88 protein-coding genes and 3 pseudogenes are annotated in these 94218 nt (G+C 64.3%); 38 read left to right on the top strand and 53 right to left on the bottom strand.

Annotated elements, in window-relative coordinates:
- Window positions 1–195 (bottom strand): annotated as a pseudogene (locus BLQ85_RS22315) (IS21 family transposase); the annotation flags it as partial.
- Window positions 196–457: 262 nt separating this feature from the next.
- Here BLQ85_RS22315 and BLQ85_RS22310 point away from each other — a divergent pair.
- Together BLQ85_RS22310 and BLQ85_RS24660 are read left to right on the top strand one after the other, a co-directional pair.
- The gene (locus BLQ85_RS22310) at window positions 458–976 is read left to right on the top strand and encodes a tetratricopeptide repeat protein (protein ID WP_074580158.1); all 519 of its coding nucleotides are present in this window, start codon (window positions 458–460) and stop codon (window positions 974–976) included.
- Window positions 977–1438: 462 nt separating this feature from the next.
- Window positions 1439–1576, top strand: coding sequence for a hypothetical protein (locus BLQ85_RS24660; protein WP_175456177.1), 138 nt, complete (start codon window positions 1439–1441; stop codon window positions 1574–1576).
- Between the two features lie 161 nt (window positions 1577–1737).
- Here BLQ85_RS24660 and BLQ85_RS24990 read toward each other — a convergent pair whose 3' ends face one another.
- From BLQ85_RS24990 to BLQ85_RS22300, 3 genes are read right to left on the bottom strand one after another with little or no spacing between them, the layout of a single operon-like run.
- Window positions 1738–2187: a ubiquitination-like system serine protease family protein gene (locus BLQ85_RS24990; protein WP_371327333.1), complete on the bottom strand. Its 450-nt coding sequence runs from the start codon at window positions 2185–2187 to the stop codon at window positions 1738–1740.
- Window positions 2184–3356: a ThiF family adenylyltransferase gene (locus BLQ85_RS22305; RefSeq protein WP_074580157.1), complete on the bottom strand. Its 1173-nt coding sequence runs from the start codon at window positions 3354–3356 to the stop codon at window positions 2184–2186. The genes BLQ85_RS24990 and BLQ85_RS22305 overlap by 4 nt, the downstream gene beginning before the upstream one ends.
- Window positions 3356–3604 (bottom strand): multiubiquitin domain-containing protein, encoded by a 249-nt coding sequence (locus BLQ85_RS22300; RefSeq protein ID WP_074580166.1) that lies wholly within the window; start codon window positions 3602–3604, stop codon window positions 3356–3358. The genes BLQ85_RS22305 and BLQ85_RS22300 overlap by 1 nt, the downstream gene beginning before the upstream one ends.
- Before the next feature lie 132 nt (window positions 3605–3736).
- On the opposite strand from BLQ85_RS22300, the gene BLQ85_RS22295 reads away from it, so the two are divergent.
- Window positions 3737–4876, top strand: coding sequence for a patatin-like phospholipase family protein (locus BLQ85_RS22295; RefSeq protein ID WP_175456176.1), 1140 nt, complete (start codon window positions 3737–3739; stop codon window positions 4874–4876).
- A 663-nt stretch (window positions 4877–5539) separates the two neighbouring features.
- Here BLQ85_RS22295 and BLQ85_RS22290 read toward each other — a convergent pair.
- A complete protein-coding gene (locus tag BLQ85_RS22290; RefSeq protein ID WP_074580155.1) occupies window positions 5540–6553 on the bottom strand; it encodes a LacI family DNA-binding transcriptional regulator in 1014 nt (337 codons plus the stop codon).
- An 88-nt stretch (window positions 6554–6641) separates the two neighbouring features.
- On the opposite strand from BLQ85_RS22290, the gene BLQ85_RS22285 reads away from it, so the two are divergent.
- Both BLQ85_RS22285 and BLQ85_RS22280 read left to right on the top strand, forming a co-directional pair.
- Entirely contained in the window at window positions 6642–7781 is a 1140-nt protein-coding gene (locus BLQ85_RS22285) for an L-talarate/galactarate dehydratase (RefSeq protein WP_074580154.1), read from the top strand.
- Between the two features lie 24 nt (window positions 7782–7805).
- Entirely contained in the window at window positions 7806–8768 is a 963-nt protein-coding gene (locus tag BLQ85_RS22280; protein ID WP_074580153.1) for a Bug family tripartite tricarboxylate transporter substrate binding protein, read from the top strand.
- 387 nt (window positions 8769–9155) lie between these two features.
- On the opposite strand, the gene BLQ85_RS22275 is transcribed toward BLQ85_RS22280, so the two are convergent.
- The 7 genes from BLQ85_RS22275 to BLQ85_RS22245 all read right to left on the bottom strand — a co-directional run bounded on the left by BLQ85_RS22275 (window position 9156) and on the right by BLQ85_RS22245 (window position 16252).
- A complete protein-coding gene (locus BLQ85_RS22275; RefSeq protein ID WP_074580152.1) occupies window positions 9156–10289 on the bottom strand; it encodes an ABC transporter substrate-binding protein in 1134 nt (377 codons plus the stop codon).
- 105 nt (window positions 10290–10394) lie between these two features.
- Window positions 10395–11063: a glutathione S-transferase family protein gene (locus BLQ85_RS22270; RefSeq protein WP_074580151.1), complete on the bottom strand. Its 669-nt coding sequence runs from the start codon at window positions 11061–11063 to the stop codon at window positions 10395–10397.
- The gene (locus tag BLQ85_RS22265) at window positions 11060–12001 is read right to left on the bottom strand and encodes a hydroxymethylglutaryl-CoA lyase (RefSeq protein ID WP_074580150.1); all 942 of its coding nucleotides are present in this window, start codon (window positions 11999–12001) and stop codon (window positions 11060–11062) included. Before BLQ85_RS22265 ends, BLQ85_RS22270 begins: the two co-directional genes overlap by 4 nt.
- A gap of 16 nt (window positions 12002–12017) precedes the next feature.
- A complete protein-coding gene (gene leuD / locus BLQ85_RS22260; RefSeq protein ID WP_074580149.1) occupies window positions 12018–12635 on the bottom strand; it encodes a 3-isopropylmalate dehydratase small subunit in 618 nt (205 codons plus the stop codon).
- Window positions 12632–14038, bottom strand: a complete 1407-nt coding sequence (leuC, locus tag BLQ85_RS22255) for a 3-isopropylmalate dehydratase large subunit (RefSeq protein ID WP_074580165.1) — start codon at window positions 14036–14038, stop codon at window positions 12632–12634. The genes leuD and leuC overlap by 4 nt, the downstream gene beginning before the upstream one ends.
- Before the next feature lie 17 nt (window positions 14039–14055).
- Complete coding sequence (locus BLQ85_RS22250; protein WP_074580164.1) at window positions 14056–15021, bottom strand: Bug family tripartite tricarboxylate transporter substrate binding protein; 966 nt, start codon at window positions 15019–15021, stop codon at window positions 14056–14058.
- A gap of 28 nt (window positions 15022–15049) precedes the next feature.
- Entirely contained in the window at window positions 15050–16252 is a 1203-nt protein-coding gene (locus BLQ85_RS22245) for a CaiB/BaiF CoA transferase family protein (RefSeq protein WP_074580148.1), read from the bottom strand.
- Window positions 16253–16306: 54 nt separating this feature from the next.
- Here BLQ85_RS22245 and BLQ85_RS22240 point away from each other — a divergent pair, with 54 nt between their 5' ends.
- Entirely contained in the window at window positions 16307–17002 is a 696-nt protein-coding gene (locus BLQ85_RS22240) for an IclR family transcriptional regulator (RefSeq protein WP_074580147.1), read from the top strand.
- Window positions 17003–17273: 271 nt separating this feature from the next.
- On the opposite strand, the gene BLQ85_RS22235 is transcribed toward BLQ85_RS22240, so the two are convergent.
- From BLQ85_RS22235 to BLQ85_RS22200, 9 genes and pseudogenes are all read right to left on the bottom strand, one after another.
- Window positions 17274–18023 carry a glutaredoxin domain-containing protein gene (locus tag BLQ85_RS22235; protein ID WP_074580146.1) on the bottom strand — a complete coding sequence of 250 codons (750 nt, stop codon included), beginning with the start codon at window positions 18021–18023 and terminating at the stop codon, window positions 17274–17276.
- 125 nt (window positions 18024–18148) lie between these two features.
- Entirely contained in the window at window positions 18149–19090 is a 942-nt protein-coding gene (trxB, locus tag BLQ85_RS22230; RefSeq protein WP_074580145.1) for a thioredoxin-disulfide reductase, read from the bottom strand.
- A gap of 46 nt (window positions 19091–19136) precedes the next feature.
- Window positions 19137–19289, bottom strand: a complete 153-nt coding sequence (locus tag BLQ85_RS24845) for a hypothetical protein (RefSeq protein WP_254806503.1) — start codon at window positions 19287–19289, stop codon at window positions 19137–19139.
- Between the two features lie 90 nt (window positions 19290–19379).
- Window positions 19380–19526: pseudogene (locus BLQ85_RS24985) on the bottom strand (glutaredoxin domain-containing protein); the annotation flags it as partial.
- Between the two features lie 84 nt (window positions 19527–19610).
- Window positions 19611–20105: pseudogene (locus tag BLQ85_RS22220) on the bottom strand (LysR substrate-binding domain-containing protein); the annotation flags it as partial.
- A gap of 199 nt (window positions 20106–20304) precedes the next feature.
- Window positions 20305–20868: a DUF4124 domain-containing protein gene (locus BLQ85_RS22215; RefSeq protein WP_074580142.1), complete on the bottom strand. Its 564-nt coding sequence runs from the start codon at window positions 20866–20868 to the stop codon at window positions 20305–20307.
- 141 nt (window positions 20869–21009) lie between these two features.
- Window positions 21010–21924 carry a helix-turn-helix domain-containing protein gene (locus BLQ85_RS22210; protein WP_139201090.1) on the bottom strand — a complete coding sequence of 305 codons (915 nt, stop codon included), beginning with the start codon at window positions 21922–21924 and terminating at the stop codon, window positions 21010–21012.
- 188 nt (window positions 21925–22112) lie between these two features.
- Window positions 22113–23012, bottom strand: coding sequence for an MBL fold metallo-hydrolase (locus tag BLQ85_RS22205; protein ID WP_074580140.1), 900 nt, complete (start codon window positions 23010–23012; stop codon window positions 22113–22115).
- Window positions 23013–23067: 55 nt separating this feature from the next.
- Entirely contained in the window at window positions 23068–23706 is a 639-nt protein-coding gene (locus BLQ85_RS22200; protein WP_074580163.1) for a DsbA family protein, read from the bottom strand.
- A 75-nt stretch (window positions 23707–23781) separates the two neighbouring features.
- Between BLQ85_RS22200 and BLQ85_RS22195 the strand changes: the two genes are divergently transcribed.
- Window positions 23782–24741 carry a LysR family transcriptional regulator gene (locus tag BLQ85_RS22195; RefSeq protein ID WP_074580139.1) on the top strand — a complete coding sequence of 320 codons (960 nt, stop codon included), beginning with the start codon at window positions 23782–23784 and terminating at the stop codon, window positions 24739–24741.
- 3 nt (window positions 24742–24744) lie between these two features.
- On the opposite strand, the gene BLQ85_RS22190 is transcribed toward BLQ85_RS22195, so the two are convergent.
- The 3 genes from BLQ85_RS22190 to BLQ85_RS22180 are packed head-to-tail and all read right to left on the bottom strand — an operon-like array spanning window position 24745 to window position 27348.
- The gene (locus BLQ85_RS22190) at window positions 24745–25206 is read right to left on the bottom strand and encodes a DUF2917 domain-containing protein (RefSeq protein ID WP_074580138.1); all 462 of its coding nucleotides are present in this window, start codon (window positions 25204–25206) and stop codon (window positions 24745–24747) included.
- Between the two features lie 30 nt (window positions 25207–25236).
- Window positions 25237–27063, bottom strand: coding sequence for a BTAD domain-containing putative transcriptional regulator (locus BLQ85_RS22185; protein WP_139201089.1), 1827 nt, complete (start codon window positions 27061–27063; stop codon window positions 25237–25239).
- Between the two features lie 9 nt (window positions 27064–27072).
- Window positions 27073–27348, bottom strand: coding sequence for a DUF4242 domain-containing protein (locus BLQ85_RS22180; RefSeq protein WP_074580136.1), 276 nt, complete (start codon window positions 27346–27348; stop codon window positions 27073–27075).
- Window positions 27349–27557: 209 nt separating this feature from the next.
- Here BLQ85_RS22180 and BLQ85_RS22175 point away from each other — a divergent pair, with 209 nt between their 5' ends.
- A complete protein-coding gene (locus BLQ85_RS22175; RefSeq protein WP_254806502.1) occupies window positions 27558–28976 on the top strand; it encodes a MipA/OmpV family protein in 1419 nt (472 codons plus the stop codon).
- On the opposite strand, the gene mnmA is transcribed toward BLQ85_RS22175, so the two are convergent.
- On the bottom strand, window positions 28955–30196 hold the full coding sequence (gene mnmA / locus BLQ85_RS22170; RefSeq protein ID WP_074580134.1) for a tRNA 2-thiouridine(34) synthase MnmA: 1242 nt from the start codon (window positions 30194–30196) through the stop codon (window positions 28955–28957). The genes BLQ85_RS22175 and mnmA overlap by 22 nt on opposite strands.
- A gap of 207 nt (window positions 30197–30403) precedes the next feature.
- Here mnmA and BLQ85_RS22165 point away from each other — a divergent pair, with 207 nt between their 5' ends.
- On the top strand, window positions 30404–32005 hold the full coding sequence (locus BLQ85_RS22165; RefSeq protein WP_074580133.1) for an OpgD/OpgG family glucan biosynthesis protein: 1602 nt from the start codon (window positions 30404–30406) through the stop codon (window positions 32003–32005).
- Here BLQ85_RS22165 and BLQ85_RS22160 read toward each other — a convergent pair.
- Window positions 31999–32523, bottom strand: a complete 525-nt coding sequence (locus tag BLQ85_RS22160) for an NUDIX hydrolase (protein WP_074580132.1) — start codon at window positions 32521–32523, stop codon at window positions 31999–32001. The two genes, BLQ85_RS22165 and BLQ85_RS22160, sit on opposite strands and share 7 nt — an antisense overlap.
- A 60-nt stretch (window positions 32524–32583) precedes the next feature.
- Window positions 32584–33546 carry a LysR family transcriptional regulator gene (locus BLQ85_RS22155; RefSeq protein WP_074580131.1) on the bottom strand — a complete coding sequence of 321 codons (963 nt, stop codon included), beginning with the start codon at window positions 33544–33546 and terminating at the stop codon, window positions 32584–32586.
- Between the two features lie 163 nt (window positions 33547–33709).
- Between BLQ85_RS22155 and BLQ85_RS22150 the strand changes: the two genes are divergently transcribed.
- The 7 genes from BLQ85_RS22150 (at window position 33710) to BLQ85_RS22120 (ending at window position 41869) form a co-directional block, all read left to right on the top strand.
- Window positions 33710–35245: a CoA-acylating methylmalonate-semialdehyde dehydrogenase gene (locus tag BLQ85_RS22150; RefSeq protein WP_074580130.1), complete on the top strand. Its 1536-nt coding sequence runs from the start codon at window positions 33710–33712 to the stop codon at window positions 35243–35245.
- Between the two features lie 236 nt (window positions 35246–35481).
- Window positions 35482–36597 carry a Re/Si-specific NAD(P)(+) transhydrogenase subunit alpha gene (locus BLQ85_RS22145; protein WP_074580129.1) on the top strand — a complete coding sequence of 372 codons (1116 nt, stop codon included), beginning with the start codon at window positions 35482–35484 and terminating at the stop codon, window positions 36595–36597.
- A complete protein-coding gene (locus tag BLQ85_RS22140; RefSeq protein ID WP_074580128.1) occupies window positions 36594–37304 on the top strand; it encodes a hypothetical protein in 711 nt (236 codons plus the stop codon). The genes BLQ85_RS22145 and BLQ85_RS22140 overlap by 4 nt, the downstream gene beginning before the upstream one ends.
- A gap of 6 nt (window positions 37305–37310) precedes the next feature.
- Window positions 37311–37637 (top strand): NAD(P) transhydrogenase subunit alpha part 2, encoded by a 327-nt coding sequence (locus BLQ85_RS22135; RefSeq protein ID WP_074580127.1) that lies wholly within the window; start codon window positions 37311–37313, stop codon window positions 37635–37637.
- The gene (locus tag BLQ85_RS22130; RefSeq protein ID WP_074580126.1) at window positions 37634–39058 is read left to right on the top strand and encodes an NAD(P)(+) transhydrogenase (Re/Si-specific) subunit beta; all 1425 of its coding nucleotides are present in this window, start codon (window positions 37634–37636) and stop codon (window positions 39056–39058) included. The genes BLQ85_RS22135 and BLQ85_RS22130 overlap by 4 nt, the downstream gene beginning before the upstream one ends.
- Window positions 39059–39222: 164 nt before the next feature.
- Entirely contained in the window at window positions 39223–40911 is a 1689-nt protein-coding gene (locus BLQ85_RS22125; RefSeq protein ID WP_074580162.1) for a long-chain-fatty-acid--CoA ligase, read from the top strand.
- Window positions 40912–41092: 181 nt separating this feature from the next.
- Window positions 41093–41869, top strand: a complete 777-nt coding sequence (locus BLQ85_RS22120; RefSeq protein ID WP_074580125.1) for a 5'-methylthioadenosine/adenosylhomocysteine nucleosidase — start codon at window positions 41093–41095, stop codon at window positions 41867–41869.
- Window positions 41870–41885: 16 nt separating this feature from the next.
- Here BLQ85_RS22120 and BLQ85_RS22115 read toward each other — a convergent pair whose 3' ends face one another.
- Window positions 41886–42716, bottom strand: coding sequence for a UPF0149 family protein (locus tag BLQ85_RS22115; protein ID WP_074580124.1), 831 nt, complete (start codon window positions 42714–42716; stop codon window positions 41886–41888).
- 95 nt (window positions 42717–42811) lie between these two features.
- On the opposite strand from BLQ85_RS22115, the gene BLQ85_RS22110 reads away from it, so the two are divergent.
- Window positions 42812–44539, top strand: a complete 1728-nt coding sequence (locus tag BLQ85_RS22110; RefSeq protein WP_074580123.1) for an FMN-binding glutamate synthase family protein — start codon at window positions 42812–42814, stop codon at window positions 44537–44539.
- A gap of 20 nt (window positions 44540–44559) precedes the next feature.
- On the opposite strand, the gene BLQ85_RS22105 is transcribed toward BLQ85_RS22110, so the two are convergent.
- From BLQ85_RS22105 to argS, 8 genes are all read right to left on the bottom strand, one after another.
- The gene (locus BLQ85_RS22105; protein WP_074580122.1) at window positions 44560–44985 is read right to left on the bottom strand and encodes a putative toxin-antitoxin system toxin component, PIN family; all 426 of its coding nucleotides are present in this window, start codon (window positions 44983–44985) and stop codon (window positions 44560–44562) included.
- On the bottom strand, window positions 44982–46388 hold the full coding sequence (locus BLQ85_RS22100; RefSeq protein ID WP_074580121.1) for a THUMP domain-containing class I SAM-dependent RNA methyltransferase: 1407 nt from the start codon (window positions 46386–46388) through the stop codon (window positions 44982–44984). Before BLQ85_RS22100 ends, BLQ85_RS22105 begins: the two co-directional genes overlap by 4 nt.
- An 8-nt stretch (window positions 46389–46396) precedes the next feature.
- Entirely contained in the window at window positions 46397–47932 is a 1536-nt protein-coding gene (locus BLQ85_RS22095; protein WP_074580120.1) for an RNA polymerase factor sigma-54, read from the bottom strand.
- 134 nt (window positions 47933–48066) lie between these two features.
- A complete protein-coding gene (gene lptB, locus BLQ85_RS22090) occupies window positions 48067–48849 on the bottom strand; it encodes an LPS export ABC transporter ATP-binding protein (protein ID WP_074580119.1) in 783 nt (260 codons plus the stop codon).
- Window positions 48850–48864: 15 nt separating this feature from the next.
- On the bottom strand, window positions 48865–49494 hold the full coding sequence (gene lptA, locus BLQ85_RS22085) for a lipopolysaccharide transport periplasmic protein LptA (RefSeq protein WP_074580118.1): 630 nt from the start codon (window positions 49492–49494) through the stop codon (window positions 48865–48867).
- Between the two features lie 150 nt (window positions 49495–49644).
- Window positions 49645–50304, bottom strand: a complete 660-nt coding sequence (locus tag BLQ85_RS22080; RefSeq protein WP_074580117.1) for a thiol:disulfide interchange protein DsbA/DsbL — start codon at window positions 50302–50304, stop codon at window positions 49645–49647.
- 129 nt (window positions 50305–50433) lie between these two features.
- Window positions 50434–51069: an SPOR domain-containing protein gene (locus BLQ85_RS22075; RefSeq protein ID WP_074580161.1), complete on the bottom strand. Its 636-nt coding sequence runs from the start codon at window positions 51067–51069 to the stop codon at window positions 50434–50436.
- A gap of 54 nt (window positions 51070–51123) precedes the next feature.
- On the bottom strand, window positions 51124–52809 hold the full coding sequence (gene argS, locus BLQ85_RS22070) for an arginine--tRNA ligase (protein ID WP_074580116.1): 1686 nt from the start codon (window positions 52807–52809) through the stop codon (window positions 51124–51126).
- Between the two features lie 134 nt (window positions 52810–52943).
- On the opposite strand from argS, the gene BLQ85_RS22065 reads away from it, so the two are divergent.
- Window positions 52944–53234: a PsiF family protein gene (locus BLQ85_RS22065; protein ID WP_074580115.1), complete on the top strand. Its 291-nt coding sequence runs from the start codon at window positions 52944–52946 to the stop codon at window positions 53232–53234.
- Between the two features lie 63 nt (window positions 53235–53297).
- Here BLQ85_RS22065 and BLQ85_RS22060 read toward each other — a convergent pair whose 3' ends face one another.
- The gene (locus BLQ85_RS22060) at window positions 53298–54221 is read right to left on the bottom strand and encodes an HTH-type transcriptional regulator ArgP (RefSeq protein ID WP_074580114.1); all 924 of its coding nucleotides are present in this window, start codon (window positions 54219–54221) and stop codon (window positions 53298–53300) included.
- A 120-nt stretch (window positions 54222–54341) separates the two neighbouring features.
- Here BLQ85_RS22060 and BLQ85_RS22055 point away from each other — a divergent pair, with 120 nt between their 5' ends.
- Window positions 54342–54974, top strand: a complete 633-nt coding sequence (locus BLQ85_RS22055; RefSeq protein ID WP_074580113.1) for a LysE/ArgO family amino acid transporter — start codon at window positions 54342–54344, stop codon at window positions 54972–54974.
- On the opposite strand, the gene BLQ85_RS22050 is transcribed toward BLQ85_RS22055, so the two are convergent.
- The 7 genes from BLQ85_RS22050 to BLQ85_RS22020 form a co-directional block, all read right to left on the bottom strand.
- Window positions 54971–55420 carry a DUF2214 family protein gene (locus BLQ85_RS22050; RefSeq protein ID WP_007872710.1) on the bottom strand — a complete coding sequence of 150 codons (450 nt, stop codon included), beginning with the start codon at window positions 55418–55420 and terminating at the stop codon, window positions 54971–54973. The two genes, BLQ85_RS22055 and BLQ85_RS22050, sit on opposite strands and share 4 nt — an antisense overlap.
- A gap of 30 nt (window positions 55421–55450) precedes the next feature.
- Window positions 55451–56386, bottom strand: a complete 936-nt coding sequence (locus BLQ85_RS22045) for a LysR family transcriptional regulator (RefSeq protein ID WP_074580112.1) — start codon at window positions 56384–56386, stop codon at window positions 55451–55453.
- Between the two features lie 61 nt (window positions 56387–56447).
- Window positions 56448–57377 (bottom strand): SMP-30/gluconolactonase/LRE family protein, encoded by a 930-nt coding sequence (locus tag BLQ85_RS22040; protein WP_175456175.1) that lies wholly within the window; start codon window positions 57375–57377, stop codon window positions 56448–56450.
- Window positions 57378–57389: 12 nt separating this feature from the next.
- Window positions 57390–58361: a Bug family tripartite tricarboxylate transporter substrate binding protein gene (locus tag BLQ85_RS22035; RefSeq protein ID WP_074580111.1), complete on the bottom strand. Its 972-nt coding sequence runs from the start codon at window positions 58359–58361 to the stop codon at window positions 57390–57392.
- A gap of 50 nt (window positions 58362–58411) precedes the next feature.
- Complete coding sequence (locus BLQ85_RS22030) at window positions 58412–59392, bottom strand: Bug family tripartite tricarboxylate transporter substrate binding protein (protein ID WP_074580110.1); 981 nt, start codon at window positions 59390–59392, stop codon at window positions 58412–58414.
- 41 nt (window positions 59393–59433) lie between these two features.
- A complete protein-coding gene (locus BLQ85_RS22025; protein ID WP_175456174.1) occupies window positions 59434–60663 on the bottom strand; it encodes a CaiB/BaiF CoA transferase family protein in 1230 nt (409 codons plus the stop codon).
- Window positions 60656–61621 (bottom strand): hydroxymethylglutaryl-CoA lyase, encoded by a 966-nt coding sequence (locus tag BLQ85_RS22020; protein WP_074580108.1) that lies wholly within the window; start codon window positions 61619–61621, stop codon window positions 60656–60658. The genes BLQ85_RS22025 and BLQ85_RS22020 overlap by 8 nt, the downstream gene beginning before the upstream one ends.
- 98 nt (window positions 61622–61719) lie before the next feature.
- Here BLQ85_RS22020 and BLQ85_RS22015 point away from each other — a divergent pair, with 98 nt between their 5' ends.
- Entirely contained in the window at window positions 61720–62448 is a 729-nt protein-coding gene (locus BLQ85_RS22015) for an IclR family transcriptional regulator (protein ID WP_074580107.1), read from the top strand.
- Between the two features lie 20 nt (window positions 62449–62468).
- Here the strand turns inward: BLQ85_RS22015 and BLQ85_RS22010 are convergent, their stop codons facing one another.
- Window positions 62469–63389 carry an aldose 1-epimerase gene (locus BLQ85_RS22010; RefSeq protein WP_074580106.1) on the bottom strand — a complete coding sequence of 307 codons (921 nt, stop codon included), beginning with the start codon at window positions 63387–63389 and terminating at the stop codon, window positions 62469–62471.
- 46 nt (window positions 63390–63435) lie between these two features.
- Complete coding sequence (locus BLQ85_RS22005) at window positions 63436–64347, bottom strand: SMP-30/gluconolactonase/LRE family protein (protein WP_074580105.1); 912 nt, start codon at window positions 64345–64347, stop codon at window positions 63436–63438.
- Between the two features lie 150 nt (window positions 64348–64497).
- Here BLQ85_RS22005 and BLQ85_RS22000 point away from each other — a divergent pair, with 150 nt between their 5' ends.
- Window positions 64498–65310, top strand: coding sequence for an SDR family NAD(P)-dependent oxidoreductase (locus BLQ85_RS22000; RefSeq protein WP_074580104.1), 813 nt, complete (start codon window positions 64498–64500; stop codon window positions 65308–65310).
- A gap of 166 nt (window positions 65311–65476) precedes the next feature.
- Here BLQ85_RS22000 and BLQ85_RS21995 read toward each other — a convergent pair whose 3' ends face one another.
- Entirely contained in the window at window positions 65477–66436 is a 960-nt protein-coding gene (locus tag BLQ85_RS21995; protein ID WP_074580103.1) for a LysR substrate-binding domain-containing protein, read from the bottom strand.
- Between the two features lie 107 nt (window positions 66437–66543).
- On the opposite strand from BLQ85_RS21995, the gene BLQ85_RS21990 reads away from it, so the two are divergent.
- The 12 genes from BLQ85_RS21990 (at window position 66544) to BLQ85_RS21935 (ending at window position 82540) form a co-directional block, all read left to right on the top strand.
- Window positions 66544–67995 (top strand): aldehyde dehydrogenase family protein, encoded by a 1452-nt coding sequence (locus BLQ85_RS21990; protein ID WP_074580102.1) that lies wholly within the window; start codon window positions 66544–66546, stop codon window positions 67993–67995.
- Between the two features lie 54 nt (window positions 67996–68049).
- The gene (locus BLQ85_RS21985) at window positions 68050–69015 is read left to right on the top strand and encodes an ABC transporter substrate-binding protein (protein ID WP_074580101.1); all 966 of its coding nucleotides are present in this window, start codon (window positions 68050–68052) and stop codon (window positions 69013–69015) included.
- Between the two features lie 64 nt (window positions 69016–69079).
- Window positions 69080–70150 (top strand): multiple monosaccharide ABC transporter substrate-binding protein, encoded by a 1071-nt coding sequence (gene chvE, locus BLQ85_RS21980; protein ID WP_074580100.1) that lies wholly within the window; start codon window positions 69080–69082, stop codon window positions 70148–70150.
- Between the two features lie 118 nt (window positions 70151–70268).
- Window positions 70269–71774 carry a multiple monosaccharide ABC transporter ATP-binding protein gene (gene mmsA, locus BLQ85_RS21975; RefSeq protein ID WP_074580099.1) on the top strand — a complete coding sequence of 502 codons (1506 nt, stop codon included), beginning with the start codon at window positions 70269–70271 and terminating at the stop codon, window positions 71772–71774.
- Between the two features lies 1 nt (window position 71775).
- Window positions 71776–72993, top strand: coding sequence for a multiple monosaccharide ABC transporter permease (gene mmsB, locus BLQ85_RS21970; RefSeq protein ID WP_074580098.1), 1218 nt, complete (start codon window positions 71776–71778; stop codon window positions 72991–72993).
- Between the two features lie 55 nt (window positions 72994–73048).
- Window positions 73049–74587, top strand: a complete 1539-nt coding sequence (locus BLQ85_RS21965) for a sugar ABC transporter ATP-binding protein (RefSeq protein ID WP_074580097.1) — start codon at window positions 73049–73051, stop codon at window positions 74585–74587.
- Window positions 74580–75623, top strand: a complete 1044-nt coding sequence (locus BLQ85_RS21960; RefSeq protein WP_074580096.1) for an ABC transporter permease — start codon at window positions 74580–74582, stop codon at window positions 75621–75623. The genes BLQ85_RS21965 and BLQ85_RS21960 overlap by 8 nt, the downstream gene beginning before the upstream one ends.
- Window positions 75620–76654 carry a galactofuranose ABC transporter, permease protein YjfF gene (gene yjfF / locus BLQ85_RS21955; protein WP_074580095.1) on the top strand — a complete coding sequence of 345 codons (1035 nt, stop codon included), beginning with the start codon at window positions 75620–75622 and terminating at the stop codon, window positions 76652–76654. Before BLQ85_RS21960 ends, yjfF begins: the two co-directional genes overlap by 4 nt.
- Before the next feature lie 19 nt (window positions 76655–76673).
- Window positions 76674–78410 (top strand): IlvD/Edd family dehydratase, encoded by a 1737-nt coding sequence (locus BLQ85_RS21950; RefSeq protein ID WP_074580094.1) that lies wholly within the window; start codon window positions 76674–76676, stop codon window positions 78408–78410.
- A 54-nt stretch (window positions 78411–78464) separates the two neighbouring features.
- Entirely contained in the window at window positions 78465–79394 is a 930-nt protein-coding gene (locus BLQ85_RS21945) for a dihydrodipicolinate synthase family protein (RefSeq protein ID WP_074580093.1), read from the top strand.
- A gap of 148 nt (window positions 79395–79542) precedes the next feature.
- Window positions 79543–80250, top strand: coding sequence for a haloacid dehalogenase type II (locus BLQ85_RS21940; RefSeq protein WP_074580092.1), 708 nt, complete (start codon window positions 79543–79545; stop codon window positions 80248–80250).
- A gap of 49 nt (window positions 80251–80299) precedes the next feature.
- The gene (locus BLQ85_RS21935; protein WP_074580091.1) at window positions 80300–82540 is read left to right on the top strand and encodes a malate synthase G; all 2241 of its coding nucleotides are present in this window, start codon (window positions 80300–80302) and stop codon (window positions 82538–82540) included.
- Here BLQ85_RS21935 and BLQ85_RS21930 read toward each other — a convergent pair.
- A complete protein-coding gene (locus BLQ85_RS21930; RefSeq protein WP_074580090.1) occupies window positions 82537–83088 on the bottom strand; it encodes a hypothetical protein in 552 nt (183 codons plus the stop codon). The two genes, BLQ85_RS21935 and BLQ85_RS21930, sit on opposite strands and share 4 nt — an antisense overlap.
- A gap of 324 nt (window positions 83089–83412) precedes the next feature.
- Between BLQ85_RS21930 and BLQ85_RS21925 the strand changes: the two genes are divergently transcribed.
- Both BLQ85_RS21925 and BLQ85_RS21920 read left to right on the top strand, forming a co-directional pair.
- Entirely contained in the window at window positions 83413–85974 is a 2562-nt protein-coding gene (locus tag BLQ85_RS21925; RefSeq protein ID WP_074580089.1) for a DUF1631 family protein, read from the top strand.
- A gap of 115 nt (window positions 85975–86089) precedes the next feature.
- Window positions 86090–86527, top strand: a complete 438-nt coding sequence (locus tag BLQ85_RS21920; protein WP_074580088.1) for an OsmC family protein — start codon at window positions 86090–86092, stop codon at window positions 86525–86527.
- Between the two features lie 16 nt (window positions 86528–86543).
- Here the strand turns inward: BLQ85_RS21920 and BLQ85_RS21915 are convergent, their stop codons facing one another.
- Both BLQ85_RS21915 and BLQ85_RS21910 read right to left on the bottom strand, forming a co-directional pair.
- Window positions 86544–86879 (bottom strand): hypothetical protein, encoded by a 336-nt coding sequence (locus BLQ85_RS21915; protein WP_007872774.1) that lies wholly within the window; start codon window positions 86877–86879, stop codon window positions 86544–86546.
- 41 nt (window positions 86880–86920) lie between these two features.
- A complete protein-coding gene (locus BLQ85_RS21910) occupies window positions 86921–88285 on the bottom strand; it encodes a zinc-binding metallopeptidase family protein (RefSeq protein ID WP_074580087.1) in 1365 nt (454 codons plus the stop codon).
- Window positions 88286–88501: 216 nt separating this feature from the next.
- Between BLQ85_RS21910 and BLQ85_RS21905 the strand changes: the two genes are divergently transcribed.
- Genes BLQ85_RS21905 through BLQ85_RS21895 form a run of 3 tightly spaced genes read left to right on the top strand, consistent with a single transcriptional unit; the run spans window position 88502 to window position 90984 of the window.
- The gene (locus BLQ85_RS21905; protein ID WP_007872778.1) at window positions 88502–88693 is read left to right on the top strand and encodes a 4-oxalocrotonate tautomerase; all 192 of its coding nucleotides are present in this window, start codon (window positions 88502–88504) and stop codon (window positions 88691–88693) included.
- A 15-nt stretch (window positions 88694–88708) separates the two neighbouring features.
- The gene (locus BLQ85_RS21900; protein ID WP_074580086.1) at window positions 88709–90187 is read left to right on the top strand and encodes an MFS transporter; all 1479 of its coding nucleotides are present in this window, start codon (window positions 88709–88711) and stop codon (window positions 90185–90187) included.
- A 2-nt stretch (window positions 90188–90189) separates the two neighbouring features.
- Window positions 90190–90984, top strand: coding sequence for a class II glutamine amidotransferase (locus tag BLQ85_RS21895; RefSeq protein WP_074580085.1), 795 nt, complete (start codon window positions 90190–90192; stop codon window positions 90982–90984).
- Window positions 90985–90996: 12 nt separating this feature from the next.
- Here the strand turns inward: BLQ85_RS21895 and BLQ85_RS21890 are convergent, their stop codons facing one another.
- Genes BLQ85_RS21890 through BLQ85_RS21880 form a run of 3 tightly spaced genes read right to left on the bottom strand, consistent with a single transcriptional unit; the run spans window position 90997 to window position 93882 of the window.
- The gene (locus BLQ85_RS21890) at window positions 90997–91629 is read right to left on the bottom strand and encodes a histidine phosphatase family protein (protein WP_217631840.1); all 633 of its coding nucleotides are present in this window, start codon (window positions 91627–91629) and stop codon (window positions 90997–90999) included.
- 52 nt (window positions 91630–91681) lie between these two features.
- Window positions 91682–92638, bottom strand: a complete 957-nt coding sequence (gene gshB, locus BLQ85_RS21885; protein ID WP_074580084.1) for a glutathione synthase — start codon at window positions 92636–92638, stop codon at window positions 91682–91684.
- The gene (locus BLQ85_RS21880) at window positions 92635–93882 is read right to left on the bottom strand and encodes a benzoate/H(+) symporter BenE family transporter (RefSeq protein WP_074580083.1); all 1248 of its coding nucleotides are present in this window, start codon (window positions 93880–93882) and stop codon (window positions 92635–92637) included. The genes gshB and BLQ85_RS21880 overlap by 4 nt, the downstream gene beginning before the upstream one ends.
- Between the last annotated feature and the right edge of the window lie 336 nt (window positions 93883–94218).

The raw sequence follows: 94218 nt of genomic DNA, 5'->3' as shown, positions 1-94218 counted from the left end.
GGCCAGCTTCTCGGCATAGGGATCGAGCTTGCTTGAGCTGCCCCGCCTTTCGTAGCTGGGCTCAGTCTCATCTGATCGCAGGTACTTCTTTACTGTGTTGCGAGCCAGGCCTGTACGCCTTGAGATCTCGCGGATGGACATCTGATCTCGCAGTGCCCAACGTCTGATGACATTCAATGTCGCCACGTCTATCACTCCTAATTTCCCCCTGCTTTTAAAACAAGCAGGGTAGTGCCTACGTGGGTCAGTTTTGGATGGAAATTACTGCGCTAAGTGGATCAGATTTCGACGGAATTCAACATCTCGTCAAAGGTGCCGATATCATCAAACGCAAACCCTGGTGCCATTGCCATAGTCCCTCCGAATTTTGTTTGAGAAAGCTTAGCATTTAAAAACCGGCAGACGTTGCGGTATACATTACGTTAGGCGTCCGAAGTTCAGCAAGGAGCTCTTACCCATGAAGCGAATGAAGGCCACGCTACTTGTTGCGCTCTACGTCTCTACCTCTAGCGTTCTAGCCGCGGATTTATCGACTTTGGGCCAAGAACAGATCCGGCAGAAAGACTACGTCTCAGCGGTCGGATCGTTCACCAAACACATAGAGGCCAACCCGACAGACTCTGCGGCGTATGTTTATCGCGGCTACGCCCATTACTACCTGAAGCAGCTTCCCCAAGCAGAGAAAGATTTCAAGGAAGCGATCCGTCTCGCGCCAGCGCAGTCCCAGGGCTACTTCAACTACGGTTTGGTTCTAGACGAGCAGGGCTTCCACAAACAAGCAATCGCTCAGTACAGGCTGGCACTGAAGCAGAATCCGAACGATGCCAGCGCGTACTACAACATGGGCAATAGTTACTCCAAGTTATCGCAGTACAAAGACGCTGTGTCTGCTTTTGAGCAGGCAGTTCGCCTGTATCCGCAACACCCATACGCAAGCAAGAATCTCGCAGTTGCGAAGGCAATGCTGAAGCAATAGCCATGCATTTCCCTGAACTCTCGCCTCGGCGCCGGCCGCTTAACCCGTCCATCGAGAGGACGTCGCCCGGCAAGCCGGGCGACGCCTCTCATGCCAAACGTTAGGCCGCACCCTGACCCGCCATGGCCAAGTGTTTTCGCTTTCGCTTCCTCAAGGGCCAGAAAATCCCCGACGCGCAGTCAGGGGGCACGGCGAAACTGGAAACCGTCATCAAGAACGCTGGCAAAGTGGCTGGCATCAAATGCCACAGCCCAGAAAATGAGGGCCTCTATCGCACCATTCTTGTAAGGTGTGCTTGTACCGAGGATGTTTGCGCCTTTGAACTCAGGTTTGCCGGCCTTCGCGATTACTATGACTCAGTTCCCTGCAGCTGAGCCCGTGCAACCTAACCCTTCGCCACCCGAGGTGCTACAGCGGGCTTTGCCCGCTTCCGCCCGCAGGTGAACTCAAACGTTAAGCACCATGGAACTCAACCGCATCCGGTTCGCCGTCGATGACATCCGAGCGATTCCGGACGAGGAGCGGCCCCTGTTGATTGCATTGGCATTCGCTCTCAACGAAATCACCGTTCTCAACAAGCTGGTAACTGTGCCGCCGTGATACGTCGAACGCGGGCTGCGGCCGCGAAAGGGCCCTCTTTTTCTGCTATCTCCAGAGACTCCACTTCCATATTTGCTGTACAGCCAAGAATGGGTTTGCAGCTAATCAAGGCACGTAAACACGCATTTGTCACGTCGGTGTCAAGTCACCGTGCCAGCCACTTACATACCTAGGAATGACCGGAAGAGGCGCCGCCACCAGGGCGTCGAAGCGGCCACTGGCGCATCCATGGAGGTTCCCTCGGCCGTTGATTGCTTAGCCGCGTTGACCTCGTCTATGTATCGGGCTTTGTCTCTGCGATCCCGCGACTGAACTCGAGCAACCTCCGCATTTGACATGCTTGCTGCCCAAACAATCTTGTTTGAACGAATCCAGTAGTGGGCACGGCACTCGAAGTTCCAATTGCCGATAGACGGATAGAGACTAACCAACTCGCCCCGCCGTCTCACTTGCCAATCAGCAGGCGATAGAGGTGTCACTACCTTTTCGCCACAACCGGAAGCGCACTTATGTACAGCGACTTTGTACTTTTCGCTGATGTACAAGACGCCATCATCAAGCTCTTTTGGAATCAATTCCACGAAACGGGGCTGAATTTGCCGCAACTTCATGGGACTTCTGACCGAGTTACGTCACGAACCAAGGATGGCGTGCTGACGGTAAACGTCAAGTTGTGCGCCTCGAAATCATCCTGGTAAAAACCAAGATACTGCTTCCACTTCAGCACAGCCAATTGCGCATTGAGTGCGTTCATGTCGGCGACCTGTATGTTTTGACGATAGAGCGCATCGTCGTCGTCCACCTCGGTGGGAACATACTTAGTTAAGTGAGCACTCCGTTCTGGAGTAGACAGCGTAACGCGACACGCGCCAAACAGCTTCGCCGTTTTCGGCACCAGCTGCAGAGTCATCCCTACGTCGATAAACGGAACACCAAGGCGTTGCAAGCGTTCGAAGATCAGGGAGCGCGCGAGTCCGTTATCGACGCAAACGAACGCAAAGTCCGGCTGCCCGAGCGTGTCTAGATTCGAGCTGTCGAGATAGTGCGCGTGCGGCACAATGCCGCGGTGCATGTGTGAATACTTGCTCGCGAAGTAGTCAACTTTCATCGCCTGGGCAGCGAGCTCTTCACGGGTTGCTGCCCCCGGTGCGCGAAAAGCATTGTGCTGGAGAAACACATCGCCATCGAACAGATGTATGGCCTTGACGGGCGTTTTCGCTAGCTGATCCAGGATGTATGACCCAGTCCCTCCAAGACCAATCAGAGCAACAGAACTTAGAGCGAGCCTGGCCGACGTAGCCTGGATTGTTGCGCGTGCCGACGCAGTGTCGTCGTAGGCAAACGGCGACTTTCCGGAGTCCTCAACTAACGTGCGATGCAATCGAGCGTCGACATCTTGTAAGGCTCGGGCCTGACTTTGGATCACTGTCACATAGTGAACCATCTTTGCGTAGTGATCTGCGAATGCCGGTACCCCATCGGGCTTGTTTGAGAACCGATAGTTCACAAAAAAGCCCGGAAACAGCTCACGGGTTCCGTTCTCGTTCTCGATTTGAGATATGGGCTGCCCATTCGGAAAACAAGGGTACTCCCCCGTCCACCACACCTGGTGACTATCCGGAGGCAGGATGGTGCCGGCATTTTCGACATAGGAACAAGAAAGAATGCCTCGTTTCACCTCGCGGGAAGCAGTGACGTAAGGAACTTCGTGGAGCAAAAGATTCTGCTCCCGCACTTCTACAACGAAGCCGTCGCTTGAGAGCCGCTCTAAATCCCGCATCAGGAACGGTTCGTCTTGCCGATTGTGAAGACCGTACCGTCCTTGACACTAGTTTTCTGCCCTGGCGCCAGCGTACCGTCCTTGCCGTGCTCATTCGAGTAGGTTACGGTATATAAAAACCCGACTTCGCCTGGGAAGGCGAGTTGCACCACCTGTTCGTAGGTGATGTGATTGTCTGTCCACACTTCCGGTGTGCCGTTAACGATAAGTGTTAACTGTTTTCGCTCGTCAGAATTACCTTGCGACATGATCACATGACTCCTATGACAACTTTGCGGATTGATGATACGCTAAGAACGTCAAGTTAGAGTGCCCATAGAGCGCCCAACTTGGTTAGAACAATGTGGCGGAAGGTTCCGCGATATGAATGGGATGGTGGGATGTCTACTTTTCAAGCCGTGGTGCTCAGCGGTGGGGGCGCCAAGGGCCCTTTTGGGCTCGGTGTACTGTTGGCTCTGGCTAAGTTTAGAAAAGAGCGCAAGAAGGACATCACGCCAATCTACTGTGGTACGTCGGTAGGCGCATTAAACGCCGCGATGGCGGCACAAGGAAATCTCCACGAGCTGGACAAGCTGTATGCACGACTCAACACGGACGACGTGCTCGGCACCTCGAATTCGAGCGTTAGTTCGGTAACACTGGGCTTTACTTCCTTTCGCAAGCCATACTACTACTTTAGGAACGATGCACTGCGCGCAACCATTGCGGCGAACGTGAAGTTTGAGGCCCTGGCAAATTCCCATTTGCTGGTGTGCGTCACCAATTTAATCACTGGGAGACTGGAGACCTTTTACAAGTCAACTATCGTTGACGAACTCATAGCGAAGGAAGGTGAACTCGAAACAACTGAGCGACGACTGAACCACTACCATCCAATTCAATCACAAGAGGAACTCATCGACGTTCTTCTTGCTAGCGCGGCTATCCCGTTCTATTTCCCCCCGGTTGAAGTTCGCGGGCGGAAATATGTTGACGGCGGAGTGGGCAACAACACTCCATTGCGCCAGGCTGCCTACGTGTCCCGCTATTTGCACTCTTGTAATCTGCCAGTACTTCCGACCGTCTGCGTCATTAATGATCCGCAGCGCTTCTCTATTGAGTCGGACACCGGCTTGGACGTGTTTGGTGTCATTAGACGGTCACTGGACATCTATCACAATGAGCTAGTTCAAGACTCGCTGAACACTTGGCACCGCATCAACGCCAGCGTTCGAGCATTGCAGGATCAAGAAGGGCGCATTTCGTCCATCCTCAATACATTGCCCGTTGAGCTAAGGGAGCCCATCACCACTCAGGTGCTCGGTGTTGTGCGCGATGTACGTGGCTTTGCTGCAAAGATGGAACTGCCGTTGTATGACATACGACCATCAAGCCCTTTGCTCGATGACGTCCTCGAGTTTGATCCTAAGAACGCCAAGCGCCTCAAACACCAAGGGGTTGAGGACTGCTTGAAGATGCTCGTCCAAAGATCCGACATCACGCCCGGTGACTACCAGCGGTGGGTGGAGGAAATCGACTAGTCATTAAGCCACCACAGCGCTGCAAATTGATTGAAGCATAACTGTGCCGGCCAAAAATGCGCCGTTTAACCTCAATATCAGCGCTTCTTCCGGATCTTTTTCTGGCAATTAATGCACTTGGTTGACTAACTCGGAATTTGCCTTGCCGGTGCTGTTGAATTCCACTGAAGGCTGACCCCAGGGGTCAGATTTCGACGGAATTCAACATATAGATGTATGCGACAGCATATAAATTGGACCCCATGTCTACCATGGGAGACATTACTCGCTCCGGAGGCTCCACGCATCCAAGCCGCAGAAATTTGATGGAATGGTCGAACCCGCTCATTGGATAGACCTCAAATAAATGTTCTTCTATTCAAAAATAGTCGTCGGCATCAATACCGGCGTCCAAGAACAGCCGTGGTTCTGTGGCGTGAAGAGGTGTGATGTCAACCCTGTTCCCGGTTTCGTCTTCAACCACCGAATGGGCAACGAATTGTATGAAATCGCTTTGTTGAATTCCATCGAAAACTGACCCACCTAGGCACTACTCTGCTTGTATTAAAAAGCAGAGGGAAATTAGGAGTGATGGACGTGGGTCGGTTTTCGGTGGAAATATTACGCGATGGAATTCAACACCCAGGGCCTTCGTTCATGACAATGACCGCGCTTATCTCACGCTTACGCTGCGGTGGATGAACGCTCGACTATTCGAAAACCCACGTCGACGATTCGTGAAGTAACGGGCTTGCCACTGCATCGATCAAGAATCAGCCGCGCCGCAATGCGCCCGATCTCCGCGCCGTCGACATGCACGCTGCTGAGAGACGGCTGCAGGTGCGCGGAAAATTCCGCGTCCCCGAAGCCGCAGACGGCCAGGTCTTGCGGAACTCGTAGGCCGCGAGCCATTGCCTCGACCAGCACCCCTTGGGCGAGCGCGTCGGAGCTGCAGTAGACGGCCTGGATGCGGCGGTCTTTTTGCAGCAACTCGCCGAGCGCGCGGCGCCCGAGCGCCACACTGCTGGGGGCTGGCACGATGGCAGTCGGCACGTCGTGGCCGACCACCGCTAGGAAACCTTTGCGGCGCTGCTGCGCGCGCTGGTCGTCACCGGTGGCAACCGCAATCCTTTTCCATCCCTTGCCGAGGAAGTAATCAGCCACCGCGCTGCCGACCTTCAAGTGCGAAAAGCCGACGGCCATGTCAATCGGGGTTTCGCTGAGGTCCCAGGTTTCCACCACCGGAATGCCGAGGCTGCGTAACTGGTCGCGCGAGTGTGCCGAGTGCACGAGGCCGGTAACGACCAGGCCGTCCGGGCGCCGGCCCATCATCGTGCCGATCAACTTCTCCTCTCGCGCGTGGTCGTAGCCGCTCTGGCCGAGTATCAACTGGTAGCCGCTTGCGTCGAGTGTTTCCGTGAGCGCTTGCACCGTGGGCAGGAACTGCGGGACCGAAATGATGGGCACCAAGCCGGCGACCGTCATGCTGCGTCGCGACTTGAGTCCACCTGCCAGCAGGTTGGGGATATAACCGATGCGATGCACCGCTTCCTGCACCTTCTCGATCGTAGCCTTGGAGACGAGTGTGGGATTGCCGAGGGCGCGAGAAGCGGTGATCAGGGACACGCCGGCTTCACGGGCCACATCATGGAGCGTGACGCCTTTGGCTATGCTGGAGTGAGGTACGGGGGGATTCATTGACTATTGACGATATATGACAACGTTATCATAATGCGCTGGACGGGCCTATTGCCCGTGTTTTTGCTACCAAAATGACAACGTTATCATGACCTCTTCACTCCTTCCTGAGCGCATCGCGCGGATCCGTCTTTCCTCCTGCTACCTGCCTCTGGCGCAGCCGATCAGCGACGCTAAAGTGCTGACCGGGCGGCAGAAGCCGATGACCGAGGTTGCGATGCTTTTTGCCGAGGTGGAAACCGAGGACGGGCAGCAGGGCCTGGGCCTTAGCTATTCGAAACGTGCGGGCGGCCCCGGCCAGTTTGCACATGCCCGCGAGATCGCTCCCAGCCTGATCGGCGAAGACGCAAGCGACATCGGAAGGCTGTGGGACAAGCTGTGTTGGGCCGGCGCATCCGTAGGCCGAAGCGGCCTGGCCACGCAGGCGATTGGCGCATTCGATGTGGCGCTGTGGGACCTAAAGGCGCGTCGGGCGCGCCTGCCCTTGGCGAAGTTGCTCGGCGCCTATCGCGACTCGGTTCCTTGCTACAACACCTCGGGGGGGTTTCTGCATACGCCGACCGAGCAGTTGCTGGTCAACGCGGCGGCCTCGATCGAGCGCGGCATAGGCGGCATCAAGCTGAAGGTCGGGCAGCCCGATCACCGCCTAGACGTTCAGCGCCTCGAAGCCGTGCGCAAGCACCTCGGCGATGGTGTGCCGATCATGGTGGATGCCAACCAGCAATGGGATCGTCCGACCGCGCAGCGCATGTGCCGAACGTTCGAGGCGTTCAACCTGGTCTGGATCGAGGAGCCGCTGGACGCCTATGACCACGAGGGCCACGCGGCGCTGGCGCGCGAGTTTGACACGCCGATCGCCACCGGCGAGATGCTCACCAGCGCCGCGGAGCATGGCGACTTGATCCGCCACCGCGCTGCCGACTACTTGATGCCGGACGCCCCGCGCGTGGGGGGTATCACGCCGTTCCTAAAAGTCGCGGCGCAGGCCGACCAAGCGGGACTGCTGATCGCGCCGCACTTCGCCATGGAGTTGCACATCCACCTTGCCGCGGCGTATCCGCGCGAGGGATGGGTGGAGCACTTCGACTGGCTTGAGCCGCTCTTCAACGAGCGGATCGAGATAGCTCACGGCCGAATGCTGGTGCCCACGCAGCCCGGCATCGGCTTGAGCCTCAGCGAGAAAGCGCGTTCATGGACGCGCGAACATGCGGTGATCGGCCGCGACTAAACCCAAATCAACAGGAGACAACGAATGAAAAAGATATTTGTAGCAGTTCTTCTCGGCGGCGCAGCCCTTGCCGCGCATGCCCAGTCATGGCCAAAGGACAAGGCGGTGACGATGATCGTTCCGTTCCCTCCGGGGGGCTCTACCGACATGATTGCGCGCACGCTCGCCAGCAAGCTCCCGGAAAAATTCGGCGGGACGTGGGTTGTACAGAACACCGCTGGCGCCGGAGGCACGATAGGGGCCGCCGCGGCAAAGCGCGCGGCGCCTGACGGCTACACCGTGTTCGTCTCGTCACTCGGCCCGTTCGTCATCGGCCCCCACCTGATGAAGGGACTTCAGTACGACCCGCTGAAAGACTACGACTATGTGAGCATTGTGGTTCAGGCGCCGAACGTGCTCGCCGTACCGGCGAACTCGCCTTTCAAATCGGTGGGGGCTGTCCTGGCTCATCTAAAGGCCAACCCTGGCAGGCTCGCGTTTGCATCGGCCGGCAACGGCACAAGCGATCACCTCACCGCCGAACTGTTTTGGCAGGAAACGCACACGAAAGGCACCCACGTTCCGTACAAAGGCGGGGCCCCCGCGATGCAGGACCTCATCGCGGGACAGGTCGATGCCACGTTCATGAACATCAATACGGGCATGCCGCAATTTCGGGGTGGTAAGTTGCGCCCTCTGGCGATCACGAGCACGAAGCGATCACCGCTGCTGCCAGAGGTTCCAACCATGGAGGAACTTGGCTTCAAAGGCGTGACGGTCTACTCCTGGCAGGCCGTCGCCTTGCCGAAGGGGACGCCTGCAGAGGTGCGGAACAAGCTGCACACCGCCATCGTGGAAATCGCAAAAGACCCCGGTGTCGCAAAACCCCTACTTGAGGTTGGCTTCGAGGTTGTCGCCAACACGCCGGAACAATTCACGGAGTTCCAGGCACGCGAATTCGCCCGCTGGAAGAAGGTGATCGAGGTCGGAAAGATAACCGCAGAATAGCAATCTGGTGGGCCTTGGGAGTCCCAAGGCCCCGGGGATGGGCGTTACGCAATGGTGATACTGGCGGTGTCGGAAACCATGCCACGGCGCAAAACTTTGCATCTAGGCATCAGTGCCAGAGACAGCACGACGTCAATCTCGCGCGGTCGAGACCCTTCGTTCATCTCAAAGTCATTTTCCAATGACCATGCGACCCGGTGAAAGTGGCAGACTCGCAAGGCAGATTGGAGTTGCTGAAAGGTCCGCGGCGATACCCTAATCGGCCATCGTCCGCAAACATCTCCTGCAGCAAGCACCTCAGTCAGCGAGGCGCGCAGGAGGCTAAAAAGCTTCTCAGCTTCGTGGCAGTGGTACATGAGAGACCGTGTGCGAGCTATATCAGTCGGGCTACTGGCGTATACGCCCTGCTTCGGTAACGATACTAAGCTCCACGAACCTGGAACCCGATCGATTACCCGGTTTGTAGCTCACCTTGTAGCCGCCCAGATCCACGTTATCGAGGCTCTCAAGCGCGTTTGAGAATCCCTCGCGCGAGACCTTGGCCCCCATCCGGCGAGCGGCTTCCACGATCACGGAGCCGGCTATATAACCTTCCATCATGGCGTAGCTGGGCGGTACTTCCAGATTGGGTGTAGCGGCAACGATATCGCTGAACTCCCTGCTAAGCTTCACCGAGATCTTGTAGGGGTTGGGAGTCACCTGCGTGATGGCTATGCCCTTCATGTGCTCCTCGCTCAGGCGTTTGGACATCTGCGCGATGTCGGCGCCGGAATGCGCGAACAATTGTGCCGCGCCCCCATCCAGGCGGTATTTTTCGATAAAGCCCGCCGCCGCCGAACCACTGGCGACAAGAATGATCGCCTGCGGTTCGGCCCTGATGAAAGCATCAACCACCGCGCTGGAAACTTTGGCTGTGCCGGGTGCATACGATCCCTTCACCGTCAGCTTCACGCTCTTGCTCTTCACTATTTCTTCGACCGCGGAAATCAACGGCGCCGCAGTCGGCCCTTCCTGGTGAAAAAGTCCCAGGCGGGTGATGCCGACCGTCGCCAGGTGTTCCACAATTTTGGTGACTTCGTCGCGCAGCGTGGCGCGCACGCTATAAACAAAAGGCGTTTCACCGCGCAGCCCTTCAACGCGGTAGCCCACCAAGGCGACCTTTTCATTCGCAAGCACCCCGGAGCTCACGAGCTCGTCGATGTTCCGGTCACCAAAATAACCTGCCAGGACTAAGGGACGGCTTTCGCTGAGCAGCAATTTGGTCGTGGTGACCGTTTCCGCAGGCTGGCCGTGATCGTCTTTGCGGGTCAGGCTGAAAGTATGGCTGTTGGGTCCGCCAGCTTTGTTGGCCCTATCCAGGGCCAGCTGAATCCCCGTTGAATAGGCCCGAGCCTGGGCGGCGTCCAGTCCGGTCAAGGGGGCAGCCTGCCCCACCACGATAGAGGCTGCCCCGGCCGCTAAGGAAGTGCAGAAAAGGCAACCGGCGAACAGATTTCTGAGAGTTAGTTGAAAACAGGCCATGGCGATGTCCCCTCTTTAATATGAGTAACAGTTGTTGATCGAAAAGGCTGTCTGTGGTTTGTTCTGCTCAGATATCTCGGCTCACGTACGGTTCATGCCCGGCCCTCAGTGCGCCGAAAGAGGCGCCGGTGTCAACGAAACTCCCTGCGCACTTGCCGCCGTGTCCTGGATCTTCAACGCTCGGATGAACGCGTCACGCCGCTGGAGTCTCTGCCAGTACGCCGCGACCGAAGGGGTGAACCTGGGTGCGAGTCCAAGGTACTCGGCCAGCATCAGCGCGTACCCCACGGAAATATCGGCTGCCGTGAACCGGCTGGCGCAAAGATATTCACCTTCGGCAAGGCGCGGTTCAAGGGTTCGCAAGCGCGCAAGAAACCATTTCGCATAGTCGCTGGCGACGGAAGGCACGCGCTTTTCTTCAGGCTCGAAGAAGGAATAGCGAAGCACCAGTGTCTGCGGGAAGGTCAGCGTGGCTTCCCCGAAATGCAGCATGTTCAGATAATCGCCATAGTCCGGCTCCCCCGGCTCGACCTGCATGGGTGTGGGCTTGCACAGTGAGCACAGGTACTGGCATATTGCCGCGGACTCTGTCATCCGGGTGTCGCCGTGCACCAGCAGCGGGATGGTTCCCAGCGGATTGAGATCCAGGAATGTCCGGTCGTGCACACGCGGCGGAAAGGGCAGCATGACGACCTCGAAGGGCAGCATCAGCTCCTCCAGGGCCCACAGCGCGCGAAACGAGCGCGCGCTCATGCAGTGGTACAGCCGGATCATCGCGCGGCGCTCCCAGCCCGGGCGGTCGGTGCGCCTTCGGCTTTGTGCAGACGTAGCCGCGGCCCGGCCCGCATGACTTGCCCAGGCAACTGGCGTCCCAGAATTGCTTCCAGCTGCAGCGAGGCCTGGATGAGAAGGTCCAGGTCGACGCCGGTGCTGTGGCCCTCTTCGTGCAGGAAGTGAACCAGATCTTCCGTGCAGACATTGCCGGTCGCGCCTGGGGCGAAGGGGCACCCTCCGACACCGCCCAGAGAGGACTCGTATTCGGTGATCCCGAGAGACAGCCCGGCCGATACATTCACCAGGCCAAGCCCTCGCGTGTTGTGAAAGTGCAGCGAGAGCCTTGCGTCGGGCACGGCGTCGCGCAGGGCCGTGCACACATTTGAGACAATTCGAGGGGTAGCCATGCCAGTCGTATCGCCAAGCGTAATGCGTGAGACGCCCAAACGGGTCAGGGCCTTTGCGATGTTCACAACGGACCGGATGTCCACATCCCCTTCGAAAGGACAACCGAAGGCGGTCGCGATGGCGCCGCGAACTTTGAGCCCACCTTCTCTGGCGACCTCTACGACCTCCTCAATGGCCACCAAGGACTCATCGATACTTCGGTTCAGGTTCTTGCCGTTATGAGTCGGGCTTGCCGACACAAAGCAGACGATTTCGTCCACCACCGCCCGACGTGCCCTGTGCACACCCCTGACATTGGGAGCAAGCGCGCTTACCACCGTACCGGCCGGTCGCTGGAGCCGGCCAACGATGTCGTCTGCATCCGCCAACTGTGGAATTGCCGCTGGTGCCACGAATGAAGTGGCCTCCACAGTTAGAATTCCCGCTGAAAAGATCGCCTCGATGAGGCTTACTTTGTCGTTGGTGGGTATGAAGCGGCTTTCGCTCTGGATTCCGTCACGCGGCCCCACTTCTGTGATGGTGATCTGCATAGGTCTAATTTCCTTGCTACCGCGGGCCCCAGACCCACGGCCTCAACTGCCGGTCATCATGTTGGAACTTGGCGATGGCTTCCTGGTGACGCATCGCAAAGCCGATGGGGTCTATGCCTTCGAGAAGCGCCTGGCGATGCGCCGGGTTGATGGTGAAAGACGTGGTGATGCCGTTTGGAAACGTGACAAGACACGATGACAGGTCGACTGATACTGCTTTTTCCTTCCGGTCCTCCAGCATGGCCAGCAGCTCTTCAACACGCTCTGCCGGCAGGACAAGGGGCAGGATGCCGTTGTTGACACAGTTTTCATAGAGGATGGAAGCGAAGCTTGGGGCGATCACGCACCTAAATCCGTAGTCGGCCAAGGCCCAGACCGCATGTTCTCGCGAGCTGCCGCATCCGAAGTTGGCTCGCGTGACCAGGATGGAGGCGTTCCTGAACTGCGCGCGGTTCAACACGAAGTCAGGATTCTCATGCCCCTCCTGGGTGTACCGCCACCGATGGAGCAAGAACTTGCCCAACCCCGTTTTCTTCAAGGTGTAGAGGTGCTGGACTGCAATGAGTGCGTCGGTATCGACGTTCTCCACGGGAAGCGGAGCCGCGATTCCTCGCAGGTGCAGGAATGGAGTCATGATTCAGTATTCCTTGGATCGACTATGCAGCCGGCGAGCGCGGACGCCGCTGCGGTTGCCGGGCTGGCGAGGTGAGTGCGTGCGCCGGGCCCTTGTCGGCCCTCGAAATTTCGATTCGATGTTGCGACACAGCGACTGCCCGGTGGAACTCTGTCGCTATTGACGGCGGCGCACATGGAACAGCCGGGTTCGCGCCATTCGAATCCCGCCTCGATGAATGTACGGTCCAGGCCAAGCGCCTCCGCTTCCTTCTTCACGAGCATGGACCCAGGAACCACCATGGCCCTTACATGGCGAGCTACATGCCGGCCCTTGACCACGGCCGCAGCCGCCACCAGGTCTGACAGGCGGCTGTTGGTGCAGGATCCGATGAAAACCGCGTCAATTTTGAGGCCCAGGAGGCGATCCCCAGGGGCGAGTCCCATGTACTGCAGCGCACGAACCGCCGCCTCGCGCTTCTTGCCATCCACGAGGTTGCCTGGGTTCGGCACCGGCTGGTCGATGGGCATGACTTGCTCGGGGCTGGTGCCCCAGGTGATCTGCGGCGTGATGGCATTCACGTCGAATTGCAACTCGGTGTCGAACCGCGCCGCTTCGTCTGACGCAAGCCCTTGCCAGTGCTGTACTGCCTGGTCCCAAAGGGCGCCTGTGGGCGAGTACGGACGTCCAAGCAGGTAGGCCAGCGTCTTCTGGTCCGGTGCGATCAATGTGGTGCGCGCGCCTGCTTCAACGCCCATGTTGCACATGGTGAGCCGACCCTCGATGGGCATGGCCGTGATGGCCGGGCCCGCGAGTTCCAGCGCGTAGCCTGTCGCGCCCGCCGTGCCGACGTGGCCTATGACGTAGAGGATGATGTCTTTGGGCGTGACGCCTGCGGCGGGCTTCCCTTTCAATGTGATCCGCATCGTCTTTGGTTTGCGGATGGCGAGTGTCTGCGTGGCCAGAACCTGTTCGACGGCTGAGGTTCCTATCCCCCAGCCCCAGGCCCCCAGCGCGCCCACCGTTCCCGTGTGGCTGTCCCCGCACACCACGGTCATTCCCGGCAACACGAGGCCGAGCTCGGGCGATATGACATGGACGATCCCTTGCCACGGATCCTTGACATCGAAATGACGAATGCCATGAGTTCTGGTGCTCGCGCGAAAAGCGCGAATCAGCTCGGCCCCGCCTTCCACTGTTTCGTCCGATCGATCATGTTCGGTCGACACCAGGTGATCGGTCGTGGCAAAGGTGAGCGATGCGTTGCGCACGGGCCTTCCTGCCTGGATCAGCCCATCGAACGCCTGCGGGCTTGTAATTTCATAGAGCAGGTGGCGGTCGATGTGGATCAGCGATTCACCACCGGGCAGGTCCACGATGTGATGCTGCCGCCAGAGCTTTTCGAACAGGCTGGAGGCGCTCATCGGCTGGCTCATCTGGCTCATTGGATGACGGCGCCGGAGCGGCTCACCAGTGCTCCATGCTTGGCATATTCGTCGCGCAGGAATTGCGCAAGAGCGTCCGGGCCCATAGGGAGCGGGACCGCGCCCTCCGCGCGAATCTGGCCTTTGAAGGCGTCGGATTCGATGGTCGCGGTGATGGCTTTGTTCAGCTTCTGGACGACGGCGGTAGGCATGCCCTTGGGCCCGACCACCGCGTACCAAGCGTCCAGGACGCACCCCGGGAATGTCTCGGCCAGCGCCGGCACATCGGGGAGCTCAGGCACGCGCTTGGCACTGCTGACGCCCAGCACTTTCAGGCGCCCCTGCTTGACCAGACCCTCCACGCTCGCGTACGAAAAGAATGCAACATCGACAATGCCGCTGACGAGGTCTGGTACCACCGGGCCTGCTCCTTTGTAGGGGACGTGTGTGAGCTTGAATTTGCCTTGCTCCTGCATCAGCATTCCTGCGAGATGAAGGATGGTGCCGTTGCCCGAAGACCCTAGGGTGATCTTCTCGGGATCGCGCAGTGCCAGCTGCCGAAGCTCGGCCGCCGTGTTTGCGGCGAAACCGGACCGCGTCACCAGGACCATGGGCGTCTTGGCGACGCCTGCGACCGCCGTGATGTCTTTCAATGCGTTGAAGGACAGCTTCTTATAGAGATGGGGAAAGACCACATAGTTGGAGCTGATCAGGCTCAGCGTGTATCCATCCGGTTCCGACCTCACGAGTTTTTCCGAGCCGAGAACCCCGCCGGCGCCCGGTATGTTTTCGACGAAAAACGGGACACTCAAAGCTCGTCCTAGGTGGTCTGCCAGCCGCCGTGTCATCCCGTCGGCGCCCGAGCCTGCCGAGTTAGGCGTCATGAAGCGGACGGGCTTCGAAGGGTAGGGATCGGCCGCCCAGGAAGGCAGGCCGTAAAGCAGGGCCGACGTGGCAAGCAGATTACGTCTATTGATAAGCATGGTTTTGTCTCCTTTGTAGTAAGCGGTGTCAGCGCGGCCCGGCAACCACGCCTCGATTGAAAAGCTCTTCTTTTTCGCCGGTGGTCAAGCCCCAGGCATCCAGGTACCGTTCAGTCTGGGCGCCTATTTCCTGCGGCTGAATGCGAACCTCCGGCGCCTGGTCGTCAATGCGAAACGGCATGGCCGGAACGCTGGCAACCTTTTCGCCCACCGCGACTTGCAGCAGCGAGCCATTTGCCAGCAGATGCTCGTCTTCCAGGAGGTCCAGCGGCGTTCGCACCGGGCCGAATGGAACCTTGGCCTTTTTGCACAGCGCTTCGGTTTGCGCCACCGTCAGTTCTGCAAACCTTTTGGCAAGGACTTCCAGCATCCAGGGCCGCGCATCGACTCGCGCCGCATTGCTGACAAGGCGCGGGTCGCGAAGCAAGTCCTCAAGACCGAACGATGCGCAAAAGCGCTCCCACTGAGCATCACTGGTAAGGCCGATGAAGACTTGTCCGTCCGCGCATTGGCACAGGTCGTATAGGCACCAAGCCTGCGTTCTTGCCGGCATCGGCACGACCGGTGTATCGCCGAATTGGGCCATGGCCATGTGCTGGCCGACCAGGAAGGCGGTGGTTTCATACAGCGCGCTCGTGACCTTGGCCCCGCGACCGCTTTGCTCTGCAGAGCGAAGGGAGGCGATGATGGCGATGGCCGCGAACATTCCGCCCGTCATGTCGACGACGGAGGCCCCTGCGCGGATGGGCTGACCCACGGGGCCTGTCATGTAAGCAAGGCCACCCATCATCTGAACGACTTCATCAAGCGCCGGCCGGTCCTGATATGGCCCGGGCAGGAAGCCCTTCATGGAGCAATAGACAAGTTTCGGGTTTGCCGCCCGCGCTTCTTCATATCCGAGGCCGAGACGGTCCATCACATCCGGGCCGAAGTTCTCGATCACCACATCCGCCCACTCGAAGGCGCGATGCATGACTTGGTTCGAAAGTGAACTTTTGAGATCGATGGCCACGCTTTCCTTGTTGCGATTGAGGTAGCCAAAGAATCCCGAGCCAAACCCCTTCAAACTACGGGTGGGGTCCCCTTCCACCCGTTCGATGCGAACGACTTGCGCACCGAGATCGGCGAGGATCAACCCGCAAGTAGGGGCCATGACAGTGTGTCCAAAATCGAGAACCTTGACCCCTTCAAGAGGGAGGCTGCGATTTTCTGAAGAAGTATTGTGTTTCATCTAATGAAGCAGTATGATCGTGCAATGAAACAAGAATAAATGGAAGGAATTGAAATGTCAAACATAGAGCCGACTGCAAAGGACGGGATTCGGGTCACCGCGCTTGAACGAGGCCTTCGCCTGCTCATGGCGCTTCGATATGACGAGGGCAAAAAACTCAGTGACCTGGCACGGGCCACCGATCTCGACAAGGCCACCGCATCCCGCCTGTTGAGGTCCTTGGCCTTGTTCTCCTTTGTGCTGAAGGACGAGCAGGATCGTTATCGGCTCGGCCCTGCCATTGCCGTGTTGGAGCGCACGGGCAACTCAACCCAGGGCATCGCCCCGGTCGTGCAGCCAACGCTCGAGCGTTGGGCGGAGAAAACCGGTGAAACGGCAAGCTTTTTTGTTCCGCACGGCGAGTTACGCTTGTGCGTGGCCGTTGCTTCCGGCCAGCATGCGGTCAGCCATGTCTTAAATGTGGGAGACACGCTCGCCACGCAACGCGGTGCCAGTGGCCGTGTGATCCGCATGTTTGCCGCGGGTCGCCCTGAGGCAAACGTCGAGTTGCTGCAAACTAGCATCGGAGAACGCGATCCCGAACTCGCGGCGGTCGCGTTTCCAGTCTTTACCGGCCAAAACAGACTGCTCGGCGCCCTCTCTTTGTCGGGAACTTGCACGCGCTTCTCCTCGCAGAGCCATCTACAAACTCTGCAGCAGGCGGTTGCACAGGCGGCGGGAGAGATTGAAGGGCTATTGTTGGGGCAATAGCCGTGGTGCGTCATCAGGGCCAGGAACACCAGTTTTTCCATACTGATAGAAGGCGTTGTATTGACCTTCACTCAAATTTGGCCCGAATTGAACACCCTCCGAGTCGAGTCCTCCGCGAGCGTTCAGGGTCGGGTCAGTTCCTACGAAATCTTCAGAGCCCTCCCTGAATCCATCGCATGCCTTAACTTTGGCCAACAGAGCAGCAATAGGCATGAGTGCCGCCACCTTCACTACTGCCGTCAGCAATGAAGATGGCGGTTGGTTCCCCTGATCATTCCCAAAGACCTCTCGGCAGCGGAAGCCCGTCGAGAACTTCACTTGTCAGACGCCTGCCCAGTGCAATGCCATCTGCCTCCGCCCACGAAACAATCTGACGGGTGTGTTGCGCTGAATGCCACACGGAGCGCTCAAGGAATACGTGCATCGGATGAACGCCGTAAAACATCTTGAGTTCTCGCGTGCAGCTGCGATCCTCAAGATTGTTCCACCAGTCTGCCAAACCCTTCTTCTGCTTTTCGGCGTAAGTAAGAATCGCCGGGAGGTCTGTACCGGGGGGCGCGTTCTCTGTCGTCACTACCGACCAGTCTTCAATACCGTTAACCACAGTCTGCAGGAAGGCATCCGGCACCTGAAATATGTGGTGCGAGATGTCTCGAATCGTGCGCGGCCGCGCGGCCGGCCTCGTGTCCAGACGTGCCTCAGGTATACGAGCGATCGTGTCCGTTGCGACGTCCAGGATGGTCGTCCACCGATCGACAAGTTCCGCAGGAGGTAAACGTTCGGCACTGTGGCCCACGCCGACAAACTTTGCGACGTCGTCCAGCGATTGGGCGAACACATAGTCTCTGCCGCGCACAACCACTGGGATTGTGCGAACACCCAAAGTCGCGAGAAATTTCATGGCGGCGGGGTCCGCAGCCACATTGACAGATGTGTAGGTTACTTTCTTATCCGCAAGGAACTCTTTGACTCTGACACAGCTTGAGCACCCTGGGGCCCAGAAAACCTTGACTTCTTCCATCACCAGCTCCGTTCGTTAAAGGATGATCGACTTTAGGACGACACTGACCTGACCGCTATTCAAGTTTGATAAGGCCTCTTCACGCAAGACGATGCCATCGCGGCGAGTTAGAGTGCCGCGCGCGCTCAGGAATCCAGAAATCGTTGAGCATCCAAGGCTGCCATGCAGCCGCTTCCGGCGCTGGTGACCGCCTGCCGGTAGATATGATCCTGAACGTCGCCTGCGGCGAATACGCCTGTGATACTGGTCATGGTGGCGTAGCCATCCTGAGCGGACCGTGTCTTGATGTAGCCATCCGCCATCGACAGTTGCCCTTCGAAGAGATGGGTATTTGGTTGATGTCCGACTGCGATGAAGCAGCCGTTAACTTCGACAAGCTCGCTGGCGTTCCGCAGCTGGTCGCGTAGCTGTACCCCCGTGACGCCGGCATCGTTACCCACCACCTGTTCGACCACGCAGTTGATTTTCAGCTCGATCTTTCCCTCTTCGATTTTCTTGCGCAGTCGGTCCATGAGGATCGGCTCAGCGCGGAACTTTTCTCGCCGGTGAATCAGAGTGACCTTCCTGGCAATGTTTGAAAGATAAAGGGCCTCTTCCACGGCGCTGTTTCCACCGCCCACGACGCAGACGTCCTGATCGACATAGAAGAAACCATCGCAGGTCGCGCATCCAGATACGCCGCGTCCGAGAAACGCTTGCTCCGAAGGGAGCCCGAGGTATTTGGCAGATGCACCCGTGGCGATGATGAGTGCGTCGCATGAGTAGGTATTTTCGTTCCCAACGAGCACGAACGGCCGACTTTGCAGATCCACATTGACGATGTGGTCGACCACCACCTGCGTATTGAACCGCTCTGCATGATGCAAAAACCGCTCCATCAGCGCCGGCCCCATCACGCCTTGAACATCGGCCGGCCAGTTTTCGACGTCTGTGGTCGTCGTGAGCTGGCCACCCTGCACGTTTCCGGTGATGAGCGTGGGGGCGAGATTGGCCCGCGCTGCATAAATGGCCGCGGTGTAACCGGCGGGACCCGAGCCCAGAATGATCAGTTTGGAATGTTTACGCATGAGTAAGTCACCAATGTTTGTTGCCTGAAAGCCGTTGGGCCCCGACCTATTCCCAGATGCCTTCGGGCATGGGCAAGCCCTGCAGGACTTCCTTCGTCAACTGCTGCTCGACGGGACCTCCGTTTTCCTTGCACCACCAGAGGAGTTGGTGCGTGTGATGGGCGCTGTGCCAGGTGGAGCGCTCCAGAAAGGAATGCATGGAATGCACGCCATAGAACATCTTCAGTGGTTGCCTGCAGCTTCGATCTTCGAGGGTGTCCCACCATTGGGTCAACCACGGGATAGATCTGGTTCCCAGAGAGGACAGGAATTTCATGGCCGCGGGGTCTTTTGCTAGGTTGACTGACTGGTAGGGGACTCCCTTGCCAGTCAGAAATTCCTTGACGCGGACACAGCTGGAGCCCCCAGTTGGCCAGTAAACGGTGAGTGCTTCCATGGTGCAGCCCAGTTGAGTGATGAAGCCTTCACTCTAGAGGCAGCATTGCACTGGCGCTATTCAATGTGCAGAGGGGGTGTTCGTTTAAGTCGATGACGCATCCGGGATGGGACGAATGCCGACCCACGTCCCTTCCGCCAGTGCCTCGCGAATCAAGTTTTCCAACAGCTCATAGACGGCGGTCGCGGTCGCTCCCAGTGGGAGGTGCTCGGATGTACACAGCACGACATTTCTGGAAAGGTCCAGCGGATTGATCACAAGCGAGCAGCCGGATTCGCTCTTGAGTTGCTTTTGCAGAGCCGATGCAGGCAAAACCGTGTGGACGTTACCGGCCTCAACGACGTCGACCAGGGTTCGGAGGGAGTCAACCTCCGCAAGCGGCTCCGCGGTGACACCGTGGGCGGCCAAGCCGGCTTGGACGATTCTTCTCATCCCAGTCTGGCCACTTGAAAGTATGAGCGGATACTGCGCGACCTCAGCGATGGACATTGCGCGCTTACGTGGTTCGACTCCCGATTTGGCCGGGGACACTAGGTAAATCATCTCGTTGAAGAGGGGATGTTCCGCAATGCCAGGCGAAGGCTCGAACTGGTATCGTCGTTTTCAAAGCAGAGGGTGGCAATCGTTCTTACTTCTGACATGGGGCACTACTGACCTTCATCTTGCTGTGAAGCAGGGCATTTGAATTGCCTGCGGTTTATGGAGGCCGGTGGGATCGGGAACTGCGCGCCGGGTCGGGGGCAGTCGATCAAGTCCATCGAAGTTGCGCAGTGCTTGTCTACTTGATGCAAGCCGTGAAGTGGTTGTTGCCGTTGGACATGCACTGGTAGAAGGCACGGTCCTTGCCCGTGGCGGACTGGCAGCCGGCCACAGTGGTCTCTGCCTTGGCGCGGCGCAACCTGGCGGCATTGTTGTCGTAATCCACCTGGGTGATGTAGCCGGTTTTCAGGTTCTTGGCGCTCACTTCCAGCGCCGTATCCGCCTGCTCCTGCGCATTCCTGACCGCGCTGCTGCAGTCCAGCGGCACCTCTTTGCTGTCTTTGGTTCCCAGGGCCTTTTCCATGCCCTTGGCAAAGTCCTGCACGTCTTTGGGAATCTTTTTGGTGCCGTCGGCGTTGTACTCGGTGGGGCGTACCTTGCCGTTGTTGTCACCGCCAAAGCTGCTGTTGCTGTGCAGTTTCAGCGCCTCACTGGGTTTATCGTTGGCGGGCGGCTGCTGGTCGTAGTGGGTTTTGCCCTGTGCATCCACCCATTTGTAGACGCCCTGAGCGTGGCTCACAGAGGCAACGGACAGCACGGCCAGGCTGAGGCCGAGAAGTTTGGGACTGATCTGCAAGCGCATGGTGGGGCGAGCCGGGCAAACAAAAGACTTGGATGTTACGCAAGCGCGAGGAGGCGGTCTTGAATCAAAACGACATTTGCGGCGCGTATTGTGGAATTGGACGCAACAGGAATTGCGGCCCGTGGACAAGGTCCAGAGCCGTCAGCGCGCCTTCAGTGCTTGCCTCAAGCGGTAAGGCCAGTAGGACTCCTGGGTTTCAATGGCGCGTTGCAGGTCCGTTGGATTCAAGCCCGAGTAGCGTTTGACTTCCCGGCACAAGTGCGCCTGGTCGGAGAATCCCATGGCATGGGCGACATCCACCAAAGACGGGCCTCCAAAGGCGTTGGAGCCGTGCCCCCGTGTCAATGTTGACTCCATGCGGACCAGACCGCGGATCGCGCGCATGGGAAGTCCCAATTGCCCCTTGATGAGCCGCTCCCGTTGGCGCGTGCTTTGCCCAAGGGTTGAGGCGGAGGCGCGCAGCGCTACCGCATCGACCCAGTCATTGAACAAGGTCAGGCCATCCGGCGACGTTGCCGCCGGCCGTGGAGCACGTACCGGTATCCAACGAGGCGTTAAAAAGGCTTCAATGATTTGAATGCGTTCCAGGTCGTCGCCGGCCCGCAGGACGTCAATCGCCATTTGCTGCCAGTCTTTGCCGAGCACGGTTTGCAGGTTCCTGGCCTGGTCAAGCAAGCTCGTCACATTCAAATCGGTCAGCGCATGAAACGCATCCGGAAAAATAGTCAGTGAAAACCCAAGGGCCGGGCCGTGGCTTTGCCAAACCGTGGGTTGCGTGCGAGGGCCGCGCAAGACAACACGCCTTGACGACGCGAGCCATTCGCCATCGCCGATAGGCATGGATGATCGTCCGCCCTGGATCAACCAAACAATGCTGACCAGCGGAGACACCGGCAAATGACTAAAGCTTTGTTTGGGGCTCAGCTGGGCGTTTAAAGTGTCGCGCACCACATAAGCGCACACGCAATCCGCCAGCAAGGGCGGCGGCTGGAACAGCGACGTGCGCGTGCCGGGGTGTATTGCCCCGTCATCCACATCCAGATGGTTTATTGCCATGTTTTGCATTCAACAGCGAGGCGATCAAGCTCCCAACGCCCTTTACTTCCAACCGGGATGTTAGCGGCTGTCGTCAATGCGGGTTCTGTCTTCAAAGATTCAAAGCCCGCGCTCCGGGAGGAGGGCGGGCTTTTTCTTTAGTTGCGCATCCGGATGCCGAGATCCGGCCGCACCGCTTCAACCCCGCCTCAACCCCACTTCATCTCGCCCCTGGCGACCTTGGCGCCGATTTGCAGGGCCACGCCCATGCCGGCGTTCGGGTAACGCTTGGTCATCGCCGCAATGAGGGCGGCGCTGTCGGCAGCCTTGGCAAGCTCTTCCTCGAAAGCGACGAGATAGTCGCGGGTGTATTTGATCGCGCTTGCATCCACCGCCGCCGTGACCGCCATATGGCCGGGAACGACCACGGCGGGCTTGCGCGCGGCCATGGCGTCCAGCGCCTTCACCCAGGCGGCACGGCCCTCGGCGCCCTGCGTGTCGGCAGTCCACACGTGCACGCCGGAGAACAGCAGAACGCCGCCGAAGATGGCGTTCAGCGAAGGCACCCAGATATAGCGGCGATTCGCAAGGTCGTCGACGTCGACGATCTCCAGCGCCTGGCCTTCGAGGGTGAGGGTCCGGCCGTCGAAGGCTTCGGGCATCACGATGTCGGCCAGGGCTTGCGGGCCGCTTTCCTTGAGCTGGGGGCCCCAGGTCGCCAGTTTCTTTTCCACATTGCCCTTGATGGCCGCTATCGTGGCCGGCGCGGCGATCACCTTGGCATCGGGAAACGCCGCCTTGATGGGCCCGAGGCTGAAGTAGTAGTCAGGGTCGCTCTGGCTGATGTAAATGGTCGTGAGCTTTTTGCCCGTGGCCTTGATGGCCTCGGCCAGCGCCTTGCCGTTGGGAAGCGTGAAGCCGCCATCGATCAAGACGGCCTCGCGGTCGCCGGAGATGAGGACCGGGGCGCGGAAGAATCCATGCTCGCCGGCGGGAAAGTGTTTCCAGGTCAGATTGGTATTTGCAGCCATAGCGCTTTTCACTCCTAAGATGGCCGTCGCGACACCCGCGGCGGCTACGGTTTTGAGGGTTTCTCTTCGTGTGGTCATGGTTTTGCTTTCTTGCAGTTAACTAAATAAAAAAGGTTTGCTGGGCGCGCTTGGCTCAGGCCGCCTCGAGCTCGTTGAGCAATGCGCGTGGGTTGGAATAAAAAGCCGCGTGGTTCACGACCCAGCGCCTGGCGCCCGATTCGGCAACCAGGGTCGGCACGCCGTGGGCGCCGAATTCCCGCATCAAGGCCTGTGCCCGGCCGGTGCGCGCCCGGTTCGCCGCGAGGAGCGCCTCATCGGGCTGCGCGACCATCGCCGCCGCCTGCACCAGGCCCAGCCCTTGCAGAAGGCCGGCCAGCGTGGCCAGCGAGCTCACGTCCTTGCCGTCCACATAGCGCCCATGCTGCACGGCCTTGAGGGCTTCGAGTTCCCTGGCGGGCGTTGTCAATGACACCGCCGTCAGCGCCAGCGTGGCCGGGCCGCTGTCGAAAAGCCGCTGGTGATCACCGAGCACCTGCTGGCGGTACTGCTCGCTGAAGCGCTGCCCGGTCAGGCGTTCTATGCGCTGGTCGTTGGACCAGGCGTAGGCGGCGAACTCGCTGTCCATGGGTCTTGCGCCCGCGCCGGAGAACAAGCCGGTGGGCAGCAATTCGACGCTGACGTCGGGGATTTCCAGCAAGGCGGAGAGCACCGGCGTGGCGCCGTAGCACCAGCCGCACAGCGGGTCGAAGAGGTAATGCAGGGTCTTGGTCATGGTTTGTTGGCTCACTGGCTGTGATCGTAGGCAGGATCAATTGACTGTTAAAGACATCTCTGATAAACACAATGTATGTTTAAAGCAAACAATCACGACGACGGCGGCCTCGGTGGGTTGGGAAACCTGAGGCGCCTGGCCTACTTCGCGGCGGTGGTGGAAACCGGCTCGTTCACCGCGGCGGCGGATCGCCTGGGCATCACCAAGGCCGTGGTCAGCCAGCAGGTCGCGCGGCTGGAGCGCGAGTTCCGCACGTCGCTGCTGGTGCGCACCACACGCAAGGTGCAGCCCACCGAACTGGGCCAGGCCTTTTACCTGCGCTGCGCGCTGATCCTGCGCGAGGCCGGGAATGCCTTCGACGACCTGGCCGAAACCTCGGCGGAGCCCTCAGGCATGCTGCGGCTCACCGCCCCCTTCGACTATGGCGTGGGTGTCGTGGTGCCGGCCATCGCCGCTTTCACCCGGCGCTACCCCGCGTGCAAGGTCGATGCGGTCCTGAGCGACCAGACGATGGACCTGATGTCCGGCAACTTCGAACTGGCGATCCGTGTCGGCTGGCTGGCTGAAACCAGCTTGCAGGCCCGAAAAATCGGCGCCTTCCGTCAACTGCTTGTGGCGCCGCCGGCCATGAAGGCCCAAGTGGCGCGGCTCACGCGCCCGCAAGACATCGCCGGTCTTCCCTTTGTCGCCAACACCGCCTTGCGTGACCACCTCAGCTGGAATTTTTCGCTCAACGAGACAGAGCGAGAGGCCGTGCCTGTGCAGGCCTCGATTTTTCTCGATGCCACACTGGCCGTGCGCGAGGCCGTATGCCAGGGCGCGGGGCTTTCGGTGTTGCCCGACTATGCGGTGGCCGGCGACCTTGCGGCCGGCCGCCTCATCGAGGTCCTGCCGCAATGGCAGCTGCCTTCGGGTGGCATCCACGCGGTGTTTCCGGCCGCGCGCTTTCGTCCCGCCAAGGTGCGCGCCTTTGTCGACCTGCTGGCGGACAGGGCGCAGCAAGGGCAGGCCGCCAGCGAGGCGAAGGAAGGCTGAGTTTCAGCAGCGCCGGCCCGGTTCCCGCGCCCCGCCGCCTTCCAGTGTGACGAACAAGGCATGGCCGCCGCTGATGTCGCCATGGCCGCGCGCGCGCCTGGCAGCCGCCGCGGCCTTGCGCGCCAGCGCCGCGAAGCCGCGGGCCGCCACAAAAGCCAGGAAGGCCGCGCCGCTCAAGGGCCGGGCCAGCAGGGCGCCGGCCAGGCCCGGGCGGCGGGGTTCCCAGTGCAGGCTCACGCCCCGCGTGCTTTGCGCGGGCTCGATCACCGCGTTCTCATGATCGCCAAGGCGCACGCGCTGGCCGGCAGCGATGAAGTGGTCGCCGGGGTCCTGGCCCCGCGTGAGCCAGAGCCGGCCGCGCAGCACCGTCAGTTCGCCGCCGCGCCGGGGCAGGCGCAGCGCCTGGCCGGGCAGCAGGCGCCGGGTTCCGCCGTGAAACACGGCGTCTTTGGGTTTTGTCTTCATGATCAAGCTCTTGGGGTGTCGCCGCCGCCGTCAAAGCCCGGCGAGGGTCTGCAGCGCGGGGTTGTCGATCTGGCCGGCGAGCAAGGCGGCCGCGGCCGTGCTTGCGCTGTCGCCCAGCGCGCCGCGGTGCAGGCAGGCGCGCACCGTGAGCTCACGCATGCCGCTGCGCGCGGCCAGGTCCTGTAGCTCGTTGATCCAGGCCGAGGCCTGGGGCATGGCCTCGGCCACCGCGACGCCGCACAGCGCATCGAGCGCATAGCCCTTGCCCCACAGGTAGGCGTCGGGCAGGCGCACGCAGCGCGCCAGCGCGTCGACCAGGATCTCGGCCGCGCGCCGCGGTTCGCCACGCGCCATGGCCACCCGCCCCAATCCGCGGCCGGCAATGCCTTCCCAGCAGGGGTCGCCGATCTGGCAGCCAAGCGCAAAGGCATGCTCGAAACGGTTCGCGGCGGCCTCCACGTCGCCGCGCAGCAGGTCGACCTCGGCCCGCAGTGATTGCGGCCAGGGCACAAAAGCCGTCCAGCCCGGCTGGGCCAGGGCCACCGAGCGGTCCAGAGCGTCGGCGGCGGCGTCCAGCTCGCCGTGCAGCAGCAGCGCGCGCCCCAGCATGGACAGCGCATAGGCGAGCTGTTTGTGGTCGCCGGCCGCGGCGCCCAGCGCCTCGGCTTCGCGCAGCAGGCTGATGGCGGCCGTGTAATGCGCGGTGTCGCTGAGCGCGCTGCCGTGCACGGTGGCAATGCGCGCCTGCTCGGCGCGGTCGCCGCCCGCCAGCGGCGCGGCGCGCTGCAGCCAGGCCAGCGTGCGCTCGTAGCGGCCGCGCAGGAATTCGACATAACCGAGCTCGCGGCAAGCCGCCGCGGCGAGTGCCGGCGAGGCGTTGCGGCCCACCTCCAGGGCTTCGTGAAGCGCCGTGGCGCCTTCCTCGTCGCGGCCGCGGGCGGCATGCACCAGCGCGCCGCCCAGGGCCACGCGGGCACGCGCGCGCAGCGCCGTGTCGCCGGTGGCGTCGGCCTCGACGATGGCGCGGCGCAGGCATTGCAGGCCGGCGTCGAGCGCTCCGGCGCCTATGGCGGCCTCCCCGGCCTCCAGCTGCGCCAGTGCCGCGGCGCGCCCCGTGGCCGGCCGCGCGGTGGGTGTCGCGGTGGCGGTGCGCAGGGCGGCATCCAGTGTGGCGCCCGGCTGCACGCCGAGTTCGCGCTGGAACAATTCACGGCAGGCGGCGGCCTGGCGCGCCGCGCCCACGCCGTCGCCGCAAGCGGCCAGGCTGCGCACCAGCAGCGCCTGGTAGTTTTCGTCCAGCGGGTTGTGGCGCACCAGCCGGCCGGCCAGTGTGGCGGCTTCGGCCATGGCGCCTGCCGCCATGCGGGCCAGCGCGGCCTCGCGCAACACGGCCTCGGCGGCGGCCTGAAGGTGGCGGCGTTCCGTGGCGAGCCAGACCTCGAAGGCCGGGCTGCCTGAAAAATTCATGCCTTCGAGCAGCTCGCGGTCCAGGCCGGGCACGCACAGGGCTTGTGCCCAGCTTCCCGACAGCACGGCCCGGAGGTCGACGTAGGTCGCAGGCGCCAGCGCAAGCGCCAGCAGGTCGCCGCGCAAATCCGCGCTGTCCAGCAGGCGCCGCAGCTCACTGAGGTTCCAGCGCAAGGCGGCCAGCGGGTCTTCGGCATCTTCGAACAGCAGTCCCGCCAGCTGCTTGCGGCTGACCGGCGACTCGCTGCGGACCAGGTAGGCCAGCAGGCCCCAGACCTTGTGGCCGCGCGGCGCCGGCAGGGGCCTGCCATCCCGCTCCACCCGCGGCGGGCCGAGCAGGTGGATGGCAAGCCCCAAAGGCGGCGTCTCGTTCGGGGCTTGCGGATCCACAGGCGGGCCTCAGGCTTCGGCGGTGGTGGGGTCTATGACGCCGGTGACCTGCGCGACGGAGTCCGCCGGGAAGCCGCCCCTGCGCGCATGTTCCCTCACGAGTTCCTCGCTGGCCGCGTTGTAGACGCAGTACATCTTGCCTCCCGTCAGGTAGCTCTGCACCCACTGCACGTCGGGGCCGAGTTCGCGCAGCACGCCGCACGATTTCTGGGAAATGGAGTGCAGCTCGGCTGGCTTGAGGGCGCCGAGTCCGGGGATGGCACGTTCGATCACGAATTTGGGCATAACAGTCTCCGTTGAGTGAATGGAGACCCGACGATAGGCAGTGTACGTGTGAGCCGGCGTGTGAGGGTAAAGCCCGCATGGAGATAAGCGCCTATCCGATCTGTGCCTGTTTTCTTACAAATCGGCCGTGGGAAATGCGTTGTTCGTGGATAGCATCGAGGGTGTTTGCCGCGCCTGCCGGGCGCGGCCGGCATCCAACACCTAAAAAAATGATGAATCGTTTCCCTTTGCTCTCTTTGCCGCGCGGCATCCCGCGCGGTTTCGCCCTTGCGCTGGGCGGTCTGTGCGCGGCCGCGACGGCCCTGGCCGGCGGCAACGTCGAGCCGATCACCGACATTCTCCCGGCCACGGGCAGCGCCGGGCTCGGCATGGTGATGCGCGTCGAGCGCTCGCCCTACAAGGACGCGGGCAGCCGCTACGACCTGCTGCCGCTCTACCTTTACGAAGGCGAGCGGCTGTTCCTGCACGCCAACCGCGGCGGCGTGAAGCTGCTCAACGGCGACGAGCGGCGGCTGGACCTTTTTGTGGAGCAGCGCCTGGAAGGCTTTCCCACCGAGCGCCTGCCGGCCAGCCTGGCCGGCATGTCGGCGCGCGATTCCGCCATCGACCTGGGCCTGGCCTACCGCTGGCGCCAGCCCTGGGGCACGCTGCAGGCCGAGCTGGTGCACGACATCGGCAACACCTACAAGGGCAATGAGCTTCGCCTCGGCTATTCCTATGACTGGCGCTCCGGCCCCTGGATGCTGCGCCCCAGCCTGACGGTGGCGTTTCGCGACGCCAAGCTCAACAACTATTACTACGGTGTGCAGGCCGGCGAGGCCACGGCGAGCCGTCCCGCCTATGCGCCGGGCGCGGGTGTGCAGACTTCCCTGGGGCTTTACGGCTCTTATGACCTCACGGAGCGCTGGCGCCTGCTGGCCGGCGTGTCGGCGACCTTCCTGGGCAACAAGGTCAAGGACAGCCCCATCGTGCAAAAAAGCGTGCTGCCCGCGGTGTATGTGGGCGCGGCCTACGATTTCGGCGGCCACAAGCGCGAATGGGCCGAGAACGACACGCCCACCTACTTCAAGGTGCTGTACGGCAAGTCCACTGAGGACGGCTGCCACCTGGCCAAGATCATCACGGCGCAGTGCCTGTCAACGGCCAAGACCAATGCCACCAGCATCACCGGCATCCAGGTCGGCAAGCCTTTTCTGAGCAACGTGAACGGCTGGCCGCTGGACTTCATCGGCTATGTGGGCCTGACGCACCACAACGAGCGCGGCCTGCAGGCCAACGGCGTGCAGCTGGACCTGTTCATGAAGGCCGTGTACTCGGGCTTCCCCTGGAGCGACCGCGTGAAGACCCGGCTGGGCCTGGGCGTGGGGGTGTCGATGGCGCAGCGCGCCCCTTACATCGAGTCTTCCAGCCTGGCGGCCAACGGCAAGCCGGCCTCGCGCATGCTCAACTTCCTGGACCCGACCCTGGACGTGAGCCTGGGTGACCTGATCGGCTACCGGCCGCTCAAGGAAACCTATATCGGCTTCGGCGTGTCGCACCGCTCGGGCATTTTTGGCTCGTCGCGCCTGCTGGGCAACGTCAACGGCGGCTCCAACTACATCTACACCTACGTCGAAACGGCGCTGTGACGCACCGCGCCGGCGGAGGGTGACACGGTGGCCGCAGGCTGGTTCTGCACATTGCTGGCGGTGATCACGCCGCCGCCCAGGCAGACCTCGCCCTGGTAAAGCACGGCCGATTGCCCGGGTGTGACCGCCCATTGCGCATCGGCAAACGCCAGCTCGCAGCTGTCGCTGGAGGCCCGGCGCAGCTCGCAGGCCGCGTCGGCCTGCCGGTAACGCGTCTTGGCAGCCATGGCGCCGGGCGCGGGGGCGCTGCCCGCCACCCAGCTGCAGTCCTGCGCCGTCAGCACCGTCGATTGCAGCCAGGGGTGGTCATGGCCCTGCACCACCCACAGCGTGTTGGTCTCCAGGTCCTTGCGCGCCACGAACCAGGGTTCGTGCTCGCCCACGCCGCGCAGCCCGCGCGCCTGCGCGGCCTTGAGGTCGGCGCCTTTGGCTTTGACGCCGCCTATGCCCAGGCCCTGGCGCTGGCCCAGCGTGTAGAAGGACAGGCCCACGTGTTCACCGAGCACGCGGCCCTTGTCGTTTTTGATGGGGCCGGGCGCCTTGGCGATGTAGCGGTTCAGGAAATCGCGGAAAGGGCGCTCGCCGATAAAGCAGATACCGGTCGAGTCTTTTTTCTTCGCGTTGGGCAGTCCGATCTCGTCGGCGATGCGGCGCACCTCGGTCTTGTGCAGCTCGCCCACCGGGAACAGCGTCTTTGACAGCTGCGCCTGGTTCAGGCGGTGCAGGAAGTAGCTCTGGTCCTTGGCCGGGTCCAGGCCCTTGAGCAGCTCATGCAGGCCGGTCGCTTCATTCTTGCGGACTCTCGCATAGTGGCCGGTGGCGATTTTTTCCGCGCCCAGACGCATGGCGTGGTCCAGGAAGGCTTTGAACTTGATCTCGGCGTTGCACAGGATGTCGGGGTTGGGCGTGCGGCCGGCCTGGTATTCGCGCAGGAATTCGGCGAACACGCGGTCCTTGTAGTCGGCCGCGAAATTGACGTGTTCTATCTCTATGCCGATGACGTCGGCCACCGCGGCGGCGTCGACAAAATCGATGTTGGACGAGCAGTACTCGCTGTCGTCGTCATCTTCCCAGTTCTTCATGAAGATGCCTATGACCTCGTGGCCCTGCTGTTTGAGCAGGTGCGCCGTCACGGCGGAGTCCACCCCGCCGCTCAGGCCGACGACGATGCGTTGTCGCTTGCCGCCGTGGCTGTGTGTGTTGATTTGCGGGTTGCCCATGGCCCCATTGTAAAAAGGCAAAGGCTTTTGCGCCGGCTCGGGGCCTTACGGCCCTGCCGGCCATGCGGCTGTAGACCGCAGGATGGTGCCCAGCAGAGGCGAACCACCGGGTTTGCTGAGCCGTTCGGACTAATGTCGATGGCCGCGGCGCGTCGCCGCGGATGTTTCCAGCACAATGGAAAGCCCCTTCTTGCAGGAGCTGCCACTTTGCAACGACGTCAATTTCTTTCCCGCACCGGCCGGGCCGCGGCGGCGGCCGGCATGGCCACCGGCCTGCCGTGGCTGTCATCGCTGGCGCAGGCCGCGGGCCTCAAACCCGTGGGCAAGGCCCAGGCCTTCGACTACGCGGCGCTCAAGGGCCAGGCGCGCGACCTGGCCGCCAAACCCTACCGGACCCGGGCGGTGGCCTTGCCCTCCGGTATTGCGGACCTGAACTGGGACCAGCACCAGGCCATCCGCTTTCGCGACGACCATGCCTTGTGGGGCGATGACAAGCTGCGTTTCGTGGCCAAATTTTTCCATCTCGGCCTGTATTTCAAGACGCCGGTGCGCATGCACGAAGTGAGCAACGGCCAGGCCCAGGAGCTGGCCTATGACCCGGCCATGTTCGACTACGGGAAAAGCGGCGTGCGGGGCGAGCAACTGCCCGCCGACCTCGGTTTTGCCGGCTTCCGCCTCAATTTCCACACCGATCCCGTGCGTGACGTGGCGGCCTTTCTGGGCGCGAGCTACTTTCGCGCGGTGGGCGGCGAATGGCAGTACGGCCAGTCGGCACGGGGCCTGGCCATCGACACGGCGCAAACCTTCCCGGAAGAGTTTCCGGATTTCATCGGCTACTGGCTCGAAAAGCCGGACCCGAAGGCGGCTTCACTGACCGTCTACGCCCTGCTGGACTCGCCGAGTGTCAGCGGCGCCTACCGCTTTGTGATCACGCCGGGCGACACGCAGATCATGGACCTGGACGTGGCGCTGTACCCGCGCAAGACCATAGACCGCCTGGGCATTGCGCCGTGCACCAGCATGTTCCAGACCGGCGAGAACGACAGGCGCATGGGTTGGGACTGGCGCGGCGAAATCCACGACACCGACGGCCTGGCCATGCACAGCGGCACGGGCGAATGGCTGTGGCGCCCCTTGACCAATCCGGCGCAACTGCAGTTCAACGCCTTCCAGGACGACAACCCGCGCGGTTTCGGCCTGATGCAGCGCGACCGCAACTTTGACCACTACCAGGACGACGGTGTGTTCTACGAAAAACGCCCCAGCCTGTGGGTTGAGCCCAAGGCCGGTTGGGGCGCCGGCGCGGTGCAACTGGTGGAAATCCCGACCGTGGATGAAACCTTTGACAACATCGTGGCCTTCTGGAACCCCAGGGACAAGCCGCAGGCGGGGCAGGAACTGCTGTTTTCCTACCGGCTGCACTGGGGCGGCCAGCCGCCCGCCGCGCAAGGGCCGCTGGCGCGCTGCGTGGCCACGCGTACCGGCCTGGGCGGCGTGGTGGGGCAAAAGCGCACCGCCTACTCACGGCGTTTTGCGGTCGATTTTGCGGGCGGCGACTTTGCGCTGCTGAAGGCCGGGGCCCCGGTCAAGGCCGTGATCACCGCCTCGCGCGGCACGATTGAGTTGACCTCGGCCCGGCCGCTGGACGCCATCAAGGGATGGCGCGCCATGTTCGACCTGCGCCCCGATGGCGAGAGCACGGTACCCATCAACCTGCGCATGCATTTGCAGGTCGACGGCCAGCCCTTGACCGAAACCTGGCTGTACCAGTGGGCGCCGCCGCCCGTGGCGCAACGGATTTTTTACTGAGCCCCGGGCTGGCCCAGCGGTGCATGCACGCTGGCATCCGTGGTCACCAGCTCCAGCGGGTAGCGCTTGCCGGCCAGGTAGTCTTCCAGGCAGGTCAACAGCAGGGGGCTACGGTGCTTGGGTACGCTGGCCCGGATTTCGTCAGCCGTCAGCCAGACGGTGCGCACAATGCCTTCATCCAGCGCCTGGCCGGGGACGTGGTCGCCGAGCTCGCCGCAAAACGCGAAGCGCAAATAGGTGATGTCCAGCGGCTGGTCCTGGCCGGGCACGGCCCGCTCGAAGCGTGACAGGTAGACGCCGACGATGGCCGTGGGCTTGAAGTGCCAGGCAGCTTCTTCCAGCGTTTCACGGGCGCAGGCCTGAACCGGGCTTTCGCCCGGGTCCAGGTGGCCGGCGGGGTTGTTGAGCTTGAGGCCGTCCCGGGTCTCCTCCTCCACCAGCAGGAACTTGGGGACGCCGTCGATTATTTTTTCTATGACCGCAGCGACCGTGACGCTGGGCTTCCATCGATTGTTCATGCATTGATTATCCGTGGCGCGCGTGACAGCGCTTCCGGGTGTTTTTCCCCGTCCGGGCTGTCACGGCGCCGGGGCCGGCTGCGCGGCGCCGAAGCCGCCGGCAAAACTCTCGCGCAGGTGCTCGACAAAACACTGCACGGCCTTGGGCACCTGGGCCGACCAGGGCCTCAGGGCGTAGATGCGTTCGCCGAAGAAGCCCTGCACCTGCCAGTCGGGCAGCACATGGACCAGGGGTGCTGGCTGGCCGCCGCCCCGGGGCACGCTGAAATCCGGCAGCAGCCCTATGCCCAGGCCGGCCACCAGCGCCTCGCGCAGCACCTCGCTGTTGTTGGCCTTGAGCGTGCCGCTGATGCTGACCCCGACCTGCTCGCGCGACTTGCGTTTGCCGCTGCGCATAAAGGTCCAGCTGGCCGTGTTGTGGTTGCCCAGGTAGAGCAGGCAGTCGTGCGTGGCGAGTTCCGAGGGCTGGGTGGGCACGCCACGCCGCGCCAGGTAGTCGGGGCTGGCCAGCAGGAGGGAGCGTGTTTCGCACAGCACCCAGGCCACATGGGTGTCGGGCGGCGTGTTGGTATGGCGTATCGCCAGGTCAAAGCCCTCGTTGGCCAGGTTCACAAAGCGGTCGGTCAGCTCGAGCTCAATGTGGATTTCGGGAAAGCGCTTGAGAAAGGCCGCCACGCAGGGCGCGAGGTGCTGGCGCCCCAGCGCCACCGGCGCCGTCACGCGTATCAGCCCGCGCGGCGCGCCCACCAGGTCTTTCACGGCCGAATAGCTTTCGCTGATGCGGGCAAAAGCCGGCTGCATGCCGTTGACCAGCTGCTGACCGGCTTCGGTCAGGCCCACCGAGCGTGTGGTACGCCGCACCAGCATCACGCCCGCAGCGCGCTCCAGCTCGCTGATGCGCATGCTGGCCGAGGCCTTGGAGACGCCCAGGCGGCGCGCCGTCTCGGTGAAGCTGCGGGTGGCTGCCAGCACCGTCAGCAGGTGCAGGTCGGCCACCAGGGGGGAAAGTTGGTCGGAGGACATGGTGCCAGGCGCTGGGTCGCCCCGGCCTTCGATTGTTCAGGAATATGAACAATGTAATCACAAATAAGGGAGTTATCAATCCGGCCCCGCCGGCCTAGACTGCCAGCAAGCCGCCCTTTTCGGGCCCCTGCCGGCCGCCAGGCCACTTCCAGAGGATTTCCCCATGTCTTTATCACCCGCCGCCACCGCTCCCCAGGCCACCATTGGCCACTACCTCAACGGCCGCGTCGCCGCACCGACCTCGGGCCGCAGCCAGGAAGTTTTCAACCCCGCGACCGGCGCGGTGTCGGGCCACGTCGCGCTGGCCAGCACGGCCGAGGTCGACGCCGCTGTGGCGTCCGCGCAGGCGGCTTTCCCGGCCTGGGCCGACACGCCGCCGCTGCGCCGCGCGCGCGTGCTGTTCAAGTTCCTGGAGTTGCTCAACCAGAACAAGGACAAGCTGGCCCACATGATCACCGCCGAGCACGGCAAGGTCTTCACCGACGCGCAGGGCGAGGTCTCGCGCGGCATCGACATCGTGGAATTCGCCTGCGGCATCCCGCAACTGCTCAAGGGCGACTTCACCGACCAGGTCTCCACCGGCATCGACAACTGGACGCTGCGCCAGCCCCTGGGCGTGGTGGCCGGCATCACGCCTTTCAACTTCCCGGTGATGGTGCCGATGTGGATGTTCCCCGTGGCGATTGCCGCCGGTAACTGTTTTGTGCTCAAGCCCAGCCCGATAGACCCCAGTCCCAGCCTGTTCATGGCCGACCTGCTCAAGCAGGCGGGCCTTCCCGACGGCGTCTTCAACGTGGTGCAGGGCGACAAGGAGGCGGTCGACGCGCTGCTGGTGCACCCGGACGTCAAGGCCGTGTCCTTTGTCGGCTCCACGCCGATCGCCAACTACATCTACGAAACTGGCGCCCGCCACGGCAAGCGCGTGCAGGCCCTGGGCGGCGCGAAGAACCACATGGTGGTCATGCCCGACGCCGACCTCGAGCAGGCGGTGGACGCGCTGGTAGGCGCGGGCTACGGCTCGGCCGGCGAGCGCTGCATGGCGATCTCGGTGGCGGTGCTGGTCGGCAATGTGGCCGACAAGCTGGTGCCCATGCTGGAGGCGCGCGCCAGAACGCTGGTGGTCAAGAACGGCGTGGAGCTCGACGCCGAGATGGGTCCCATCGTCACCGCGGCCGCGCACCAGCGCATCACCGGCTACATAGCCACCGGCGTGAAGGAAGGCGCAAAACTGCTGGTCGACGGTCGCGGCTTCAAAGGTGCGCAGGCCGGCGCCGGCTGCGACAAGGGCTTCTGGATGGGCGGCACGCTGTTCGACCACGTCACGCCCGGGATGCGCATCTACAAGGAAGAGATCTTCGGCCCGGTGCTGGGCTGCGTGCGCGTGAAGGATTTCGCCGAGGCGGTGGAGCTCATCAACGCCCATGAGTTCGGCAACGGCGTGAGCTGCTTCACCCGCGACGGCCATGTGGCGCGCGAATTCAGCCGCCGCATCCAGGTCGGCATGGTCGGCATCAACGTGCCCATCCCGGTGCCTATGGCCTGGCACGGCTTCGGCGGCTGGAAAAAGAGCCTCTTTGGCGATATGCACGCCTATGGCGAAGAGGGCGTGCGCTTTTACACCAAGCAGAAATCCATCATGCAGCGCTGGCCCGAAAGCATAGGCAAAGGCGCCGAGTTCGTGATGCCGACGGCCAAATAACACGGCGCACGCCGCGGCGTGACAGCCCCCTCAGGCGCATGGCGTCCGAGGGGGCTATTTTTATGGGCGGCTGCGGAATGCGCAAAAACTATAGACTGCCCTGACAAAAAATCGCAAAAATCTCATGTAAGCTTCATGACAGGTACAAATACAGACACGCAGAAGACAGATCACGCACAAGCCCAGCCACGGGCTGATGTCCACCAAGCCCATACCAACGTACTGAGGAGAGACCCATGCTGATTGGGGTACCCGCCGAAATCACGGCCGGAGAAACACGCGTCGCCATCACGCCCGAGACGGCCAAAAAACTCAAGGCCCAGGGGCACACCGTCCGTGTGCAGTCGGGCGCCGGCGTCGCCGCCAGCGTTCCCGACGAGGCCTACACGGCCGTCGGCGCCGAGATCACCGACGCGGCGGGCGCCTACGGCGCCGACATCGTGCTCAAGGTGCGCTGCCCGCTGGACAGCGAAATGGGACTGGCCAAAGCCGGCGGCGTGCTGGTCGGCATGCTCAATCCTTTTGACGCCGCCGGCCTGCAGCGCCTGGCCGCCGGCAAGCTGACTTCCTTTGCCCTCGAAGCCGCGCCGCGCACCAGCCGCGCGCAAAGCATGGACGTGCTGTCCTCGCAGGCCAATATCGCCGGCTACAAGGCCGTGATGATGGCGGCCGACCGCTACCAGCGCTTTTTCCCCATGCTGATGACGGCGGCCGGCACGGTCAAGGCCGCGCGCGTGGTGATCCTGGGCGTCGGTGTCGCCGGCCTGCAGGCCATCGCCACGGCCAAGCGCCTGGGCGCGGTCATTGAGGCCAGCGACGTGCGGCCCAGCGTGAAGGAACAGGTTGAATCGCTGGGCGCGAAATTCATCGACGTGCCCTATGAAACCGACGAAGAGCGCGAAGCCGCCGTCGGCGTGGGCGGTTATGCCAAGCCCATGCCGCCCAGCTGGCTGGAGCGGCAAAAGGCCGAAGTCGCCAAACGCGTGGCGCAGGCCGACGTGGTCATCACCACGGCGCTGATTCCGGGCCGCGCGGCACCGGTGCTGGTGACCGAAGAGATGGTCAAGGCCATGAAGCCCGGCAGCGTGATCGTCGACCTGGCCGCGCCGCAAGGCGGCAACTGCCCGCTCACCGAAGCCGGCAAGACCGTGGTCAAGCACGGCGTGACCCTGATCGGCGAAACCAATGTGCCGGCGCTGGTCGCGGCCGACGCCAGCGCGCTCTATGCGCGCAACCTGCTCGACTTCCTCAAGCTCATCATCACCAAGGAAGGGGAGCTCAAGGTCGACCTGGAAGACGACATCGTCGCGGCCTGCCTGATGACCCAGGGCGGTGAGGTCAGGAAAAAATGATCCGTGAGCTGCTTTCGCTGGTGATGCTGGCAGCCGCAATGGCTGCATTGCCTGCGCATGCCGAAACCGTCAAGGTGGGCAGGGCCAGCATCGAACTGCCGGAAGGAAACTGGAAAGCACTCGCGTCCAGCGATGGGCAAGACACGGTGGACGGCAATGGCACGGGCGGTGCCCTGCCGACCGAAACCCGTTCGTTTGCCTTCATCTCGGGCGGCCGCGTGATGGCCATTCTTTACGTGAACTCGTCAAAGGGCGGGGGGCTTCGCATCAACTGGGTCAATACCTGTACCGGGAACCAGAATGTCCACGCCCTGAACCTGACAAAAGACCCCAATGCACTGGAATGCATCCGCGCGTCAATCCCTTTGAAGGCGGAGCTCTATCTCAAGCGCGCCATGCCCGAGGTGTTGACCGCCATGGAAAGCCAGGGCATGGCCGTGCCACCGGCCTTGCAAGCCATCGGTGTGACGGTAGGCAGCTCCGGCGGCACCAGCATGCACGTGAATCTGCTGGTGGTGCCGGGCTTTCTGGGTTTGCAAGGCGACGAAGCTTCAAGCCTCCCGACATACCTGAAACCCGGCCAGTTTGTGTGGGCGCGCCAGCTGGCCGCGGCCGTCAAGGGCAGCGTCTACTCCATGAGCGGCAACATGGCCCTCCCACCCCTGGCCTTTGCCACTCCCCGCGTTACTTCATCAACTTCTCAATAGGCGATCATGGAAGCAGTTTCACCCACCATCATCAACCTGATTATTTTTGTACTGGCCATCTATGTGGGTTACCACGTGGTGTGGACCGTCACGCCGGCCCTGCACACGCCGCTGATGGCGGTGACCAACGCGATTTCGGCCATCGTGATCGTGGGCGCCATGCTCGCGGCCGCGCTGACCGAAACGCCGCTGGGCAAGACCATGGGTGTGCTGGCCGTGGCGCTGGCGGCCGTCAACATCTTCGGCGGATTTTTGGTGACGCGCCGCATGCTGGAGATGTTCCGCAAGAAAGAAAAGAAAGCCGCCGCGCCCGCTGAAGGAGCCGCCAAATGAGCATGAACCTCGTCACGCTGCTGTACCTGGTGGCTTCCGTTTGTTTTATTCAGGCGCTCAAGGGCCTGTCGCACCCCACCAGCTCGATTCGCGGCAACTTGTTCGGCATGGTGGGCATGGCCATTGCCGCGCTGACCACGGCCGCGCTGATCGTCGAAATCTCGGGTGGCAAGGCTCTGGGCATGGGCTATGTCCTGCTGGGCCTGGTGGTCGGCGGGGGCTACGGCGCCTGGCGCGCCAAGACGGTCGAAATGACCAAGATGCCCGAGCTGGTGGCCTTTTTCCACAGCATGATCGGTCTGGCCGCGGTCTTTATCGCCGTGGCCGCCGTGGCCGAGCCCTATGCCTTTGGCATCGCGGCCAAAGGCAGCCCCATCCCCACCGGCAACCGGCTGGAGCTGTTCCTGGGCGCCGCCATCGGCGCCATCACCTTCAGCGGCTCGGTGATCGCCTTCGGCAAACTGTCCGGCACTTACAAGTTCCGCCTGTTCCAGGGTGCGCCGGTGCAGTTCGCCGGCCAGCACAAGCTGAACCTGGTGCTGGGCCTGCTGACCATAGGCCTGGGGCTGGTGTTCATGTTCACGGGCAGCTGGCCCGCGTTTTTCGCGATGCTGGCGCTGAGCTTCGTGATGGGCGTGCTCATCATCATCCCTATCGGCGGCGCCGACATGCCGGTGGTGGTGTCCATGCTCAACAGCTACTCGGGCTGGGCCGCGGCCGGTATCGGTTTTTCGCTGAACAACTCCATGCTGATCATCGCCGGCTCGCTGGTCGGCTCCTCGGGCGCCATCCTCTCGTACATCATGTGCAAGGCGATGAACCGTTCCTTCTTCAACGTGATCCTGGGCGGTTTCGGCGGCGAAGCCGGCGCGGCCGCCGCGGGCGCCAAGGAGCAGCGCCCCGTCAAGTCGGGCTCGGCCGACGACGCCGCCTTCATCCTGGGCAATGCCGAAACCGTCATCATCGTGCCGGGCTACGGCCTGGCGGTGGCGCGCGCGCAGCACTCGGTCAAGGAACTGGCGCAAAAGCTCATCGACAAGGGCGTCAACGTCAAGTACGCCATCCACCCGGTGGCCGGCCGCATGCCGGGCCACATGAACGTGCTGCTGGCCGAGGCCGAAGTGCCCTACGACCAGGTGCATGAAATGGAAGACATCAACGCCGAGTTCGGCCAGGCCGACGTGGCCATCATCCTGGGCGCCAACGACGTGGTGAACCCCGCGGCGCACGTCAAGGGCAGCCCCATCTACGGCATGCCCATCCTGGAGGCCTACAAGGCCAAGACGGTCATCGTCAACAAGCGCTCCATGGCGGCCGGCTACGCGGGCCTGGACAACGAACTCTTCTACATGGACAAAACCATGATGGTGTTCGGCGACGCCAAAAAGGTGATCGAAGACATGGGCAAGGCCGTCGAATAAGCGCGGACTGGGAGTTTGCCCGCGGCCGCGCGCCGCGGGATGATCCACTTTAGAGGGGCTTCCCTTCTGATTTCCCGGGTTTCCTAGGGAAAACGCAATAGCCACGAAGAGGGCACGCCGTGAGAATCCATGGCTGTAAGCAAAACGTAATGGAGAAGACAAACATGAATGCAGCGACCATTGACCGCCCGTGGCTCAAGGCCTACCCGCCGGGCGTTCCCACCGATATCGACGCGTCGCAGTATCCGTCGCTGGTGGCCTTGATGGAGGAAAGCTTCAAAAAGCACGGCAGCCGCGTCGCCTACAGCTTCATGGGCAAGGACGTCACCTTCGGCCAGACCGACAGCCTCTCGCTGGCCTTCGGCGCCTACCTGCAAAGCCTGGGCCTGGCCAAAGGCGACCGCATCGCCATCATGATGCCCAACGTGCCCCAATACCCGGTGGCCGTGGCGGCCATCCTGCGCGCAGGTTATGTGGTGGTCAACGTCAACCCGCTGTACACCCCGCGCGAACTCGAGCACCAGCTCAAGGACTCGGGCTCCAAGGCCATCGTCATCATCGAGAACTTCGCCAACACGCTGGAGCAGTGCATTGCCGCCACGCCGGTCAAGCACGTGGTGCTGTGCGCCATGGGCGACCAGCTCGGCATGCTCAAGGGCGCGCTGGTCAACTACGTGGTGCGCAACGTCAAAAAAATGGTGCCGGCCTTCAACCTGCCCGGCGCCGTGCGCTTCAACGACGCGGTGGCGCAGGGCACGCGCCTGACGCTCAAGCGCCCCGACATCAAGCCCGACGACGTGGCCGTGCTGCAGTACACCGGCGGTACCACCGGCGTGTCCAAGGGCGCGGTGCTGCTGCACCGCAACGTGATCGCCAACGTGCTGCAGTCCGAAGCCTGGAACGGCCCGGCCATGGCCAGCATGCAGCCGGGCCACCAGCCCACTTACGTCTGCGCGCTGCCGCTGTACCACATCTTCGCTTTCACCGTGAACATGATGCTGGGTATGCGCACCGGCGGCAAAAACATCCTGATCCCCAACCCGCGCGACCTGCCCGCGGTGCTCAAGGAACTCTCCAAACACAAGGTCAACAGCTTCCCGGCCGTCAACACGCTGTTCAACGGCCTGGCCAACCACCCTGACTTCAACACGGTGGACTGGTCGCACCTGAAGATTTCGCTGGGCGGCGGCATGGCCGTGCAAAGCGCGGTGGCCAAGCTCTGGCTCGAAAAAACCGGCTGCCCGGTCTGCGAGGGCTACGGCCTGTCCGAGACCTCGCCCTCGGCCAGCTGCAACCCGACCAACAGCAAGGCCTTCACCGGCACCATAGGCGTGCCGATTCCAGGCACCTACTTCAAGCTGCTCGACGACGACGGCAACGAAGTGCCGCAGGGCCAGCCCGGCGAGATCGCCATCAAGGGCCCGCAGGTCATGGCCGGCTACTGGCAGCGCCCCGACGAAACCGCCAAGGTCATGACGCCGGACGGCTACTTCAAGTCGGGCGACATTGGCGTGCTTGATGAAAACGGCTTCTTCAGGATCGTCGACCGCAAGAAGGACATGATCCTGGTGAGCGGCTTCAACGTCTACCCGAACGAGATCGAGGACGTGGTGGCCAAGCTGGCCGGCGTGATGGAATGCGCCTGCGTGGGCGTGGCCGACGACAAGTCCGGCGAAGCCGTCAAGCTGGTGATCGTCAAGAAAAACCCGGACCTCACCGAAGCCCAGGTGCGCGAATACTGCAAGACCAACCTGACCGGCTACAAGCAGCCCAAGGTGGTGGAGTTCCGCACCGAGCTGCCCAAGACACCGGTCGGCAAGATTCTGCGGCGCGAGCTGCGGGACAAGAAATGACGCCTTGCTTCATTTCTTGCAGCGAAGGCTTACAACTGCCCTGCTTGCAGGGCTTGTTAGGCCGGAGCTACAAGAAGTAGCCAACTGGCAAACTTTTTTTAGAGCCTGCAAAGGTTTTCTAGAGGGCGGCGTGAGTCGCCCTTTTTTGCGCCTGTACGGGCTTTGTGGGCACAATCCTGCCATGCCGAATCGCTCCGCCTCCCCCACCCCCGTCGCCATCCTCAGTGCCCTGCTGCAGGAGCAGCAAGGCCTCATGGAGCTGCTGCACCGGCCGCAGAAGGTGGCGCACGCCGGCCGCGACTTCTGGCTGGGCGAGCTGCACGGCCGGCCCGTGGTGCTGGCCTTGTCGAAAATCGGCAAGGTGGCGGCCGCCACCACGGCGACCGCGCTGATCGAGCGCTTCGGCGTGCGCCGCATGGTGTTCACCGGCGTGGCCGGCGGCCTGGGCGCGGGCGTGAATGTGGGCGACGTCGTGGTGGCCAGCGATTTTGTGCAGCACGACCTCGATGCTTCGCCGCTGTTTCCGCGCTACGAGGTGCCGCTGTACGGCCGCAGCCGCTTCGAGGGCGACGCGGCGCTCACGGCCTTGCTGTTCAAGGCGGCGTCGGCGGCATTGGGTGATGGCGGCATTGGCGGAGCCGGCGCGGCCTTTGCGGGCGCGCGCGCGCACCTCGGGCTGATCGCCAGCGGCGACCGTTTTGTCTCAGGCGCCAGCGAGTCGCGCGGCCTGCATGCCGCGCTCACGGGCGCGGGCCACGAGGTGCTCGCGGTCGAGATGGAGGGCGCGGCCGTGGCGCAGGTCTGCCACGACTACGGTGTGCCCTTCGCCGCGGTGCGCACCATCTCGGACCGCGCGGACGACAGCGCGCATGTGGACTTCCCGCGCTTTGTCGAGGAAGTGGCAAGCCGCTATGCGCATGCGATTGTGGAGAAGCTGCTGCTGTCGCTGGAGCCTTGACCGCGGCGGAAAAGCTTCAGCCCGCGCCGTGGCACTTCTTGTATTTTTTCCCGCTGCCGCAGTAGCAGAGGTCATTGCGCCCTGGCGTGGCCTGGGCGCGCACCGTCTCCACTTTGGGCCCCAGCGTCTTCCACAGCTCGCGCAGGTCGTACACCGCCCAGATGGCCTCGCCAAAAGCATTGAGCCGGGCGATGCTGGTGCTGGGCGCGCCGTCTTCGCTCAGCGGTGAAACCTCGGGCGCGGCCGTGTCGTCCTCGGTCATGGCCACCACGGCCTGCAGCGCGCCGTCCAGCCATTTGGCGGCGTCCTTGTCGCGCGGCGCCATCCATTCGTCGGGCCAGCTTTCGACCGCGAACATAAAACCCAGCGCCCAGACCTGGGCAAAGGCCGGCAGGTCCTCGCCCTTGAAGGCGGCGCGTTCCTCGGGCGCCATTTCGGCCACGGCGCCGCGTATGTCCATCACCTCGGGGTGGTAGCAGTTGTCGTCTTCCAGCGAGTCGACTTCCGAATCCAGCGCGACGGCAACTTCCTGCCAGCGCCGGTTCCACAGTGTGAGGAAGCGCTCACGTTGGCCTTCGTCCGCGAAGGAGCCGCCTTCCGGGTCCGGCGCTTCGCCCTCGGCGGGCACGGCCAGCAGCACGGGCAGGTATTCGTCGGCGGCGATGGGCCGGCGCGAGCAGATCACGGCGGCCATAAAACCTTCGCAAAACTCCCACTGCGGCGTCTCGTCGTAGCGGGTGCGCAAGTCGTCGAGGATGGCGTCGAGCGCGTCAAAGTCCTCGGCTTCGAGGAAAGCCGGCTCGGGCGAGCGCGTTGAAGGTGGGGCGGATTTGGGGGTGGGCTTCATGAAAAACAGTCCTGAGCCTCACGCGAGGCTCTTATGATGCAAAGTGTATCTGCCGCATCGCGGTTATTCTGCCCCTCCCCCACGGAAGCGCCACCATGTTCCTCCAGCGTCTGGATGCCCGGTTCCCGGTTCGTTACACCTTCATGGCCTTGTGCGCGCTGGGCGTGCTGCTGGCGCTGTTCAGCCTGGTGCTCTTCGGCGTGGGCCGGCTGACCCTGCTGGCCCTGCTGGCCTGCATTGCGCTGGTTGGCGTGGGCGTGCACGACCTGCGGCAAACCCGGCACGCGGTGTTGCGCAACTACCCGGTCATAGGCCATATGCGCTTTCTGTTCGAGTTCATACGGCCCGAGATGCGCCAGTACTTCATTGAAAGCGACAGCGAGGCCACGCCGTTTTCGCGCGCCCAGCGCTCGCTGGTCTACCAGCGCGCCAAGGGCGAGCCCGACAACCGGCCCTTCGGCACGCAGCTCGACGTGGGCGCGCAGGGCTATGAATGGGTCAACCATTCGATGTCGCCGACCAAGCTGCCTTCGCACGACTTCCGCGTCTGGATAGGCGGCTCGCCCGGCCACCCCTCGCCCTCGGTCGAGCCCTGCACCCAGCCCTACCATGCCAGCGTCTTCAACATCTCGGCGCTGAGCTTCGGCTCGCTGTCGGCCAACGCCATCATGGCGCTCAACAAGGGCGCCAAGCTGGGCGGCTTCGCGCACGACACCGGCGAGGGTTCGATCTCGCAGCACCACCGGCTGCACGGCGGCGACCTGATCTGGGAAATCGGCTCGGGCTACTTCGGCTGCCGCAACGAGGACGGCAGCTTCAGCGAGGAGCGTTTCGCCGCCAACGCGCGCGACCCGCAGGTCAAGCTGGTCGAGCTCAAGATGAGCCAGGGTGCCAAGCCCGGCCATGGCGGCATACTGCCCGGCCCCAAGGTCACCGCGGAGATCGCCGCCGCGCGCGGCGTGCCGCAGGGCAAGGACTGCATCTCGCCCTCCAGCCACAGCGCGTTTTCCACGCCGGTGGAGATGATGCATTTCATCGCCAGGCTGCGAAAGCTCTCGGGCGGCAAGCCGACGGGCTTCAAGTTCTGCATAGGCCACCCCTGGGAGTGGTTCGCCATCGTCAAGGCCATGCTGGAGACCGGCATCACGCCGGACTTCATCGTGGTGGACGGCGCCGAGGGCGGCACCGGCGCCGCGCCGGTGGAATTCACCGACCATGTGGGCGCGCCGCTGCAGGAAGGTCTGCTGCTGGTGCACAACACGCTGATAGGCGTGAACCTGCGCAGCCGCATCTCCATAGGCGCGGCCGGCAAGGTCGTCAGCGCCTTCGACATGGTGCGGCTGATGGCGCTGGGCGCCGACTGGTGCAACGCCGGGCGCGGCTTCATGATGGCGCTGGGCTGCATCCAGGCGCAGAGCTGCCACACCGGCAAATGCCCGACCGGCGTCACCACGCAAGACCCGGTGCGCCAGCAAGCCCTGGTGGTGCCCGACAAGGCCGAGCGCGTGCGCAACTTCCACCGCAGCACGCTGCATGCGCTGCAGGAGCTGGTGCAGGCCGCGGGCCTGTGCCATCCGCGCGAGGTCAACGCCCACCACATCGTGCGGCGCCTGACCGACACCGAGGTGCGTCTGCTCAGCAACCTCATCATGCAGGTGGAGCCCGGCGCGCTGCTGGGTTCGCTGGAAAAACAGAACACCGTGTTCAGCTACTACTGGCCGCTGGCCAGCGCGCACAGCTTTCGCGCCAATGGCGCGGCCATGCAGGCGCCGGCGGGGCCCGATGGCGCCATGGCCTCGGGCGCCGGCGTCGCGGCGGCCTGAACAGGTCTGCCCGCCTGCCGCTAGGGCTGCATGGCGCTCTGCGCCCTGACGCCGAGGCTGCCTAGCCGTTTGGCCATGGAGAGCACGTCCTGGTCCTTGCTTAACAACAGGGCTTTGGCCGTCACCGCCAGGTCTATGAATTTCTGGTCGTCGGCATCGCTGCAGGTGACGCCGGCCTTGGGCGCTACTTCCAGCAGCCGGGCATGCCGATCAAAGGCCGCGAGCACGTCGTCGGCGCTCAATTGGTAAAACGCCAGGCGCGGCGCGATCTGCGGATAGGCCAGTACGCGCGCCAGTTCATCGCGCATGGGCTCAGTGGCCAGCCAGTCGAGCTCGCCGGCTTGCAGTGCCTGCTTCAGCGGCTGCGCGACCGCATCGTTGAAGACAAACAGGTCCAGGACGATGTTGGTGTCCAGCACCACGGGCTGGCGCGCCTGCGCGGTCACGGCGCCGGCTCGCGCGCCGCGCCCGGCTTGCCGCGAGCGGAGCCGGCCACCATGTCGAAGCGAAACAGCCGGCATTCGATCGGGCCGTTCCACATGGGCACGCGACGCGATTCCTTCAGGCGCATCTTGCCGGGCAGCTTGAGGTCGGGCGTGAGCACGTGGGCCGTCCAGCCCGCGTAATTTTTCTTCCAGTGCGCGGCCAGCTGCGGGAAGAAGTCGTCGGCTTCCTCGCCCCAGGCGTTTTGCGCCTGTTCGCGGCCCGGGTTGGCCGAGCGGTCGCGCGAGGTCTCGAAGGCGGGCTCTTCACGCGTGTCGCCGCTGTCGGGCCTCAAAGGCTGGCCGAACTCGTCGATGGGCTGGTTGCGGTGGTCGTGCTGCACGCGCCCTTCGGCATGTCCTTGCTGGCGGCGCTGGTCGCGGCCCTGCACGCCGGTGATGCCGGCCACACCGGCAACGTCGATGCGCTCGCCATAAGGCGGGTTCACCAGCATCACGCCCGAAGGCGCGGGCGGCATGCGCTGCAGCGCGTCGCCGCCGCGGAACTCCACCGCATTGGCCACGCCGGCACGCTCGGCATTGCGCTCGGCGAAGTCGACCATGCGAAAAGACACGTCGCTGCCGAACACCGGCGCAGTGGGCTCGGTGATGGCGGCTTCGGCCTGGTCCAGCAGGCCGTCCCACACATGGCCCTGGAAGGGCAAATACTTCTGGAAGGCAAAGCGCCGGTTGATACCGGGCGCGATGTTGCAGGCGATCTGCGCCGCCTCGATGGCGATGGTGCCCGAGCCGCAACAGGGGTCGTAGAGCGGCACGCCGGTTTTGCACAGCTGGTCCCAGCCGCTGGCGGCGATCATCGCGGCGGCCAGGGTTTCCTTCAGCGGCGCGTCGCCCTTGTCCTCGCGCCAGCCGCGTTTGAAGAGGGGCTCGCCCGAGGTGTCGATGTAAATCGTGACGGTGTCCGTCGTCAGGTGCACGTAGACACGCACGTCGGGCCAGCGCGTGTCGACGCTGGGCCGCACGTCGTCGAACTTGGCGCGAAAACGGTCGGCGATCGCGTCCTTGATCTTCAGCGCCGCGAAGTTCAGGCTGGTCAGCGGGCTGTGCTGGGCGGTGATCTCGACCTTGAAGGTCTGCTTGGGCGTGAACCAGATCTCCCAGGCCACGTTGGCGGCGGCGTTGTAGAGGTCTTGCTCGCCGCGGTACTGGTTGTGCTGCAGCTCGATGAGCACGCGCTGCGCCAGGCGGCTGTGCAGGTTGAGCTGCAGCGCGTCGCGCCAGGAAGCCTGCAATTGCACGCCGGCGCGCCAGGCCTTGCCCTGGATGCCGGTGATGCGCTGCACTTCGCTGGCAAGCAGTGCTTCGACACCCGCGGCGCACGGTAAAAATAACTGGAGTTGGTTCATGAAGAGACTTAGAGAGACTTGCGCAGGTTGGCGGGCGCTATGCGCAGGGCCTCGCGGTACTTGGCCACGGTGCGGCGCGCGCATTCGATGCCCTGCTCCTTGAGCATTTCAGAAATCTGGTTGTCGCTGAGCGGTTTTTTCGCGCTCTCGGAGGAGACAAACTGCTTGATCAGCGCGCGCACCGCCGTGCTCGAGGCGTTGCCGCCGGTCTCGGTGCCCAGCGCGGAGCCGAAGAAATACTTCAGCTCAAAGGTGCCGAAGGGCGTGCCCATGTACTTGGCGGTGGTCACGCGTGAAATCGTGGATTCGTGCAGACCCAGTTCGTCGGCGATTTCGCGCAGCACCAGCGGGCGCATCGCGAGTTCGCCGTGCGTGAAGAAACTCTTTTGCCGCTCGACGATGGCGCTGCTCACGCGCAATATGGTGTCAAAGCGCTGCTGGATGTTCTTGATGAACCAGCGCGCCTCCTGCAGGCGCTGCTGCAGCGCCTGGCCGTCCTGGCCCTTGTGCTGCTTGAGGGCGTTGGCGTAGATGTCGTGCACGCGCAGGCGCGGCATCACGTCGCCGTTGAGCGTGACCTTGAAGCCCCGGCCCGACTTCACGACGATGACGTCAGGCACGATGAGGTTGCGTTCCACGTTCACGAAGCGGCGCCCGGGTTTGGGATCGAGCCGGCCTATCACGGCGATCGCGCCCTTGATGGCCGCCTCGGTGAACCCGCACAGGTAGGACAAGCGCTTGACGTCGCGTTTGGCCAGCAGCTCCATCGGATGCTTGCACACGGCGATGGCGGCGCGGGTCTCCTCACAGTCCTTGCAGTCGAGCAACTGCAGGCCCAGGCACTCGGCCAGGTTGCGCGCGCCCACCCCGGCCGGCTCCATGTGGTGCAGCAGCTTGAGCGCCATGGCAAAGCGCTGCTCGAGCTCCTCGGCCTGTTCCATGTCGCCGCCGGCCAGGCCGGCGGCGAGCGAGGCCAGGCTGTCTTCGAGGTAGCCGTCATCGTTGAGCGACTCGATCAGGAAATGCAGGGCCGCGCGGTCTTCCTCGGACAGGCGCAGGCCCAGCGACTGGCGGTGCAAATGGTCTTGCAGCGACTCATGGCCGCCCGTGAGGTCCGAGGCCTCGGCCTCGCTTTCCTCGTTGTTGTTCTTGCGCGGCGGCGCGTCGCTGCCCCATTCGCTGTCGTCGGGCGCGGTCTCCACCGTGCCGTCGCCTTCCCAGCTTTCCTCGAGCTTGGGTTCCGCGCTGACCTCGGCTTCGCCGGCCGTCGAAAGGCCCGCGTCTTCCGCGCCGCCGGCTGTTGCATCGGCGGCGGATTCAAACTCGCGGCTGTCCTGGCTGACCGGCGTGTTGACATGCTCCAGGCCGAACTCCTCGCGCACCGCGGTTTCGTCCGACACCTCGAGAAACGGGTTTTCGTCGAGCATCTGCTCGACTTCCTGGCTCAGCTCGAGCGTGGACAGCTGCAGCAGGCGTATCGACTGCTGCAGCTGGGGCGTCAGCGCAAGATGCTGCGAGACGCGGAGCGAGAGACCCTGCTTCATGTCAAGGAGCTTTGATGGGAGCGCAGAAAAAGTTCGAGCAGGGGCCGCGGAACCGGCTTAGCCGGGCCGCAGGCGCCGCCCCCTCGAGGGGGGAGGGCGCTACACGAAGTGAGCGACAACGGGGGGGAGCCATCTTACATTTTGAAGTGCTCGCCCAGATAGACGCGGCGCACATCGGCGTTGTTCACGATCTCGGACGGCGTGCCCTGGGCCAGCACATGGCCGTCGCTGATGATGTAGGCGTGGTCGCAGATGCCCAGCGTCTCGCGCACATTGTGGTCGGTGATCAGCACACCGATGCCGCGCGACTTCAGGAAGCCGATGATGCGCTGGATCTCGATCACGGCGATGGGGTCTATGCCGGCGAAGGGTTCGTCAAGCAGGATGAAGCGCGGCTGGGTCGCCAGGGCGCGGGCGATCTCGACGCGGCGGCGCTCGCCGCCCGACAGCGCCGGCGCCGGCGAATTGCGCAAATGGTCCACCCGCAAGTCCTGCAGCAGGGCATCGAGCCGCGACTCGGTGTCGGCGCGGCCCAGCGGCTTGCCGTTCGCGTCCAGCTGCAGCTCCAGCACGGCGCGCACGTTCTCTTCCACCGTGAGCTTGCGGAAAATCGAGGCTTCCTGCGGCAGGTAGCTCAAGCCCAGGCGGGCGCGCAGGTGGATGGGCATGTGCTCGACCGACTGGCCGTCGATGGAAATCTCGCCGGCATCGGCGCGCACCAGGCCCACGATCATGTAGAAGGAGGTCGTTTTGCCGGCGCCGTTGGGGCCCAGCAGGCCCACGACCTCGCCTTTTTGCACGGCCACCGAAACGTCCTGCACAACCTTGCGGCTGCCGTAGGATTTTTGCAGCCCCTGCGCCACCAGGCGGCTGGGGGTTGCGGCCTTGGCCGCCGAAGTGTCAGTCACCACATCCATCTGTGCAGGTTCTTTCTATTTCTTTTCACTGCCCAGCGTGGTGCTGGGGCGCAAGGCAGCGGGCGGGGCTGCGGGGGCGGGCGCGGCGCCCGGGGCTGACGCGGCGGCGCGCGGCGACAGCATGGCGCGTATGCGCCCGCTTGGGTTGGCGGCGGTGCTGTTCTGCGCGCCGCCGTCCACGGTGAAGACGTCGGTGTTGTTGTCGTAGACGATCATGGCGCCCGTGGTTTCATCCACCAGGGTGGCGCCGTTGTAGCGGCGCACCACGGCGCGCTTGATGAATTTGACGAGGTCGGCGCGGCTGTCGTATTCGATGCGTTCGCCCTCGCCTTCGATGTATTCGTCCACGCCGTCGCGTTTCTTGCGGTAGAAAGCCAGCTTGCCGGGCGCCGCGATGGCGATCGCCTGCTGGTAGCCCTCGGGGTCCTGGCTCACGTCGACCCGCGCGCCGCGCACGATGGTGGTGCCCTTGGTGATCACCACGTTGCCGGTGAACACGCTGGTCTGCTTCAGGTCGTCATAACGCAGGGCATCGGCCTCCGCGTTCATGGGCTTGTCCCGGTCGGCTTTTTCGGCCCAGGCCGGAAACGCCGCCCCCAGCGCCAAAGCGGCCGGCAGGACGAGGGAATAAAGGGGGTGTTTCATAAGGCACGAATCTTGCTGCTTTGGGTTGGGCCATTGTAGCCATGCAAGCTGTGGGAATGGCTTGCACGGGTGAATATTAGGGGCATAAAAAAACCCGCCTGGAACGAGGCGGGTTTTTGGCGTGGGCCGTTGCGGCCCTGGACGGAAGGTTTATTTCTTGCCGCGCGACTGCGCGATCAGGTAGTCGGTGACTTGCAGCGCGCGGACCATGCTTTGGGCCAGGGTGGCCGAGGTGTAGTAACGCCCCGCAATGCCCAGCGCCGGTACACCGTCAACCTTGTAGATGTCCTGCAGCTGGGTGGCCTTGCGGGCCTTGGTGGTGACCGTGAAGGAGTTGTACATCTCGATGAACTTGGCCTTGTCCAGGCCTTGTTTTTCGGCCCAGGCGGCGATGGAGTCGGCGGTGTTGAGCGCGAACTTTTCCACGTGGATCGCGTAAAACACCTTTTTGTGGAGTTCCTCGACCTTGCCCATGGCCTCGAGCACATAAAAAAGGCGCTGCTGGGGCTCGAAATCGGGGCGGAAGGCGACCGGCACGCGCCGCACCGTCACGTCCTTGGGCGCCTGCTTCATCCAGGCCTCGAGCGTCGGTTCAAAGGCATTGCAATGCGGGCAGCTGTACCAGAAGAACTCCACCACCTCGACCTGGCCCGCGGGAACCTCGGTGGGCGCCGGCTTGTCCAGCGTCACGTAGTCGGCGCCATCCTTGGGGGCCTTGGCCTGGGCTTGCGCCAGCGTGGGAAGGGCGATGCCGCCCAGGCTGGCGACGGCCGCCGAGGCGGCTGAAAACGAAAACTCACGGCGTTGCATCAGATTCTTCTCCTGGTATGACAGAAATGGTGGGTAAGCCGCCCCTGCGGACGGCGGCCTCGTGGTGCGGGGCACAGGGGTTTGTACACCGGCCCCGTGAAAAGTTCAGCTTATCGGCAGCGCGGGGGGTCAGCGCTGCACGCGGACCAGCGCCGTTTCAATGGAATTGTTGTCCAGCCGCTCCTTGGCTTTGTCGGCATCTTCCTTTTTGTCGAAAGGCCCGAGGCGCACGCGGTACACGGTGCGGCCGGCCTGTTCGCGCTCGGTGACCTTGGCCTGCATGCCCAGCAACAGCAGCTTGGCGCGCTGCTGCTCGGCGTCTTCGGGCGTGCGGAAGGCGCCGGCCTGGATGAAGTAGCTGAAAGGGTCGACGCTGGGGCCGGACGACAGGCCTTCGACCTTGGCCTTGGCCAGGTCGCCCAGCGGGTCGGCCGCGGGGGCGGGCTTGGCGGCGGCGGCTTTGGCGGGCGCCGAGGCGGCGGCCTTGGGCGCGGCGGGGTCGGGAACGGCAACACCGGGCACTTCAGGGTTGGCCGCGCCTGGCGGCGGCTTGGGCTGGTTCTTGCCGGCCAGCGGCGCGTTCGGGTTCCAGTCCTTGTTCTTCTTGGCTTCCGCGGCGTCGCTGTCGGGATTGCGCGCCTGGCTCTTGTTCATGAAAGGCACGGGCACCTTGGTGATGTAGACCGCCACGGCCAGCGCGGCGCCCAGGCCTATCAGCGCGCCAATGATCAAACCCAGCAGCGTCCCGCCTCGTTGTGTATTCATACCCTTGCCCACGTTCATTGCCTTGTCCTGAAAATCCGGTTGCTACCGGCGTTCTTACATCTTGCGCGGGGCGCTCACGCCCAGCACCGCCAGGCCATTGTGCAACACCTGCGCGGTCGCGGCGACCAGTGCCAGCCGGGCGCGCTTGACGGCCTCGTCATCGACCAGGATGCGCTCGGCATCGTAATAGCTGTGGTAGCAGGCGGCCAGCTCGCGCAGGTAAAACGCCACGTCGTGCGGTGCCAGGCCGGCGGCCGCATTGGCCAGCATTTCGGGGTATTTGGCCAGCAGCAGCATCAGCGCCTGGGCCTGCGGGCTGTCCAGCGCCGAGAGGTCGGCCGACTTCAGGCTGGCTTCGTCGCCGCCCTGCTCGGCCCAGGTGGTGAGGATGGAGCAGATGCGCGCGTGCGCGTACTGCACGTAGTACACCGGGTTCTCGTTGTTCTTGGCCAGCGCCAGGTCGATGTCGAAGATGTACTCGGTGTCCGGCTTGCGGCTGAGCAAAAAGAAACGCACGGCATCGGCGCTGGTCCATTCGATCAGGTCGCGCAGCGTGACGTAGCTGCCGGCGCGCTTGGAGATCTTGACCTCCTCGCCGTTGCGCATGACGCGCACCATGGTGTGCAGCACGTAGTCGGGGTAGCCTTGGGGAATGCCCTCGCCGGCAGCCTGCAGCCCCGCGCGCACGCGGGCGATGGTGCCGTGGTGGTCCATGCCCTGGATGTTGATTGCCTTGCCGAAGCCGCGCTCCCACTTGGCCAGGTGGTAGGCCACGTCGGGCACGAAGTAGGTGTAGCTGCCGTCGCTCTTTTTCATCACGCGGTCTTTGTCGTCGCCGTAATCGGTCGACTTCAGCCACAGCGCGCCGTCCTGTTCATAGGTCTTGCCGGCGTTTTTCAGTTTCGCCACCGTGGCGTCGACGCGGCCCGAGCTGTACAGGCTGGACTCGAGGTAATAGTTGTCGAACTTGACCGAGAAGGCCTTGAGGTCCAGGTCCTGCTCGTGGCGCAGGTAGGCCACGGCGAACTGGCGTATCGAGTCCATGTCGTCCACGTCGCCGGAGGCGGTGAACTCGCGGTCGTCCGACTTGACCGTTTTTTTCGCCAGGAAGTCGGCCGCGATGTCGGCGATGTAGTCGCCGTTGTAGGCCGATTCGGGCCAGCCGGCATCACCGGGCTTGAGGCCCTTGGCGCGCGCCTGCGTGCTGGCGGCGAGGGTCTGGATCTGCACGCCCGCGTCGTTGTAATAGAACTCGCGCCAGACCTGCGCGCCTTGGGTGGCGAACAGGTTGCAGATCGCGTCTCCCAGCGCGGCCTGCCGGCCGTGGCCCACATGCAGCGGCCCGGTCGGGTTGGCTGAAACGAATTCAACGATCATGCGCTGCCCGCTGCCTGCCGCTTGCGTGCCGTAGGCGGCGCCGGCCTGCAGCACCTCGCGCACGGTTTCCTGCTTGGCGGCGGGCTTGAGGCGGATGTTGATGAAGCCGGGGCCGGCGATCTCGATGGCGTCCACCCAGCGCTCGAAGGCCGGGGCCTTGAGCAAAATGGCGCGCAGGTTTTCGGCGAGCTGGCGCGGATTGAGCTTGAGCGGCTTGGCCAGCTGCATCGCGGCCGTGCAAGCGAAGTCACCGTGGGCCGCCACCTTGGGGGATTCAAACGCGGCTTTGTCGCCCGCGCCGGGGGAAAGTTCTTCCAGGCCCGCGGCCAGGGCCGCGAGCAGGTCTTTTTTAATCGAGAGCATGGGCTGATTTTACGGTTAAGCCATGCGCCGCCCGGCGCGCGCGCATGCCCGGTCATCGAATTTGCCTGGCCCGGCGTTATGTGTTGGAATTCCAGCCGGAACTCAATCCCGATTCCCAACCCATTGGAGCCACCATGAAAAAGCTGTTATCCCTGACCGCCTTCGCTTTTGCCGCCACCATGATCCTGTCTCCGGTGGCGCATGCCCAGGACGCTCCCGCCAAGACCGCGCAGCAAACCAAGATGGGCACTTGCAACAAGGATGCCGAGGGCAAGAAGGGCGACGAACGCAAGGCCTTCATGAAGGAATGCCTGAGCGCCAAGAAGGCCACGCAGCAAGACAAGATGAAAAGCTGCAACGTCGATGCCAAGGGCAAAAAGGGCGACGAACGCAAGGCTTTCATGAAAGAGTGCCTGAGCAAATAAAGCCGCTCTGCTTCTCACAAACAGCCTGCCAGGGACGACCCGGCAGGCTTTTTTTTGCCGGCCTCAGTCCTGCAGCAGCTGCTCCTTCGCCGCCTGCCTGACGGCCTGCGTCAGCCGCTGCGCCGCCAGCGGCTCGCGCGCCCAGTGCTGCCAATACAGCCGCACGTCGACCGCGCAGCCCGGCAACACCTCCTGCAGCGGCGGACGGTGCGCGCGCGCCGCCAGCAGGATGTCGGGCACCATGCCCCAGCCCATGCCCAGCTCCAGCGCGAGCTCGAAGGCATCGACGGCCGGCACGAAGTGGCGCGGGTAGAGCGCGCCCTTGAGCTTGAAATGCTGGGCCAGGAAAGTGTCCTGCAGCGCGTCCTTGCGGTTGAAGATCACGGCCGGGCTGGCCAGCAGGCGATGGGCCAGGCGGTTAGGCCCCTGCGCCTTGCCTCCCAGCGCAGGCTCGCTCCATTGCGCAACCAGCGCCGGCGAGGCCATGCAGCGGTAGCGCATCACGCCCAGGGGCTCGGCCACGCAGCCGCGCATGGCTTGGGCCAGTGTGGTCACGCAGCCGGTGACGTCGCCGCTCTTGAGCGCATCGTGGGTGTGGTCCTGGTCGTCCACCACCACATCCAGCAGCAGGCCGTGGCCCTGCAGCACCGGCGCCACACCGGGTAAAAACCAGCTGCTCAGGGAATCGGCATTCACCGCCACGCTCAGGCTTTGCAGGCGCCCGGCCTTGCCGCCGCCCTGCAGGCCTGCCAGCAGGTCGGACTCCATCAGCCGCAACTGCCGCACATGGCCCAGCAAGGCCTGGCCGGCCGGCGTGGCGCGCACCTGCTTGCCCCGCACCAGCAGGCGCTGGCCCAGCTCGCCTTCCAGCGACTTGATGCGCAGCGAGACGGCGGCCAGCGTCAGGCTCAGGGTTTTGGCGGCCTCGCCAAAGCTGCCGTGCTCAATCACGGCGGCCAGGGCATCGAGTTGTCGGGCGTCGAGCATCGGTGGGTTTGAGTCAAGTATTAATTGATCAATCTGAGTTTTAGTTAACTTTGTTTAAGCATTATGGGCTTTGCCCGACACTGCGTGCAAGCCGACTCTCATGAACCTTTGAAGAACCGTATGAACCCGCTTGCCGCCCCTGCTTTCCTGACCGGTATGGTCCTGAGCCTCTCGCTGATCATGGCCATAGGCCCGCAAAACGCCCACGTCATACGCATGGGCCTGCTGCGCCAGCACCTGTGGCTCACGGTCGCCCTCTGCGTGTTGACCGACGTGGCGCTGATCGCCCTGGGGGTGATGGGGCTGGCGCAGCTGGGCGGCCTGTCCGACAAGCTGCTGGGCGCGATGACGGGCGCGGGCGCGCTGGTGCTGCTGGTCTACGGCGCCCAGGCGATGCGCCGTTTTTTGCAGCCGGCGCCGCGGTCGGCTGACGGTGCGCCGGCCGCCGCCGAGATCATTTCGCGCCGCAAGGCGGTGGGCCTGGCGCTGGCGCTGTCCTGGCTCAATCCCCATGCCTGGCTGGACACGGCCGTGGTCATAGGCACGGCCTCGCTGGCCTATGCGCAGCCCGACAACGCGGTGTTCGGCCTGGGCGCCATCACCGGTTCGCTGCTGTGGTTCACCGGCCTGGGGGTGGCGCTGTGGTGCGTGGGGCGCCGGCTCAACTCACCGGCCGTCTGGCGCGCCATGGACTTGCTGGTGGCGCTGATGATGTGGGGCACCGCCTTCTGGCTGGTGCGCGGTCTTCTTTAGCCAAAGCCCCGCGCGAGGAACACCGCCACCAGCGGGATAAACGGCAGGATGTGCGCCTGCACCATCACCAGTCGGCGTGCTTTTTTGACCTCCACCGCGTCGGGCAGGGCGCCATTGGCGCGCAGCGCGCGCCGCCAGCGCACAAACATCAGCGTCGGCTTGATGGAGATCAGCCCTATCACCAGGAACATCGCCAGTTTTAAGTAGAGCAGGGGGTTGTGCGCATACCAGGCCGCGCCCTTGCTGCCCAGGAACACGCGCGCCAGGCCGGTCGCCAGGACCAGGCCCGCGGAGATACCGTAGACCATGTCTATCTTGCCCAGCCGTTCGACCACTGCGGCGTTCAGCCATTCGACGCGGCACAGCGCCGCCTCGCTCGCGAGAAAAACCACCATGGTGAGAATCGCCAGCAGGTGGGCATAGGCCAGCAGGGCTTCGAGCGTCATCGCGGGGTCCTTTATTCCTTGTGGGGTTTGTCAGGGCTTGAGGGCGGCGGCGGTGGCCGCCGGGCTGCGCCAGAATTCGGGCTGGCTGTAGTGGTGCTTGAGAAAGTCTACCCACAGCCGCACCCGCAGCGGCAAATGTTTGCGCTGCGGGAACACGGCGTAAATGCCGTTGGGTGGCGCGGCAAAGTCTTCGAGCACCGCCGTCAGCCGCCCGGCGGCGATCTCCGATTCGACCTCCCAGGTGCTGCGCCAGGCAATGCCGCAGTCGGCCAGGCACCAGTCGTGCAGGACCTGGCCGTCGGAGCAGTCGAGCGGCCCGCCCGGCTTGAGGTGCACCAGCTCGCCGCCCACCTGGAAGGCCCAGCCCCGCGTCTGCGAGGCGTCGCTGGACAGCGTGAGGCAGTCAAAACGCGCCAGCTCGCTGGGGTGCTGCGGCGTGCCGTGGGTCTTGAGGTAGCGCGGCGTGGCCACGCACAGGCGCCGGTTGTCGGCCATGCGCACGCTGACCAGCGAGGAATCGGGCAGGTCGCCCACGCGCACGGCGCAGTCAAAGCCTTCGCCCGCCAGGTCGACCACGCGGTCGCTGAGGTTCAGCGAGATCGTCACGTCGGCATGCTGCTCGCGAAAGCGGGTCACCAGCGGCGCGACGTGCCGGCGCCCGAAGCCCGCCGGCGCGGTGATGCGCAGATGCCCGCTGGCCTTGACGCCGCCGGCCGACACGCTGGCCTCCGCATTGGCCAGGTCGGCCAGCAGGCGCTGGCAGTCTTCCAGGAAGGCGCTGCCTTCATGCGTGAGCGCGATGCGCCGCGTGGTGCGCACCAGCAGCTTCACGCCCAGCCGCTCTTCCAGCGCGTCCAGCCGTCGGCCCATGATGGCCGGCGCCACGCCTTCGGATTTGGCGGCCGCCGTCAGGCTGCCGCGCGCCACCACCGAGACAAAGGATTCCAGCTGTTTGAGTTTGTCCATGCGCCTTCATTATGCGCATGAATGTCAGTAATCAACAGAGAATCTCTGCTTATTCCGCTGTTCATTCCGGAGTGTCGTGTGAATACAAAAGCTGGCCCGGCGCGGGCAGCTCTGCCGTCAGCACGCTGCCGGTCTGTGATTCCGTCATGAGCAGTTCGCGTGTGCCCGGCCGGAAGGCGACATTGGTGACCGTGGCGCCCACGGGGCTGCGCACGAAATGCGTGACTTCGCCGCGCGCATTGAGCACAAAAGCGCCGCCCAGGCTGGCATGCGCGACCACCAGCCGGCCCTCAGCGTCCAGCGCCATGCCGTCGGGGCCGCTGGCGCCAAAGAAAGTCTGGAAGGCGCCCATCTTGGAGATGGAGCCGTCGGGCAGCAGCGGCGCGCGCCACACCGCGTTGCCGCGCGTCACGGCGACAAACAGCAGCTTGCCGTCAGCGCTCAGCGCGAGGCCGTTGGGGCTGGGCGCGTTTCCCAGCAGCAGGTCGAGCTGGCCGTTTTCGCGCAGCCGGTAGACGCGGCCCGTGGGGTCGTGCAGGCCGGTCTGCCCCTGGTCGGTGAAATAGCACTGGCCTTGCGCGTCGAAAGCAAGGTCGTTCACCCCTTTGAAGGACTCGCTGTTGCGGTGGCCCAGAACCGTGTCCACGCGGCCTGTGGCCGGGTCCAGCCTGAGGATGCCGCGCCGGTAGTCCGCGATCCAGACGCTGCCGTCGCGGTGCACCGCCAGGCCGTTGGGCCAGCCCTCGTACTGCGCGACTTGCGTCCATTGCAGCTCGGGGCTCACGCGCAAGATGCGGCCGTAGGGAATGTCGACCAAGTACAGGTTGCCGGCGCGGTCGAAGGCCGGGCCCTCGAGAAAGCTGTCCATGACGTGGCCGGGCTTGTTGGCATCCACCCAGGCTGTGGGCCGGGGCTGGCGCAGGCTGTCCGGCAGGCGGGTCAGCACCCGGGCTTCAATGACTTGCGGTGGCGTGAAGGACAGGTTCCACATGCTGCGCGGCCCTTATTCGGGCTTCACGCCGGCGAGTTTGGCGACCGTGCCCCAGATCAGGGTTTCCTGCTTGATGAAACCGGCAAAGTCGGCCGGCGCCATGCCGCCGGGCTGCGCGCCCTGCTGCGCCAGGCGTTCGCGCAGGGCCGGGTCGGCCAGCGCTTTTTTGACTTCTGCCTGCAGCTTGCCGACCAGCTCGGGCGGCGTACCCTTGGGTGCCACCAGGCCGAACCAGTTGGTGACCGTGTAACCGCGCAGGCCCGCTTCCCGGAAGGTGGGCACATCGGGCAGGCTGGACAGGCGCTTGTCGCCGGTGACGGCCAGCGCGCGCAGCTTGCCGCCCTTGACCTGCGGGATCGCCGTGGGGCTGGCGGTGACCAGCACGTCGACCTGGCCCGACACCACCGCCAGCATGGCTTCGCCGGCGCCCTTGTAGGGGATGTGGGTCATGAAGAACTTGCCTTCCTTCTTGAGCAGTTCGGCCGACAGGTGGGTGGAGCTGCCCGGACCGCCCGAGCCGAAATTGAGTTTGCCCGGGTTCTTCTGGGCGAAGGCCAGCAGTTCGGCCAGCGTCTTGTAGGGCGAGTTGACGCCCACCACCAGCACCACCGGCGTCAGCGCGATGGTGGTCACCGGCACCAGGCCGTTGGCATGGTCCCAGGGCAGCTTGTTGAACAGCGAAGGCAGCATCGCATAGGTGGTGTCGTTGGTCAGCAGGGTATAGCCGTCGGGCGCGGCCTTGGCCACCAGGTCCGTGCCTATGGTGCCGCTGGCGCCGGCCTTGTTTTCGACATAAAAGGACTGTTTGGTCTGTTCGGTGAGTTTTTGCGCGATCTGCCGCGCCGCATAGTCGGTGGTGCCGCCGGGCGCGTAGGGCACGATGATGCGCACCGGCTTTTCGGGCCAGGCGGTTTGCGCCCCCGCCGTGAGTTGGGCCAGGCCCAGGCCCGCGGCGATAAAAATGGTTTTCAGGTTTTTGTTCATGCGTGTCTCCGTTGATGTCGTATGGCGGTGTCGCCGCTCAAGAGGCCCGTTCAGTCCGGCTTGACGTGCGCAAGCTGGATCACCTTGCCCCATTTGTCCTGCTCAAGGCGCTGGAACGCGGCCAGTTTCTCCGGCGTGCCTCCGGCGGGTATGGCACCCAGGTCCGTCAGGCGTTTGGCCACTGCCGGCTGCTTGAGCGCCGCGTCCACCTCGGCGGACAGGCGCTTGACGATGTCGGGCGGCGTGCCGGCGGGCGCATAGAGCGCATACCAGGACGAGGCCTCGAAATCCTTCATGTTCAGCGCCTCCGCGACTGTGGGCACATCGGGGTACTGCGGCAGGCGCTGCGCGGTGGTGACGCCCAGCATCCTGAGCTTGCCGCTTTTCACAAAGGGCGTGCTGGTCAGCAGGGTGTCAAACATCAGTTGCACCTGGCCCGCCACCACGTCGCCGATGGCGGGACCCGAGCCCTTGTAGGGAATGTGCGTCATGAAAGTGCCTGTGCGGTACTTGAAGTACTCCGGCACCAGGTGTGAGGAGCCACCGTTGCCGGCCGACGCAAAATTGATCTTGCCGGGGTTGGCCTTGAGCCGCTCCACGAGTTCCGGCAAGGTCGCCACCGGCAGCACCCGCGGATTGGCCACCACCACGATAGGCACGGTCACCACCAGGGACACCGGCGCGAAATCCTTGTTGGCGTCGTAAGGAATCTTCTCGTGCAGCCTGGGGTTGATGGCCATGGTGCCTATGCTGGCCATCATCAGGGTGTAGCCGTCGGCCGGTGCTTTGGCCGCCTCGCCCACGCCAATGAAACCGTGGCCGCCCGCCTTGTTTTCCACAATCACCGGCGTCTTGAGCGACTCGCCGATGGCCTGGCCCAGGACGCGCGCCGTGATGTCGGTCGGCCCGCCCGCCGGGAAGGGCACGATGATGCGGATGGTCTTGGCGGGCCAGGCGGTTTGCGCCCCTGCCGTGAGCTGGGCCAGGCCCAGGCCGGCGGCCAGCAAAACCGCTTTCAGCTTGTTGTTCATGTCTGTCTCCGTGGGTGTTCTGTGGTTTTGTTCTGGAATGCTCAGCGCGTGATGCCGCCGGCCTGCAAGGCTGCGATCGCCTCGCCTGAATAGCCAAGCTCCTGCAGCAGCTCCCGCGTGTGCTCGCCCAGCCGCGGCGGGTTCATGCGCACGCCCGGCCGTTCGCCGCCCAGCGTGAGCGGCAGCAGCACGGTGGAAGTGGTTTGCCCCGCGCGCTCGCCGTCGGCCAGCGTGATGGGCGCCAGGCCGCCGGTGGCCTTGAGGTGCGGGTCCTCGAACAGGTCTTGCGGCCGCGTGATGGGCGCAAACGGCAGCGCGTGTTTTTCGAACACCGCGCCAAGCTCGGCGGCACTGTGCCCTGCCAGCTGCGAGCGCAGCAGCGGCATCAGCCAGTCGCGCGCGCGCACGCGGTCGTTGTTGCTTTGCAGCCGCGGGTCGGCCCGCAGCTCCTGCAGGCCGAAGGCCTCGCAAAAAACCGCCCACTGCGTGTCGCTGACCACGGCCAGGAAGATCTGTTCGCCGTCCTTGACCGTGAACACGTCGTAGACCGCCCAGGCCGAGATCCGGCTGGGCATGGGCGCGGCGGGCTGGCCGGTCACGGCGAACTGCATCATGTGCTGGGCCACCAGAAAGACGTTGTTCTCGAACAGCGCGGCCTGCACCTCCTGGCCCTTGCCGGTTTTTTCGCGCGCGGCCAGTGCCGCCATCGCGCCTATCGCGCCGAACATGCCGCCCATGATGTCGTTGACGCTGCTGCCGGCGCGCAGCGGGTCGCCGGCGCGGCCCGTCATATAGGCCAGGCCGCCCATCATCTGCACCACCTCATCGAGCGCCGTGCGGTGGTCGTAAGGGCCAGGCAGGAAACCCTTGTGGCTCACGTAGATGAGCCGCTCGTTGAGCTTGCTGAGCGAGGCATAGTCCAGGCCCAGCTTTTTCATGGTGCCGGGCTTGAAGTTTTCGCTGACCACGTCGGCCGTGGCGACCAGCTTGAGCACCAGCTCGCGTCCCTCAGGCGTCTGCAGGTCCACGGCAAGGCTTTTTTTGTTGCGGTTGAACATCGGGAAAAAGCCCGCGCCCGAGCCGATCAGCTTGCGCGTGTTGTCTCCGGCAATCGGCTCGACCTTGATGACCTCGGCCCCCAGGTCGGCCAGCAGCATGCCGCAGGTCGGCCCCATGACCATGTGGGTGAATTCGACGACGCGCAGGCCGGCATAAGGCAGGGCCTTGGCGGACCCGTTCGGTGGCGTGCCGGTTTCCGGCATGTCAGGCATGGACGGCTCCCTGCACAAAACCCTTGGGCAAACCCGCCTCGGGTGTCATGCCGTAAATCGCCTCGCACGGCAGCCCGGCCCGCAGCGGCTCCCGCGCGGCCATCAGCCTGGCGAGGTCCACGCCGGTCGAAACGCCCATGGCCTCGAACATGAAGACCAGGTCTTCGGTGACCACATTGCCCGAGGCGCCCGGCGCATAAGGGCAGCCGCCCAGGCCGCCCAGCGATGAATCAAAGGTGCGCACGCCTTCCTCGTAGGCCGCCAGGCAGTTGGCCAGGCCCAGGCCGCGCGTGTTGTGCATATGGGCCGCGCCGGCGTGCTCGCCGATTTCCGCGCGCAGCCTGCGGAACAAACGCCTGACCTGCGCCGGGTTGGCATAACCCGTGGTGTCCGACAGGCCTGATTCGTCTGCGCCCGCCGCAATGCACTGCGCGGCCAGGCGTATCACCTCGTCCTCGGCGACCTCGCCCTGCAGCGTGCAGCCGAAGGCGGTGGAAATGCCGGCCTCGACTTTGACGTGCGGCGCGGTGTCGCGCCGCAGCGCCGCGATGGCGCGCACCTCTTCGACCATCTCTTCGCGGCTCTTGCGCACATTGGCCAGCGAATGTGCGGCGCTGGCCGACACCGGCAGGGTAAGCTTGTGCACGCCGGCCGCCAGGGCCGCCTGCGCGCCGCGCAGGTTGGGCACCAGCGCCATGACGGTCAGGCCGGGCAAGGTCAGGGCATGCCGCACCACCTCGGCCGCGTCGGCCATCTGCGGCAGCAGCCTGGCCGGCACAAACGATGCGACTTCGATCTCGCGCAGGCCAGCTTCGTAGAGGGCGCTGATCCAGCGCAGCTTGTGCTCCGTCGGCATCACGGCCTTGACCGATTGCAGGCCGTCGCGCGGGCCGACTTCGCTGATCAGCACTTCGGGAGGCGGCCGGGATGCCCGGGAGGTGCTTGCATTCGTGGTCATAGTTCTGTAGGATGGAATATAGTTCTCTCTAGTGAAATATTCGGCGCTAAACGCCGGCTTGTCAAGCCGCGCGCTGCGCCAAGCCTTGAAAGCTGCGTATGCCCCGTAAAGCCCAGATCGAATCCCTGGCCGACAGCCACGCCGCACCCGGCGGCGCCGCCGCGGTGGACCGCGCCCTGACTCTGCTGTCGGCCTTCCGCGCGGGCGACACCTCGCTGAGCCTGGCGGAACTCGCAAGCCGCACGCAGCTGTACAAAAGCACGACGCTGCGCCTCTTGGCCTCGCTGGAGCACGCGCGCCTGGTGCAGCGGCTGGACGACGGCAGTTACGGGCTGGGCAACGAGGTGGCGCGCCTCAACGCGGTGTATGCCGCCTCGTTTTCGCTGGACCGCGTGGTGCTGCCGGTGCTGCGCCAGCTGGTCGCGGCCACCGGCGAGAGCGCGGCCTACCATGTGCGCCAGGGCGAGGCCCGCCTGTGCCTGTACCGGGTGGACTCGCCGCAGCCGATCCGCGACCACATCCGGGCTGGCGACCTGCTGCCCGCCGACCGCGGCACAGGCGCCCGCATCCTGATTGCCTTCGACACTGACAGGGCAAAGGCCGCCGCACGAAAAGACCACCCGCTTTACGCCAGGATCCGCGAGCAGGGTTACTACACGGCCGTTGGCGACCGGCTGGCCGAGGTGGCCGGCATTTCAGCACCGGTGTTCAAGGCCGACGGCGTGCTGGCGGGCGCGGTGACGCTGACCATGCCGGCCAACCGTTACAGCGAAACCTATGTCAAGCCGGTGCTTGAGGCCGCCCGCCGCCTGACGGGCCAGGTTTAAAGCTCTGTCTAGGCTCAGCCCTACGCGGCCAGGGGCTCGATGCGCCACTGGATGTTGAGCGAAAACTGTTCCCCCGGCCCCAGCACACGCAGGCCGGGCTGGCCCGGCAGGTGGAAGGCGTCGATGGGCTGCGTGATGGGCTCAAAACAAAAGGCGGTCCCTTGCGGCGGCCGGTAGACCAGGCAGAAGTGCCGCGCGGCGCCGCCGTCGCGCGCAAAGTCCGGCATGCCGGTCGTGACCTGCAGGTCCAGTTCGGGCCAGGCGATGCTGGCCTTGCCGCCCCAGCCGGTGTAGCCGTTGTCGATGAGCGGGCCGTTGGCCGGCGCGCCGCTGTTCAGGTCCCAGCCCGCAGGGAAGTCGGTGGTGTGCGCCACCGGCAGCGGGTCGTCACCGCACAGCCAAAGGCCTTGCACAGGCGCGGTGATCCGCGTCTGCGGCGTGCGCGGGAACCAGGGGTGCACGCCCAGGCCGTAGGGCAGCGGCGCGACGCCCAGGTGGCGCACCCGCACCTGCTGGTCCAGCCCGCCGTCGACCAGCCGGAAAGTCTGCACGGCTTCATAGTCATAAGGGTTGCCGTCGAAGCCGTGCGACACCAGTGTCATCACCAACGTGTCCTCGGCGGGCTGCGAGAGCTCCCAGGGCTGCAGCCAGCCGTCGCCATGGATGGGATAGGGCTCGCCCTTGCGGTTGGGCCGCATCGCGTGAAACTGCCCCGCGTGTTGGAAGCCGCCGCCGCTGATGCGGTTGGACCACGGCACCATGGCAAACGAAGCGGTCTGGTAGAGGTCTGCGGTTTTGCCGTCCCAGGGCCGCCAGAGATCCAGCGGCCCTTGTGGACGCTCGAGCTGCCAGGCGGCGACGCTACCGCCCAGCGAGGGCAGCAGTCCCAGGCGCTGGCCGGCGTGGCGCAACCAGGCAACAGGGTGTGCGGAATCGGTCATCGAAGGTCTTTCACGGTGAAGGGGGTCATGCGCTTTGCGCGCGGCATCAGCCGCCGAACAGGCCGGCCGGCATGCCCGGGCTGTCCATGGCCACCGCGAACAGGCCGCCGGCCAACGGCTGCTCGGCGAGCTGCTCCGGCGTGAGCCCGGTGCGGGCCGTGCTGATAAAAAGCGTGCGCAGGTCCGGCCCGCCGAAGGCGCAGTTGGTCACATGGCTGGTGGGCAGCGGCACGCGGCACAGCTCCTGCGCGGTGACCGGGTCATGGCAGCTGACGCAGGCCCCTCCCCAGTGGGCGATCCACAGGCGGCCTGCCGCGTCGGTGGTCATCCCGTCGGGCACACCGTCGCCGGCCGCAAAGGCAAGCCAGAGTCGCTTGTTCGACAAGGTCCCCGCCGCACTGTCGAAGTCGTAGGCATGGATGCGGCCGTTGACGGTGTCGTTGAAATACAGGCAGCGCCCGTCGGCCGACCAGGTCGGGCCGTTGGTCACCGCAAAACCCTGGTCATGGCAGGTGCAGCGGCCATCGGGGTCATAGCGGTACAGCCCGCCGGTGGGGGCCACGCAGTCAAAGTCCATGGTGCCCGCCCAGAAGCTGCCCTGCGCATCGCACTTGCCGTCATTAAAACGATTGCCCGGCAAGGCAAGCTCCGGCTGGTGCAGGTAGTGCGGCTCGCCGCCCGTAGCCGGGTCAAACAGTGCAAAGCCGCGCCGCAGGGTGACGATCAGGCCGGGCGCATGGGCCCGTTCGGCCAGCGCGGAAATTTCCTCGCCAAAAGACCAGTTCTTGCGTTCACCGGTGGCCGGGTCAAAGCGGTGCAGGCGGCGCCCCAGAATGTCCACCCAGTACAGGGCCTTTTCACGTGGCGACCACAAAGTGCCTTCGCCCAGCAGGGCCCCGGCCGGGTCAATGCAAAGCGCGGCGCCGGGCACCGGTATGGCTGGTTGCGGCCTGTGCATGTCCGCGGGGGTATCCTGAATCAATGTCACTGATGTCTCCCTGTTGCGGGCCTGTGCATGGGCGCCCTGGCTCTTGACGCGGTGCATGATATCAATGCATAGTGATGTTGAAAACCTATTGTTTTTAAATCAATCTATATATAAATTGCAATGTCAAACATTTCGAGCCCTGTCTCCATGCGTTCCGCTCCCGCGAGCGACACCCTCTCCGTCTTTCCCAGCCTGAAAAACCGGTCGGTGTTTGTCACCGGCGGCGGCAGCGGCATAGGCGCCGCCATCGTGACGGCGTTTGCCCAGCAGGGCGCGCGTGTCGCATTCATTGATGTCGCGAAGGAGGCCAGCGAGGCGCTGGCCCAGCAACTGGCCGATGCCGGGCATGCCCGCCCCTGGTGGCGCGTTTGCGACGTGCGGGACGTGGCCGCGCTGCAAGCGGCGATTGCCGAAGCGGCGCAGTCGCTGGGCGATTTTTCGGTGCTGGTCAACAACGTGGCCAGCGATGACCGCCACAGCCTGGAATCCGTGACGCCCGCCTACTACGACGAGCGCATCGCGATCAACGAGCGGCCCGCCTTTTTTGCGATCCAGTCGGTGGTGCCCGGCATGCAGCGGCTGGGCGCCGGCTCCATCATCAACCTGGGCTCCACCGGTTGGCAGGGCAAGGGCGCCGGCTACCCATGCTATGCCATCGCCAAGTCTTCGGTGAACGGCCTGACGCGCGGCCTGGCGAAAACACTGGGCCGCGACCGCATCCGCGTCAACACCGTGTCGCCGGGCTGGGTCATGACCGAGCGGCAGATCAAGCTCTGGCTGGATGCCGAAGGCGAGAAGGAACTCGAGCGCAACCAGTGCCTGCCCGACAAGCTGCTGCCCCACGACATCGCGCGCATGGTGCTGTTCCTGGCCTCCGACGACGCCGCCATGTGCACCGCGCAGGAGTTCAAGGTGGATGCCGGCTGGGTTTAATCACCTCCCCCCTCAAGGGGGCTGAGGACCGCGGCTCCAAGCCTGCCTGCGCAGGCTTGGACGGTACGAAGAGTCAGCGACTCTGACGCTGATGCGGCCTGCAAGGCACACTGGCGGCCCGGCAAAGCCGGTTCCGCGGTGTCCCTGGCCTGGGCCGTGTAGGTTTTTAATCCGCTTCCAGCCTTCGGCCGTAGAGCGTGAGGCTCGCCGCCTTGAGCGCCTTCATCATGACCTTGGCAGCGGGTGAAGGCAGCCGGTCGGTGCGGGTGATGATGCCGAAGGCGTCCATATGGCAGGGCATGTCCAGCGGCAGCATGGCGACGATGCCGTGCGCCGCGTAATAGCGCGCCACGTCGGCCGCGACCACGGCCACCATGTCGCTTTGCTGCAGCATGCGCGTGATGAAAAGCAGCGCCGAAGACTCGACCACGTTGATGGGCGGCGCCAGCCCGTCTTCCTGGAACATCAGCTCGAAGCGGTGCCTCAGCACGCTGCCCGCGGGCGGCACGATCCAGGAGGCCGCCACCACGTCGCGCAGGGTCAGGCCCGACACCCCCAGCAAGGGATGGCCCGGCCTGGCCATGGCGCACACCGGCTCCTCGACCAGGGGTTCATAACGCAAATGGGTCTTGTCATGCTCGGCAAAAAGGCGCGCCACCAGGATGTCGAGCTTGCCCTGCTCGAGCCGCTCCAGCAGCACCGGGCTGGTTTCGATGTCCAGCGAAATGCGCAGGCTGGGGTGCTCCTGCTTGACCACGGCCACCGCAGGCGGCAGCAAGGCCAGCCCCGGCGAGGTGATCGCGCCAACGGCGACATGGCCGAAGTGCCCGGTCTTGAGCGCGGTGAGTTCGTCATGCGCCTGGTTCAGGCTGGCCAGCGCCATGCGCGCATGCCGGATCATGGTCTCGCCATACCAGGTCGGCCGCATGCCGCGGGGCAGGCGCTCGAACAGCGGCACTTCCAGGACGTCTTCCAGGTCCTTGAGCAGCTTGGAAGCCGCAGGCTGGGTCATGCTGAGCACCTGCGCCGCGCGGTGGATGTTGCCTTCCTCGGCCAGCGCGACCAGCAGCAGCAACTGCCGGGTTTTGAGCCTTGCGCGTATGAACCAGTGGTTGTAGGTGGTCATCGGGTTTTCCAGAATGCGTAGAACGATATCAATTTTGTCAAAAAAACGATTAGATTGATATCAAAATCGATTCTAGACTGCGTCGTTATGAAAAAGCATCTCTTCTCATGAGATTCGGCGAACCGCAGCACACCGCCCGGCATTACATCAATGGGCGCTGGGAAACCGGCACCACCACGGGCATCAGCAGCAACCCCTCGGACACCCGCGAAGTGGTGAGCGAGTATGCGCGCGCCGACCGCAACCAGACCGAAGTGGCGATCCGCGCGGCCTCCGAGGCCTTGCCGCACTGGAGCCACAGCACCCCGCAGCGCCGCGCCGACGTGCTCGACCAGATAGGCAGCGAGATCCTGGCGCGCAAGGATGAACTGGGCATGCTGCTGGCGCGGGAAGAAGGCAAGACCTTGCCCGAAGGCGTGGGCGAAGCCGCGCGGGCGGGCCAGATCTTCAAGTTTTTCGCGGGCGAGGCGCTGCGTGTCCAGGGCGAGACCCTGGCGTCGGTGCGGCCCGGCATCCAGGTGGACGTGACGCGCGAACCCGTCGGCGTGGTGGGCATCATCGCGCCGTGGAATTTTCCGCTGGCGATCCCGGCCTGGAAGATCGCGCCGGCATTGGCCTACGGCAACACGGTGGTCTTCAAGCCGGCCGAACTGGTCGCCACCTGCGCCTGGGCGCTGGCCGACATCATCAGCCGCTGCGGGCTGCCCGCCGGCGTGTTCAACCTGGTCATGGGCAGCGGCCGGGAAGTCGGGCAGGCGCTGGTCGACCATCCCCTGGTCAACGCGCTGAGTTTTACGGGCTCGGTGGCGACCGGCGAGCGCATCCTGCAGTCCGCGGCCGCGCGCCGCGCCAAGGTGCAGCTTGAAATGGGCGGCAAAAACCCGCTGGTGGTGCTGGCCGATGCCGACCTCGACCAGGCCGTCGAATGCGCGGTGCAGGGCTCGTATTTTTCGACCGGCCAGCGCTGCACCGCCTCAAGCCGCCTGATCGTGGAGGCGCCCGTGCACGACGCTTTTGTCGCCCGGCTGCGCCACCGCATCGCCTCGCTCAAGGTGGGCCACGCGCTGGAGCAAGGCATGGAAATAGGGCCCGTGGTCGACCAGGGCCAGCTGGACAACAACCTGTCCTACCTGGAGATAGGGCGCAACGAGGGCGCCGAGCATGTCTGGGGCGGCGAGCTGCTCGAACGCGCCACACCGGGGCATTACATGAGCCCGGCGCTTTTCCTGGCCAAGCCTGAGCACCGCATCGCGCGCGAAGAGATCTTCGGGCCGGTGGCCTGTGTGCTGCAAGCCGATGACTTCGACCACGCGCTGGCCCTGGCCAACGACACGCCCTTCGGCCTGTGCGCGGGCATCTGCACCACATCCCTGAAGCACGCCACGCATTTCAAGCGCAACGCCGAGGTCGGCATGACCATGGTCAACCTGCCGACCGCTGGCGTCGATTTTCATGTGCCTTTCGGCGGGCGCAAGGGCTCGAGTTACGGCCCGCGCGAGCAGGGCCGCTATGCCGCGGAGTTTTACACGACGGTCAAGACCGGCTACGTGCTGGCCTGAACCACTTCGGATCACGGGAGATTTGTCAGTTTAATTTCAACCAAAGGAGACAACATGAAGATCCAACGCCGTACCCTCGCCGCCGCGCTCGCCTGCGCCCCCCTTGCCGGTCTGCTGCCGGCTTCCGCTTGGGCGCAAAAAGCCATCGTGCTGGGTTTCAGCCAGGTGGGCGCCGAAAGCGAGTGGCGCACCGCCAACACCGAATCCATCAAATCGGCCGCCAAGGATGCCGGCATCGAGCTCAAGTTTTCGGATGCCCAGCAAAAGCAGGAGAACCAGATCAAGGCCATCCGCTCCTTCATCGCGCAAAAGGTGGACGTGATCGCCTTCTCGCCGGTTGTCGAGTCGGGCTGGGAAACCGTGCTGCGCGAAGCCAAGGCGGCGAAGATCCCGGTGGTGCTGACCGACCGCTCCGTCAATGTGAAGGACACCTCGCTGTATGTCTCCTTCATGGGCTCCGACTTTGTGGAAGAAGGCCGCAAGGCGGGCCGCTGGCTGGTGGAAAAAATGAAGGGCAGCAGCGGCCAGGTCAACATCGTCGAGCTGCAGGGCACCGTGGGTTCCGCGCCGGCCATAGACCGCAAAAAAGGTTTTGAGGAAATCATCAAGGCCGACCCGAAGTTCAAGATCATCCGCTCGCAGACCGGCGACTTCACGCGGGCCAAGGGCAAGGAAGTGATGGAAGCTTTCCTCAAGGCCGAGGGCAAGAAGATCAATGTGCTCTATGCACACAACGACGACATGGCCATAGGCGCGATTCAGGCGATCGAGGAAGCCGGCATGAAGCCGGCGAAAGACATCACCATCATCTCCATCGACGCCGTCAAGGGCGCCTTCGAGGCCATGATGGCCGGCAAGCTCAACGTCTCCGTGGAATGCAGCCCCTTGCTGGGCCCCCAGCTGATGGCCGCGGTGAAAGACATCAAGGCCGGCAAGCCGGTCCAGAAACGAATCGTTACTGAAGAGGGGATTTTTCCGATGGAAGTGGCAGCCGCGGAATTTCCCAAGCGTAAGTACTGATGGGGCGCCAGCAATGGCGCGCGGATACTGCAAGAATCATTGACAACAGACAAGGAGACAATTCATGAAGCGTATTTTTCTGAAGACTTTGCTGGCCAGCCTGGCCCTGGCCGCCGTCGGTATCGCACCGCTGGCCCATGCGCAGGACAAGGGCAGCATAGGCATCTCGATGCCGACCAAGTCCTCTGCCCGCTGGATCGCCGACGGCGACAACATGGTCAAGGTGCTCAAGGAGCGCGGCTACAAGACCGACCTGCAGTACGCCGAGGACGACATCCCGAACCAGCTCGCCCAGATCGAGAACATGATCACCAAGGGCGTGAAGGTGCTGGTGATTGCCTCGATTGACGGCACCACCTTGTCCAAGGCCCTGCAAAACGCGGCCGACAAAGGCATCAAGGTCATTGCCTACGACCGCCTGATCAAGGGCTCCAAGAACGTGGACTACTACGCCACCTTCGACAACTTCCAGGTCGGCGTGCTGCAGGCCACCAGCATCGTCGACAAGCTGGGCCTCAAGCAGGGCAAAGGCCCCTTCAACATTGAGCTTTTCGGCGGTTCACCCGACGACAATAACGCTTTCTTCTTCTACGACGGCGCCATGAGCGTGCTAAAGCCCTACATCGACAGCGGCAAGCTGGTGGTGCGCAGCAAGCAGATGGGCATGAACAAGGTGGGCACCCTGCGCTGGGACGGCGCCGTGGCGCAAGCGCGCATGGACAACCTGCTGTCGGCCTACTACGGCAAGGAAAAAGTCCACGCGGTGCTGTCGCCGTATGACGGCCTGTCCATCGGCATCCTGTCTTCCCTGAAGGGCGTGGGTTATTGCACCGCGCAGCAACCCTGCCCGGTGGTCAGCGGCCAGGACGCGGAAATCGCTTCCGTCAAGTCCATCCTGAAAGGCGAGCAGTACTCGACCATCTTCAAGGACACGCGTGAACTCGCCAAGGTCACGGCCAACATGGTGGACGCCATGCTGTCCGGCAAGCAGCCCGAGATCAACGACACCAAGACTTACAACAACGGTGTGAAAGTGGTGCCCTCCTATCTGCTCAAACCCGTGGCCGTCGATGCGTCCAACTGGAACCAGGTGCTGATCGGCAGCGGTTACTACAAAGAATCCCAGATCAAGTAAGCATTCGCTGAAAACAAAACGGAACAAACGGCCCCACGCCGCAAGGCGCGGGGCCGTCAACGCCAAGAGGTGGCAATCACCTTGCATCAAAGGACAGGCATTGGAAACGATTCTGGAGATGCGCGACATCCGCAAGACCTTTCCAGGTGTTGTCGCGCTGAACAAGGTCAACCTGCGCGTGCGCGCGGGTGAGATCCATGCCATCGTCGGCGAAAACGGCGCCGGAAAATCGACCTTGATGAAGGTCCTCTCCGGTGTCTACCCGCATGGCTCTTACAGCGGCGACATCGTCTACGAAGGGCAGGAGCGCCGCTTCCTCGGCATCCACGACAGCGAGCAACTGGGCGTCATCATCATCCATCAGGAGCTGGCCCTGGTTCCGCTGCTGTCCATTGCCGAGAACATCTTTCTGGGCAACGAAACCGCGCAGCACGGCGTGATCGACTGGATGGCCGCGCACAGCAAGACGCAGGCTCTGCTGAAAAAAGTCGGCCTCAAGGAATCCCCCGCCACGCTGATCACGGACATCGGCGTGGGCAAACAGCAACTGGTGGAAATCGCCAAGGCCTTGTCCAGGCAGGTCAAGCTGCTCATCCTCGACGAGCCCACGGCCAGCCTCAACGAAAACGACAGCCAGGCGCTGCTCGACCTGTTGCTGGAACTCAAGGGCCATGGCATCACCTGCATTCTGATTTCGCACAAGCTCAATGAAATCTCCCGCGTGGCCGATGCGATCACCATCCTGCGTGACGGCAGCACCGTGGAAACGCTGGACTGCCGCGAAGAGGCCGTCAGCGAGGACCGCGTCATTCGCGGCATGGTGGGCCGCGAGATGGCCGACCGCTACCCGCCGCGCCAGCCGGAAATCGGCGAGACCGTGTTTGAGGTGCGCGACTGGAACGTCTACCACCCGCTGCACACCGACAGGAAATTCATCAAGGGCGTGAGCCTGCAGGTGCGGCGCGGCGAGATCGTCGGCATTGCCGGGCTGATGGGGTCGGGGCGCACGGAGCTTGCCATGAGCATCTTCGGCCGCTCCTGGGGTCGCCGAATCAGCGGCCAGGTGCTGCTGAACGGCAAGCCCGTCGATGTGGGCACGGTGGAAAAAGCCGTCCGCCACGGCCTGGCCTATGTGACCGAAGACCGCAAGGGCAACGGGCTGGTGCTGAACGAAGACATCCAGTTCAATGTGTCGCTGGCCAATCTCGAAGGCGTGTCGACCGCCGCGGTGATCGATAGCGGCAGCGAATACCAGGTCGCGCAGCGCTACCGGGAAAAACTGCGCATACGCTGCTCCGGCGTCGGCCAGAAAGTCCTCAACCTCTCGGGCGGGAACCAGCAAAAGGTGGTGCTCGGGAAATGGCTGTTCACCAGCCCCGAGGTGCTCATCCTCGACGAGCCCACGCGCGGTATCGACGTGGGCGCCAAGTACGAAATCTATACCCTGATGGCCCAGCTTGCGGCCGAGGGGAAATGCATCATCGTCATTTCTTCGGAAATGCCGGAACTGCTGGGTATGACGGATCGCATCTACGTCATGAATGAAGGCCGTTTCATCGCCGAGATGCCGACGGCCGAAGCCTCCCAGGAAAAGATCATGCGCGCGATCGTGAAAGCAAGCTGAAATGAAGAACGAATCCTCCAACGCCACCATGCCACCGGCCAAAGCCGCGTCCGCAGGCGACAAATCACCGCTGGACTACCTGAAGCACAACTTCCGCGAGTACGGCATGCTGGTCACGCTGGTGGCCATCATGGCTTTCTTCCAGTACATGACCGAGGGCACGCTGATGCAGCCCCTCAACCTGACCAACCTGGTGCTGCAAAACAGCTACATCGTCATCATGGCGCTGGGCATGCTGCTGGTCATCGTGGCGGGGCATATCGACCTGTCGGTGGGCTCGGTCTGCGGCTTCATAGGCGCGATGGCCGCCGTGCTGATGGTGCAGTACGACTGGCACTTCGTGCCCGCCTCGCTGCTGTGCCTGGGCTGCGGCGCGCTGATAGGCGCGCTGCAGGGGTGGTTCGTCGCCTTCTTCCGCATTCCCTCCTTTATCGTCACGCTGGCGGGCATGCTGGTGTTCAAGGGGCTTGCGCTGGCGCTGCTGCAGGGCCAGTCGGTGGGCCCCTTCCCCGAATCCTTCCAGAAGCTCAGCTCCGGCTTCATGCCGGACCTGCTGAGCAGCGAAGGCCTGCGCATGACTTCGCTGCTGCTGGGCGTGGTGCTTGCCGCCGTGCTGGCGGCCGCCGGCCTGCGCGCGCGGGCCCGCCAGGTCAAGCACGGCATCCAGGCCGAGCCCGCCGGCATCTTTTTTGTCAAAACCGCGCTGTTCGCTGCGCTGCTGGTGTATTTCAGCTACCTGCTGGCGTCCTACCAGGGCCTGCCCAACGTGCTGATCGTGATGGCCGTGCTGATCTTCCTGTTCCACTTCATCACGGGGCATACCACGATAGGGCGGCGCATCTATGCGCTGGGCGGCAACGAAAAGGCGGCCAAGCTCTCGGGCATCAAGACCGAACGCCTGGCTTTCTACACCTTCGTCAACATGGGGGTGCTGTCGGCGCTGGCGGGGCTTGTGTTCGCCGCGCGCCTGAACACCGCCACGCCCAAGGCCGGCCTGGGTTTTGAACTCGACGTCATTGCCGCCTGCTTTATCGGCGGGGCTTCGGCCTCGGGCGGCGTCGGCAAGGTCATGGGCGCGGTGATAGGCGCGTTCGTGATGGGCGTGATGAACAACGGCATGTCCATCCTGGGCGTCGGCATCGACTACCAGCAGGTCATCAAGGGCGTGGTGCTGCTGGCCGCCGTGTTTGTCGACGTCTATAACAAAAACAAGGCATGAGCCCTGCGGCCGTCCTCAAGGCGAATACCGCAGCGCTTGGCGCCAAGCTTGCCCCATGACCCCGGCCGATACCCTCACCGACGTCGCTCCCGTGCTGGAGCTCTCGGGCATCCACAAGCAGTTTGCCGGCATTGATGCGCTGCGCGACGTGCGCTTGCGCCTGTATCCCGGTGAGATCCATGCCCTGATGGGGCAAAACGGCGCGGGCAAGTCCACGCTCATCAAGGTCCTGACCGGCGTGCTTGAAGCCAGCGGTGGCCAGATGCGCCTGGCCGGCCAGGCGGTGTGGCCGGCGTCTCCCCTGGCCGCGCAGCGCCTGGGCATCAGTACGGTCTACCAGGAAGTCAATCTCTGCCCCAACCTCTCCGTGGCGGAAAACATTTTCGCCGGCCGCTATCCGCGGCGCGGCTTTGCGCAGGGATACGGCATCGCCTGGGCCGAGCTGAACCGACGCGCCCGCGAACTCGTCGCGCGCGTCGGCCTGGACATCGACGTCACGCGCCTCTTGTCCAGCTTCCCGGTCGCGGTGCAGCAGCTGGTGGCCATCGCGCGCGCCATCAGCATCGAGGCCAAGGTGCTGATCCTCGACGAGCCCACTTCCAGCCTCGACGACGACGAAGTGCAAAAACTCTTTGAGGTCTTGCGCCGCCTGCGCGGCGAGGGCCTGGCCATTGTTTTTGTGACCCATTTCCTGAACCAGGTCTATGCGGTGTCCGACCGCATCACGGTGCTGCGCAACGGCGGCTGGGTCGGGGAGTGGCGGGCCAGCGAGCTGGGGCCGCAGGCATTGATCGCGGCCATGCTGGGCCGGGAGCTGGCCGCGCAATCCGCAAGCGCCCCGGCAAGTTCCGCGTTTGATGACGCGCAGCCGGCGCTCTTGCAAGCAGAAGGCCTGGGCCAAAGCGGCCAGTTGCAGCCCGTGGACCTGCGCGTGCGTGCCGGCGAGGTGCTGGGCCTTGCCGGCTTGCTGGGCGCCGGCCGCACGGAGCTGGCGCGCCTGCTGTTCGGCCTGGAGGCGCCGGACCGTGGGGTGCTCAGGATCGACGGCGAGACAGTGGCTTTTTCCAGCCCCGCCGACGCGATCCGCCATGGCCTGGCCCTGTGCCCCGAGGAGCGCAAGACCGATGGCATTGTGGCCGAGCTGTCGCTGCGCGAAAACATCGCGCTGGCGCTGCAAGCCCGCATGGGCATGCGCCGGTTTTTGTCGCGGGCCGAGCAGACCGCGCTGGCCGAACGTTTTGTCCAGGCCATGGGCATCAAGACCGCGAGTGTGGACACGCCCATAGGCTTGCTGTCGGGCGGCAACCAGCAAAAAGCCATGATCGCGCGCTGGCTCGCGACCGAGCCGCGCCTCTTGATCCTCGACGAGCCGACGCGCGGCATCGACGTGGCCGCCAAGCAGGAAATCATGGAGCAGATCCTGCGCCTGGCGCAGGCCGGCATGGCCGTGATCTTTATCTCCTCCGAAATGAGCGAGGTGGTTCGCGTGGCGCACCGCATCGTGGTGTTGCGCGACCGTCGCAAGGTGGGCGAGCTGCCGGCGGGCAGCAGCGAAGACGCCGTCTATGAACTGATCGCCGCTGAACATGTCTGAAAAGAAAACCCCACTGAGCGTCATGCGGCACCGGCTGGCTTGGCCGCTGCTCACACTGTTCCTGCTGTTGGTGGTGAACACGGTGTTCAATGCCAGCTTTCTGCACGTCGAGTGGCGCGACGGCCATCTCTACGGCAGCCTCATCGACATCCTCAACCGGGCCGCGCCGCTGGTGCTGGTGTCGCTGGGCATGACCATGGTGATCGCCACCCGCGGCATCGACATTTCCGTGGGGGCCGTGGTGGCCATCGCCGCCGCGCTGGCCGCCTGGATGATTGGCGGCTCGGTGTCGGCGGGCGTGAGCCGCTTCCCGATGCCGCTGGCGATTCTTGCGGCGCTGGGCATCGCGCTGCTGTGCGGGCTGTGGAACGGGCTGCTGGTCGCCAGGGTGGGCATGCAGCCCATCATCGCCACGCTGATCCTCATGGTGGCGGGCCGCGGCATCGCGCAGCTCATCACCGGCGGGCAGATCATCACCATTTATTACGCGCCGTTTTTCTTCCTGGGCAGCGGCTACCTGCTGGGCCTGCCTTTCTCGCTGTTTATCGTGGTGGCGGTGTTTGCCCTGCTGTACCTGGCAGTGACGCGCACCGCCCTCGGGCTGTTCATCCAGGCCGTGGGCATCAACCCGACCGCGGCGCGCGTCGCCGGTGTGCAGGCGCGGCGCCTGATCGTCGCGGCCTACGCTTTTTGCGGCCTGTGCGCGGGCATTGCGGGCCTGCTGATCAGCTCCAACGTCAAAAGCGCCGACGGGAACAATGCGGGCCAGCTGCTCGAGCTTGACGCCATCCTGGCGGTCACGCTGGGCGGCACCGCGCTCACCGGCGGGCGCTTCAGCCTGGTGGGCAGCGTGATAGGCGCGCTGATCATCCAGACCCTGACCTATGCCATTTATTCGCTGGGCGTGCCGCCCGAGATCAACCTGGTGGTCAAGGCCGTCGTGGTGTTTGTCGTGATGCTGCTGCAGTCGCCGGAGTTTCGGGCCGAGATCGCCATCTGGGTACGGCGGCCGGCCCTGCGGGGGATGCGGCCATGAGCGCGACGCTGAAAGCACCCGGCGCAAAAGCCGCGGCCCGGCCGCCGCTGCCGGCCGCAGCGGCTTCGCGCTTTAACCCCAAATACCTACCGCTGGCGGCCACCATTTCGCTGTTTGTCGCCATGGCGAGCCTGGGCTCGGTGCTCTACACCGGCTTTTTTTCCGCGCAGGTCTTCCTCAACCTGCTGGTGGACAACGCCTTCCTGGTCATCGTCGCCGTGGGCATGACTTTTGTCATTCTTTCGGGCGGCATAGACCTGTCCGTGGGTTCCGTGGTGGCGCTGACCACCATGGTGTCGGCCGCGCTGGTGGAGCACCACGGCTGGAGCCCGGCGGCGGTGATCCCGCTGGTACTGCTCATGGGCACGGCCTTCGGCGCCTTCATGGGGTTTTTGATCGAGCGTTTTCGCCTGCAGCCCTTTATCGTGACGCTGGCCGGAATGTTTCTGGCGCGCGGCCTGTGCTACCTGATCAGCGTCGACTCCATCAGCATCACCAACGAGTTTTATTCGGAGGTCTCGCAGCTGCGCATTCCCCTGTGGGAAGACGCCTCGCTGTCGATCAGCGCCCTGATCGCAGCCCTGGTGCTGCTGGCGGCGGTGTTCATCGCGCACTGCACGCCTTTCGGCCGCACCGTCTATGCCGTCGGCGGCAATGAGCAGTCCGCGTTGCTGATGGGCTTGCCGGTGCGCCGTACGCTGGTGGGGGTCTACACGCTTTCCGGTTTTTGCTCGGCGCTGGCCGGCGTGGTTTTCACCTTCTACATGCTGTCGGGCTACGGGCTGCACGCCACCGGCCTTGAGCTGGATGCCATCGCTGCCGTGGTCATCGGCGGCACCCTGCTCAGCGGCGGCGTGGGTTATGTGGCCGGCACCCTGTTCGGCGTGTTGATGCTGGGCATCATCCAGACCCTGATTTCTTTCGACGGCAGCCTGAGTTCCTGGTGGACGCGCATTGTCGTCGGCGTCCTGCTGTTTGTTTTTTGCCTGCTGCAACGGCTGCTGGTGAAGCGCACATCCACCTCTTCCTGAAACGACCCCACACCACCCCATGACAAGTACCAAGAAAAAATTGCGTTCCACCGAATGGTTCGGCTCGGCCGACAAAAACGGCTTTATGTACCGCAGCTGGATGAAGAACCAGGGCATTCCCGACCATGAGTTCGACGGCCGGCCCATCATCGGAATCTGCAACACCTGGTCGGAACTCACGCCCTGCAATGCGCACTTTCGCAAGATCGCCGAGCATGTCAAGCGCGGCATTTCGGAGGCGGGCGGCTTTCCGGTGGAGTTCCCGGTGTTCTCCAACGGCGAGTCCAACCTGCGGCCCACCGCCATGCTCACGCGCAACCTGGCCAGCATGGATGTGGAAGAAGCGATTCGCGGCAACCCGATTGATGCCGTGGTGCTGCTCACCGGCTGCGACAAGACCACGCCCGCATTGCTGATGGGCGCGGCGAGCTGCGACATCCCGGCCATTGTGGTGACCGGCGGGCCCATGCTCAACGGCAAGCTTGAAGGCAAAAACATAGGCTCCGGCACGGCCGTGTGGCAGTTGCACGAGTCGCTGAAGGCGGGCGAAATCCAGCTGCACCAGTTCCTGGCGGCCGAAGGCGGCATGTCGCGCTCCGCCGGCACCTGCAACACCATGGGCACGGCCTCCACCATGGCCTGCATGGCCGAGGCGCTGGGCACTTCCCTGCCGCACAACGCGGCGATTCCCGCGGTCGATGCGCGCCGCTATGTGCTGGCGCAGATGTCGGGCGCGCGTGCCGTCGAGATGGCGCGCGAAGGGCTGACACTGTCGAAAATTCTCACGCGCGAAGCTTTCGAAAATGCGATCCGCGTCAACGCCGCCATAGGCGGCTCCACCAACGCGGTGATCCACCTCAAGGCCATCGCCGGCCGCATCGGCGTGCAGCTGGACCTGGAAGACTGGACGCGCATAGGCCGCAACACGCCCACCCTGGTCGACCTGCAGCCCTCCGGCCGTTTCCTGATGGAAGAGTTCTACTACGCCGGCGGCCTGCCCGCGGTGTTGCGCCGCCTGGGGGAGAACGGCCTGCTGCCGCATCCCAATGCGCTCACCGTCAACGGCCGGGCTATATGGGACAACGTGCGCGAGGCCCCGCAGTACAACGACGAGGTGATTCGCCCGCTGGACAATCCCTTGATCGCCGACGGCGGCATTTGCATACTGCGCGGCAACCTGGCGCCGCGCGGCGCGGTGCTCAAACCTTCCGCGGCCTCACCGGAGCTGCTCAAGCACCGCGGCCGTGCGGTCGTGTTCGAGAACCTGGAGCACTACAAGGAGCGCATCGTCGACGAGAACCTCGACATTGACGCCAGCTGTGTCATGGTCATGAAAAACTGCGGCCCCAAGGGCTACCCCGGCATGGCCGAGGTCGGCAACATGGGCCTGCCGCCCAAGCTGCTGCGCCAGGGCGTCAAGGACATGGTGCGCATCTCCGACGCGCGCATGAGCGGCACCGCCTACGGCACCGTGGTGCTGCATGTGGCGCCCGAGGCCGCGGCCGGCGGGCCGCTGGCCGCCGTGCGCGACGGCGACTGGATAGAGCTCGACTGCGAGCAGGGCCGCCTGCACCTGGACATCAGCGATGCCGAACTCGCCGAACGCCTCGCGGCGCTGCAGGGCAAGGCCGCCGCGGGCATGCGCGGCGGCTACCAGCGCCTGTACGTCGACCACGTGCTGCAAGCCGACGAGGGCTGCGATTTCGATTTCCTGGTCGGCTGCCGCGGCTCCGAAGTTCCCCGCCATTCCCACTAGGCACCCGGTCTGCGAACCCGTGAAGCTTCCTACCAACTCAGATTCCCTACCTCTATGACCACGCCCCGCCAGCCGCGCTACCGCGGCATCTTCCCCGTCGCCCCCACCACCTTCACCGAAACCGGCGAGCTGGACCTTGAGAGCCAAAAGCGCTGCGTCGACTTCATGATCGACGCCGGCTCCGACGGCATCTGCATCCTGGCCAACTTTTCCGAGCAGTTCGTGTTGTCGGACGAAGAGCGTGAAACCCTGACCCGCACCGTCCTCGAACATGTAGCCGGGCGCGTGCCGGTGATCGTGACCACCACCCACTTCGGCACCAAGATCTGCGCCGAACGCAGCCGCCGCGCGCAGGACATGGGCGCCGCCATGTTGATGGTCATGCCGCCCTACCACGGCGCGACCTTTCGCGTCAGCGAGCCGCAGATCTACGAGTTTTATGCGCGCCTGTCGGATGCGGTGAACATCCCCATCATGATCCAGGATGCGCCCGCCAGCGGCACTGTGCTGTCGGCCTGCTTCCTCGCGCGCATGGCCCGCGAGATTGAACATGTCGCCTATTTCAAGATCGAGACGGCCGGCGCGGCGTCCAAGCTGCGCGAGCTGATCCGCCTGGGCGGCCGCGCCGTGGAGGGTCCGTGGGACGGCGAGGAGGCCATCACCCTGCTGCCCGACCTTGACGCGGGCGCGACCGGCTCCATGACCGGCGGCGGCTACCCCGACGGCATTCGCCCCATCATCGAGGCGCACCGCGCCGGCGACCACGAAAAGGCCTATGCCCTTTACCAGCAGTGGCTGCCCTTGATCAATTTCGAGAATCGCCAGGCGGGCCTGCTGGCCGCCAAGGCCTTGATGAAGGAAGGCGGCGTGATCGCCTGCGAGGCGCCGCGCCATCCTTTCCCAGCCATGCATCCGGATACGCGCGCCGGGCTGCTGGCCACCGCCAGGCGGCTGGATCCGTTGGTGTTGCGCTGGGGTCGCTAGGCCGCCGGGGCTGCCTGGGCGCGGGCCCTGGCCTGCGCCGTCCCTACCAGCCAATGGCCTGTTTGCGAAATTACGTCCGTAAATGTCATGGATAAAGCGATTTCGCGTTAATTAATCATGGTCCTTGTATCAAATACAGTAGAGGGCCATGGAAAAGCCCCGTTCCCACCCGCCTGCCGCGCTACGCGCGGTGCTGTTCGACGCCTACGGCACGCTGTTCGACGTCTACAGCGTGGGCCTGCTGGCCGAGCAGCTGTTCCCCGGAAAAGGCGAAGCGCTGGGCGTGCTCTGGCGCGACAAGCAGATTGAATACACACGGCTGGTGACCACCAGCAACGGCGGCGCGCACTACCAGCCGTTCTGGGAGCTCACGCGCGCCGGCCTGCGTTATGCCTGCAAGCGCCTGGGCCTGGAGCTGGGGCCGGGCCAGGAAGAGCAGCTCATGAACCAGTACCGCCACCTGTCGGCTTTCCCGGAAAACCGGGAAGTGCTGCAGGCGCTGAAGGCGCGCGGTGTGGTCACCGGCATCCTGTCCAACGGCGACCCGTCCATGCTGGGCGTGGCCGTGCGCTCCGCCGGTCTGGAGGGCCTGCTGGACCACGTGATCAGCGTGGACGGCATCCGCAAATACAAGACCGCTCCCGAGGCCTATGCGCTGGGGCTTGAGGCCACCGGGCTGGAGGCCAGGCAGATTGCCTTTGTGAGCTGCAACGGCTGGGACGCGCTGGCCGCCACCTGGTACGGCTATCGCACGCTGTGGGTCAACCGCTACCAGCTGCCGTTTGAAGAACTGGGCACGCAGCCCGTGTACACCGGCAGCAGCCTGCGCGATGTGCTGGCGTTGCCTTTCCACTGACATCCGTTTTACGTTTTATTCTTGGCTTATTGAAAAAAGGGACAACACCATGAGCACCAGCACCGCCAGCAACACCGCGCGCACCCCCAGCTACCGCCTGCAGGTCGCGACGGAGCTTTACCGCTTCATCGAGGACCATGTGCTGCCCGGCACTGGCGTGGCCAGCAGCGCGTTCTGGAAAGGCTTTGACGGCATCGTCGCCGACCTGGCCCCGAAAAACATCGCCCTGCTGGCCGAGCGCGACCGCCTTCAGGCCGAACTCGACACCTGGCACAAGGCCAACCCCGGCCCCATCGCCGACATGGCGGCTTACCGCGGCTTCCTGGAAAAGATCGGCTACCTGGTGCCGCAGCCCAAAAAAGTCGGCATCACGACGGCCAAGGTGGACGACGAGCTGGCCCTGCAGGCCGGCCCCCAGCTTGTGGTGCCCATCCTGAACGCGCGCTACGCGCTCAACGCCGCCAACGCGCGCTGGGGCAGCCTCTATGACGCGCTCTACGGCACCGATGTGATCGCCGAAACCGACGGCGCCGAAAAAGGCAAGGGCTACAACCCGGTGCGCGGCGCCAAGGTGATTGAATACGCGCGTTACGTGCTGGACCGCACCGCGCCGCTGAAAAAAGGCTCCCACATCGACTCGACCGGCTACGCGGTCAGGGGCGGCGAGCTGGTCGTCACGCTCAAGGACGGCAAAAAGGGCACAAAAACCACCGTGCTGCAGGACGCCGCCCAGTTCATCGGCTACCAGGGCGAGGCCTCGGCGCCCTCGTCGGTGCTGCTGCAGCACAACGGCCTGCACCTGGACATCCGCATGGACCGCGACACGCCCATAGGCCGCACGGACGCGGCCGGCGTGAGCGACCTGGTTGTCGAAGCGGCGCTGTCGACCATCCTGGACCTGGAAGATTCGGTCGCCGTGGTCGACGCCCAGGACAAGGTGCTGGCCTACCGCAACTGGCTGGGCATTTTGCAGGGCACGCTGACCGAAAGCGTGACCAAGGACGGCAAGACTTTCACCCGCGGCCTGAACCCGGACCGCGAATACACCTCGCCCAAGGGCCAGCCCGTCACCCTGCACGGCCGCTCGCTGATGTTCGTGCGCAATGTCGGCCACCTGATGACCAACCCGGCGGTGCTGTACACGGGCGCGGACGGCGCCACCCGCGAAATCCCCGAAGGCATCCTGGACGCCGTGGTCACGACCACGATCGCTATCCACGACCTCAAGCGCAAGGGCAAGCCCGGCATCAAGAATTCGCGCAAAGGCTCGGTCTACATCGTCAAGCCCAAGATGCACGGCCCGGCCGAGGTCGCGTTTGCCGCCGAACTTTTCAGCCGCGTTGAAAAAATGCTGGGCCTGCCGGCCAGCACCGTCAAGCTCGGCATCATGGACGAAGAGCGCCGCACCAGCGTCAACCTCAAGGCCTGCATCGCCGCCGCTTCCAGCCGGGTGGCCTTCATCAACACCGGCTTCCTGGACCGCACCGGCGACGAGATGCATACCGCCATGCATGCAGGCCCCATGATCCGCAAGGGCGACATGAAGACCAGCGCCTGGATCGCGGCCTATGAGAAAAACAACGTGCTGGTGGGCCTGTCCTGCGGCCTGCGCGGCAAGGCGCAGATCGGCAAGGGCATGTGGGCCATGCCCGACCTCATGAAGGCCATGATGGAGCAGAAGATCGCCCACCCCAAAGCCGGCGCCAACACCGCCTGGGTGCCCAGCCCCACGGGCGCCACGCTGCACGCGCTGCACTACCACCAGGTCAAGGTCGGCAAGGTGCAAAGAGAGCTGGAGAGGGTGGACGTCAACAAGGAGCGCGACGCGCTGCTCAACGGCTTGTTGCAAATCCCCGTGACACGCACGCCGGCCTGGAGCGCTGAAGCCAAACAGCAGGAGCTGGACAACAACGCCCAGGGCATCCTCGGTTATGTGGTGCGCTGGATAGACCAGGGCGTGGGCTGCTCCAAGGTGCCCGACATCCACAACGTGGGCCTGATGGAAGACCGCGCCACGCTGCGCATTTCAAGCCAGCACATGGCCAACTGGCTGCTGCACGGCGTGGTGAGCAAGGCGCAGGTGACGGAAACCTTTGAACGCATGGCCGCCGTGGTCGATAGGCAGAACGCCGGCGACCCGCTGTACCAACCCATGGCCGGGCACTTTGAGACCTCGGCGGCCTACAAGGCAGCCTGCGACCTGGTCTTCAAGGGCCTGGTGCAGCCCAGCGGCTACACCGAGCCCTTGCTGCACGCCTGGCGGCTCAAGGTGAAGGCCGGGACAGCTTAAAGCTCGCCCGCATCCACCAACTGCCGCTGGCGGATGACAACGCGCAGGCTGGGATGGCCCGGCCTGCCCGAGCGGAACAGCATCACGTCGGCATCCGCGCCGGCCCACGACGCACTGTCGGCCATGGCGCCCGGCGCGGCGCCGAAGGCGGCCAGTTCCGGGCCCAGCTTTGCGCGCAGCGCCTGCAGCAAGGCCGCCTGGGCTTTGGCCAGCGCTTCTTCGGCGCCCGGGCCGGAGTCGGGGTTGAGCAGCACCAAGTCCATCTGCGCGAGCTTCTGGTGCGCGAAAAACAGGGTCTGCTCGAAATGGGCGCCCTCGCAGAGCGCGTCGGGCACACGCAGCGAGCCCAGCGCGCCCGAAGGCAAACGGCGCGGGGACCGCACCGGCTGGGCGCCGGGCAGGGCGGCGGCGACCTGGTCGGGGCTCATGCCCAGCAAGGCGGTGTTCTCCAGCACGGTGTGGGACCAGGCGCTGGCGCATAGCCAGAGCGCACCGGCCGCCAGCCAGGGAAGCCGGAAACCGGCGAAAACAGGCCCAAATGACGCCAAAACAGGCTCCGTGGAGGTTCAGGGCCGCTGCGGCGCTGAAAGTGTTGCGCCGAACCGACCTTTACAAAGAAGCGCCGATCTTACAAAAAACCCTCCTCCAGCCGTGCGTTCGGGGGATTTAAGCGGCAGCTTGCGCCGAGTTGCCCCAAGAGCGCGGCACAAATCGTATGTGTACAGGAGAAACCAAATGAAACACTTTGCAAGCATCTCAAAGGAAACACGGTTGGCCTTTACCCTAGACATCTGTCTGGCCCCCGGCACGTATGGTTGCAAGCTGGCTGGCTGAGCGCTCTCACTTTTTATTTCCGGAAATCCTGGCTCCAGATGGCTTCGCAACCTGACGTTCTTCAATCCTGTCTCCAGTCGGCAGCCACAGCGGCGCGGTCTGCCCTGGAAAAGTGCGTGGAAGATGCCGTGGCGGGCCTGCAGGTGGCCGAAACCCAAAGCGGCAAGGTGGCCGAACGCGACGAACTGGCCACGGCCTGGCGCGAGCTGCTCAAAAACAAGGCCGCCTGGAGCGTGCAATACCCCGCCGACCTGCTGGTCCGTTTCAAGGCCAATGTGGCCGCCGCGGCCCAGGCGGCGCGAGCCCCCGAGGCTTCAAGCGAGCAACTGGCCGCTTCGGCCGCGGCCTCGTCCAGCGCCTTCGCCGCCCTGAACCATGCGAGCTTCTCGCTGGTCGACGACCACGACGTCTCCAAGGCGATTGAGTCCTCCCGGCTGCTCCAGCAGGTGTTGCCGGCCGTCGACCACGTCCTGGCCGAACTCAACAAACTGATCAGCACGGTGCAGGGCCTGCCCAATGTGAGGCCGGAACTCAACCCGCTGCGTCCCGAAGTCTTTGCGCAAACCCTGCGCGAAATGGCGCTGGCGAGCAAGGCCGAGCCGGCGGTGGTCTCGCTGTGGCTCAAGTACATGGCCGACCCGTTGGGCCGTGAGCTCAAGCGGCTTTATGAACGGCTGGTGAACCAGCTCGAACTCGCCAACGTCCAGGGCGCCAGCTACCGTGTGCTGCCCACGCCGGCCAGCGTGGGCCGCGGACGCGGGCGCGGCGGCAACGGCTCCAGCCCCGTTGGCCCCGGCGGCGCTGTCGAAGGTGACGCAAACGGCGGTGGTGGCGAAGTCGGCTTTGGCGAGGGCGGCGGCCAGCCCGCGCCGCAATACGCCGACCTGTCCAACTACGAAATCCGGGACGAGTTGTTCCAGGACTTTTTGTTCAACGGCGGCAGCAATGCCCATCACGGCCTGGCGCCTTCTTATTACGAGACCGTTGAAGAGGAGCTCGCCGCCCTCCACGCCACGCCCGACTCCGGTCCCGCGCCGCTGGCCGAGTCACGCCCCGGCTACATGTCTGACTATGAGGGCATGCCGGCCGTGGACCGGCCGCAGCGCCTGGTTGATGAGCGCAGCCAGCTCAGCTCGCAGGTCTGGGGCTCGTATGCCAAACCCCGGGAGCGCGCCATCGTGCGCACCCAGCTCAAGAAGGAAGCCCGCCAGGTCGGCCAGGTGCTGGGCCTGGAGGTGGTGCGCAAGCTGGTCAACCAGGTGGCGCAGGACCCGCGCCTCCTGGTGCCGGTGCGCGAGGCTATCGTGGCGCTGGAGCCTTCGCTGCTGCGCCTGGCCATGGTGGACCCGCGCTTTTTCAGCGACGAAGGCCATGCCGGGCGCCGCGTCATGGAGCGGGTGGCGCAGCGCAGCTTCAAGTACAACGACGAATTCAGCCCCGAGTTCCTGGCCTTTTTCGAGCCGGTTACCCACGCCTTCAACGAGCTCAACAGCCAGGCGATTGAAGATGCCCAGCCCTTCGGCATGGCGCTGGCCAAACTTGAGTACGGCTGGGACGAACAGGACCAGCTCGAGGCGGAAAACCGCAACAACGTGTTGCAGGCCCTGCGTTTCGCCGAAGAGCGCCAGACGCAGGCCGACCAGATTGCCTTTGAATTCAGCACGCGCTCCGACCTGGACAAGGTGCCCGGCCTGGTGCTGGATTTCCTGTTCGGCCCCTGGGCGCTGGCCATGGCCCACGCCAAGCTCGTCGACACGCGCAACCAGATAGACCCCATGGGCTTCGGCTCGGTGGTGCCTGACCTGCTCTGGAGCGTCAAGCGGGAAGTGACCCTCAAGCGGCCGGCCAAGCTGATCGAGATGATCCCCAGCCTGCTGGCCAAGCTGCACGAAGGGCTGGAATTGCTGGGGCAGGATCCGCGCGAGAGCGAGCCCTTTTTTGAAGGCCTGATGAAGCTGCACCGGCCGGTGCTCAAGTTGCGCCGCCTCAAAAGCCAGCGCGACGCCGAAGAGTCGGGCGCCATGCCGCTGGAGCCCGAGGAGCTGCCGGCCACGCCCGAGCAGCGACTGGCCAAGGCGGCCGCCCACCCCTGGCTGGCGCGCGACGAACTCGATGCCGCCGGCTTTGAAGACACGCTGCCGACGGCACCGGGCGAGCTTATGCCGCTGGAAGAAGAGCATGAACATCCTGCTGCTGCCGCCGCACAGGCTGCGCAGTCCGTTGCGGAAGAGGAGGTTGACTCCTCCCACGCCGAGCTGCTCGCCGAGCAGGAAGCTTCGCCCAACGCCGTGCCGGCGCTGGCCCAGGGCGATGCCGAGCGCCTGTTGATGAGCTTGCGGGCCGGCCACTGGGTCGACCTGTACTCGCGCCGCCGCTGGCTGCGCGCCCAGCTGATCTGGGCCAGCACCAAGGGCACGCTGTTCATGTTCGTGAGCCACGGCGGCCAGCCGCACTCCATGACCAAACGCAGCTGCGAACGGCTGCTGCGGGAACGCCTGCTCAGGCCGGTGGACAGCCAGGGCGTGGTGGCGCAGGCACTGGACGCGGTGGCCTCGGAAGTCGTTTCGCCGGCCACCCAGGCCGAGCCTGAAACCGCATAACACCCCGGCCCCCTTGTAGGCAGCATGCGGCGCGCCGCACGCGGTGCTGTCCGACATCCCTGCTCGTCGCCGGCGCGCACATTGGTGAATTCGCTTTCACCTCTAAGGGGCTTCCATGATTGAAAAAAACGCTTCCGTTCACTGGGAAGGCGCCGGCAAAAAAGGCCAGGGCCGCATCAGCACCGACACCGGCGCGCTCAAGAGTTATCCCTATGGCTTCGGCAGCCGGTTCGAGGATGACCGCAGCGGCACCAACCCGGAAGAGTTGCTGGGTGCGGCCCATGCGGCCTGTTTCACCATGGCGTTTTCCTTTGCCTGCGACAAGGCCGGTTTTGCCACCGCCTCGGTCGATACCCGCGCCAAGGTTCGCCTCGTGCCGCAAGGCGACGGCTTTCTGATCGACCGCATCGCGCTGACGCTGGAGGCCGCCGTCCCGGGGATTGCCGAGGCGAAATTTCAGGAAATCGCCGAGGGTGCCAAGAAAGCCTGCCCGCTGTCCAAGGCCCTGGCCAGCGTGCCGGAAATCACCCTGGCGGCCACCTTGCGCCAGTAGCCGGCGTTCAAGCCTGTCAGGCCTGCCAGACCCCGTAGCCCGCTTCGCGCAGGCCTATGCCCAGTTCGACCTCCATCTCGCGCGCCGCATCGTAGGGCATGGGGTTGTACATCTCGTAAAGCCGGGGCAGCAGGCGCACACCGAAATCGCGCGCGAAGCGGTTGGACTGTATGCCGGCCTTGTGCTTGTCAAAGCGCACGTCGGGGTCCAGCCCGGTCATGCCCACATAGACAAAAGGTTTGCCCAGCTGGTAGTCCGGGTTGGCGCGGCGAAAGCGCGGCACGTCCCAGACCTCGGGCGCGAGCTCGATCACATAGACGCTGTAGTGATGGCTTTTGGGGCGGCGCGGCATGGCGCCACCACTGTAGCGCACGCGCTGCGCTGACCGCGCATTCACCCCGCCGGCTGCCCTTGCGGCGCTTCTTGTGCCTGCTCCTGTCCTTGCGCTTGGGCCGCCTGGCTTGCCTCCTGCTCGTTTGCCTCCTGCCCGTGCCAGCTGCCCGAGGTCACCAGCAGGTGAATGAACTGCAGCTTGCCCACCGCGTCCAGGGGCAGCACAAAAGGATAAAAGTCGGGCTGGCCCATGCTGCGCGACATCTCGTTGAGCATGGTGGTCAGCCGGGTCCAGTGGTTGATGAAGGCCAGGAACTGCGCCGCATCCGGGTGCTCCGGCTGGTACAGCGCATCCAGCGTGAAGGGCGTGAACTCGAGGTCGAAGCGGTCCACGCTCAGGCCGAAGCTCAGCGCGGTGTCGATGGCGTCGCGCATGTGCATGTAGTGCGCCCAGCATTCGGCCCAGTCTTCCCAGGGGTGGGTGCTGGCATAGGCACTCACGAAATGCAGCGGCCAGTCGGAGGGCGGGCCTTCATCGTAGTTGCGCTGCAGGGCGGCCGCGTAGTCCAGCGTCTCGTCGCCGAAGAGCTGGTGAAAGCCCTCCAGCCAGGGCGTGCCGGCCACCAGCCGGTCCCAGTAGTAGTGGCCTACCTCGTGGCGCAAGTGGCCCAGCAGGGTGCGGTAGGGCTCGCGCATGGCCTTGCGCACCGCCTCGCGCTTGGCGTCGTCGGCCTCGTCGATATTGAGCGTGATCAGGCCGGTGTTGTGCCCGGTCATGATGTGTGGCCCATTGACCGGTGAACGCAGGAAATCGAACATCAGGCCGCGTTCGGGGTCCTCGCTCATGCGCGAGGCCACCGGCAGCCCCAGCAGGATCAGCGAGGACACCAGCCGCCGCTTGGCCAGCTCTATGCGCCCCCAGAGGTAGCCATTGTCGGGCTGTTCCGGGTTCGTCAAGTCGGGAATCGTGCGGTTCAGCCGGCAGGCCCGGCACATGTCCGCGGGGTCGTGCCAGGCCACAAGCCAGTTGCAGGAGGCAGGGGTGGAGAGGTTGAGGCAGCGCTTGTAGGTTGGCACAGCGTCGTCATCGCCGGCTTCGCCATCCGGTTCGGCGGACGGTGCCGGCGCGGCGCTGGGCGCGGACTCCTGGCCGGGAATTTCATCCAGCGAGGGAGGCTGAGTATCGTCGGGCGGCGGCGTAGCCGGCGCGGCGCCTGCCTGCCACTCGCGCCAGCTGCCTTTGTGCGGCCCAGGCATCAGGGGCAGCAGCAGGCCGCGCTCGCAGTCATAGCCCAGCGGCGTGTTGCAGGCCAGGCATTTGCTGTTGCGAAAGAACACCGGCTGCCCGCATTGGCAGCGGTAGTTGCGGCCCGCCAGCAGGGGCAGGGGCGGCTCGGTGGAGTTGGACGGGTTGGTGAAGAACAAGTGCTTGCCTGGATGAGGCTTGCGGAGAGCGCGCGCGAGCGCCCGGCAGGCCGGAACAAGCAGTGTCCCATGGATTGCCGCGCGGGCCTGCGGCGGCACCACCCGTCAGCCTGTCAGCGCAGGCCGACAAAACCGCCCGCGGCGCTTGCTTTTATCATCGGGTATTCACACGCCCCGCGGCAATCCCGCCGCAGGCACTTCATTCCAGAGGAAACCATGCCCACTTACCACGTCGAAATGATGGAAGGCCGCACCATCGAGCAGAAGAAAAAGCTCGTTGAGGCCATCACCCGCGTCAGCGTTGAAATCCTGGGCGGCCAGCCCGAGTCGGTGGACATCCTGATCACCGACGTCAAGCGCGAGAACTGGGCCACCGGCGGCAAGCTCTGGTCCGAACCCAGGGACTAAAGGCCAGGCCGGCGCATGTCCGCTTCCCTCGCCGGCCTGCAGGCGCGCCACGGCCCGCGTTACCGCTGGCTGCTCCTGCTGTCGGTCATGATAGGCACGATGGCTTCCATCATGTCGTCGACCATCGTCAACGTGGCGATCCCCGACATGAGCCAGCACTTCACGCTGGGGCAGGAGCGCGCGCAATGGGTCAGCTCGGGCTTTATGGTGGCCATGACGGTCTCCATGCTGACCACGCCCTGGCTGCTGGCGCGCTACGGCTACCGCCGCACGTACGCGGGCACCATGCTGCTGCTCATGGCCGGCGGTATCGTGGGCGGCCTGTCCAACCATTTCAGCCTGGTGCTGGGCGCGCGCGTGGCCGAGGGCCTGGCGGCCGGCGTGGTGCAGCCGATTCCCGCCATCATCATCATGCGCGCCTTCGGGCCGCATGAGCAGGGCCGCGCCAGCGGCCTCTTCGGCATGGGCGTGGTGCTGGCGCCGGCCGTGGGGCCCAGCATAGGCGGCGTGCTGGTCGACCTGTTCGGCTGGCGCTCGATTTTTTTCATGGTGATCCCGCTGTGCCTCGTCTCGCTGTGGATGGCCTACCGCTATGTGCCCGATACCGCGCCCGGCGGCGTGGCGGCCAACCGCAACACGGCCATGATCGACTGGCGCGGCCTCTTGCTGGGCGCGGTGGGCACGCTGTGCCTGCTCAACGGCATGGTCCAGCTGCATGGCGCGGGCGGCGGCGCTCAGGCTTTTGTGTTGCTCGGCGGCGCGGCGGCCGCGCTCGCGGCTTTTGTCTGGTGGCAGCGCCGCCTTGCCGCAAACGGCGGCGCACCGCTGATGAACCTGGCGCTTTTCGGCTACCGGCCCTTCGCCATGGGCAGCATCGTTGCCTTTATCTACGGCACGGCCCTGTTTGGCTCGACCTACCTGCTGCCGGTCTATTTGCAACTGGGCCTGAAGCTCTCGGCCTCGCATGTGGGCACCATCCTGCTGCCGGCCGGGCTGGTGCTGGCCGCCACGATTGCCGGCGTGGGCCGCCTGGCCGACAAGCACCCGACCTGGCTGCTGGTCAGCACAGGCCTGGCGCTGCTGGCCGCCTCGTTTGCGCTGATGCTCACGGTGAGCCTGGCCTCCGGCCTGTGGATGCTGGTGGCCTGGGCCACGCTGGGCCGCATAGGCCTGGGTTTTATCCTGCCTTCGCTGAACCTCGGCTCGCTGCGGCCGCTGCATGAGCATCTGCTCTCGCAGGGCGCGAGCGCGATCAACTTTTTGCGCATGCTGGGCGGCGCCATCGGCGTGAGCCTGTGCGGCATCGTGCTCGAATGGCGGCTGGCGGCCCATGGTGATTCATTGGCCAATACCAGCAGCAGCCCAGCGCGCCTGGCAGCTTTTAACGAAGCGTTCCTGATGCTGGCCGCCCTGTGCCTGCTGGCCATGGTGGCGGCCTGGCAGCTTCGCTTGCCCGTGAACAGCCTTCCCACCGACCCACAGAAAGCAGGCTGACCATGTGCCAACTCCTGGGCATGAACTGCAACGCCCCTACCGACGTGACTTTCAGTTTTCGCGGTTTCGCGCAGCGCGGCGGCCACACCGACCACCACGCCGACGGCTGGGGCATCGCTTTTTTTGAGGGCGACGACAGCGTGGCCGGCGCCGGCGACAAGGGCCTGCGTCACTTTGTCGACCACCAGCCGGCCAGCAGCTCACCGGTGGCTGAGCTGATCAGCCGCTACCCCATCAAAAGCCGCAACGTGATTTCGCACATCCGCAAGGCCACGCAGGGCCGCGTGGCGCTGGAGAACTGCCACCCCTTTGTGCGCGAGCTCTGGGGCCGCTACTGGGTGTTCGCGCACAACGGCGACCTGAAGGATTTTTCGCCGCGCCTGCACGGCAGCTTCCGGCCCGTGGGCTCCACCGACAGCGAGCGCGCCTTTTGCTGGATCATGCAGGAGATGGCCAAATCGCACGCCGGTGTCCCCAGCGTGCGGGAGCTCAGCATCACGCTGCGCGAACTCGCGGCGCAGATCGCCGGCCACGGCACTTTCAACTTCTTGCTCAGCAACGGCCAGGCGCTGTGGGCGCATGCCTCCACGAACCTGTATTACGTCGAGCGCAAGCACCCCTTTGCCCATGCTACGCTGAGCGATGAAGACGTGAGCGTGAACTTCGCCGAGCACACCCGGCCCACCGACAAGGTGGCCGTGGTCGTCACGGCGCCGCTGACCACGAACGAGCAATGGACGGCCTTCGCGCCGGGCGAGCTCAAGGTGTTTGAGGACGGCGCGTTGTCGGCCGCCTAGCTTTCCAGATTTCTAGGGCTTGGGGCAGGCCGCGGCCTGGCCGTCAAGCTGCTGCTGCTCATGGCGAAAACTCGCCACGGCCTTGCCACCGTCGCGCTGCACGGTCAGCACATAAATGCTGTCGAAGTCGCCGCCCTTCCAGTGCGGCACGGCGCCGGGCTGGCCGCCCATGCCCGCCAGCATGGCCTTGACCATGTCCTCGAGCTTTTTATGCTCCCAGGCGACCAGCACCACCGCGTTCTGGTAGCGCGGCGCCGCCAGCTCCCGCTGCAGCCCCTTGATGTCCTCGAAGCCGAAAGAGGTGTTGATCGGCAAGCCGGCCTGCACGGCCGTGGGCGCGACGGTCAGCAGCGGCCGCACATAGTTGTACAGCTGGCCGCCGTCGGGTTTTTTCTCGTGCGGGTCGGACGCGAACACAAAATCCGGCTTGCCGAATTTCGCCAGCAACACCGCCGGCAGGGCCAGCGCGCGGTTCAGGCCCTGGCAGTTGAGCTGGCCCAGGCCCTGGTCGGGTTTCTCCGCGTGGCGTATGAAGATGATTTTTTGCTCGGCCGCCTGCGCCAGCAGCGGCGGCGCGGTGCAGGCGATCAGGGCGAGCGGGCGCAGCGCGCGGCGCAATGAAGGGAGTTGGCGGGCGGGTTTCATGGCTCAGGCCTCGTGGAAAGTGCCTGCCAGCTTAACCGGCGCGCCGGCGGCGTCAAGCCTTCAGCGCCGCCTCCAGCGCATCGATAAACATGGCCGCCACGTCAAAGCCGGCCTGGTCGTGGATTTCCTGGAAGCAGGTCGGGCTGGTGACGTTGATCTCGGTCACGTAGTCGCCGATCACGTCGACGCCGGCCAGCAGCAGGCCGCGCGCGGCCAGCACCGGGCCCAGCGCCTCGGCGATTTCAAAGTCGCGTTTGGACAGCGGCTGCGCCACGCCCAGGCCGCCGGCCGCCAGGTTGCCGCGCACCTCGCTGCCTTGGGGGATGCGCGCCAGGCTGAAGGGCACGGGCTTGCCGCCTATGACCAGCACGCGCTTGTCGCCCTTGGCGATCTCGGGCAGGAACTTTTGCACCATCACGCTTTGCGCGCCGTCACGGTTCAGCGTTTCGGTGATGCTGCCCAGGTTCAGGCCGTCTTCCTTGACCCGGAAGATGCCCATGCCGCCCATGCCGTCCAGCGGCTTGAGGATGATGTCCTTGTGTTCGGCATGAAAACGTTTGATGTCGGCCGCGCTGCGCGTGACCAGCGTCGGGCCGCTGAATTGCGCGAACTCGAGGATGGCGAGCTTTTCCGGGTGGTCGCGCAGCGCGCGCGGCTTGTTGAAGACCTTGGCGCCCTCGCGCTCGGCCTGCTCCAGCAGGTGGGTGCTGTAGAAATACTCGCTGTCGAAGGGCGGGTCCTTGCGCATCACCACCGCGTCAAAACCGGCGACGGCTTCGCGCGCATCGGGGCGTGACGGGTCCGCCGTGAACCAGGTGTCGGCGTCGCCCGTCAGCCGGATGTGGCGCACCTGGGCCGTGACCTTGGCGCCGGTCTGCCAGTTCATGTCGGCCGGCAGGCAGGCGCTGATGCGGTGGCCGCGCTTTTGCGCCTCGCGCATCATCGCGAAGGTGGTGTCCTTGTAGATCTTGAAGGACTCGAGCGGATCGGCGACAAAAAGAAGGTTCATGGTTTGGAAATGGTTCGGGCGTCCGGCGCCGGGGCGGACAGGGATTCACGGCCTTGCTGGCCGTATTGTTGTACAAACAGCGCCAGCGCGCCCGCGACCACCCCCCAAAAGGCCGAACCCACACCGGCTATTACCACGCCCGACAGGGTGACAAGAAACGTGATAAGCGCGGCCTCGCGGTGCGACTCGTCCTTTACCGCCGCCGCCAGCCCGCTGCCTATGGAGCCCAGCAGCGCCAGTCCCGCGATGGCCACCACCAGCTCCTTGGGGAAGGCCGTGAGCAGGCCGGTGATGGCCGCGCCGAAAATGCCGATCACGATGTACATCGCGCCGCAGGAGACCGCCGCCGTGTAGCGCCTGGCCGGGTCCTCATGCGCTTCCCTGCCCATACAGATAGCCGCGGTGATGGCGCCCAGGTTGAGCGCAAAGGCGCCGAAAGGCGCCAGCACCAGCGTGGCAATGCCGCTCAGCGTGATGACCTTGGAGATCGGGATGCCGCCGTCCGCGCTGTCCGGCCCGTAGCCAGCCGCGTAAATGGCCGCCACCCCCGGCAGGTTTTGCGAGGCCATGGTCACCACAAACAGTGGAATCGCCAGGCTCACGATGGCCGCGAAGCTGAACTTGGGCATCACGAACACCGGCATGGCGAAAGAAAACGCCATTTCCGACCAGGCCAGCTGCCCGCGCGCGGCCACAAACACCACCGCGCCGACCAGCGTCAGCACCACGGCATAACGCGGCAACAGGCGTTTGCCCAGCAGATAGATGGCCAGCATCAGCAGCACCAGTGGTAGCGCCGTCTGCGCCGCCGAAAAAGCCTGGATGCCGAAACGCGCCAGCACGCCGGCCAGCAGCGCCGAGGCAATCGCCACGGGAATCCGGTTCATGGCTTTTTCAAACCAGCCGGTGATGCCGAACAGCGCGATCAGCGCGGCGCTGACCATAAAGGCCGCCACCGCCTCCCCCATCGAAAACCCGCCGGCCAGCCCGGCCGTGGCCAGCACGGCAGCGCCCGGCGTGGACCAGGCCACCATCACCGGCTTTTTGAGCCACAGCGAGGGAATCACCGAGCACAGCCCCATACCCATGCCCAGCGCCCACATCCACGAGGCGATTTCAGCCGGCGTGGCATGGAAGGCCTGCGCGGCCTGGAACACGATGGCAACCGAACTGGTGAAGCCGACCAGCACGGCCACAAAGCCGGCGGTGAAGGCAGAGAGGTTGAGGTCTTTGAAAAATTGCATTTTGGGATTTTGGCAGGGGTTGAGGTGCCGGGTCTTGCTCCGGCTGGGCGCGCTCTCCCCCTTCTCTCCTTCTCCTCTCTTCGTCTTTCTGTTTTCTCTGCTGAGGCTTGCTGGCCGGGGTTGCCCGGCGGCAACTCACTTTTCTTTTGCTTCGCCAAAAGAAAAGTAAGCAAAAGAAAAGGCGACCCTGGTGTCTGCGTCCCTTCGCTTCGCTACGGGCAACCTGCGGTGCTCGGTCCAGCCGGGGTCTGGCTAAACTCGCTGCGCTGCGCTTCGCTCAGACAACGCCAGCCCTGATCCGTCTGGACCTCCGCTCCTCGGCGCATACACAAGGGG

The organism is Polaromonas sp. JS666 (genome assembly GCF_900103405.1).
Lineage (GTDB): Bacteria > Pseudomonadota > Gammaproteobacteria > Burkholderiales > Burkholderiaceae_C > Polaromonas.
Note: the sequence above shows the minus strand (reverse complement) of the source record. Positions and strands in the feature narration are given on the sequence as shown.

Bases quoted from the DNA above. Each gene is read 5' to 3' on its own strand.
- BLQ85_RS22290 (WP_074580155.1), bottom strand. From the start codon at position 6,553: ATGAATCCCCCCGTACCTCACTCCAGCATAGCCAAAGGCGTCACGCTC.
- chvE (WP_074580100.1), top strand. From the start codon at position 69,080: ATGAAGCGTATTTTTCTGAAGACTTTGCTGGCCAGCCTGGCCCTGGCC.
- BLQ85_RS22200 (WP_074580163.1), bottom strand. From the start codon at position 23,706: ATGACCAAGACCCTGCATTACCTCTTCGACCCGCTGTGCGGCTGGTGC.
- BLQ85_RS22080 (WP_074580117.1), bottom strand. From the start codon at position 50,304: ATGCAACGCCGTGAGTTTTCGTTTTCAGCCGCCTCGGCGGCCGTCGCC.
- lptB (WP_074580119.1), bottom strand. From the start codon at position 48,849: ATGGATGTGGTGACTGACACTTCGGCGGCCAAGGCCGCAACCCCCAGC.
- BLQ85_RS22055 (WP_074580113.1), top strand. From the start codon at position 54,342: ATGAACCCGCTTGCCGCCCCTGCTTTCCTGACCGGTATGGTCCTGAGC.
- BLQ85_RS22280 (WP_074580153.1), top strand. From the start codon at position 7,806: ATGAAAAAGATATTTGTAGCAGTTCTTCTCGGCGGCGCAGCCCTTGCC.
- BLQ85_RS22300 (WP_074580166.1), bottom strand. From the start codon at position 3,604: ATGTCGCAAGGTAATTCTGACGAGCGAAAACAGTTAACACTTATCGTT.
- BLQ85_RS24990 (WP_371327333.1), bottom strand. From the start codon at position 2,187: ATGAAGTTGCGGCAAATTCAGCCCCGTTTCGTGGAATTGATTCCAAAA.
- BLQ85_RS22065 (WP_074580115.1), top strand. From the start codon at position 52,944: ATGAAAAAGCTGTTATCCCTGACCGCCTTCGCTTTTGCCGCCACCATG.
- BLQ85_RS22050 (WP_007872710.1), bottom strand. From the start codon at position 55,420: ATGACGCTCGAAGCCCTGCTGGCCTATGCCCACCTGCTGGCGATTCTC.
- BLQ85_RS22160 (WP_074580132.1), bottom strand. From the start codon at position 32,523: ATGAACAATCGATGGAAGCCCAGCGTCACGGTCGCTGCGGTCATAGAA.
- BLQ85_RS22295 (WP_175456176.1), top strand. From the start codon at position 3,737: ATGTCTACTTTTCAAGCCGTGGTGCTCAGCGGTGGGGGCGCCAAGGGC.
- BLQ85_RS22000 (WP_074580104.1), top strand. From the start codon at position 64,498: ATGTCAAACATTTCGAGCCCTGTCTCCATGCGTTCCGCTCCCGCGAGC.
- BLQ85_RS22040 (WP_175456175.1), bottom strand. From the start codon at position 57,377: ATGTGGAACCTGTCCTTCACGCCACCGCAAGTCATTGAAGCCCGGGTG.
- BLQ85_RS22020 (WP_074580108.1), bottom strand. From the start codon at position 61,621: ATGACCACGAATGCAAGCACCTCCCGGGCATCCCGGCCGCCTCCCGAA.
- BLQ85_RS22190 (WP_074580138.1), bottom strand. From the start codon at position 25,206: ATGAAGACAAAACCCAAAGACGCCGTGTTTCACGGCGGAACCCGGCGC.
- BLQ85_RS22115 (WP_074580124.1), bottom strand. From the start codon at position 42,716: ATGAAGCCCACCCCCAAATCCGCCCCACCTTCAACGCGCTCGCCCGAG.
- BLQ85_RS22035 (WP_074580111.1), bottom strand. From the start codon at position 58,361: ATGAACAAAAACCTGAAAACCATTTTTATCGCCGCGGGCCTGGGCCTG.
- gshB (WP_074580084.1), bottom strand. From the start codon at position 92,638: ATGAACCTTCTTTTTGTCGCCGATCCGCTCGAGTCCTTCAAGATCTAC.
- BLQ85_RS22250 (WP_074580164.1), bottom strand. From the start codon at position 15,021: ATGCTTATCAATAGACGTAATCTGCTTGCCACGTCGGCCCTGCTTTAC.
- BLQ85_RS21935 (WP_074580091.1), top strand. From the start codon at position 80,300: ATGAGCACCAGCACCGCCAGCAACACCGCGCGCACCCCCAGCTACCGC.
- BLQ85_RS22060 (WP_074580114.1), bottom strand. From the start codon at position 54,221: ATGCTCGACGCCCGACAACTCGATGCCCTGGCCGCCGTGATTGAGCAC.
- argS (WP_074580116.1), bottom strand. From the start codon at position 52,809: ATGCTCTCGATTAAAAAAGACCTGCTCGCGGCCCTGGCCGCGGGCCTG.
- BLQ85_RS22100 (WP_074580121.1), bottom strand. From the start codon at position 46,388: ATGAACCAACTCCAGTTATTTTTACCGTGCGCCGCGGGTGTCGAAGCA.
- BLQ85_RS24660 (WP_175456177.1), top strand. From the start codon at position 1,439: ATGGAACTCAACCGCATCCGGTTCGCCGTCGATGACATCCGAGCGATT.
- leuD (WP_074580149.1), bottom strand. From the start codon at position 12,635: ATGACTCCATTCCTGCACCTGCGAGGAATCGCGGCTCCGCTTCCCGTG.
- BLQ85_RS22245 (WP_074580148.1), bottom strand. From the start codon at position 16,252: ATGAAACACAATACTTCTTCAGAAAATCGCAGCCTCCCTCTTGAAGGG.
- yjfF (WP_074580095.1), top strand. From the start codon at position 75,620: ATGAGCGCGACGCTGAAAGCACCCGGCGCAAAAGCCGCGGCCCGGCCG.
- BLQ85_RS22045 (WP_074580112.1), bottom strand. From the start codon at position 56,386: ATGGACAAACTCAAACAGCTGGAATCCTTTGTCTCGGTGGTGGCGCGC.
- BLQ85_RS22180 (WP_074580136.1), bottom strand. From the start codon at position 27,348: ATGCCCAAATTCGTGATCGAACGTGCCATCCCCGGACTCGGCGCCCTC.
- BLQ85_RS22110 (WP_074580123.1), top strand. From the start codon at position 42,812: ATGTTCCTCCAGCGTCTGGATGCCCGGTTCCCGGTTCGTTACACCTTC.
- BLQ85_RS22095 (WP_074580120.1), bottom strand. From the start codon at position 47,932: ATGAAGCAGGGTCTCTCGCTCCGCGTCTCGCAGCATCTTGCGCTGACG.
- trxB (WP_074580145.1), bottom strand. From the start codon at position 19,090: ATGCGTAAACATTCCAAACTGATCATTCTGGGCTCGGGTCCCGCCGGT.
- BLQ85_RS22310 (WP_074580158.1), top strand. From the start codon at position 458: ATGAAGCGAATGAAGGCCACGCTACTTGTTGCGCTCTACGTCTCTACC.
- BLQ85_RS21905 (WP_007872778.1), top strand. From the start codon at position 88,502: ATGCCCACTTACCACGTCGAAATGATGGAAGGCCGCACCATCGAGCAG.
- BLQ85_RS22125 (WP_074580162.1), top strand. From the start codon at position 39,223: ATGAATGCAGCGACCATTGACCGCCCGTGGCTCAAGGCCTACCCGCCG.
- BLQ85_RS22265 (WP_074580150.1), bottom strand. From the start codon at position 12,001: ATGCAGATCACCATCACAGAAGTGGGGCCGCGTGACGGAATCCAGAGC.
- BLQ85_RS21920 (WP_074580088.1), top strand. From the start codon at position 86,090: ATGATTGAAAAAAACGCTTCCGTTCACTGGGAAGGCGCCGGCAAAAAA.
- leuC (WP_074580165.1), bottom strand. From the start codon at position 14,038: ATGAGCGCCTCCAGCCTGTTCGAAAAGCTCTGGCGGCAGCATCACATC.
- BLQ85_RS21925 (WP_074580089.1), top strand. From the start codon at position 83,413: ATGGCTTCGCAACCTGACGTTCTTCAATCCTGTCTCCAGTCGGCAGCC.
- BLQ85_RS22005 (WP_074580105.1), bottom strand. From the start codon at position 64,347: ATGCACAGGCCGCAACCAGCCATACCGGTGCCCGGCGCCGCGCTTTGC.
- BLQ85_RS22025 (WP_175456174.1), bottom strand. From the start codon at position 60,663: ATGCCTGACATGCCGGAAACCGGCACGCCACCGAACGGGTCCGCCAAG.
- BLQ85_RS22155 (WP_074580131.1), bottom strand. From the start codon at position 33,546: ATGTCCTCCGACCAACTTTCCCCCCTGGTGGCCGACCTGCACCTGCTG.
- BLQ85_RS24845 (WP_254806503.1), bottom strand. From the start codon at position 19,289: ATGCATTCCTTTCTGGAGCGCTCCACCTGGCACAGCGCCCATCACACG.
- lptA (WP_074580118.1), bottom strand. From the start codon at position 49,494: ATGAAACACCCCCTTTATTCCCTCGTCCTGCCGGCCGCTTTGGCGCTG.
- BLQ85_RS21880 (WP_074580083.1), bottom strand. From the start codon at position 93,882: ATGCAATTTTTCAAAGACCTCAACCTCTCTGCCTTCACCGCCGGCTTT.
- BLQ85_RS22140 (WP_074580128.1), top strand. From the start codon at position 36,594: ATGATCCGTGAGCTGCTTTCGCTGGTGATGCTGGCAGCCGCAATGGCT.
- BLQ85_RS22010 (WP_074580106.1), bottom strand. From the start codon at position 63,389: ATGACCGATTCCGCACACCCTGTTGCCTGGTTGCGCCACGCCGGCCAG.
- BLQ85_RS21965 (WP_074580097.1), top strand. From the start codon at position 73,049: ATGACCCCGGCCGATACCCTCACCGACGTCGCTCCCGTGCTGGAGCTC.
- mnmA (WP_074580134.1), bottom strand. From the start codon at position 30,196: ATGGGCAACCCGCAAATCAACACACACAGCCACGGCGGCAAGCGACAA.
- BLQ85_RS22270 (WP_074580151.1), bottom strand. From the start codon at position 11,063: ATGATCCGGCTGTACCACTGCATGAGCGCGCGCTCGTTTCGCGCGCTG.
- BLQ85_RS22075 (WP_074580161.1), bottom strand. From the start codon at position 51,069: ATGAATACACAACGAGGCGGGACGCTGCTGGGTTTGATCATTGGCGCG.
- BLQ85_RS22030 (WP_074580110.1), bottom strand. From the start codon at position 59,392: ATGAACAACAAGCTGAAAGCGGTTTTGCTGGCCGCCGGCCTGGGCCTG.
- BLQ85_RS22145 (WP_074580129.1), top strand. From the start codon at position 35,482: ATGCTGATTGGGGTACCCGCCGAAATCACGGCCGGAGAAACACGCGTC.
- BLQ85_RS21950 (WP_074580094.1), top strand. From the start codon at position 76,674: ATGACAAGTACCAAGAAAAAATTGCGTTCCACCGAATGGTTCGGCTCG.
- BLQ85_RS22130 (WP_074580126.1), top strand. From the start codon at position 37,634: ATGAGCATGAACCTCGTCACGCTGCTGTACCTGGTGGCTTCCGTTTGT.
- mmsA (WP_074580099.1), top strand. From the start codon at position 70,269: ATGCGCGACATCCGCAAGACCTTTCCAGGTGTTGTCGCGCTGAACAAG.
- BLQ85_RS21990 (WP_074580102.1), top strand. From the start codon at position 66,544: ATGAGATTCGGCGAACCGCAGCACACCGCCCGGCATTACATCAATGGG.
- BLQ85_RS22240 (WP_074580147.1), top strand. From the start codon at position 16,307: ATGTCAAACATAGAGCCGACTGCAAAGGACGGGATTCGGGTCACCGCG.
- BLQ85_RS22120 (WP_074580125.1), top strand. From the start codon at position 41,093: ATGCCGAATCGCTCCGCCTCCCCCACCCCCGTCGCCATCCTCAGTGCC.
- BLQ85_RS21900 (WP_074580086.1), top strand. From the start codon at position 88,709: ATGTCCGCTTCCCTCGCCGGCCTGCAGGCGCGCCACGGCCCGCGTTAC.
- BLQ85_RS22015 (WP_074580107.1), top strand. From the start codon at position 61,720: ATGCCCCGTAAAGCCCAGATCGAATCCCTGGCCGACAGCCACGCCGCA.
- BLQ85_RS22205 (WP_074580140.1), bottom strand. From the start codon at position 23,012: ATGACCACACGAAGAGAAACCCTCAAAACCGTAGCCGCCGCGGGTGTC.
- BLQ85_RS21960 (WP_074580096.1), top strand. From the start codon at position 74,580: ATGTCTGAAAAGAAAACCCCACTGAGCGTCATGCGGCACCGGCTGGCT.
- BLQ85_RS22195 (WP_074580139.1), top strand. From the start codon at position 23,782: ATGTTTAAAGCAAACAATCACGACGACGGCGGCCTCGGTGGGTTGGGA.
- mmsB (WP_074580098.1), top strand. From the start codon at position 71,776: ATGAAGAACGAATCCTCCAACGCCACCATGCCACCGGCCAAAGCCGCG.
- BLQ85_RS22215 (WP_074580142.1), bottom strand. From the start codon at position 20,868: ATGCGCTTGCAGATCAGTCCCAAACTTCTCGGCCTCAGCCTGGCCGTG.
- BLQ85_RS21995 (WP_074580103.1), bottom strand. From the start codon at position 66,436: ATGACCACCTACAACCACTGGTTCATACGCGCAAGGCTCAAAACCCGG.
- BLQ85_RS22150 (WP_074580130.1), top strand. From the start codon at position 33,710: ATGTCTTTATCACCCGCCGCCACCGCTCCCCAGGCCACCATTGGCCAC.
- BLQ85_RS21985 (WP_074580101.1), top strand. From the start codon at position 68,050: ATGAAGATCCAACGCCGTACCCTCGCCGCCGCGCTCGCCTGCGCCCCC.
- BLQ85_RS21940 (WP_074580092.1), top strand. From the start codon at position 79,543: ATGGAAAAGCCCCGTTCCCACCCGCCTGCCGCGCTACGCGCGGTGCTG.
- BLQ85_RS21890 (WP_217631840.1), bottom strand. From the start codon at position 91,629: ATGAAACCCGCCCGCCAACTCCCTTCATTGCGCCGCGCGCTGCGCCCG.
- BLQ85_RS21915 (WP_007872774.1), bottom strand. From the start codon at position 86,879: ATGCCGCGCCGCCCCAAAAGCCATCACTACAGCGTCTATGTGATCGAG.
- BLQ85_RS22235 (WP_074580146.1), bottom strand. From the start codon at position 18,023: ATGGAAGAAGTCAAGGTTTTCTGGGCCCCAGGGTGCTCAAGCTGTGTC.
- BLQ85_RS22275 (WP_074580152.1), bottom strand. From the start codon at position 10,289: ATGGCCTGTTTTCAACTAACTCTCAGAAATCTGTTCGCCGGTTGCCTT.
- BLQ85_RS22175 (WP_254806502.1), top strand. From the start codon at position 27,558: ATGATGAATCGTTTCCCTTTGCTCTCTTTGCCGCGCGGCATCCCGCGC.
- BLQ85_RS22305 (WP_074580157.1), bottom strand. From the start codon at position 3,356: ATGCGGGATTTAGAGCGGCTCTCAAGCGACGGCTTCGTTGTAGAAGTG.
- BLQ85_RS22210 (WP_139201090.1), bottom strand. From the start codon at position 21,924: ATGGCAATAAACCATCTGGATGTGGATGACGGGGCAATACACCCCGGC.
- BLQ85_RS22285 (WP_074580154.1), top strand. From the start codon at position 6,642: ATGACCTCTTCACTCCTTCCTGAGCGCATCGCGCGGATCCGTCTTTCC.
- BLQ85_RS21895 (WP_074580085.1), top strand. From the start codon at position 90,190: ATGTGCCAACTCCTGGGCATGAACTGCAACGCCCCTACCGACGTGACT.
- BLQ85_RS21945 (WP_074580093.1), top strand. From the start codon at position 78,465: ATGACCACGCCCCGCCAGCCGCGCTACCGCGGCATCTTCCCCGTCGCC.
- BLQ85_RS22135 (WP_074580127.1), top strand. From the start codon at position 37,311: ATGGAAGCAGTTTCACCCACCATCATCAACCTGATTATTTTTGTACTG.